Origin of the sequence: Vibrio sp. SG41-7 (genome assembly GCF_014164465.1) — a bacterium.
Lineage (GTDB): Bacteria > Pseudomonadota > Gammaproteobacteria > Enterobacterales > Vibrionaceae > Vibrio > Vibrio splendidus.
This window is the reverse complement of the sequence record NZ_JACJFF010000012.1, coordinates 1-80,954: the sequence shown is the minus strand read 5'-3', so window position 1 is coordinate 80,954 and position 80,954 is coordinate 1. Positions and strand designations below refer to the sequence as shown.

Genomic DNA, 80,954 nt, shown 5'->3' with positions numbered 1-80,954 from the left:
CACAAAAGTGAGCGCCAAGTTCAAAAAATAGCCATTTTTCTCTTTCATTTTTTGACATCAAACGCCATCAAGATCCTTCTTCTTCCATTTATCCTCCCTCGTTCATGCGGTTTCGATTTACATTGTAAAACCCCATAACGACAGTACTTCCCCCGTCTTAGTCATCAAATTGATCGATAAAAAAACGGCACTTCCTCGATGAAAATACCGCTTAAATAAGTCATATTTGTTTCAATTTCACTTAGGTTTAGAAGCCAAATTTACCATTGTCATTTTTCCACTCTGAACGAGCAGGAATGGTTTCAATGGTATCCCAGTGCTCTACGATTTTTCCGTTATCAACACGGAATAGATCATAAAAAGCAACGTGATTATTCATGAACTGGCCTTCACTGATCGACAACACAAAGTTACCTTGGCCTAAAATCTTATGGTTGGCGGTATAAACCATTGGCATACCCGCTTCTGCTAGCGCACCCAAAGCTTCACCCAAACCGCTTAGACCATCGGCTACTCCTGGGTTGTGCTGTAAGTAAGCACTGTCTTCATTATCGATATAGTTATTAATCTTCGCCATATCACCGCCGATCAAGATGTCTTTAACGAAACCACTGACCAACTGCTTATTTTTGTCCGTTTGATCGAGATCTACGACTTTAGTCGCGCCATCTAATTGAGTTCGTCCACTTGCGTTTGGCTTGGCAACTTCTTGCAGGTTGTCCCAATGCTCAACTATCTGTCCATCTTCAAAGCGGAACACATCAAAGCCGACTTTCGGGCCAAAGAAGTTATATTCGGTATGAGCAACAACATAGTCGCCATCTTGAAATGAGCGCGTCACTTGCGCTTTCGCAGAGCCTTCAGGCAGCATTTGTAGCACTTCACCAAAGCCCACTAAGCCATCGCCAACGGCTAGGTTATGTTGAATGTACTTTTCAGGGTTAATGTAGCTCACCGCTTTTGCGTCGCCCGTTTCAATGCTCGAAATAACCGCTACCGCTTTTTCTTGAATTGACAGCTCTTGTGCAGTCGCAGTGATTGCGAAAGTAGAAGCGCTAAATACGCTTGCCGCTAGTAATGTAGATTTAGTTATTGTTTTCATTTTTAAAGTCCTCTCGTTGGCTTGGAAACTATATTAATTAACGAGAGAGGCTCACGGCAGAGTGGATTTAGGCAGAAAAATGGTAGATATCGAACCTTAGATGATTCGTGTCGACCCATTCACTATTCAGAGAGGGAAGGCTTGGAATACTTCTTTTGAAACTCGCTCGGCGTCATTTGAGTATGATTTTTAAAGTACTTAACGAAATTACTGGCGTCTTCAAAACCAAAATCCGACGCCATTTTTTGAGACGTAATATTGGTTACCACCAGCTGACGCTTCATTTCTAAAACGGTAAAAGAATCGATGATTTGCTTGGCAGTTAACCCCGTTGCGACTTTGCACACTTGGTTCAACGTCTTGTAGGTGGTGTTAATTTGATTGGCGTACCAGTTTGCATCACGCACGCGCAGGTAGTTGTTTTGAAGAAGCTCGAAGTAACGAGCAAACTTGATATTCTGCTGCAAGCTCAAGGCATCCTGCTTCACTTCAGGTCGAAGACGATGAAGAATCAGCGCCAATGCCGAGAACAGATACATCACGATCAAGGGATCAGATTCGGGTTGATTCAGTTCCATCGTAATTTGCTGTAACAGGCTCTGCGTTCGATCTTGGTGGGATTCGTCTAGTGACAACAGTGCCGAATGTGCCTTGTTCAAATGAGTAGGCGTGTAGTTCGGCAACTTCATGTTAGCGTGAATGCTGTCTAAGAACGCTTGAGTAAACAAAACCGCAGTGCCTTGTGGCTTGTTACTAAAATCAAAGGCGTGCACCTGCTCTCTTTGAATGAACAACACGCTCCCTTGGCTAAAAGGGTAGTCCTCAAAGTCGACCATGTGTGTGCCTGAGCCTTGCTCGATAAACAGAATCAGGAAGAAGCTGACACGATGTGGCAGTTGAGGGTCGTGACTAATATTGCTTTCTGAATAGAGCCGAGACAAGGGCACCAACTCCAGCTCAGCTTGCGCCGTTTTTTCATGGTTAAAGCCAATATTCGGGATTACTTGAGGCACTACTACCTTCCTATTCATTTACTTAACTGCGCTTAGCAAGAGTAATGTATCCCAGTGGGAACTGAAATGTTCCGAGCCTAGAAGTATGACTTAGCCAGCGTCACCAACAAGGTAAACATGCTCAATACACTCAACTTGCCAGATGCAACAAAGGTCGAAAGGTCAAAGCATTGGGGTATAGTCAAAAAAATAGAGCCACCGAAGTGACTCTATTATTTTTATTTTTCAATTTCTTTTTACAATTGCTTTTTAGCTAATGTTCTTTGCTAATTCACATATGTTTTACAATGTAAATTAGTCTAGCTCAACTAGGTTCTTCTCGAACTCAGCGTGTTGCTTCTTAACTTCGTCTTCAGGCTCGCCAGTAATTAGGCTCACGATAACGATAGAAAGCGTCGATAGGATGATTCCCGGTACGATTTCGTACACATCGAACCAACCGCCCGTGAACTGCTTCCAAAGAACAATCGTAACACCACCAACCACGATACCCGCTAGAGCGCCGTTACGGTTCATACGAGGCCAGTAAAGGCTCAATACGATAGCTGGACCAAACGCAGCACCGAAACCAGCCCATGCGTAAGATACAAGGCCAAGTACTGAACTGTCCGGCGTCATCGCTAGCACAAGAGCAATCAGAGAAATTAGGATAACCGCGAAACGGCCAACACGAACAATCTCTTCTGACGTTGCGTCTTTCTTCAGAATTTGCTTGTACAAGTCTTCTGCCATTGCAGATGAAGAAACAAGAAGCTGTGAATCAGCAGTACTCATGATTGCCGCTAGGATTGCAGCAAGTAGGATACCGGCGATTACTGGGTGGAACATTGCGTTAACAAGAAGCATGAAGATCTTCTCGCCATCGTCTAGCTTAGGCGCGCCAGAGTTAGTCACGTAGATTAGACCAACAAGACCCACTAGCATTGCACCAACCATAGACAATGCAGTCCAGATAACCGCAATGCGGCGTGCTGTCACAAGATCTTTGTTTGAACGAGTTGCTTTAAAACGAGCCAAGATGTGTGGTTGACCGAAGTAACCCAAACCCCATGCCGCTAGCGAGATGATCGCAATAGCAGACAGTGGCTCACCTTTCGCATCATTCCATAGCGTTAGAAGCTCTGGGTTGATGTTGTGCAGGTCGCTAGATAGCTGACCAAGGCCACCGTTCATTGCCGCGATTGGTACAATCAATAGCGCAGCAGACATTAGCAGGCCTTGAACTAAGTCAGTCCAAGATACCGCTAGGAAGCCACCAAACAGGGTGTACGAAACCACACATACCGTACCGATAATTACCGCAGTTGTGTAATCTAGGCCGAATACCGTTTCAAACAATTTACCACCTGCTACCAAGCCTGAACTTGTGTAGAAAAGGAAGAATAAAAGGATAAAGAAAGCAGAAATTGTTTGGATCAGCTTAGAATTATCGTTGAAGCGACGAGATAGGAACTCAGGCAGCGTCAGTGATTCAGTCGTAATGCTGTAAGTACGTAGACGTTTTGCACTGATTAACCAGTTTGCCCAAGTACCAACAAGTAGGCCACCAGCAAGCCAAAATGCTTCAAAGCCAGCAGCGTAAGCGTAACCAGGCAGGCCAAGTAGCAACCAACCACTCATGTCTGATGCACCAGCAGAAAGTGCAGCAGGCCATGGGCCTAACGAACGACCACCTAGGAAGTAGTCAGTTGAGTTAGATGTACGTTTGTAAGCAATAACACCGATCGCTAGCATCATAATTAGATACGCAATGAACGTCGTCGTTATTGCAAAACTGTTTTCTATCATTTGATAGTCCTCATTTTGTAGAAAGCCTTCCATGCCTAATTCAATGCAAGGTACTCACCGTAAAGGCAAGCAAGTGCATTGAGTTAGGTATTGAGGCTCCAAAGCACTCAGGGAGTAAACCAAAAATGGGAAAACCCAAAAATGGAGAAAACCAAAAGTCTTTAGAGCCAATTTTACTGAAGGTTAGTGAGCTTCGCTTCCAAGTTCGAGCAAGGTCGCGTTACCGCCCACGGCTGTTATATTTATAGTTCGCGTACGCTCGGTAATGAAGCGCAGCGATAGGTGTGGATCATTGGCAACATTCATTGTCGCCAGATCCGTTTCAGCTACTAAACCGACGATTGCACCGTCACGCTTAGCAAGCTGTAAATTGATAGCTTGTGCCGTTTGTGAATTACCTACGTAACCCGCGCTTCGCACATCGCAAGACAACAACTGTTGAGCAGCGTCGTACGAGGCAACCTGCACCAGGTTGGTTGGTAGATTCGCTTGTTTCGCGGCATCTGCAATTAAGGTATTGAACTGCACGTCATCACTGCACAATTGAACGCTGTTACCTGCCAATAGTGCTGCAGTAATCATCGCTGTTGCGGTTTGCAGTGCGGGCACCTTCTCTTCGCAATCATCAACAATCACCAAAGCCACACCGCGGCCTGCGGCATACAACTCATTGGTTTCGCCCGTAGGACCTGCCATTAGGTGATGTTCAGAAAGCAGCGCAGACGCTTGCTCTAAATGATAAGTTGCCACTGCAGCCAAAGGCACAGATTGACTTTCGATCTCTGATTTCAGCGCAAGTACCTGAGCACTCTTGTAATCAAAGTCGGTAAGATTCCATTGTTCCCACGCTAGCAAAGCATCAGAAAAACCTGTCACTTGATGAACCATGATACTGCTCCTTATGCCTTGTCTTGTGATTGAGAGAAATGAACATCTGTAAAACGGTATAGGTAGTGAGGACCACCCGCTTTAGGGCCAGTACCTGACAAGCCTTGACCACCAAATGGTTGAACCCCAACAACGGCGCCCACTTGGTCACGGTTGATGTAGCAGTTACCCACACGAACGTGTTTTTCGATCCAACGATAAGTTGTCTCGTTACGACTGTGGATACCCATGGTTAGGCCAAAGCCCGTTTGGTTAATTTGGTCTACAACTTGCGTCAACTCACTCGCTTTGAAGCGAACGATGTGTAGCACAGGGCCAAACTGTTCTTCTTTCAAGCAGCTGATGTCATCGATTTCAAACGCACTTGGTGGAACAAAGTCACCATGTTCACAATCACTACCTAGAGAAAGTTGAGCCACCTTCTTCTGGGTATTGGTCATGTTTTCTAAGTGCGCCAACAACTTCTGTTTCGCATTTTGGTCGATAACAGGGCCAACATCCGTTTTATGAAGATGTGGGATACCCACACTCAATTCGTCCATTGCACCGTGAATCAATGCAACCACGCGGTCTGCAATGTCTTCTTGGATGTAAAGCACACGTAGTGCAGAACAACGCTGACCTGCTGAAGCGAATGCTGAACGAATCACATCACGAACTACCTGTTCAGGCAGTGCGGTACTGTCGACGATCATCGCATTCTGACCACCGGTTTCCGCAATAAACGGAACTGGCTTAGCGTTACGAGTAGCTAATGACACATTGATACGCTGTGCCGTTGGCGTAGAACCAGTAAAGGCAACGCCCGCAATCGCATCATGGCTGGTTAGTGCACTGCCGATCTCAGCGCCACGACCCGGTAGTAACTGAATGGTACCAGCAGGGAAACCCGCTTCATTCATCAGTTCAACCGCGCGAGCTGCAATCAAGCTTGTTTGCTCGGCAGGCTTAGCCACAACCGTGTTACCCGCAACCAAAGCTGCTGTAATTTGGCCAAGGAAGATAGCAAGAGGGAAGTTCCAAGGGCTAATACAAACGAACACACCACGACCTTGTCGTGAAGCGATTCGTGTTTGGCCATCAAAACCTTTTAGTTCGAAACCTTGTAGGTTATCCGCTTGTTTTGCGTAGTAACGACAGAAGTCGACCGCTTCACGCACTTCATCAACGCTGTCGTGAATCGTCTTACCTGCTTCTTGATGACAAATTGCCACCAGCTCAGCAAGGTTGTCTTCCATCAGGTCAGCCAACTTATCAAGCGCCGCCGCTTTGGTTTCAACTGAAGTTGCGTTCCAATCAGCGAATGCAGCATCAGCGCCAGTGATCGCTGCGGAAACATGATCAAGGTTAGCGAAAGCCACCTGACCCACATTAATACGACGATCATAAGGTGCAGTCACTTGCTCAACATTCTGATCAGCCTTGATCATGCTTTCGGCAAGAGATTCACCGTTGATCACAGGGCCCGCAGTCCATTGATTGTTAAGGAAAGCTTTAACCTGCTCTTCAAACTGATGCGCTTCACTTTCAATATCGATGTTCACACCGTAAGAGTTTTTACGCTCAGGGAATACCGCTGGAGGCAGAGGAATCTTAGTGTTGTGCAGCGTATCGAATGCAAGAAGCATATCGACAGGGTGTTGTGTCAGCTCTTCCACAGGGCAACGAGCATCAACTAAACGGTGTACAAACGAGCTGTTTGCGCCGTTCTCTAACAAGCGACGTACTAGGTATGGCAGTAAGTCTTTATGGCTACCAACCGGTGCGTAAATACGTACCGACTGTTGGTAAGCTTCCATCGCGTGGTTGTACAGAGAATCACCCATGCCGTGTAAGCGTTGGAATTCAAAGTCTTTATGCTCTGTCATTACGGCAATAGCTGAAACCGTATGAGCATTGTGGCTCGCAAACTGCGGGAAGATATTGCCGCGAACACTTGGGCTCAATAGGTAACGCGCACAAGCAAGGTAAGCTACGTCTGTCGCTTCTTTACGAGTGTAAACTGGGTAATCAGTGAAACCAGCCTGCTGTGACCATTTGATTTCGCTGTCCCAGTAAGCACCTTTAACTAAGCGAAGCGGGATTAAATCACCCTGCTCTTTCGCTAGGCGGTTTAGCCATACTAGAACCGGAAGTGCACGCTTTGAGTATGCTTGAATAACCAAACCAAATTTACCCCAACCTTTTACAAGGTCAGTGCGGTACAGTTTTTCGAATAATTTAAGAGAAAGCTCTAAGCGATCCGCTTCTTCCGCATCAATCGTAATTGCAACATCGAGCTCTACTGCTCGGCGCAATAACTGCTCCAGCGTGTCGCAAAGTTCAGTCAGTACGCGGTCTTCGTTCGCCACTTCATAACGTGGGTGAAGCGCAGAAAGCTTGATAGATACCGATGGCGCAGGGCTCGATTTTGAAGAGACATACGTGTCTCGACCTACGGCTTCAATCGCCATTAGGTAATCTTTGAAGTATTTGTTTGCGTCTGCCGTGGTCAGTGCTGCTTCACCTAACATGTCGTATGAGTAGGTAAAGCCTTTGTCACGCATAGACTTACCGTTCTTTTGCGCTTCAGCAATGCTGCGGCCAAGAACGAATTGGTGACCCATCACCTTCATTGCTTGGTGCATCGCTTTACGAATCACCGGCTCAGAAAGCTTATTCACTAAGCGGTTAACGGCTTGACCCGCACTCTGCTCGTTAGATGAAAGTCCAACAACCTTGCCTGTTAGCATTAGGCCCCAAGTGGATGCGTTAACAAACACTGAGTCAGAATTCTTTAGGTGAGATTTCCAATCCGCAACGCTGAGTTTGTCACGAATCAGTGCATCAGCGGTTGCTGAATCAGGAATACGCATCAAGGCTTCCGCCAGACACATCAGCAAGATGCCCTCTTGAGTATCTAGACTGTATTCAAGCAACAGTGCATCGATCATCTGGATAGAAGTCTTATCCGCGCGGATAGCTTCAATCAATGATGTCGTTTTGTCTGTGATTTGCTGCTTTTCAGACTCAGAAGGGGTAGCTAGCGGCAGAAGTTGCTCTAGCCATTGGGTTTCATCCACCATATATAATGGTGAGATAAGCGTCCAAAGATCAGCAAGCGACTGCTCGTTGAATTCTGGCTTTAACACATCAGTAGCTGTAAACATGCGTTTTCCTTAATCTCACACCCGAAAAGAGTTCGGGATCTCTACAATGGCTGCAGTGTATTTAGAGTATATAAGGATTACTTGTCAAAAACTCCGAGTTTTTTGCTAAAAACTCGCTTTATTAACAAAACAAACACAAGGTCACATATGAAACTTTAATATAATATGCCGTTTTGTTTTTTTATTTAACAGAAATTTGCTTTTTGTATTGAGATGGTGACATGCCTTGAAGGCGAGAAAAGGTGTGAGTAAAGGAGGATTGACCGGAAAAACCAGCAAGTTCTGCAACCTGTCCAAGGCTTAAATTACCTTGTTCAATAAGGCGTCGAGAGCGGTCGATACGCTTTCCTAAAACATATTGGTGAGGGGTAATGCCCATTTGATCTTTAAATAGCATGTGGAATTGGCTTTCGCCCAAGAACACACTGCCTGCAAGCTGCGCGACTGAGATCTTATTAGCCAAGTGTTGTTCGATGTAGCGATCCAACGATTCAAGATCGAAACGCGAATCTTTAATCGAGGTTTCAAATGCCGAGATGTGTCTTTGCATCAACGCAATCACCGTGTCATTACAAGCTCGACTCAACAACAGATCATCAGGACTGGCCTGCATCTCTTGCACCAACATATGGATAAGCTTTTGAATTTGCGCATCTAATTGGAAGTAGACGTTCGATGATTCTAACTGGTTAATCTTCTCTAGCATCAAAGGGTCATCATCGGTTGGCATAGGCATGTTGAGTACGAGAATATCCGACTGACCAACCACTCCACCGAAAGCATGATCAGAGCGAGCCGTGACTACACAGCCTTGCCCTGGACCGACAAGATTACCTTTACCGCTCACTTCAAATTCCGCCTGACCTTTTAAACCAATGACTACCTGCGAATAATGGTGATCGTGACAATCCATATGCGAAGGCAAAGTAATGATCTCCGCAGGACGAGGGCCAGTAAGGCTTAGCGAGGACAAGTCTAGGTTTGGAAAGGGTAACGGTTTAGGCATGACATCAAAATACTCAGGTCGACATAGTAAGAATAATACTCTGAAATCTGCATAAGATGAATTTGTAAATGATCATGAGAGTCATTTCCTCGCCTTAGACAAAAGATCATTATCGAGATCGTCTTGATCATGCCTCCGGAAAGATGATCAAGAGTGCACAAACTACGGGCATTGTAAAACCAATCGTTCCGGTGAGTTTAGGGGCTTCACAAGCAATCACACCGACAAGCAAACCATGCCACCAATAAATACTTTGTCGCCCCAACATAATGAATAAATTTTCTTATATAGCTCAAATAATTGGCGATAAACCTGCAAAAAGTGTATCCGAAGTACCGAAACTTGGCTTTTGAGTAGATTGGATAGCAATAAAACGGTATAAAGACGGGTACTGTGTTAATTGCTAATAACTAGTGACTCACAACTAGGAAGTAGACACTTTATTAACGAGCCAATTTTCAATCTACAAGTTGCAGGGACCTATGACTAACTTTCGAATTTCAGCGCTTTTACTCGCGCTATCCCCACTTTGGGTATCTGCATCGGTATCCGCTGAAGAACTGAATCAAGTCGATCCCGTTTCAGCTATCGATGCAAAGCTAACAGAGAAAAACTCAGATATTGAGCGTATTTCAGCAACCAAAGTATCTGCGACTGAAAACCTAAAACAACTTCAAAATAAGAACAGCAAGTTGTTACGCGAAGGTGAAGAACTTAAGGCAAAACGTAACAGAGCCAAGTCTGTACTCGACAAACAGTACAGTCGCTTGCTTGAAGATCCAGAAACGGATTTGGTCTCTTTCCAGAAAAGTTACCAAGACGCTTGGGCTGCGGTTAAAGAGAATCTATCGTCTCAGCTAGATAACGAACAAGCGATGAACGAGAGCGAAATTCACCTTTCTCAAATCAAGCAAAAGCAAGCTCGCCTGAATAATGAGCTAGCTAACTTGAGAGAGTCGAAAGTTGAAGCTCGCGTTAAACGTATTGCATCAGAACTTCGCGAAAGTGCCGTTCTTGAAACCAGCTACACCACCACATGTTCATCAACGATGACATTGGGTGAATGTACTGCTCAAGGTAAACACCTGACCAATCAAAAAGCGGTGAAAACGTTCAAGAGCCAATTACTTGAGCAGCTCACGGAAAGTTCATTAGCAAAACAGAACTTGCAAGGTGTTCAACTGAACATCCATGTTCAAGACAGCCAAGCGATCAAGAGTGGCTTTTCTGGTAACAACTCTTACTTCATGCAGATGCAGGCTCAGCTTCAAGCAAAACCTGAAGCGGTTGCAGCATGTAACTTATTGAACGTTTCAACGCGCTACTGTTTAACGGGCAGTGACGCGGCAGTCGTTAAGAAGAGTGACAAACAATGGGCTAACGTGACGGTACGTTCTGATCAGTACAATGACTCAGTGACCATCAACGGCATTAAGTATGGCAGCACCCCTCTTGAGGTTGCGCTACCAAGTGGTCGTCACCAAGTAACCATTTCAAAACAAGGTTACGAGTCTTACAACCGCACAGTTACCATCAACGGTAGCGACACTATTTGGGTTAAGCTTCTTCCTAGCAAGGAAAGCTAAGTCCAGTATGAATAGCTCAGCGCTCTAATTAAGATAGCCGTGCCTATTTCACAAAGCTGAATGAAAACTCGCCATTTTGTTGATAGTTATAAACTGTATGATCGTTATAAACAGTAGCTGCAGACGAAATGGCGTTTTCGTTTAGAATATTCGATTAACCTAAATTACGATTGAAGTAGCCCATCATGCGCCAAGGTCTTCCTACTCTACTATTTGCACTTGCTCCCTGCCTAATGACTCCTGCTGTTTTCGCTGAGGCGACACCACCAGCGATCGCGTCTTCTGTCAGCGACATTGAAAGCTCACTTTTCGAAAAGCATGCCGACTTAACGGCTGTTGAGAAGAAATTAGCTGACAAACAAAATGAAGTCGACAATCAAGCGCAGCAAACGGCACGTCTAGCCAAGTTATCGGCTCAAGCAGAGCTAACACTCGCAAAGGCGAAAGCTAGCCTAGAGCAAGATTACACGCGCATGATTGATGAGCCCGATTTCGATATCTCGCCGGCTCAAAACCGCTTCCAAGGCGCTTGGAAAACAGTAAAAGAAGGCAAGCTTGCGATTTCAGATTCAGAGCAGAAGCAGCAAGGCTTGATGATGGAGCTTGAGGCTATCCAAGCCGAGAAAACGGCGGCAGAAGCTTCAATCACTAATCTGAACCAAAATAAGCTAAGAGCAAGAGCTGAGCGACTCAGAAACGAGATCACTCAGACGGAAGAGCAAACCGTTAGCTTTACGAACCGTTGCAGCAGCGATATGACACTGGCGCAATGTTCAGACCAAACGGTGACCTTGGCACTTCAAAAAGCGGTAAAACAATTCCAGCACAGCCTGGTGGACAACGCGACCGAATCGAAAACAGTGAAAGAGCACCTTGCGTCTGCTTCATTGAATATTCACGTTCTGCAACACAAAGTGAAATCCTCGGGCTTCTCTGAAGATAACCGTTACCGAGCGGTGATTGCGGCGAACTTAGAAACTCGTCCAGATAAGAACACACCTTGTCGTCTGCTTGGTATTCAGTCATCAAACTGTTTCACTCAAAGCGAGCAACAAGCCAACGACCAGCAAAAAGAAGTTGCTTGGGTTAACTTGGTGGTGCGTTCAAATCAATACAACGACAAGGTTTCTATCAACGGCGTGAACTATGGCAGTACACCGGTTGAAGTGATGTTACCGACAGGCCAACACATGGTCACGATCGAAAAAGAAGGCTACCTTTCTTTCCACCAAGAATTGAAGATAGCCCGCGATCACAACCTACGAGCCGTATTACAGGCCAAGCAGAACTCATTGAATGTCGGTACCAAGTTTGCAGACCCGATGGGAAACAACATTCAGAGCCCTGAAATGATTGTTGTCGGCTCAGGTCGCTACCTACTCGGTGAAAACAACGCACAACAAGTGACGATCAAACAGCCGTTTGCATTAGCCGCAACACCTACCCGCGTTCAAGACTTTAGAACATTTGTTGACAGCACTGGCTACCAAACAGACGCAGAGCTAATGAACACCTGCGATACGTTCGTCAATGCAGAGATCACAACCATTTCGGACAATGACTGGCAAAGCCCTGGCTTTAAACAAGCAGATAATTCACCCGTTGTATGTGTCAGCCAAAATGATGCAAAAGCGTATACTCGTTGGTTATCTCAAAATACAGGCTTCACTTACCGTTTACCTACACCACAAGAGTGGGAAGCTGCAGCAAGAGCAGGTCAAGACACCAACTTCTGGTGGGGTAACGAGTTCCGCTCAGGTAAGGCCAACACTGGCTGGGCTGGTACGCCTTGGTCAAACGTTAGCACATCTCCAGTTAAATCATTCCTGCCAACACCAACAGGCTTCTACGACATGGTGGGTAACGTATGGGAATGGACAACCATTCAGAAAGGTTTAGCGAAAGGTGGCGCGTGGAGCTTCTCTCCAGAAGAGGCAAAAGTGTTTAACGAACTGTACGTACCGCCTTCAACGGCAGCGAACTATCTAGGATTCCGAGTCGTACGAGAGCTGTAGGCTTTCAATCACTGACTCAGCATCTCAAATATTTACTCTAAGTTCTCAATTATCACATTGAGCAGCATTTATAGGGGAATTCCCCCCTTATGCATAAGCACTCCTAGGAGTAGATTCGTCGATAGAGTAGTAAGTCACTCTGGGTATCAAATTGATGCCTCAGTTTAATTTACCTGACCCTCGTAAATTAAGCTGAAAATCTTCTACATGTCGACAAGGCATATCTTGTCTTTAGCCAGCCCCTCTTCAGGCTGGCTTTTTTTTGCCTGTTTATCACCCTTTCTGCCCACCTATTCCCCGTGATTGAAGCAGTTAGTCAACAATCTGTTTAACTGTCATTCACCCCCCTATTTTTCGAGCAGAGTACAAACTCTAATTGCCATTGCAGCGCTATAAGAAACTGATATTATTACTATACCTCTGCTTACGAGATAAAACCTTGCCAGATCCATTCAACTCCATACATCGTTCTTTATTTGAACAACTTCCAGGTTGCTGGGGCTGCAAAGATACTGATTCGGTCTTCGTGTACGCAAACCTTGCCTACAACAAACTGATTGGCTTAAAACCCGATGAGACTTGTACTGGTTTGACCGACTTCGACATGCCCAGTCAAACCATTGAGTGCGCGCAAGATTTCAGAGCTCAAGACAAACATGTGATGGATACACGCAGTACCCTTAAAATCCTCGATATTCACCCCTATCCAGACGGACGCTGGCACGCCCATATCTTTACCAAAACCCCTTGGCTTGATGATAACGACAATGTCCAAGGCACTATCTTCTATGGGCAAGAGCTCACTGATACTGCGATCTTAGAAGTCGGCCACTGGGTTTGTCAGGCAACAGGAGCGAAAGGTAATCAAGCATCACTTGCAGGATCAGAGCCGCGCGTGTCTAAGCTGCAAAAGCGGCTGACTTCGCGAGAATCAGAGGTGTTGTTCTTACTGCTTTTCGGCAAGAAGCCTCAATACATTGCGTCTACGTTAGACATTTCAATCAAAACGGTCGAAGGTCATGTCGCCAGATTGAAACAGAAGTTCGATGCACGCAGCAAAAGTCAATTGATTGAGTATGCATTGGACTCGGGCTTAGGCTCCGTGATCCCAGAAACTCTGCTCAATAAACAGATCTCCGTTGTGCTGCACAGTGATAAATGAGTTGAATGACCAACTCGTCAATGAATCTGGGAAGGTACAGATAAAAAAATACCGCTGCTTGATGTTTCTAATCACCAAGTCAGCGGTATTTTTGTATGTTCTATTCGGTGTAGACCACTTAAGATCCATAAACCTAAGGCGCTAGGCGATCAATATCCCAGCTGTTGTCTTGGCGTGAGAACAAGAAACGGTCATGCAAGCGGTGTTCACCACCCTGCCAAAACTCAATGCTATCCACGCGAACTCGGAAGCCACCCCAGAAAGAAGGCACCGGAATCTCTCCTTTAGCAAACTTCTGTTTAAGCTCTAGGTACTTACCTTCTAAAATGCCACGAGCTGAGATACGGCTACTCTGCTTACTTGCAATCGCGGCCAATTGGCTCTCTTTTGGGCGTGACGAGAAGTACTTCATGTTTTCCATTGCTGTCAGCTTTTCAGCGGTGCCAGTAATGTGAACTTGTCGCTCTAGAGGATGCCAAGGGAAATGCAGGCTTATCTTACTGTTGTGCTCAAGTTGGTGCGCTTTACGGCTACCTAAGTTGGTGTAAAAAACGAAACCGTCTTTATCAACATTCTTTAGCAAAACAATTCGTTGGAATGGCTGACCATTTTCATCAACCGTGGCAACTGTCATGGCAGTAGGGTCAGTCATCTTAGCTTCGATGGCTTGTTCTAACCATAGATTGAATTGCTCAATAGGGTCTGCGGCTAAGTCTTTACGTCTCAATCCACCCTTAGCGTATTCACGACGAATATCTGTCAGTTCCATTTCGTTGCTCCTTTCAATTTTTTGTGATTTTGCGCTGTAATCCTTTGAAACACAAGTCTAAGCCATGGTTTTGTCTCACAGAAGGTGTTCGGTGTTAACAAGATCTCGGTACTCAATCAATCATATTGATAATCTTTATACAAACCGATTACACGCTGAGATCCAAGTGACCAAGATACTGCCTAACCTAATGACGCCCTTTGTTTTATTCTCATTGTTACTGGGAGCTTCAGGGCTGACTGCAACCCACTTTATGGCAGTACAATTCCAAGAAAAAATCGTCACTCAGCAACTCAATGAAGCGGCTAATAAAGCCAATCTACAAATCGATTCTGAACTGGATAAGTTCAAACAGATCCCGGATTTACTCAGCCATGACCCGCGTCTGCTCTCTTATTTTGACTCATCACCACAAACAGACAAGATTTCCGTCACTCAGCTCAATCAATTACTGTTTGAATGGTCAAACCAAAGCCAAGCTGACACCATCTATATTCATGACCCGAGCGGCACTGTAGTCGCTTCCAGTAATTACCAAAAGCCTCGTACTTTTGTGGGTGAGAACTTCTCGTTTCGTCCCTACTTTGCTTCAGCCATTCAAGGCAACAATACACAATATGTCGCGCTAGGCGCTCGCTCGAATGTACGCGGTTATTTTTTATCTTCACCACTGTATGTTGAGAATGACATTGTTGGTGTTATCACCGTAAAGGTGAGTTTAGAGAACCTCGAAAATATCCTAACCAGCGACGACTTCGAGATCGTGGTACTCGATTCAAACCAAGTAGTCTTTCTATCAAGCCAAGCTCCATGGCTTTACCATTCATTGTTGCCATTAACTCAGCAACAACAAACGGATATCGCACTTCAACGCCAATACGGTCAAAGCGAAATTTCGATCATCGAAGCCTTCCGTGCTTCAAGCTCTCAGTCAGAAGCTAGCAACGCCAATCAATCTAAGAACCTTCAATCCAATGAAATCCGAAAAGAGCTCACCGCTAACCAGCTATTCAAGCTTGGTGCTTTTAATCTTTACCCTGCAACGGTCAGCAACAACCAGTACCAAGTCGTCGCCCTAAAAGAGACCAGAGCTGAGCTTATTAAAGTCGTGCAGATCGATGTCATCTTCGTGGTGATTTACAGCTTGGTGATGCTCATCGCTTGGTCGTGGCGCCAGACTTATCTCGCGAAAGTGGCGTTGACCCGACTCAACCAAAACCTAGAGCAAACCGTTGATAAACGCACTCACTACTTGAAGCAATCCAATCAACAGCTGCAACAAACCCTTTTTCAATACCAAGAGTCGCAGTCGAAGTTGAAACAGACAGAACAAGAGCTGACACAAACCGCAAAATTAGCAGTACTCGGTGAGCTGTCAGCCAGCATTAACCACGAAATCAACCAACCACTTGCAGCGCTGCGAACATACAGTGAGAACAGCTTAAAGCTGCTTGAAATGGAACGGACTGACTTGGTCAAAAGCAATCTCGATAAAATGATTGCTTTGAATACCTCAATTACCGAGATCATCGCGCGTCTTAAAGTCTTCACTCGCAAGGTAACCAAGCAAGAACATCACGTCGCAAACCTGCATCAATCGATCAACAACGCGACCAGTATTCTTAGTGCGCTAATGATCAAACAAGGCATCACGCTAAGGTTAAGCACAGTGCCAGACGACATTAACACTGCGATTCACCCAACCGAGCTCGAACAAGTGCTGGTTAACCTGATTCACAACGCGACTCAAGCGCTTCAACAACAAGTTCTTGAACAGAAAGTCTTGCAGGAGCAACAAAACCTGGAAAACGTAGACCAACAGGCTAGCCCGCAGATAGGCATCGAATGGCAACTGCATCATAACTCTTGTCAGGTGATCATTTGGGATAACGGAATTGGCATGCAGGACGACAAATTAGAAAAGTTGTTCGACCCGTTTTTTACCACTAAACCGGAAGGCTTAGGGCTAGGGCTCTCAATATCGAAACGGATTATTGAGGCGTATCACGGCACGATCAGCGCGAACCGATTAGAGCCTTCAGGCATGGTATTCTCGCTAAACATCCCGTTATATAACGATAAGGGCTAACGGGCTGTTGTTATTGTTGATTAGAAAACGAACGTTACATACTGCTAATCTGACATACAGAAAATCACATACTGTTAAGGACTCGACTTTTGCACTCTATGCCTAAACTCTATTTTGTCGACGATGAACCCGCAATCCGAGACTCCGTAGAACAAGCCATGCTCATTGAAGGCATCGATATCGTCTGCTTTCCTAATGCTATTGAGGCATTGAAGAAAATAGATACCGCGCAAGCTGGAATTGTCATCACCGATATTCACATGCCAGTGATGGATGGCATTCAATTGACACAAAAGTTGTTGAGCCAAAATCCTCATTTTCAGATCATCGTCCTTACTGGGCATGGTGACGTGCAAACAGCGGTGTCGGCAATGAAAGCCGGCGCTTACGATTTTCTGGAAAAGCCATTTGTGGTCGATGCCCTACTCACCGCGGTAAAAAAAGCCGCAGATAAACTCGCACTGGTTGAAGAGAACAACCTACTGCGTAAAGAGTTGGCGATGCAGAATCAGGTGGGACCAAAACTAATTGGTCAATCGCCATCCATGCAGGCATTACGCCGAGAACTGATCACCTTAGATACCAAAACTCACCCTCTTCTACTGTTTGTCGGCGATCTAGGGACAGGTAAAAGAGTCACGGCGCAGTACACGCACGATCTACACAGCCATCAATCCGCAGAACTTTGCCCTGTCGCTGCGTTCAATTTACCACGCAATGACCAAGCTACTTTTGATCAGTTTATTGTGCAATTATTCAGCAAACATCAGGGCGGAACACTTTATATCCATGAAACAGAAGCATTAACTTCACAACAATGGCGCTGGTTGGCGGCTCTAAAACCCACTCTACTTCGTGAAAACTCATGCAAGACCAATGCAACTTGTATCATTATCGCAACCACAATAGTTCCAACTACAATTGTAGGTGAGTTCCGCCGATTTGATTTGCTAACCTTGGCGCAACGAACTGAAGATATTGGCTCCTTGTTTAAGCATTTTGCTCGTGGTGCGGCAAGTCGATATCAGCTGCCGCCACCCGTCATTACAGAAAAAGAGATTCAACGACTCATTGCGACTCATTGGACGGAAAACATTCGCCAGCTTCGCCAACATGCCGAACTCAGAGTGCTGACTCAAATTAAGCAGCCCTCGCTCGACGGTGATATTGGTGAGCAAAGTGACGCGGATGAGCGTGACGTGAGCATTAAGGAGCAGCAACAGTCGTTAAACCAACGTACTGATAGCTTTGAACAAATTATCTTAATTGAGGCACTACATCGCCATCAAGGACGTTTAAAAGAAGTGCAACAAGAGCTGCAAGTGTCACGAAAGACACTGTATGACAAGCTGAGAAAGCACCAATTGGATAAAACAGATTTCAAGAACCGATAAGTCTTAAAAAATATATAAATTCAAAGATTTAAAGGAGCAAAATCTTAACATTTATCAAAAGTAAGAATACACTCAATAGGCTTGCACTTTTATTTAGCAAACAAGGACAGTCATGAGCCAGAAGAATTACAGCAAATTGAACGAAACCGAACTTGAGTACGTCGATGATAAAACAGCGGCACTACTACTCAACACGCCCACCAGTGCGCGTATTATGTTATGGGTGATCGTTCTGTTTTTTATTGCTGCTATTGGGTGGTCCGCTTGGGCTGAGATCGATAAAGTCACCGTTGGCCAAGGCAAAGTCATCCCCTCTTCACAAATCCAAGTGGTGCAAAACCTTGAGGGCGGCCTCGTAAAAGAGATATTAGTAAGGGAAGGTCAACGCGTCCAAAAAGGTCAACAGCTGCTGTTGATCGATGACACTCGATTCCGTTCTGACTTCCGAGAGCGCGAACAACAAGTGGCAAACTTAACCGCCAGCGTGTTGATGCTTTCAGCTTCCTTTAACAGCGTGGTCATCAACGAAGAGTTCTCCGTCGAAAACTGGAAACAAAGTGTGTTACTCGACTACGGCAAACTCGCCTTCCCACCAAAGCTATACGAACTTCAACCTAAACTGGTTAATCGCCAAAAAGCCGAATATCGTCAAGACCTAAACAACCTAAGAAACCAACTTTCCGTTTTTGATCAACAAGTTGAACAGAAGCAACAAGACCTTGTTGAAATAAAATCGCGCGTCAATAACTTAAGACAAAGTTACAAATTCGCCCGCCAAGAGTTAGATATAACAAAACCGCTTGCCGATGAAGGCGTTGTGCCAAGAATTGAACTCCTCAAGCTTCAAAGACAAGTGAATGACACTCGCCGAGAAATGACCTCGAGCGAACTCAAAATCCCTCTCCTTCGTTCCGCAATCAAAGAATCTATGTTAAGCCGTATTGATGCTGCATTGAGCTTCCGCTCGGAACAACAAGAAAAGCTGAACCAAGCACAAGACAAGCTCTCTGCAATGACCGAATCTTCGGTTGGCCTTGAAGACAGAGTAAACCGTACCATCGTGGTCTCTCCCGTAACGGGCACAGTCAAAACACTCGGTATTAATACCGTGGGCGGTGTTATTCAGCCGGGTATGGACATTGTTGAGATTGTACCGACTGAAGACTCGCTATTGGTTGAAGCTAAAATCGCTCCGCAAGATATCGCATTCCTACGCCCAGAACTGACCGCCATTGTTAAATTTAGTGCCTATGACTTCACAAAATATGGCGGTTTGGAAGGCGTGCTAGAACACATCAGCGCTGATACTACTCAAGATGAAGAAGGCAATAGCTTCTACATCGTGCGTGTACGTACCGATAAATACAGCTTTGGACACAACGAAGAGTTGCCGATCATTCCTGGTATGACAGCCTCTGTCGATATCATCACGGGCAAGAGAACGGTACTTGAGTACATGTTGAAGCCACTATTAAGCGCTCAAAACAACGCATTAAAAGAGTAAGGACGTTTGATGCTTGATAGCGCCTTTCAATACACAGTGAACAGACAAGAGCAGAGGCTATGAAATCTCGGATTTCGTTATTGTTGCTGGTCCTCACCTCTTTTACCTCAGTCGCGCTCAACAAGAGCGACCAAAGGTGGATAGACGCGGTTACTGCAACCTACGGGGAAAGAGCCGGAAAACGAGTGGCAACATGGCGCTCCAATATGACGTCGTACGAAGGGCTATGTGAAACGGAAAGACTCGATTCGGTAAACCAATTCTTTAACCAAATGTACTTTGTCGATGACAACATACTGTGGGGAAAGAATGACTACTGGGCGACACCACTGGAGTTTTTAGGCAGCAACGCCGGTGATTGCGAAGACTTCACTATCGCAAAATACTTCTCTTTACTTGAACTCGGCGTCCCAGATAAAAAATTACGATTGGTGTACGTAAAAGCACTTGAGTTAAACCAATTCCATATGGTGTTGGCGTACTACTCAACACCCAGTGCAGAACCACTAATTTTAGATAACTTAAACCCTGAAATAAAACGCGGTTCTAAACGCGGTGACCTGCGACCGATATACAGTTTCAATGGTAAAAACCTTTGGTTAATTAAGTCGGCAGCAGGCAGCGGTAAGCTGGCAGGGAAATCTTCAAGATTGAGCTTATGGAACGACCTACGTTCTCGTGAGCGCTCTCTCAATTTAAACAAACCCATTATCAATTACGATGAGTAGGTACAATGACTTTATATAAACAGCTTGTGGTCGGGATGGTTGCGGTATTCATACTGCTGATGACGTCAGTTTTTATGATCGAATTCAATACCACCCGTGGATACTTAGAGGAGCAGCAACGCTCTGAGGTAAGTAATACCATTAATACTGTTGGACTGGCTCTCGCCCCTTACCTAGAAGAAAAGGACAAGGTGGCAGTGGAGTCTGTTATCAACGCCCTATTTGATGGCAGTTCTTATTCCGTCGTGCGATTGATTTTCCTAGACACCGGAGATGACATTCTCCGTTCATACCCTGTAAAGCCAACTGGCGTACCAGAGTGGTTTACTAACCTTAACCTATTTGAGCCTGTTCATGACCGCCGCGTAATTACCAGTGGCTGGATGCAACTGGCAGAAGTCGAGATCGTAAGTCACCCTGGTCCTGCCTACGATCAGCTTTGGCAAGCGTTCATCCGCTTACTGAGCATCTTTGGCACGATCTTCTTGCTCGGTTTAGTGTCTATCTCTTGGATCCTTAAGCGTGCTTTACGCCCGCTCTCGTTGATCATTACCAAGATGGATCAGATCGCGAAGAATCAGTTTGGAGAACCACTGGCTCGTCCAAAGACAAAAGATCTCACCTTGGTTGTCGATGGTATCAACCACATGTCGACCCAAGTTGAACTGGCCTTTAAAAACCAAGCGAAAGAAGCTCAAAAGCTGCGTGAAAGAGCGTATATCGACCCTGTATCTCAGCTAGGCAACCGCGCTTACTACATGTCTCAGTTAACTCAATGGTTAGAAGAGTCGAGTTTAGGTGGTTTAGCCGTACTAAAAGCCGAATTTATTAGTGAAGAGTACGACGAAAAAGGCTATCAAGAAGGTGATGCCTTGGTTCATCAACTGGCTGAACAGCTGCAAGCTTCAATCTCATCACCAGATATCACCATCGCCCGTATTTCTAGTGACGAATTCGGTTTCATCATGCCAAACATTGATGAAAGCGAACTTAAACTTGTTGCTGGCAGCATCGTAAACTGCATTCAAAACCTAGGCTCAGACCCAACAGGTACGGCGAATCCACACATCGCGCTAGGTGTGACATACAGCAACACGCGAAAAACCAGTACCGAAATCATGTCATTGGTCGATAATGCGCTCTCAAGTGCGAAGGCGAACCGTGAACTGACTTACGGCTACGTAACGGCAGACGATCATGGTGCTGTGATGGGCAAACAACAATGGCGTATGTTGGTTGAAGAAGCGATCATCAACGACCTTGTCACCTTCCGTCTGCAAGCTGCAAACAATAGCTTTGGCAAAACGTATCACCAAGAAGTGTTCTCTGCGATTGAAAAAGACGGAGTTCGTTACGGTGCAAACCAATATCTATACGCACTAGAACAGTTAGAAATGAGCCACATTCTCGACCAATACGTTATCGAGAAGATGATAGAGAAACTGAATGCGAAAGAAATAACGAGCCCCGTTGCTATCAATATTTCGCCAAGCAGTATTTCTCAGCCAAGCTTCATCCGCTGGATTGGTAAAACTCTTGAACACAATGCCTCAATTGCTCATCTGTTACATTTTGAGATTCCAGAAAATTGTTTCATCAATGTTCCGCACTACACGGCGCTGCTGTGTAACACCATTCGTAACGCTGAGTCCGTATTCGGTGTTGATAACTACGGACGTAATTTCCAATCATTGGATTACATCAACGAGTACCGCCCAAGCTATGTGAAGTTGGATTACTTGTTCACGCACAACCTTGATGATGAAAAACAGAAATTCACCTTAACGTCGATCTCTAGAACCGCTCACAACCTAGGCATAACCACCATTGCGTCTCGAATAGAAACTCAGACTCAGCTAGATATCCTGTCTGATAACTACGTAGAAGTGTTCCAAGGCTTCATTGTTGATAAATAGTTGTAAGGGTTATATCGCATGCAAGATCCACTATTAAACTCACTGATCTACGTTAGTCGGTATTACGGGTTAGCTAACTCGCCCGAAGCGTTGATCAATGGGCTACCACTATCCGATGGAAAGCTAACCCCTTTCCTATTCCCTCGTTCTGCTGAACGAGCGGGATTAGTGGCGAAAGAAAACCGTTCCGAGTTAGAAAGTATTCCTCACCTGATTCTGCCTGCTATTTTACTTCTCAAACAGGGCGAAGCATGTGTTCTAAATAGTATCGACTTAGAAAAACAAGAAGCAGAGATCATCACCGCAGAAAGCGGGATGGTGCCTATCGTCATTCCAGTCGATGAACTCAAAGAACAATTCATCGGCCGCTACTTCTTGGTAAAAAAACAATTCCGTTATGATGAACGTTCACCTGAGGTTCTAAAAACACGCAAAGGTCACTGGTTTTGGAGCACCATTTGGGAATCTAAAAACATCTATCGTGATGTGTTGATTGCATCCATTTTGATCAATATCTTCGCCATTGCCGCGCCAATGTTTACTCGTTTGGTGTACGACAAAGTAGTCCCTAACCTTGCCTTTGAAACCCTGTGGGTGTTGGCGAGTGGTATTTTCGTCGTCTTCCTTTTCGATCTGCTTCTCAAGTTAATGCGCAGTTACTTCATTGATGTCGCGGGGAAAAAATCCGATATCCTAATTTCCTCTAAACTGTTCAGTAAAGTTCTGGGGATTCGCATGGAAGCAAAGCCCGCCTCTGTTGGCGCTTTCGCGAAAAACCTGCAAGAATTTGAATCAATCCGTGAGTTCTTTACCTCAGCAACCATTGGCTCGTTAATCGACTTACCATTCGCGCTGATGTTCTTGGCGTTAATTTGGCTGATGGCCGGAAACCTTGTGTTTGTTCCTGTCGTCGGTGTGGTCATTTTGATTATCTATGCACTGTTAATCCAAGGGCCACTACGTCGTACGATTGAAGAAGGCTCTCGACTTGCTTCTCAGAAGTACGCGAACCTGATTGAGAGCTTGGCTGGGTTAGAAACCGTTAAGCTATTCAGCGCGCAAAGTCAGTTCCAATTCCGTTGGGAAGAAGCGGTTGCGCACATGGCAAACTGGAATATCAAAAGTCGCCGCATCACCGACAGCATCCAAAACACGGCTGGCTTTGTTCAACAAAGTACCAATGTAGGTATGATCATTTTTGGTGTGTACCTCATCGCAGAAGGTGAACTCACTATGGGTGGCTTGATTGCCGCGACCATGTTGAGCGGCCGTGCAATTGGCCCTCTTGTTCAACTGTCTTTGCTTTCTACACGTTACAACCAAGCAAAGTCTTCGATGACCTTGATTGAACAAGTAATGTCGATGCCTGATGAACAGGAAGAAGGTAAGCGCTACATCCACCGTCCGATTATTCAGGGTCATATTGCGCTAGATAAAGTGACGTTCCACTACCCAGACTCGCCAGTCGCTTCTATCAGAGACCTGACCCTTAATATCAAACCCGGTGAAAAAGTGGCGATCATTGGCCGAATTGGTTCAGGCAAGACCACGCTAGAACGTTTGATTATGGGCCTATACAAGCCCACAGAAGGTCATGTGCGCATTGATGACACTGACATGGAACAACTGCATCATGTCGACGTACGACGCAATATAGGCTGTGTACCGCAAGACAGTAACCTGTTCTACGGCTCAGTAAGAGACAACATTACCTTAGGTCGCCCGTTGGTCGATGACCGTGATGTGATGGACGCAGCCAACCGTGCAGGCGTGACCGCTTTTACTCAGCAAGATCCAGCTGGCTTGGAACGCCAAGTGGGCGAAGGTGGTGCTTTGCTATCAGGTGGTCAACGTCAGTCGATTGCCATAGCGAGAGCCTTCTTAGGACGTCCACCCGTGCTTTTGATGGATGAACCGACCAGTGCGATGGATAATCGCTCAGAGATGCACATCAAACATCAACTCAACCAGTTATTGCCAAGCGAGACATTGATTCTTATCACCCACAAAACATCGATGTTGGATATTGTAGATCGAGTGATTGTGATGGAGAGAGGCAGCATTATTGCCGACGGCCCGAAAGCACAAGTTCTGTCAGACTTGAAGCAAGGCAAGGTAAGAGCAGCAAGTTAAAGCGCTCATGTGACTTAAAGAATCTAACTAGATCAATATCAGAAAAAGCAAAGGGGGAGCATCAGCTCCCCCTTTTTTGTTTGTTCTAATGAGTAGAAAATAGCTCGAGCCGCTCTATTCAGAGTCGGTCAATTTCAAAGTATTTCAATTACAACGAGATATCTTCTTGTTCCATTTTGAATGAACATTGAATCTCGTATTGGTTGAACGAGAAAACACTGCCGCCATGGGTTCGCTTGGTGGTGACTGTCTCATCACCAAATTGAATCGTCACTCGGGTATACACCTTTTCATGCGCCTCAACTGTGCACTCGGCAAGGTTGGTTTCAAACTCAGCTTCGAGTGTATCCAACTGCGACTTAGTATTTTCAATCGCGAGATTGTTCTTTTCTCGATGCTGCTCAATTTCTAGCGCTTGCTCTTCGCTGCGTTCCGCTTTTGGTCGCTTCTTAAATTCGAGCTCTTGGCGAATCACATCCATGGTCTGCTCTTGAGCGTGCTTATAAGTTTCTTTCAGCTCGGCTATCTTTTGTCGGTAACCATCGTAACGTGCAAATCCGTGTACCTTGGTTGCGGTATCTCCTTCTACGCCTAAAAAGACACACTCCACTTTCCCACCGACTCTCGCTTCGCCGCCACTGAGCGTACCGTGCTTCTTCAAACTGTCCATCACGATAAGGTTGTTACCACAACGAATATCATTACTCATGCTGTGCACACCCAGTCGAAGGTCGGTGGCGGTTTGGAGTTCGGCGTTCTGCGCGTAGCTTGCTGTGATAGAACCTTTGCTAAACACCTTGCAGCTTTTCGGCTCACCCTCTTTAGTCGTATGACCGATAATCCCCTTCGCGACTTTAATGTCACCCTGTGCTTGGACTTCTGCCGATTCAATAAAGCCACCAACCGTGACACTTCCTGTCGCTTTAACGATCATTCCCGGTTCAATGTTCCCAGAGACAAAGACATTGCCTTTGAATTTAACGTGTCCGGTTGAAACATCTACGTTGCTAACACACAAGGCGTCATCTACTTCAATAGTTCTATCTTTGATTATGGGTAATCCAGGAAATGAAGCGAGTAATAAATTGGGGTCGTCAGGGGAGATGTAGGTGCCCTTTCCAGGCTTAATTAAACTGTCTTGTCCAGGAAGCGGTGGGATAATTCGACCTTGGACGGTAAAGCCAGCGATGCCTTTGGTCGCGGGAGTACGCTTCATTAAGTGATCATTTTGACCAACAGTAATGGTTTGCCCCAAGTCTCGCATATCAATCTTGCCTTCGTCTTTACTGCGAGGCTTCAAGACTTGGCGAGTAATGTCTTCAACCAAGGCGGCAAACTTAGCATCTTTGCCCTTTACTGGCTGCGTCCCTTTCGCGACGGGTTGAGTAAACTTTTCACCGGGTTTAAGCTTGTTACTCATCATCAGCACTTTTCTGAGCGCTAACTTATTAATTCCCTTTGTTATGTGGGCTTGGGCTAAACAGTGAATGATGTCGCTCCCGCGCAGTGCGTGTCCATGATGTGGTCCCGTCACCACCAGACTCGCGAGCATCTCGTCATCAGACAGTTCGACAGCAACGCTTGCGTTACGAACTTCGGCAATCAAGACTCCTTCGTAAGCTTCCCCTTTACCTTCTTTGGCAAGAGTGACGAAGCGCAACACCTCTTCTTCAAAAAGAAAATAGTTTGATGCGTCCAAAGCTTCCAAGGTTGGTGGCAACGTCGTGTTATCAAAGCTTGCTTCAACCACAAACCCCGACGGCAGACATGCCATCACTTGTTGCTTGTCTTCTGACAATGTAACAATGTTATCCCACATTCGAATTGAGTATCCCTAATGACTCAGTTGTTATTCAGTCTATATAATTCGTTCTGCGCTGAGTATCACATTATTAGAATAATCAGCGTCACATCACTTACTTTCGATTCTGCAAACATGACTCATAAATAAGACTTACACATTTTATGATCTACTTCGCCTTTACAAATACATAGGGAAATTTTTCAGAATATTTCGCGTGATTGAATGTCGATTCGATATTAGAGCAAGATAGTAAAGGCGAATAGCTTTAGAAGATTAAAGGCTGTTGTGGAGAGGTGGAACAGAAGTGATGAAGCTGGTAATCAGGGTAAAAACGGATTTCAATATGGAGCTTCAGTTTACAGTGTAAATCCAAGATTCTAATTTACACTGTAAATCTAATTTGTAACGGTCAATCTATTTAAATGATGGCTTGTCTATTTACACTGTAAATTTGCTAGCAAAACATCGACGTCTTTACGAAACTGAATCTCTGCTTGTTTGCGACCAACAAGATTAGACTGTTCAACACAAGTCCCCCACTCTTTCTGCTGAACAACCTTTGCGATGAGTAAGTCAGAAATACCTATGTTTCGCTCGTTACTGAGTAGAATCAAGTTCAGTACGCTGAAGCTAATCGCATCGTAACTGTTGCCACCGTTCACATAATTTCTAACTAACTGAGTTTCAAACTCGCTAACGGTATTGACACTCTTTGGCAGCAGTACGCGCACCATTTCGGTTTCAAGTGAAACTAAAGAACCTGAAACAAGAAAGCAGTAGCTACGCTCGAAGTGACTTAGAGCTTGGTTAATCCAGCTTTGGGAGTTTGAGGTAAGCGCCTTAACCATCAATACCGAGTGGCAGCCACTTGCCTGATCGCGCTGGTGGCCAATATGGACAGGTACAAAATCGTTATCGCGCCAGAATGAAATCAACTCACTAGTCGCACCGAAGCTTGTCGCCAGATAATCCGCTTGGCTGGTTTGCTCTGATAACTTAGCCAACATCCAACCACCAATGCCCAAACCCTGATGAGGCGTTGAAACTGCAATGCGCATCACTCGAAGGCAGCGACTGGTCGCCGCTTCTGTACAGCCAAGTTGGTTTGCCAGTAACACAGGAGCAAGGTGTCCTTGAGGTCTGCGTTTTCCAATTTGAATCTGAGCAATCAAATCTTTATCTAAGCCACCCTCTTCAGTAACCAACATACAACCTAAGCATTCATCTTGCTGCCAAGCGGCGTACAAACGGATTGCTGAATTGTTGAGGAACTGCATTAAGTCGTTGGGTGACGTTTGATAATGAGCATCGACAAGTAGAGAAAAACATCGTTGTAACTTGTGTGGATTAGCCAAGCAATCTGCTTTTGATAGTTCAACTAAATTTAATTGGTTGATTGTCTGATCAGAAAAGTTATCTAATTCATGAATCGCCGAGTCACTTAGCGACGCATCGTTACCAAGCAGGAAGCAATCAAACAACCAAGCTTCTAGTGGGTCGTTGTTGTTCCAACGAATCGGTTGTTCAAGCTTAAAGCCTTTCCAACCAGGGCGGAGTACAGAAAGCCAAGATTCAAACTTAATCCCAAACCCTCGTCCACTGCCCTCGTAACCGTGTACCGTGGTTGAAAAAACCATGCGATGATAAATACCGACCATGGACTTGAGCATAGGGATTGGAATAGCAGCCGCTTCATCAACCAATAGCAGGTCGCAATCAGGCTTAGATTTAAGTAAGTCGTCCGGAGCCACGAATCTTAAACTTCCCCCTTGATGGCGAATGTGAGTAGCGTTAACCACTTCGATGACTTCGAGTCGCTGTATTGCATGGGAAAATACAGGCTCGATTGCTTTCACAGAAGGCGCAGTCACAATAATATCTAATCCATGACGTTCAACCAGAAGCTGCGCTGCGGCAATCCCCAACGTCGAGCTTTTACCGCGGCCTCTATCTGCGGTGAGAATCAAAGGACGTTTGCGATGCCCAGACAACACCTTTTTGACTAACTCAACTGCCACGTTTTGCTGTTCAAATCTATCCAATCCGATTTCAACGTTTTGTTTTGGGGGGAATGCGTTACTCGCTTGAGTAACATCGACAGCTTCATTAGCTTGCGAAACAGAAATGAGTTTATCGAAATGCCCCTTTAACCAACGTTGGCCAAAGCAAGAACTCCTACCCTCTTCAGCTTCATTGACGTTTGGCGGCAACACCAACAACAAACCGCCACCGACTAACGATCCCAGTGCTGCACTGAAACCATTCGCGTCAAACTGATCTCTAAAATCACAAACAAGAATCTGGCATTCACGACCCAGAAGTTGTAGCCCCTTCTTAACCGGAGCATGCGTCACATCGTCGAATGGGACACCGCCAATCTGAAAAATGGATTTAACGTTCTTATCTTCAAGGAAGGTTGAAATAACCGTGTTTTGCCAATCGACATCGCCGTTAAAAACCACGCCGTAACGGTGATCATTATGTTGAGCAACATCAGAAAGTGTATGCAGAAAAGTGTTGGTTGGGTTTGTCATAGTTAGCGTCCAGATTCATCTAGACACAGTTTATCACAGCCAAATAAAAAGCCGCATAATGCGGCTTTAGAGTCGTAATGGGAAGTTGTCGACTTAGTCGAGCTTGGATTGAACGAAGGCCAAAATCTCTTCCATTGTCGCATCATCCACTTTCTTAAGGTTCAACGCCAAGTTTGAACCCTTACGGCTGTATGAAGCGCGGCCCTTAATAAGCTCAACTTTTGGAGAAGCTTTCTTCACTGGCGCAGGTGCCAATTCAAGAATCCAACCTTCCAAAGTTTCAGTAACGTCTTTAGTTAAACGCGTAACACCTTGTGCTTCGCTACGCTGCCATACAAAACCTTCAGAAGCAGCACACTTAGTCAGTAATGTTTGCTGCTGTTCGCCAGTCAGTCCACCAAATTGTTTGTGCAGCTTAACAATGGTTGGTCGACCAAGATCGCTCACATTTGGGTAAGCTTGTAGCAGTTCAAGAGGCAAAGCCGCCGCTTTCAACGCGCCACTCACCAAAGCTTCACTGCACTGGAACATTTTCGCTAGTGCTTTCTGGTCTTCAGCTTCGCCTTTATCTAGCTTCGCTTGCATCTCTTTACCCTTCTCATACAGAGAAAGCGGCTTATGAGCGTTAGCAACATCAGATAGGAACTTAGCGTGTTCGCCGTTGATGTTTTCAGCTACATAGATAAGGAACTCTTTGTCAGCCAAAATACACGACATACGACGACGGCTACCATCGAGAACTTCAATCTTACCGTCTTTGTTTTTACGACCAACCGCTGGGTATTGCTGGCCACGTTCTTTCAATGTTGTAAGAACATCAGAAAGCGCGTGCTCGTTTAAGAAAGATTGCTCACGAGCATTTTCTTCGAAAACAACCGTTTGAGTTGCTACGTCAGCCGCCGGAATTCGAACTAGTTCAAATGAAACCAATTCTTCGCCTGCAACAGAAAGCTCGATCACTTGAGCCTGTTCTTTAGCCGCTGTTTGAGCTTCTTGTGGCGTAGCTACGCGACGTTTGTTTGCTTTACCAAATAGCTTTGCATTTAAGTCAGATGTTTTAATCGCCATTCTTGTTATCCCTGATTAAGTGAAGGCCAGTTGCTATGTAATACACGCTCTAATTCTAGAGCACTTTTTTGTACTGCGTCTTGAGCGACAGCCAGAGTTTTCTTACCACCCTCAAAGTCGCTCACCGTTAGATCGAAAACCGTGCTGTAAGTATCTGCACAGGTTTCAAAAGCGCGGCTTCTTGGAATAGTGGCCATCATTACTTGGTCATTCAACAGGTAGTTCATCTCAGTTAATACTGATACCTGCTTCTTGTTGTCGTCTTCAAACATGGTTGGCATTAGACGAACAAATTCGAGCCCTTTCCAGTCGTCCGGGAACATCTCGTACACGGTTGGTAAGTGCTGGAAGAAGTTAACCGTTGAAGCCCAATCCAAACGCTTGGCTGCACATGGAATCAGAAGAGCGTTCGATGCGTACATTGCGTTCCACACTAGAGGGTCTACGTGCGGGCCGGTATCAATCATAATCACATCAAAATCATCAGCAATTTTGTCGATAAGCTTCTCTTTTAAAAGACGAACAATATCAAGTGACTGATCTTGAGATAGGCTTTGCCACGCTTCAGCGTTAAACATCGCGTCTTCTGGGAACGCCGAAATCGTCTTTAGATTCGGATACTGTGTTGGTAAAAGTACGTTCTTACGCAAGAATTCAAGATCAACATCTTGGCCTTCTGGCACGTTGTCCAACATGATATCAACAGCAGAATAGATACTGTCGTGCTCTGCACCACTAATTTGTGGGTTTAAGAACAGACGCAAAGAACCTTGTGGATCCAAGTCAATCAAGCAGATACGGTAGCGCTTATCTAAGTTCAAAGACAGACAAGCCGCTAGGTGAACCGCAGTCATTGATTTACCCGTACCGCCCTTTTGGTTCTGTACGTTAATAACCCATGGCTTATTGTCTACATGCTGCTTACGTTGGTGGAACTTCGGTACTTCAGCTGCGTCCATCAGCATGTGAGCTTCAGTCAATGAAATCGAGTAATGATTGGCGTTGTTCTTTGTAAACTGATGACCATCCGCTTCAAGCTTGTTGATAGCCTCATCCAATTTTCGACGAGTTAAGCCTGAACGCGTCTCCATCATAGCTTTAGACATTGGAGGGAAATGTTCATCACTTCGCTCTTCCAGAATAATCTCAATTCGGTCAGCCTGAACTTGTTGAGTTTGTTCGGCTAGCTGATAGAGCTTATCAATCGTTTGTTCTCTTTTCATTGCCAGTTTCCGTAATGATTAACCTAGAACAAATTGTACAGCGATTAACAACAAACACAACAAAAACATGAACATACATTTATGAGTAAAATCACATAAAATAGACTGTATTTTTACAGTTTGATGAAAAATAGGCTTAGATGAACACAAAAACTTCTATTTTTATCACCGCTAACAGTGCTATTTCCGGTTTACATTTAAAATGTTACATCGTCACTTATTTACAATGTAAATGTAATACCAGCAAATAAACTTCGGAACGATTGAAATACAACCATAGATTACGGTTGGTGTGATTTGCATTCGAATTTGTCAGATTTTCAATAAAAAATAACCAAACAGACCAAATGGACAAAAAATTCAAAGTCGAAGTAAAAATCGAGTGTAATAAAACAAAAGAGAATTGGAACCTATCCGGAAGAATGATCATGGAGCACATCAACAGTTAGATAATTGACAGGGCCAAATTATGAAGCATGATCAAGGCCTAAACTCACCAATATTGATCGGAGTAAGTGCATGTTAGAAATGATCAACTCACGGAAAAATGATCAAGTAAATATCGTTACGGAAGCATATAAATATAGAGCTAACTTACGGACAAATGCTTTTGCAATGGGGATTCAAGCTCTATAAGGCCTCATTGCTTGGAAATTCAATCGACACGGATTACAAATACAGAAACATGACAATTTCATGATCATGCTTCCTGATTTATGATGTATCGAGCTAAAAGCCCCCAACCAGTGATTATGGAACCAATACCGATTGAATTTTGAACGCCAAAGGGGAAGAACGATGTAAAAGGGGCATTACTTGATCATTGTTCCGATGAATTGGCTGTCAAAAATATCCACATAGGTGACTTAGAAGCCGCTTAATACAACTTGATCAATTACGGACTGTGGATAAGCTGTATAAGCATAATGATCATGCTTTCGAACCGATAATGATCATGCTTACAATGACTTAATGATCATCGTTCTGAGGTTCTGTGATCATGCTTTCTTTAATTTAATGATCATCGTTTCGAGTTCTTTATGATCATGCTTTCCAATCGGATTTTTTTTAACACTTATAATTCATGCACTTAAAAGCAAACTCACAGCCAGATCATTAGATCACTTAATCATTTAAGATCATATTAATCAAAAAGATCAGTTATTTAAAAGCCAATAAATTCTCTTTATTTATGATCATTCTTTCTTTATCATTCAGGAACTATAGTGAAATTACGGTTAGTGTGATACGGATCAAAAATGAAACCAGAAGAGAAATTGTTAATTAAGGCACGAAGCCACAAAGATGGTCATTTATTTGAGGTATCTGAAACAGCCGTTGAATGGATAGAACAATATCAACACTTCAAAGGGGTCACCAAAAGCATCGTTGAGCTTCTTAACCTAATTTCACTACGTGGGTTTAGCAGCAAAGATGGATACGTCTCCACCACCGAGATTATTGAATCAACTGATGGTCAAGTGACTCGCGCCGCCTTGCAACAAAGGCTGAGAGCCGCTGTAAGTATTGGTCTGTTCAAACAAATCCCAGTTCGTTTTGAAGAAGGCCTTGCGGGTAAAACCATGTTGCATCGCTTTGTGAACCCAAACCAATTGATATCGGTTCTGGGTGCCACCAGTTTAGTGACAGAAAGCGTCAAGCAAAATGAAAAGCAGAAGCGTTCTAAAGCACTAGCTCAAACCAAAGTAAACAAGCGCTTACTGAATGAACACGGACTGAATACACCACCGACGATGAAAGACGAAGCGGATCAATTCATTGTTTCTCCAACCAATTGGGCGGGGATTATTGATCAAGCGTTGGCGCCACCTAGAACACGTAAGAGCTACCAGAAATCTATGGTTTCGATCTCTGGTACTCGAGCGGTGATCGAGACACGATCTTCTAAAAACATCATGACGGTTGACGATCTGATGACGCTGTTCGCGTTATTCACGCTTACTGTTCAATATCATGATCACCACCAAGATGATTATCATCTCGACGCGAAACACACACCGAACAAAACACCACTCTACATCACTGATATTTTGTCTTTGCGTGGCAAGAAAGACAGCGGTCCTGCACGCGATTCGATCCGTGACAGTATTGATCGTATCGAATTTACGGATTTCCAACTGCACGAGCTCACGGGCCGTTGGCTTAGCGAGAACATGCCAGAAGGCTTCAAGAGTGATCGTTTCCGATTCTTAGCTAGAACCATTACGGCATCAGAAGAAGCGCCTACAGAGGGCTCTGATGGCGAAATTCGCATTAAACCGAACCTGTATATCCTTGTCTGGGAACCTTCGTTCTACGAAGAGCTGCTGACGCGTGATTATTTCTTCCTATTTCCGCCAGAAATCCTGAAACAACATACCTTGGTCTTCCAAATGTATTCGTACTTTAGAAGCCGTATGGCACGTCGCCACTCAGATTGTATGTTACTGAGCGAGCTGAACCAGAAGTTGGCTCGTAATATCGATTGGCGTCGTTTCTCGATGGATTTGATCCGCGAACTCAGAAAATTGGGCGAAGTAGGGGATCAAGAAGATACCTTCCTGGTGAATCTTTGGGGTTATCACTTGACGATCACTGCGTTGATCGAAAAAGGAAAAACCACCGATTATCAGGTTGATATCAAATGTAATGTCGAAGAGGTGTTGCGTTATTCAAGAGCGCGTACTACCAACGCCGGTAAGCGTAATATGGCACCGACGTTACCGAACCCGCTGCGTAACGAGATGGTGTCTAAGCAGAAGCTGGAAGAGCTGTCTGAGATTATCGATGGTGAGTTTGAACCAATTCAGCGCAAAGCTCCGTCGCCAAGAGGCAAATTGGGACGTCGAGTTAAGCAGCGTAAACACTCTGTTGAGATCAACGCTGATGAGATCATGATTACTCTCTCTAAATATACCTCCACAGAGGCTCTAGAACGCAGTATAACGGCTTTATCTGCTATGACCGGGCATTCACATGCCTCAATCAAAGAAGAGTGCTCAGAGCTCATTGAGAAGCTTGATTGGTTGAGAGTAGGGGAGGATGTTATCCCATACGAAACACTGAGTCGCTTAATTGAGCTGTACAACGACCGTGACAGCACCAGCAATCGACACCTGTCCATTGAACGTTTGATTTCTGGTTTGGCTGTACGTCGTAAAGTGTGTAAACAAGTTCACAAAGGTCATTTGGACGAGAATGTGTTTCTAGCGCTCGATGAAATGGCGATTGGCCATTAATCACTAGGGCGTGTTGATCTTTCGAGCTGATTTTTGCAGTAGGAATACCCAGTATCAAGAAGCCCGTATTTACGGTCGATGAATGGATAGTTTGAACACATTAGGTGCTGATTAAAACCGCACCTAACGCTGACAAAGTTCTGACAATGTAACGCATCCAGTTGATTATTATTTATCCCGAATAGACAACCTTTGTCCTTTCTTATGATTAATAGATTGGCTCATATTTTGTTACATCATACTGAATAGATTTTTGCGAGTTCCTAAGGGACTCGCTTTTTTTTGCCTGAAATTCATATAATTAATAAAATTCAATAACTTATATGTAAATCGTAACTGCTGACCCTGAAGCATGATCAAGGCTAGATCATGCTTTTCACGGATCCTATTTGTGAAGGGATTCTGCTTTGGTGTTTGATCGTTCAGGGTTAAATCGTGGAGTGGATCAGTGGCGTTGACGTAGAGCTGCACCTTGATCATCGTTCTGGTGTTGGCTTGCCATAAAACGCACATGCGAATCGATCAATTTTTCTGACTCTTCTTTCCAGCGCGGTTCTTGTTGTTGGTTGGTAAATTCCAAAGCCAGTACACATAAATGCTGGAGCCGCTGCGTACACCACTCTTGCAAGTCAGGCTCTGATTTTGGGTCGCATGACACGGCCTGCAGCTTGCTATAGGCAAACATCAGGTATTGATAGGCCTTTTCTTGATTGTGCGAACCACCAGCCTCGTTTGAGAGCGATGATACGCTTGATGCTGCAAACTTTGTCGATGTCGTCAGCGTTCCGTCTTTATATCGATAAAACGTAAAGATTCTCAGGCATCCGTCTAGCCAACATGCGATGCCTTTGCTCTGCTCATCCGTGATCATTGGCCCCCAGAGTGCATCTGGAGGCGTTAAGATCAAAGGTTCTAACCGGTCCACTTGATCATGCTTTCGGTCTTTGTACCAATCTCCGATCCGCTCTAACCAAGTGTCTAGTTCATTCATGCAACGTTATCCCACTGTTTTACAAAGTGATTATCAGAAACTTGCTTGATTTCATGCTGTATTTCACAGCTCTGCTCTCGAATTCGATCTGCGTTTATTGAATAGTTTGGCTCATTTTTGACGAGTTCGCCAAATGGCAGATCGGGATCGGGAACGGCAGAGATCAACAGTTTAGTGTACGGATGTTGTGGATTGGTTAAGATCGACTGTGTTGATCCCCATTCGACGATCTGCCCTTTGTACATTACCGCCGTCTCTTCTGCGATGTAGTGTGCCGTGGCGAGATCATGGGTTATGTACAAAAAGCCAATCCCCAACTCTTTCTTCATTTTTTGCATCAGGTTTAACACGCCAAGTCGTATTGAAACATCCAACATCGAGGTAGGTTCATCGGCAAGGATAACCTCTGCACCCACTGCGAGCGCTCTTGCTAAATTAACCCGCTGTCTTTGGCCACCACTGAGCTCATGAGGGTATTTGGCGAGAGTTTCAATGGGTAACTCCACCAGCGTTAATAACTCTTTGAGACGCTCTGTGAGAGCCTGTTTCGTGGCAACTTGCTTATGGATTTTAAGCGGGCGCGTTAAGTGGTGCTCAATGGTGTGAGTTGGATTAAGTGAGCCAAATGGGTCTTGAAATATCATTTGTACACGGCTGCGGTAATCCAAGATATCTTTGCGGCTTTTTAGGGTAGAGATGTCTCTGCCATTGAACAGTATCTCTCCCTCTGTCGGTGGGTAAACCTTGGTCATCAATCGGGCGCAGGTGCTTTTCCCGCAGCCTGATTCTCCAACCAGCGCCAATGTTTTACCGGCATGCAAATCAAAACTCACCCCATGCAGTGCTCTAAAGATCGCTTCTTTGCCAAATCCACCGCCGACGGTGAACTCTTTAACGAGGTTTTTCACTTGAAAAATAGGTTGTGACATGGAGCTCTCCTAGCACGTAGTCGCGTGCGCATGTTCGTGAATGTTAGGGAAAGAACTCCATAGCTTTTGGGTGTAGGAGTGCTGAGGGTTGTTACGAATCTCATAGGCTTGGTTGATTTCAACGATCTGGCCGTGGCGCATGATGGCAATGCGGTCACATAGCTGGCTCATTAGTGCCAGGTCATGGGTGATGAACAATATCGAAAACCCAAACTCTTCTCTGAGTTGGTGTATTTACTGCAGAATTTCGCGTTGTACAACCACATCAAGCGCCGTTGTCGGCTCGTCCATGATGATCAATTTGGGATTGAGGGCGAGCGCGATGGCGATCACTAAGCGTTGACGCATCCCTCCGCTGAACTGATGCGGATATTCGGTGAGGCGGTTACGAGGAATGTTTACAAGGTCGAGGAGCTTCTCTGCGCGGTCTTTAGCTTGTTCGTTGGTCATTCCTTTGTGGTGACGTAAAACATCAGCGAACTGCTCTTCAATGGTCAGTACGGGATTGAGTGAGTTCATCGCACTTTGGAACACCATGGCGATTTCGCTCCAACGCAAGGTGTTCAAGTGGTCGTCAGATAAACCGAGCAGATCTTGCCCGTTGAACAGTATCTTCCCTCCAGAGATGAAAGCAGGCGGCTTGTGTAAACGGTTAATGGCAAACGCGATGGTACTTTTTCCGCACCCTGATTCGCCAGCCAAACCAAAAATCTCGCCTTGGCCTATGCTAAAGCTTACGGATTTTACGGCATTAAAATCACCGTCATCGGTGATGTAATCGACACATAGATTCTTCACTTCGAGAAGTGGTTTATCTGAATTTTCCCTAGACATGATAAATCCTCAGTTATGATATTGATAACTATTATCATTAACATGAAGTGAATTTAGTGAAAGCGATGAGCACAAAAAGAATGAAGTGCCTCGAAATTTATCTTGGGTTATTTCACGAAGTTTCAGTGGGGAAACAAGAAATGAGAACGGGGAAAATGAGAGGTGGATCAAACCACATTTCTTATGGGGAATCTTGTAAATGTAATTGCAGAAAATGGCTTTGGCAAAGTTTAAATGAGGCATTTATTAATTAGCTTTGTGAAGCGTCGGAATCATCACATTTCAGTACAGAATGTCTTAACAAGTGAAATAGCATTTGCTACAGATTACCTGTCCATTACATGGTGCTTTTCGGAGGAAAACATGTCCATTAATTCTATCAACCATGATGAAATGACAAATATTGCAAACAAGTGGGATGCTGAAGAAGAAGTATCTTTCAAGCCAGAAAAGAAAATGAAGTCCGCTGAAGCTCGTCGTCGTATTGAAGCTCTAAGAGAAATTAGAGAAAGCGGTTTTAGTCTGGAAGAAGCGAGGGAACTAGGTCTTATTCACTAAGGATCCCTATTGCATTTAAGAGGGTGGCGCACCGCCACCCTTTGATTTATATAACTTTTTAAAAGGGCTATGAGTTTTTTATAAGTAAACCATGTTCCTTGTCTCCCACCATTTAAATCCATTGTCCTGCCTTTAGATTACTTGTTCCCGACTAAAAACATGCTCATGGCATACTCTTGAACTAAGTTGTTTGACAGTAATATGCAACGCCACTAATTTTAAAGTTAAAGCAAAAATATGAGATGTCGTTGGTAAGGAGAAGGCTATGTCTAATTCTGTGGCGAAAGCCAAAGAAGTGCTGTTTTATGAACCTGAAGATCCAAACGGATACCTGTCAAATTTTGCAGCTTGTCCCATTAAGGTTAACGATCAAGTTTGGGCAACCAGCGAACATTATTATCAAGCGATGAAATTTGCTTCTGAAGCGTTACGCAATACTATTTTGGAAGCCAGTACCCCTGCTGAAGCGTTCTCTTTAAGTCGTGATTATGAAGACCAAGTTCGAGAAGATTGGTATGACATTCGTGTTGAAGTGATGCAGTTCATTGTGACTGAGAAGTTCAGACAGAACCCGCAGTTTGCGCTGTTTCTGACTAACACCGGAGATTCGGTGATCAAAGAGCATTCTCATAAAGACCATTTTTGGGGCGATGGTGGTGATGGAACTGGTGAGAACCGTTTAGGTGAAATTTTGATGGCGGTGCGACAACAGCTTCGTAATCAACAACTACATTTGATTGCTTCGCACTAACCTATCGAGTACAAGTTCAAAGATAGTTTCCCTAAACGTTAAATTTTAAAGGCCGCTCTGCAATTTAGTATTAAGCAGAGCGGCCTTTTCGTTGCAAGTCGAGCTAAGGTGACTAAGAGTAGAAAAGTGCTCTACAACGTCAACTAGGCGCTATTACAGATAAACGAAGGATCTATAAGTACCCTTGCACGATGTCATCGAGCTGACCATCGTCTTTCATTTGGTCGAGACGTTGGTTGATGAAGCTTTGCAGCTTAGGATCCATCTCAGGGTCAAACGCCAAATGGATAGGGTAGTTATTGATCACTGAACCAAACTCTTGCATCTGGTAATCATCAATACTTAACTTTTGCTCGTTTAGGTTGTATTTGATTCTCGATTCCATCTCAACAAAAACGGTATCACCAGGCGTTCGGTTTAATACACGAAAAGCCGCGCTGTAATCTTTAACTCGAATCTCGTTGAGCTTACCTTGTTTGATGTAAGGCTCTAGGTTTGGATATTCGAACCCCACCAGCAAGACCACCGCTTTTCCGTCTAAATCGTCGATAGTATTGAACTCAAATGGTTCCTTACCGCTACTGAGTAACACGTGTTTTACATTGTAAATCGGATCTTTAGACAGGTTTACAGATTGGATATTTCCCCAACTAGGACTGCCGTAGGTTACCCAGTTTGGATTCTCTCTCGCGTCGAGCTTGTCAATCATGCGGTTGAAAGGGTAGGTGTGGTAATCGATCTCGTATTGGCTGTCATCAAATACGGCCTCAACAATATCCGAAACCATTCCTCTGTGAGATGACCCGTCAGTTTCGATCTGAAAAGGTTGCGCTTGGCTCGCAATAATGTAGTAGTGAACAGGTTCGCTTGCAAAAGCATAACTGCTTGAAAACAAACTGACTATGGATGCAAATATAAGATGTTTTTTCATAACCTTCCCTAGTTATTTGATGAATGACTACTATTATACTAGTTGAGTAATTGTAGTTTGCTAGGATAACAATAATGGTAATTTGTGTATGGTGACAAAAGGAAAACGCTATATTGGACTCTCCCGACAGTTGATCGGGACTATCATAGCAATCAGCACCTTATTCACAGTTATAGTGACAGGTCTAGGGTTGTATGTGGAGTACCAAAGTCGAGTTTCTTTTATCAGTTCTCAGATCGAACAGGTTAAGGCAGGCTATCTTTCGGGTTTAACGTCCAGTTTGTGGGTTGAAGATCGAGAGCAACTGTTTGTGCAAGCCGAAGGTATCTCCCGCCTACCTTCGGTTAGTTACCTTCTTATCGAAAGTCCCGATGAAAAAATTCTAGAATTAGGTCAAAAGACCTCAGGTCAGTCTTATTCCCAGTCTTGGGAAATGGTGCACCAGATGGGGGGGACAGATTTCCCATTAGCGACGCTCACGGTGCAATCTGATTTGAGCATGATCCTCAACGACTTTGAAGAACGAGTTCTACTATTGCTCGCCTTCGAAGCCGTTAAAATCTTCTTATTGTCTCTGGTTTGTTTAACGATCGTCTATCGCCTTGTGGTCAAACGCTTAATGACTATGTCTTCCCAGATCAACCAGCAACAGGTCGAAGACAACAAACCACGCTTCATAACGCCAACCGATTCTACTTACAAAGACGAGATCTCGACACTAGAGAGTAGCTATAACCAGTCGGTTGAACGTATTCGTCAACAATACCAAGAACTGGAAAAAGCCAAAGATGTCGCTGAGGTTGCCAACCGCAACAAAAGTGAATTTCTTGCCAACATGAGCCACGAGATCCGCACCCCGATGAACGGGATTATCGGACTGTCGTCTCTGCTCTCTGAAATGGATATGCCGAAAGAGCAAAAAGAGTATGTCGATATGCTCAATACCTCTTCGCTTACTCTACTCGACTTAATCAATGACATTCTCGACTACTCGAAGATAGAAGCGGGTCGTCTAGAACTGCAACAAGAACCAATGAAGATGATGGGTATTGCTGCCGATGTTGAATCGACGTTTAGAGTTAAAGCCGAGCAGAAAGGGCTCAGATTCCAACTGGCGATTGATCCTAAGATCCCAACCATGGTGATTGGCGATGGCACCCAGCTAAGACAAGTGCTGAATAACCTGGTCGGCAACGCCATCAAATTTACCGAGCATGGTCATGTCACACTCTCACTTCGCTTGGAAGAAGTCATAGAACCAGAACAAAAGCTCAGAGTGAAATTTGAGGTGACTGACAGTGGTATTGGTATTGCTGAAGACAAGCAACAATCGGTGTTCGATAAGTTTCAACAAGCCGACGGCAGCACCACCCGTATTTACGGAGGCACCGGGCTTGGTCTAACGATATGCGATAAGATCGTGACCTTAATGGGCAGCAAGCTTGAGCTAACCAGTGTCGTAGGCAAGGGGAGTACATTCTACTTTACCGCTGACTTTGACCCGAGCCTGGACGTTGACGAAAGCAATATCGATTTTAATAAAGTCTCGGTGCTTCTGGTTGATGATAGTCAGCTGAATATGCGTATTACCTCAATACAGCTTCAATCATTCGGCGTTAAGTCAGAGTGTTGTGAAACCGCCACCCAAGCGTTAGAGCTTGTTTCGGAGTCTGTGGCGAAGTCATCGCCTTATGATCTGGTGCTGATTGATAAAGTGATGCCGTCTATTGATGGATTCCAGTTAGCAAGAAGTTTGATTGAGCGTTTTGACAAAGCGTGTCCTAAGCTGGTGATGATCTCTGCCGACCCACGCAAGCAAGATGAAGCGCGCGCTAAACAAGTGGGTTTTGTTGCCTACATAGCTCGCCCTTATCAAGATAACCAACTTAAATGGACGTTGAGTGAAGTTCTCGCGAGAGCAGCGGATACCTCAAACTTTACCTATCCAAACAGAGGTGAGGTCGCGTTCAAAGACAATGAACCAGTACCATTAACCAAACCAACGAGGTCTGTTGAAGCTACACCAACGGCTTCTGTCACAACCACACAAACAGACAAACAAGCTCCAATCAAAGAAGAGCCAAAACCAGTGGCCGCTTCGTTTAGTGGCAAAGTATTGGTCGTTGAAGACTCTCGAGTAAACCAGCAAGTTGCCAAGATGATGCTCAAGAAGCTTGGCTTTGAGGTTGATATTGCCGATAACGGTGAGATTGGTGTCGAGAAATTCCAGGCCAACGAATACGAGATGATTTTTATGGATTGCCAGATGCCGGTTCTTGATGGCTTCGAAGCCACTAAACAGATCCGAGCGTTAGAAGAGGGCTCTTCACAACATATTCCAATCGTCGCACTCACGGCCAACGTCGTACAGCGAGACAAGCACCTATGTTTTGATGTGGGTATGGATGAGTTTTTACCAAAACCGGTTAATCAAGGAAAGCTGAGAGAGATCGTTGCCAGTTTTTTATCTAAAGAAACCGATTCGACCAAAGAAGAAGATGAGCAAAAGATTGTTTAGTTAGTGCCTCATTAAACGTAACCGTTGAAAATAAAAACTCCGACTAAATCAGTCGGAGTTTTTGTATGTGCTCGATTTTTCTTCCTAAGCCTAAGCCTAAGCCTAAACCTAAACCTAGGCAAATGGTTACGTGACGCTAATCAATACTATCAATATGAATCACTACAGAATCGGGTCGCCAGTATTCCAACTCGCAATCCATTAGTTCACCGTCCTGTTTGTAGTTCACTCGGCAGATCTTAAGAACAGGCTGCCCTTCTGCCAAATTTAATGCCTTGGCGACATGCGCAGGGGCAGAGGTGGGTATCACATCAAAGCGCGAGCGTTTGGTCTCGTAGCCGTATTTTTCTCGGTAGATGCCTGTCAGCGACATGGTGAGGTTTTCTGACAACACCTTCTCAAACAACGGCGCTTTTAAGACGTTTTCAACAAACAGCACCGCTCTGCCATCAATAAAGCGTAATCGCTCAATCACGTGTATCGGGGTTATCTGTTCTATTTCTAATGCTTTGGCGTAATCGCCCGCGGCCATCTCTGTACGGGTGCTGAGCAGTCTGGTTTCTGCTATGCGGTGTTGTTCGCGGATCATTTGATGAAAGTGAGAACGTGACAATGGGTTATAGCGAACACGTTCGGGTGACACATACCAGCCACGGCGCTCTTCTCGGTATATCAAACCTTCGGTTTCCAGAGACACCAACGCATCTTTGAGCGTGATTCGTGTGGTGGAAAACAGCTCGCTGAGCTCTCTTTCGGATGGCAGTTTTTGCCCCTCGGTGAAGATGCCTGATTGAAGCTGTTCTCTAATGCTTGTCTTAATTCTGCCTAGTTGTGTCCCTGATTGCCCTGTACCCAATGTTCTCATTACTGATCTAGTCCATAAGTTCGTGTGCTCAATAAGGTAAACCACGGAGTTAACAGGAATATGACAGTTAACAATGGCTTACTGTCATATGAGTGAAATATAACTGCCACGAAAATGCATCCAAACTGTCAAATAACTTGCGCGAAAGCGTCACACTCTGGCGATAGCATACAAAACGAACTTACTGACCTAGTCCAGAGGGATAGAGACAATGAAAACTTTGCTTAGCCGTTCAACTGTATCGCCAGCCAAACTGAGTGGTTTACCTGAAAAATTAATAGGTTCACCTGCAAAACTGTTAGGTGCAACCGTTAAATTGATTGGTGTAACAGGAATAACGGCTACACTTTCAATGCCAGCTATGGCGAAGGATGCTGATCTTGCGTCACTGATTGAAGCCGCTCAAAAAGAGGGGGCGGTTTACAGTGTGGGTATGCCAGACAGTTGGGCAAACTGGAAAGGCACATGGACTGACCTGAAAGCAAATTACGGTTTGAAGCATCAGGATACGGACATGAGCTCGGCACAAGAGATCTCTAAATTTGAAGCAGAGAAAAGAAACGCAACTGCAGATATCGGTGATGTTGGTTTAGCCTTTGCACGTGTCGCTGTGCAGAAAGACGTAACGCAACCATACAAACCAACCACTTGGAATGACATTCCAGATTGGGCGAAAGACAAAGATGGTCACTGGGCTCTGGCTTACACAGGTACTATCTCGTTCATTTCAAACAACAACCTTGTTGAAGATGCCCCAAAATCTTGGAGTGACCTACTAGAAGGCGACTACAAAGTCACAGTCGGTGACGTAGGCGTAGCAGCACAAGCAAACAACGCAATTCTAGCGGCAGCATTTGCTAATGGCGGTGACGAGTCAAACCTAAAACCGGCGATTAAATTCTTTGGTGAGCTAGCGAAGCAAGGCCGTCTGTCTTACACCGACCCAAGCATCGCGAATCTTGAAAAAGGCGAAGTGGAAGTGGCAATCATGTGGGACTTCAACGCACTGAACTACCGCGATAAGATCGACCGTGAGCGCTTTACCGTCAGCATTCCACAAGATGGCTCAGTGATTTCTGGTTACACCACCATCATTAACAAATACGCACAAAACCCGAACGCGGCGAAGTTGGCTCGTGAATACATCTTCAGCGACCAAGGCCAAATCAACCTAGCAGAAGGTTACGCACGTCCAATCCGAAGCAACATTACGCTACCTCAATCAATACAAGACAAGCTGATCTCAAACGATGAATACAGCAACGTTCACCCAGTGACTGACTTCTCAGCATGGGAAAAATCAGCACGTCGCCTACCACGTCAATGGCAAGAAAGCGTATTGATTCACCAGCAATAACCCCGCTTAACACGCCACCTGTAACGGGTGGCTTATAGAAACAAGCAATAGAGATTAGACCATGAGCAATAAGGTTATCCTTGTTGTTCTAGATGGACTGAACTATCAGGTAGCCCGTGATTGCATGGGCTACCTGAACGGTCTTCTAGAACTAAGTGATATGCAGACAAAACAGGGCGATTCGCACAATGAACAGAGCGATTCGTACAATAAACAGAGCGATTCGTACAATAAACAGAGTACTTCGCAGAGCACGCAAAAAAATAAGCTGCGCGCCACGCTTTACCCTGTGCAGTGCGAACTGCCGTCTATGTCACGTCCACTGTATGAGTGCATCCTGACCGGTGTTCGCCCTGTCGAGAGTGGCATCGTCAACAACCAAATCGTGCGTTTGTCGAATCACGAGTCGATCTTTAGCTTGGCGAAGTCGCAGAGCAAAGTGACGGCAGCTGCGGCTTACCATTGGGTGAGCGAGTTATATAACCGAGCGCCATTTGATGCTGTACGCGACCGTTTCACTAACGATGAAAGCATGAACATCCAACACGGCTGTTTCTACCACTGGGATCACTACCCAGATGAAGCCTTGTTCTTGGATGCTGAGCACCTGCGCGTGACTCATCAGCCTGATTTTTTGCTGATTCACCCAATGAACATTGACGACATGGGACATAAGCATGGGTTGGATTCTCGCCAGTACCGCAATAGTGCACGTGGCGCGGATATCTACCTATCAAATTACCTTGAGAAATGGGTAAATGATGGTTATCAGGTGATCATCACCAGTGACCATGGCATGAACAATGACTTGTCTCATGGTGGCATTCTGCCTGAAGAGCGTGAAGTGCCTTTCTTTGTGATTGGCGATAAGTTTACACACCAAGAATGTTCAGTGAAACAGACCGATATCTGCGGCAGCGTCTGTCAGTTACTCAACCTTGAACACGATAAATCTTACACTCAGGAATTGTTGGCCCTATGAGCAGTTCTGTAATCACGCAGAGCGATGGCTCTGCGCTTAAACCCAAAACCAAATCTTTGTTTCAACGTTTCAAGCCCGCTTTGTGGCTTGCGCCTTTCGCGCTGTTCTTCTACCTGTTCCAACTGGCACCTATGGTTTGGGTGCTGATCAACAGCTTCTTCTATGACGATGAGCTCTCTCTCGAAAACTATTCTGAAATATTCGATTCTGCTTTCATGATGCAGGCTTTTGGCAACAGTTTATGGTTGTCGATTTGGTCGAGCATTGTTGGCTTGGCGATTGCGACTCTGTTGGTCTCTTCATTGCGCCGTGTTGATTCTAAAATCCGCGATGCGGTGATCGCGTTTACCAACATGAGCAGCAACTTCTCTGGTGTGCCTTTGTCGTTCGCCTTCATCATCATCCTTGGTACTAATGGTGCGATCACCTTATTGCTTAAGCAGTACGGTTTACTGGGCGATTTTGACTTGTACGGCAAGTGGGGTTTGCTGGCGATTTACATCTACTTCCAGATCCCATTAGCGGTGTTGTTGCTGTATCCAGCGTTCGATGCCTTGAGTGACGACTGGCAAGCCGCTTCGGCATTGCTTGGCGCGAAAACTTGGCAATACTGGACCAAAATAGCACTGCCTGTGTTGTCGCCTGCCTTGTTCGGCACCTTCATCATCTTGATTGCCAACGCGATTGGCGCCTATGCGAGTGTGTATGCGTTGACCTCGGGCAACTACAACGTGATTACGATTCGAATTGCGAGCTTGGTATCGGGCGACCTGTTCCTAGAACCAAACCTGGCTGCTGCAATTTCCGTGATTCTGATGGCGATGCTGGCCTTCATCACCGTGATTAACCAATGGCTGATCAGTAAAAGCTACGCAGGGAAGAGAAAGTAATGAACACCGTAAATACTCGCTTTCATAAAACGGTTGTCTATTCGATTGTCGGCATCATGATGATTCCGATCTTAGCGACCTTTATCTACTCGATCTCCTCGCGTTGGGGCGCCACTATCCTGCCGGATGGCTTCACGTTAGATTGGTACATCAACCTGCTGACGGATCCTCGCTTCTTGCAAGCCTTTGGTCGCTCACTGTTTATCTGTGTGGCAGCGCTGTCATTGAGTGTGGTGTTGGTTCTGCCTGCGATTTTCGTGGTGTTTTACTATTTCCCGAAACTCGACAAGGTAATGAATATCCTGATCTTATTGCCATTCGCTGTACCACCAGTAGTGTCATCGGTTGGTTTACTTCAATTGTATGCAGACAGTGAAATCTCACTGATAGGCACGCCGTGGATTTTGATTGGCACCTACTTCACCATCGCACTGCCATTCATGTATCGTGCGATTGCCAACAGCTTTGAAGCAATCAACTTGCATGACTTGATGGACGCGGCACATCTGCTTGGCGCAAGTACCACCAAGGCGTTCTTATTGATTATTCTGCCAAACCTTAAGAAAGGCTTAATGGCGTCACTGTTCTTGTCGTTCTCGTTCCTATTGGGCGAGTTCGTGTTCGCCAACATCTTGGTTGGAACACGCTACGAGACATTGCAAATCTACCTATACAATATGCGTCAAACCAGCGGCCACTTCACGTCAGCCCTAGTGATGACGTACTTCCTGTTTATTTTCTTACTGACTTGGTTGGCAAGTCGTTTCAGCCAGGGAACAAAATAATGAGCTATGTAAATGCGAAAAACCTCACCAAGCGTTTTGGTGACAACACGGTATTTGAAGACATTGAATTTTCCATCGAGAAGGGCGAATTCATTACTCTGCTTGGCCCGAGTGGCTGTGGTAAATCGACTCTGTTGCGCAGCTTGGCTGGCCTGAATCCTGTTGATGGTGGCGAGATCTGGGTGAACGGTGAAGAGATTACTCACCAAGTGCCACAACAGCGTGGTATCGGCATGGTGTTTCAATCTTATGCGCTTTTCCCGAACATGACGGTTGAAGGCAACATTGCGTTTGGTCTCAAGATGAAAAAGCTTGCTGCTGACGAGATTAAGCGTGAGGTCGCGAAAGTGATTGGGCTGGTGGACTTAACGGGCAAAGAGAAGTTCTACCCGCATCAGCTATCGGGCGGTCAGCGTCAGCGTGTCGCTTTGGCAAGAGCCTTGGTAGTGAAGCCGCGTATTCTATTGCTCGATGAACCGCTTTCGGCGCTGGATGCGAAGATCCGAAAGCACCTACGCCAACAGATCCGAGATATTCAGAAAGAGATGAACCTGACCACGATCTTCGTGACTCATGATCAAGAAGAAGCGATGATCATGTCTGACCGTATCTTCTTGATGAACAAAGGCGAGATCGTGCAAGCAGGCACACCCGAAGAGATCTACACTCAGCCAGCCAATGAGTTCGTGGCAGGGTTCATGGGGCATTACAATTTGGTGCAAGCGAACAAGGCCAAGCAACTTTTCAACATTGAAACCGAGTGGAAGGTGGCGATTCGTCCTGAATCTATCTACGTTAAAGAGCAAGGCCGACAGTATGGCGAGCATATCTCCGCGCCGAAAACGGGCACCATTCGCAACCACCAGCTGCTGGGTAACGTGATTCGATACCAAGTGGACGTTGATGAATGTGAATTAACGGTCGACTTGTTAAACCGTTCCTCTGAGCGACTGTTGGCAAACGGCAGCCAACTTGAACTCCTGTTTAACCTTAACGAAATTCAACCAGTGAGAGCCTAAGATGTTCAAACCTTTGTATGTATTTGATATGGATGAAACGCTGATCAATGCTGATGCAGCAATGCTTTGGAATGAGTTCTTGGTTGAAAAGGGCATTGTCACCGCGCCCAACTTTATTGAAGAAGATAAGCGCTTAATGGGCTTGTATTCGGAAGGCAAATTGAACATGGAAGATTACCTCACGTTCGCTATGCAGCCACTCGCGGACATGCCAATAGAGCAAGTCACAGCATTGGTCGAAGAGTGTGTTGAACAGCATATTTTGCCTAAACAGTTCAAGCAGTCGAAACCTTTGATTGAGCAGCTTGAGAATGATGATATCGATATGTTGATCATCTCTGCCAGCGTGACTTTCTTAGTGGAAGCGGTGGGTCGTAAGATTGGTATCGAGAATGCACTCGGTATTGATTTGATTGAAAACCAAGGCCGTTTTACGTCTCAAATATCAGGCGTACCAAGCTATCGTGAAGGCAAAGTGACGCGTTTAAAAGAGTGGTTAGACAATCAAGAAACTAACTACTCAGACATTCACTTTTATACGGATTCAATCAACGACTTACCTTTGTGTGAACACGCCGATTTTGCCTATCTGGTGAACCCATGTCCGCGTTTAAAAGCGTTAGCCGATCAACCGAACTGGTCGATTCTCAACTGGGATTAACGCCGTTCTTTGATTCGTGTCATGTTCATTTTAGGACTCATCAAGCCGCTGACGACAGCGGCTTTTTTGTATCATCAGTCTAATATTCGATTTATCACCTTAGCTGATAAAAGTACGTATGTAACAATTCAATAACATCTATTACTCTGCTGTAAATCAAACCACCATCTTTCAATCCCTTGATAGCACTCACTTTCCTGTCGTGAGGGTTTGTGTGTAACAAATATTTTACAATTTGACGGGTTTTTAGCGTTATTGCCCATTTCCTTCCATTCATTCCATTATTTCCGCTTGTGGGCCAAATTTAATTAAGGACAAAAACCACGTAATACAAAACCAATAGGTACAAGGAGAAAGTTCATGGTGGATACATACAACCCGCTTGGTACGGATGGATTCGAGTTTGTTGAATACACGGCCGTTGACCACAAGGGAATTGAGCAACTTAAAGCACTGTTTGTGTCACTTGGTTTTGCTGAGGTCGCCAAGCATCGCTCAAAAGAGGCTTGGCTGTATCGACAAGGTGACATCAACTTCATCGTTAATGAACAGCCGCACAGCCAAGCGGAAGCGTTCGCCAAGGTGCATGGGCCATCGGTGTGCGGCATGGCTTTTCGTGTCAACGAAGCGACAGCTGCAATGGAGCAAGCATTCAAGGGCGGTGGTGAGGAGTACAAAACAGAAATAGGGCCGATGGAGCTGAGCATTCCTGCCATTTACGGCATCGGTGAAAGCCTGCTCTATTTTGTGGATCGTTATGGCAAGCAGAGCATCTACGATGTCGATTTCCGATTCTATGACGATGCGGAACAGCGCATGGCCGAAGCCAATGTTGACTTGTATGAAATCGATCACCTCACGCACAACGTGAAACAAGGCAATATGGATCTGTGGTCTGGTTTTTATGAGCGTATCGGTAACTTCCGTGAGATTCGCTACTTCGATATCGAAGGTAAGCTGACAGGCCTTGTGAGCCGCGCCATGACCTCACCATGTGGCAAGATTCGCATCCCAATCAATGAGTCTTCAGACGACAAATCACAAATCGAAGAGTTCATTCGCGAATACAACGGCGAAGGCATCCAACATATCGCACTCGCTACGGATGACATCTACAAAACGGTGAAAACCCTGCGTGATCGCGGTATGGACTTTATGCCAACTCCTGACACCTACTATGAGAAAGTTGACGATCGTGTGAAAGGCCACGGGGAAGATACCGATTTGCTGCGTGACCTACGCGTTCTGATTGATGGCGCGCCGACCAAAGACGGCATCTTGCTGCAAATTTTCACACAGACGGTAATCGGGCCTGTGTTCTTTGAAATCATTCAGCGTAAAGGCAACGAAGGCTTTGGCGAAGGTAACTTCAAGGCGCTGTTTGAATCGATTGAAGAGGACCAGATTCGTCGAGGAGTATTAGACGATGCATAAATGGATCTCGTTTCCTCATCGGGAGGGGGTGTGCTCTAAACAAGCGCACGCCGACTTCCCCGAAGAGGCAATCTATGAGCGAGAAGCCGGCCGAAGTGGTTTCTTCGGCCCTGCTGCTCACTTTCATCACCAACATGCCCCAACAGGTTGGTCGGAGTGGGAGGGCGACTTACGTCCTCGCGCTTTTGATTTTACGCTGGTGGAAAAAGCCAGCCAGATAACCCCTTGGGCGGTGCCTCATCTTTTACACAATGCGGACTGCAAAATCCGCGTGTGGCGAATGGATGAGAAGATGGATTTCTTGGTGCGTAATTCTGATGGTGATGAGCTGCTGTTCATTCATCAAGGCAGCGCCGATCTCTATTGTGACTATGGTCATCTAGAGGTGAGTGAAGGGGATTACGTGATGATCCCGCGCTCGACCAACTGGCGTTTAGAGCCAAGCGAGCCGATGTTTATCTTGATGATTGAGAACACAGACGCGGCTTACTCCTTGCCAGAGAAAGGCATGGTCGGTAATCACGCGGTGTTTGATCCGGCGGTGCTCGACATCCCTTCAATCAACGATCAATTCCGCGCTCAGTATTCAGAAAGCCAGACTCAGGTTCAGGTAAAACGTCACGACAAAGTCAGTGTGATCACCTATCCGTTCAATCCATTGGATGCAATTGGCTGGCATGGCGACTTAGCGGTAGTGAAAGTGAATTGGCGAGATATCAGACCGCTGATGTCACATCGCTACCACTTGCCACCTTCTGCGCATACGACGTTTGTTGGCGCAGGCTTTGTGGTGTGCACCTTTGTACCGCGCCCGATTGAGAGCGATCCAGGTGCATTGAAAGTGCCGTTCTACCACAACAATGACGATTATGACGAAGTGCTGTTCTATCACGCAGGTGACTTCTTTAGCCGCGATAATATTGAAGCGGGTATGGTGACTTTCCACCCGGCGGGCTTCACTCATGGGCCTCATCCTAAAGCCTTTAAGGCTGGGCAAGCGCATAAGAAAAAGTTCACCGATGAAGTCGCGGTGATGATCGATACTCGCCATGCGCTGCAGTTCTCTGATGAACTCGATAGCGTTGAGAACAAAGAATATGTCTACAGTTGGCAAGACACGGGTTTGCAAGAGACAGGTTCTCAAACCATGGCTGACGATAAGAAGTAAGGGACAAGGATGAAATTAGCAACCAAGAAAAATGGCACTCGCGACGGTCTATTGATGGTCGTAAGTAAAGATCTTAAACAATGTGTAGCTGCCACCGAAATTTTCCATGCGATGCATCTAGCGCCAACCATGCAGGTAGCATTGGATAACTGGGACAGCGTGGCTTCTCAGTTAGAAGAGTTATACACCTCGTTAAACAACGGGCATGTGACAGGCAGTGAAGTGTTTGCGTCTCAGTATTGTGAATCGCCTCTGCCACGCGCTTATCAATGGGCGGATGGCAGCGCTTATGTAAACCATGTTGAACTGGTGCGTAAGGCGCGTGGTGCTGAAATGCCAGAAAGCTTCTGGGTTGACCCGTTAATGTATCAAGGCGGCTCAGACGCGTTTATCGGTCCTCGTGACAACATCGAATTTGCTAGCGACGAGTGGGGCATCGATTTCGAAGGTGAGGTTGCGATTGTCACCGGAGATGTGCCTATGGGCGCTAGTGCTAAGCAGGCACACGAGTCTATTCGCTTACTAATGTTGGTGAACGATGTGTCGCTGCGCGGCTTGATTCCGGCAGAGCTAGCGAAAGGCTTTGGTTTCTTCCAGTCTAAGCCTTCTTCGGCGTTCTCCCCGGTCGCAGTCACACCTGACGAGCTTGGCGAACAGTGGAAAGGCAGCAAGGTACATTTACCGCTGATATCGACCTACAACGACCAGCCTTTTGGTTGTCCGAATGCCGGTATAGATATGACTTTCAATTTTGCAGAGTTGGTTGTGCATGCAGCTAAAACTCGACCATTATCGGCGGGCGCGATCATAGGTTCAGGCACGGTTTCTAATAAACAAGGCACTGACCATGGCACCTCGATTTCTGAAGGTGGTGTGGGATATTCATGCATAGCTGAAGTTCGTATGATTGAGACCATCCGTGATGGTAAACCGTCGACTCAATTCATGTCGTTTGGTGACTCGATCAAGCTTGAGATGTTTGATGCGGCGGGTGATTCCATTTTTGGCGCGATAGACCAAAAAGTGAGCCAGTATCGGGTGCTATAGTCCACGTAATAGGGTTTCAGTATGAGCGAGAGCATCGTGAACAAGAACATTTTACTTTACGGTTATTGGCGCTCGTCTGCAGCCTATCGAGTGCGTATCGGATTGAACCTAAAACAGCTCAACTATGGGTCTAAATCGGTGCATTTGGTGCGTAATGGCGGCGAGCAGCATGATCCACAATATCGCGAGATCAACGCCAGTGAATTGGTGCCGGTGCTAGTGGATGGTGAAGTTCAACTCAATCAGTCGTTGGTTATTCTTCAATATCTCGATGAACACTATATGTGTGAGAGCAGCCCAGACACCTCGCTCATTCCAGAGCAAGTGCCGCTGCGTTATCAAGCGTTGGCAATGGCTCAGGATATTGCCATGGAAATCCACCCTCTGAATAACCTGCGTGTGCTGCAGTATTTGGAGCGAGAATTGTCGTGCGAGCAAGAGGCGAAAATGGATTGGCTTCGTTACTGGATGAGCCAAGGGTTTTCAGCGTTAGAAGAGAAGCTGGCCAAACACCGAAAAAGACACGGTGATTCGGTGTACAGCCTCACGGATTCGCCTTGTATCGTAGACATTTGCTTAGTGCCGCAGGTGTATAACGCGCTGCGCTTTGGCGTTGATATGTCGCCTTATCCGCTGATCAACTCGATTGTCGAAGCGTGTAATCAGTTACCAGCCTTTATTGATGCGATGCCAGAGAACCAAGCGGATGCAAATGCACCGATGTGAACGTATTGAATTGTTTTTTAATAAACTGGAAACGTTATTTGGATTAAATCACGTTATAATTATGCTTTGGTATATTTAAAGATATTATGTATTCATTCTTTTCAGGTTTAATTTCTAATTTTATGAATATTTATCTAATCTAGCATTAAACGGTCCTAATAAAATAAGCCTCATTATAATTAAATAAGAGGCTTGTAATATAATTTATATTAGTATTGTTTATCACTCGATAATATTAGTAATAAACAATACCCTCGCCTTTCGTTATCAGAGTGCCAGCTTCATTGGTGATTATTTTATCTAAATCAAATAATGAACCAATCGCCGCATTACCTAAGCCAGCTTCAACGAATTTACAAACGGCATCAATTTTTGGCCCCATAGAACCAGCAGGGAATGAAAATTCTGCTAAACCAGCAGGCGTTGCTTGCTTCATTTCTGCTTGGTCTTCTTCACCATAGTTACGGAAAATCGACCCATCGGTTAAGATAATAAATAAGTCGGCATGGATTTTTTCAGCCAGCAGTTCAGCCGTAAGATCTTTGTCAATGACGCATTCTACGCCAGTACTCTTACCTTGCTCAATACTCACGGGAACACCGCCGCCGCCACAAGCGATAACAAGGTTTTCTGTATCTAGAAGAGTTTCAATTTGCTGAATTTCAACAATGCTTTTTGGCATAGGAGAAGGCACAACGCGACGGTAGTACTCGCCATCAGCTTTAAATTGCATTGTGCTTTGAGCCATTAACTCTTTAGCTCGTTGCTCTGTATATACAGGGCCAACAAATTTAGTCGGGTTAGCAAACGCAGGGTCTTTTTTGCATACTTCAGTTTGCGTGACTAGCGTCGCTACGTCTAACTCAGGATCAATGTTTCTTAGCTCTTGTTGTAACATGTAGCCCACCATGCCACAGGTTTGAGAGCCGAGTACATCCATTGGGTATGGGGTAGTCTCTGGCGAATATTCGCTATAAGCCGCGTTTTGTTCCATCAACAAACCTACTTGTGGGCCATTACCATGAACGATCACAATCTCATGCTCGCGTGCGATTGCAGCAATACTCGCCGCTGATTTGATTATATTTTCACGTTGGTTCTCAGCCGTTAATGCTTGGCCTCTTGCTAAAAGAGCGTTACCGCCTAAAGCTAATACTATGCGCATGATAATGTCTCCGATCATTTAATAATGATTTTATTTATTTTACGTAGGGATTAACCGCTTGTTTATAATTAAACTCAAGCTTATTAATAACAATGACTAAGTTGTTAATTACTATTAAGTAATTAACATGCCGAGATAGTATGGGAAAATAACTGTTCTAAATGTGATAGCTATCAAATTATCATTTCACTAGAAATAGAGCTGTGGAAACGGGAATTATTATAATTCGATTAAATATCCATAAGCTGGGATACAATCCAGTGGTGGACTCTTTTTTTGTATAAATGATTCGTCTTTAGTGAATATTATCTCAGCCCAAAAAATGAATAATTTAACATTTTTGTTTTAAATATGACGTTCAGATCGCATTAAGATCTTTAGAAAAGGTACGGGGCAAAACTGATGAGAGGGTTCATGAGCTTAAATAGTGGCTTCGATTCGGTTTTCAATCGGCTGCCTTTACTCCAGATGTTATCTGACAGCCAAGTGAAAAGTGGAGATAGCTTGCTACGTTCTAGGCCTAATCGCTAAAGCGAAACAACGCGCTTTATCTCTTCCAAGACCTCGGCGTTAGCGATTGCTCCGAGGTTTTCTACATCTTTGCCATTCACGACCTGTTTCACTGCTAGCTCCACAAGCTTGCCCGACCGTGTTTTTGGCACATCGCTGATCGCAAATATCTGGCTTGGCACATGCCTTGGTGAACAAGATGACTTGAGTTTACTCTTGATGGCGGCCAATAGCGTTTCATTTAGAATCACACCTTGCTGCAGTTGAACAAACAGCCAAATCTGCTCATTGCGGTCGACATCTTTACCGACTGCGATGGAATCGATGATGCCCTCAATGGTGTTCACTTGCTGATAGATCTCGGCAGTACCAATTCGCACGCCACCAGGGTTGAGTGTGGTGTCGCCTCGCCCGTAGAACAGGTAGCCGCCATGTTCGCTCTGTGCGACTTCATCACCGTGATGCCACACGTTATCGAACTTGTCCCAGTAAGTGTTGTGGTAGCGCTCTCCGGTGTCATTCCAGAAGCCAACAGGGAAGTTGGGTAGGGAGTTTGTACACACCAGTTCGCCACGTTCTTGGTTGACCTTGTTGCCAGACGAATTGAACACTTTGATGTCGACGCCAAGCCCGGCCTGTTGGCACTCGCCGCGATACACTGGCGAGATAGGATTACCCAACACAAAACAGCCACAAATATCCGTACCACCAGAAATAGACGCTAAATGCAGGTCTTGTTTGATGTGCTTGTAGACATAATCGAACTGCTCTGGGTAAAGCACAGAACCCGTCGAGCACAGTGTTCTTAATTGAGGCAGAGAGTGGCTATCGATCGGTGAGAGTTCCGCTTTTTCAATCGCTTCTAGGTACTTGGCTGAGGTGCCAAATGTCGATACATCAGTTCGCTGCGCTAAATCCCACAGAACGTTAGGTTGCGGATAAACCGGGCTGCCATCAAAGATGACCAAACAAGCCCCACTGGCGAGTGCAGAGACATGCCAGTTCCACATCATCCAACCACAAGTGGTGTAGTAGAACACGCGATCGTTTGGCTTAACATCGCAATGAAGTTGATGCTCTTTTAGGTGGTTGATGATAGTGCCACCAACAGAATGCACAATGCATTTAGGCTTGCCCGTTGTGCCGGAAGAGTAGAGTACAAAAAGTGGTTCATTGAAGTTCACACGAGTGAATCGAAGAGGTTTTGGCTGATAGTGATTAATGATGCTGTGCCAGCTTTGGATCGACACATCATGTTCAACTTTGTTTTTCTTTAAATCGTTCTTCTCTAAACCGCTCTTCTCTAAATCACGACTTGGTTTCAAATAACCGATCTGACACACCTGCTTTAGCTCGGTTAAGTGCTCAATGATTTCACGGTTCTTGTCCGTCATATCGAACGTTTTGCCATTGAAGGTGTAGCCATCACAGGTAAACAGCACCTTGGGTTTCACTTGGCCAAATCGCTCAATCACACTCTCGACGCCAAAATCAGGCGAGGTTGATGTCCAAATCGCGCCTAAGCTGGTGGTTGCCAACATCGCGACCACGGTTTGCGGCAGATAAGGGGTATAAGCGGCGACCACATCGCCTTGTTGCACGCCATATTCCACGAGCCATTGTTGAACGCTAGAGACTTCCTCACACAAGGTTTGCCATGTGTAGCTTTGCTGTTCGCCACGTTCGTTCTCAAACCAAATCGCAAGTTCGTTTGGCAACGCTTTTACTGAATGCAGCAAGTTTTCGGCGTAGTTAACTTGAGCATTCGGAAACCACACCGCATCGCGATTTGATTTCGGCTGCTGCCAGCGGCTCTCACCTTGATTTTTGGTGTCACCTCCTTGCAAACCCACCATTCCACAAAACTGCCACACGTTCTGCCAAAACGACTCGGGATGTTCCACAGACCATTGATGAAGCTCCGCGTAGTTTTTCAATTCCCGCTCGAGTACGCCCTGCTGATCGAGGCTATCCATAAATCGGGTTACGTTGGCGTGTGCGATACGCTGGTCGCTAGGTTGCCAAATTGGCTTATTGCTCTCGTGCATTCCTTTACCTTTAACAAAAAGTTAACGATTTCAGTCTGGTATTTAGGTTTTACAAAGTCAAAAGATCAGCAAAATAAGGGGTTGTCGGAATTGTGTAAATAAAATGTTACACGATCGCTTGTTTCGAAAAATCGCGCAAATTGGCGGATATAAGGAGTGGAGATAGGCTTAAAGGGAGACATTCGAAAGGAGGTGTGTAATGACTCAATATCATTCTAAGCCCGTGAGCCAAGAGGGATGGGTTGAGTGGAGCCTCGAAGAAGACGCCATTTGGCACGACTTAGTGAAAAGGCAACTGGACGTAATTAATGACCGCGCATGCGATGCCTATTTGCACGGTTTGACCCTGCTGGATCTGCCATTAGACAGAGTTCCCCAGCTTCCAGAGATAAACAAAGTGCTAATGGAAACAACAGGTTGGCAGGTACAGCCTGTGCCTGCGTTGATCGATTTCGATCGTTTCTTTGATTTGCTCGCCAATAAGAAATTCCCAGTGGCGACATTTCTGAGAACGCGAGATGAGTTCGATTACTTACAAGAACCTGATTTCTTTCATGAAATTTTCGGCCATTGTGCCATGCTGACCAATGCCGATTTTGCGACATTCACTGAGCATTACGGAAAACTAGGCCAAGCAGCCACACCTAAACAGCGCGCGTATCTTGCCCGTTTGTATTGGTTTACGGTTGAGTTCGGTTTAGTAAAAGAAGGCGATAGGCTGAAAATCTATGGCGGTGGCATTCTTTCGTCTCCGGCGGAAACCATGTATGCGTTGGGAGGGGATTTGGCCGTTCGTGAGCGGTTCGATCTGCAAACGGTTTTAAGAACCCCTTATCGCATCGACATCATACAACCGAAATATTACGTGATTGATGAGCTGTCTGAGCTCTTCAAAATCAGTCAGGAAAACCTATTGCAGCAAGCTGAACTCGCGATAGACGAGGGATTACTACCACCACTTTTTGAACCTAAGGAACCAACACATGTTGAATGAACAAAAATGCGAAGCCTGCAGTATCGATGCAATTTCTCTTAATAAAGATGACCAACAATCTTTACTGTTGGAGTTGTCTGATTGGCAGATCATCGAAAGAGACGGCATCCCACAACTTGAGAAGGTGTTTAAGTTTAAGAACTACAAACAAGCATGGGCATTCAGCAATAAAGTGTCAGAGTTGGCAGAAGAAGAATTCCATCACCCTTCGATCTTATTGGAGTGGGGCAAAGTCACCGTCACTTGGTGGAGCCACTCAATCAAAGGCCTACACAAAAATGATTTCATCTGCGCCTCACGCTGTGATGTGTTCGCCGTGAGTGAATAGTCTTTTTTGGTCTAGATGAGGCATTTTTCCAACCTCTGTGATGTGATTATCTTATTATTCGGCTCACAAGGTGAGTCGAATAAGCGCTTAAACGGCTCATGGTATGAGTTGAATAAGCGATACTTTCGTATCATTGGGCGTAACTTCTCCCAAAGTTGCTTGACCTGCATCAGCGACTTGCTGCTTTCTCGTCCTACAACCCCCACTATTGCTCATAGTATTGGTTTTATGAGGCTGCTCTATGATATATTTCTCGGCCAAGCGTATTACAGACGAAGGCTAATAATGTCTATCAACCTTTCACTCCTTCCACCCAGTGAGAAAAATAAAATCGAACTGGATAAGCAAGCATCGTTTCTTGTATGGAAACTGAAGCAAGCGAAATGTGGCCCTGAAGCCATTGTTGAAGAAGCAATGAAGCTAGGTGATCCAGAAGAAAAGGCTTGGTTTGATCAGTCTGTTGAAAAATACAAACGAGTAATGGGTGTCGCATAAACGCAGACAAACCTTACCCAGCAAAGCTGTTGAATTGAAATGACGCAGTAATTTGCTAGAATTTGCACCGTTAATTGAATCAGAGAGAAGATCCCGATGGGAAGAAGTTTTGAAGTGCGCAAGGCCTCAATGGCGAAAACTGCAGGCGCAAAAATTAAAGTTTATTCTAAATACGGTAAAGAGATTTACGTACTGGCTAAGAACGGCAGCTCTGACCCAGACATGAACTTACCTCTTAAGCACCTGATTGCTAAAGCGAAGAAAGACCAAGTACCCGCTCACGTTATCGACAAAGCGATCGATAAAGCGAACGGCGGCGGCGGTGAAGACTTCCAACCCGCTCGTTACGAAGGTTTTGGCCCAGGTGGCACAAGCGTAATCGTTGACTGTCTAACTGACAACGGTAACCGTACTTTCCAAGACGTTCGCCAATGTTTCGTTAAAACTGGCGCGAAAATCGGTGTTGAAGGCACTGTTTCTCACATGTTCGCTCACCAAGCTGTATTCCAGTTTGCTGGTGAAGATGACGAGATCATCCTAGAAACGCTAATGATGGAAGACGTAGACGTGACTGACGTTGAGCTAGAAGACGGTGTTATCACTGTATTCGCTCCAACGACTGAGTTCTTCAAAACGAAGACAGCACTACACACTGCGTTCCCAGAGCTAACGCTAGACGTTGAGGAAATCACTTTCGTTCCTCAAACAACTACGCCAGTAGCTGAAGAAGATTCTGAGAAGTTCCAGAAGTTCTTAGACATGCTTGACGACTGTGATGACGTTCAGCAGGTTTACCACAACGCTGAGCTGTAATATCAATCAATAATTGATAGCTTTGCTCTTGTGAGTAGAATGTAGAATACAAAAAACCGAGCCTAGTGCTCGGTTTTTTTATGGGGGTAATTCAGGCATTTATCTGTGAACATAGCTTTTTTATCGTAGCGCTTTGATCGCAGCTTCTAGATCATAAGCCCTTGATCATCGTTCCGTGATCTCTGGTACGCAAAGTGTTCTCGGGCGACAAATCCATGCTGAGAGTTTTCTGATCAAAGGGAGCACGGTGAGGTTGAGCGTGATGGCACACGGCCAAGCAATCAAAAAGCTTTGCAGCCAGATTGGCGGCCATTCGTGGCTGAATCCCATTTTGTAGCCAGAAATTAACCCAGACATGATGGTCGCCATGGTCAGGGAGGATAAAATCGCGGTTACCCAAAATTGTTTGTTGTTCATACAGTGTTCTCCCGTGATTTTCTGTTGTTGATGAGATAAGGTTACATCTATCCATTAGTGAGAAAAATAGGCACATATAGAAGTATGAATTCCATATTTGGAAACATTGATGATCTGTTCTTATTCTGTGCAGTGGTTGAAGAGGGCTCTTTGCTATCGGCCTCTAAACGGCTGCAATTGCCTGTGTCGACCATGTCGCGTCGGTTAACCGCATTGGAAGATCGCCTGAATGTCCGGCTTTTAGAAAAGAAAGGTCGTGAGCTGGTGGCCACCAAAGACGGTGAGGCGGCCTTTGCTGCACTGAGCAGTGGCATGGAGTCGATTCATCAAGGCTTTAATAGCTTGCTGGAAGAGCGTGACGCTATCCAAGGAAAGATAAAGCTCGCAGTGCCTCATAACTTCTATAGTGGCTTTCTACGGTCAACAGTAGAGCAATTCCTCACTCAATATCCGAACGTTCAGCTCGACCTAACCCTGAGCCAGCAGCAGCTTATTCCTCAGACCGATCGTGACTTACTGATCACGTTTAAGATCTCAGATATGGAAGGCATGATTGCTCGACCGCTGTTTAAAGCTAAACACGGGTTTTATGCGAGCCAAGAATATTTGGATTCGCGTGCAACAATAGAAAAGCCGGACGACCTAGAGCTCCAAGACTGGATTAACGTCGACGACGTGTTTGATATGCCGCTCTACAAGTTCGACCGCTTAGAACAGATGATCACGATTAAACCCAAGTTCATCGTCAACGATATTCATGCGGTGGCGGCCGCAGCGCAAAAAGGCTTGGGGCTCGCTTCATTGCCTTTTCGTCATGTATCCCCTGAGATGAATTTGATTCAAGTGCTCCCTGAGTATCATCGGGGTGATCGCCAAGCGTATTTAGTGTACAAAGAAAGAAAATATCAGCCAAAGGCTTTGACCCTGCTTATTGATGCACTGATTGAGAGTGTTCGATCTTTTCATAGCGATGACTTGGTCAAATAAAAGGAGAAAGAAATGAAAGTAAGTTTTATCGGGCTAGGCGTTATGGGCTTCCCAATGGCAGGCCACCTAGTCAAAGCCGGTTTTGAAGTAACGGTATTTAACCGCACTCACAGCAAAGCGCTAGACTGGGCTGATAAACACCAAGGTAAAGCGGCAGAATCTGTGGCTGAGTGTGTCGCGGAAGCTGACGTGGTATTAGTTTGTGTGGGCAACGATGACGACGTGCGCAGCATGACAACCAGCGAAACAGGCGCATTGGCAGCAATGAAGCCAAACGCAATTCTTGTCGACCACACCACAACGTCTGCAGTTCTGTCTGAAGAGCTTGAAGTGGCTGCGAAGCAATCGGGTGTTCGCTTTATGGATGCACCAGTGTCTGGTGGCCAAGCGGGCGCAGAAAATGGCGTGTTAACCATCATGTGTGGCGGCGAACAAGCGCTTTTCAACGACCTTCAACCTGTGTTCGAAGCTTACGGAAAATCGTCAGTTCTAATGGGTAAAGTCGGCCAAGGCCAACGCGCAAAAATGGTTAACCAGATCTGCATCGCGGGTGTATTGAACGGTTTATCTGAAGGCTTGGTACTTGCAGAGAAATCAGGACTTGATATCCCAACTCTGGTTGATTGCCTTAAAAACGGCGCAGCAGGTTCATGGCAGATGGAAAACCGCGCGACCACAATGGCGCAAGATAAGTTCGATTTCGGCTTTGCCATTGATTGGATGATCAAAGACTTAGGCTTCTGCCTAGATGAAGCTGAACGCCAAGGTATCCAACTTCCACTGACTGAAAAGACCAACAACGCATACAAGGCACTGTCTGCCCAAGGACAAGGCCGCATGGATACATCAGTATTGATGAAAGCTGTGGTTGAAGAGACGAAGAAGTAGAAAGATCGAAGTAATAGAAACTTCGTTTAGATAATTAAAAATAGCCGCTCACTAGCGGCTATTTTTTTTGGTTTGTGCTTTGGTGAATTCCCAGTCTTCATATAAAAGAATAGGTAAATTGCTAGCTCTGATGCTCTCAATTGGGCAAACATGCTTACTTAAGGTTTGTCTGCATTACAATTCAGAGACATCCGCAAAGATTTTATCCCCTGCTTGAAAGATAAGAAAGTCGCGAACTTAGCGGTATACGCGCTGCCATTTAGGCGCACGTAATCCACTTGCCCCTCACACGCAACCGTATCATCGTTTACGTAGATCCCAGAAAACGTATGTGTCATTGATTCAATTGATCCAAAGAACGCTGCGTTTACCGCTTCGACAGCTGGCTTTCCTACTACTGGTGCGGCGTTCGAAAAATGAAACGACACGTCATCATGCAGTAGTGCCATTAGGGCGTGGACATCCTTTTGGTCGACGATTTGATATAGATGTTTTGTCTGTTCGATTAATGGTGACATAGCAATTGCTCCTTTGAATTTGAACTAATTTGGATCTGAACGAGATTAAGATTTAGCGTGATTAAATAAGTACAGGCTTATCAACAACAGTATTACGGCGGCGATCAATTGCAGCGTTAATGGCTCGCCATACCACGTGATCCCAATGGAAACGCCGACGACGGTCACCACATTTCCCACTTGGCTAAAGCCCAGCCCATCGGTGATTCGCTGAAAACGAAACGTCAGTAAGTAACTGAGTGCTGATAAGCTTGCCATGAGCGCGAGTACGCCAGATCCGTTTGGAATGAATTCACCATCGACCGCATGAGTAAACGGAAGCCATATCATGCTCTGTAGTGTCAGCATGCCAGCGGCTAGAACAATTGGATTGGCAAGAGGGGGGAACGCGCGACTGCGATAGACATTGCCAGCAGCCAAAAATATGGGTACGAGTAGCGCAATGGCCAGTGCTGACCAAGGAGATGACGTATTCATTTGTGGTGACAAAGTCACAGAGAGTGCGGCAACGACCCCAACCATGATCCCGAGTACTTTTCGCCAGGTTAACGAGGATTCTTGAAAAGGTAAGGTGAATAACAAGGTAAAAATGGGCGACAAAGTGACGAGTACACTGAATGTACTGGTATTAAGAGATTGTAGGGCATAGGTTGACGCCAGATTAGGGATTGCGACGCCCAGTAAACCAGCCCAAAGATAATAACGGTAATGCACCAATGCCGTTCGGTTGAGCTGACCTCGCATAACCAATAACGTCATCAACAATATAGCTGCACCTGCCATCGGTATAATCGCGACATCAATCGGTGGAATGCCAATGGTCACAGCATATTTGGCTAACGCAAAATTCACGGCGACAAGACTGCCAATGCTGACCACGTATAGCGGAGACTGGAATTGCCGACCGATACCATTAATGTGCCTTTTTTCCGCTGCCGGTTTTATCAGTGATTTCATGTCTTACTCTATTGTTGAAGTCGATGAAATCAGCATAAAAGACCTAGATTGATTAGAGAATAGGCTCTACACTCTCCACACTGTATCCAAATTGGCGACAATCATGCAGCACTTAGACGCTATTCCTTATTTCCTTGCGGTGGTAAAACAATCGAGCTTTGCGGGCGCAGCGCGTGAACTGGGCGTGTCACGTTCGGCGGTCAACAAGCGGGTGATCCAACTAGAGTCGAGTCTTGGAGTGCGTTTGCTGCATCGTACTACGCGCCAAGTATCGCTTACTGAATCGGGTGAGCAGTTTTATGATCACCTCACCAAAGCCAATTATTGGCTGCAAAAAGCTGAAGATGCAGCAACCAGTCAGCAAAATCAGGCAATTGGCACATTGCGGGTTAGTGCACCAATGTCTTTTGGTCGTCTGATATTGGCCCCTCTCATCCCACAATTTCTTAAACGCTACCCTCATATTCACATCGACATGACGATGGACGATGGTTACGTCGATATTGTCGAAGGAGGATATGACGTTGCGATTCGAGCTGGGGATTTAAATGACTCGAGTTTAGTGGCGAAGCGGTTAACCAGCGTCCGTAGCGTTATCTGCGCCTCGCCTACGTATTTTGATGAGAATGGTTTGTCGATCCCAACCGAGATCTGCGAACTCAGTGCACACAACGCTTTGCTCTATCGTCATACATCTGAGAGCGCCGAGTGGTTTTTTGGTCACCAAGATCAGGTGACCAGCGTTGTAGTGAAAGGCAATTACCGAGTCAACAACAGCGAAGCATTACTGTGTGCGACTATGGCAGGGCTTGGGATCGCTAGGCTTCCCGACTTTATTGCTAATGCACCCATTCAGTCTGGGGAATTGCTGCCCTTGCTACCTAGCTATCTGATGCCAGAGAAAAATGTCTATGCATTGTTCCCTGAGCGAGATCCAATGCCACTCAAACTACGATTGTTTATCGATTTCCTTGCAGATTCGCTCAATGATCGTTAAAAGTTTATGAAGTTGATAAGAGGCTTTAGGCGTACCTAGCCTTTTTATTCTTTGCACTACTCGTGGTTTTTCCTCACCTCACGCCCTAACTCAACCATTCACGCCTTGTTATTACCATTCGTCGCATTGATGAACGCGCTTCAAAGGTTCTAACTTCTCAACTAAGAAATTAATAAACAAACGGATATGAGGTCTTGGGTATTGAGTATTTTTATATATAGCGAATATTTCACCACTCCCTTGCTCATTGTGCATTGATGTCCACTGAGGAAGTAACTCCCGTAGCTGTCCATTTTCCAAGTACGGCTTTAACATCCAGTCAGACAACAAAAGCACGCCAACCCCGTTAAGTGCGGCATGTAAAAGAGGTGAGCCACCTTTTGATATCAAATTGCCTGTGACTAGCACTTTTTTGTTAACTGCACTCTTCTTAAAGTACCAATAGTTTCTTTGCCGTTCATGGCTTATCAACAAACAGTTGTGATCTTGTAACTCTTCGGGTTTATCGATAGTTCCGTACTTTTCAATATACGACGGAGCTGCAACCAATGATGTGTTATTTGTGAGTAGGTGACGAGCTTTGAGTCGACTGTCTTGTGGTGTACCAATGCGGATAGCGACATCAATATTCTCACTATTTAAATCGACCACGTTGTTATCCAGCTCTAACTCAACTTGTATCTTAGGGTATCGCTCAAGGAACTCTGGAATTAATGGAGTAAGACACAAATTACCAAAGCTTTCAAAAACCGAAACTCGCAGTAACCCTTCTGGAATACCTTGATTTCCTTGCATTTCTTCTAAAAGGCTATTGCTATCTTGTAAGATTTTGGCTGATTTTTGGTAAAAATATTGACCTTCTTCAGTCAGTATTAACTGTCGTGTACTGCGTTTAAAAAGCGAAGATTTAATCTTACTTTCGAGGTTATCTATATTTCTTGCGACCGAAGATGGAGCCATATTGAGAGCCTGAGCTGCCTTAGAAAAACTTCCAGATTCCACGACTTGGTCAAATATTTTGATTAGATCTAACACATGCTCACCTTTGCGTTTTGTGCATAACTGATTCATATAATATGTGTATTCTGCTTATATTTCGAATTGTGCACAATAACGTTGTCGCATTGATAGCGATATCCATCAATCAAATTAGGGTGCCCAAATGTTAAAACGTATCGATCTCGCGCAAGTTCAACCTGACGCTTTAAATGCAATGCTGTCTATCGAAGGTTATTTATCTGACGTGGAGTTATCTAGTGAGCTAAAAGAGATGATCAAAATCAGAGCATCTATTATCAACAAATGTGCTTACTGTATTCAAATGCACACAGATGAAGCATTTAAGATCGATATTTCACAGCAGAAACTGTTTGCTCTTTCAGCATGGCAAGAGTCACCATTATTTAGTGACACTGAGCGGGCCATCTTGACCCTAACGGATGAAATGACGCTGATTTCGAATGCGGGGGTTTCGGATGCTACTTATCAGCAATGTCTAAGCCTATTAGGAGAAGAGTTACTCGCACAGTCTATGATGCAAATAATCATGATTAATGCTTGGAATCGATTTGCACTTGCAACAAAGATGACCCATGGATAAAAACTAAAAGCAGAGCAAATCTATATCACTATAATGTCAAAAGGTTACAGGCTCTTTGAGCTTGTAATCTTCTTATTTAGGTCGATTCTTCGTGATTTGTAGTTGGCATTAGGATTCAAAAGCCTTTAATCGACAACTGACTTGCGTCCTGATTTATCTGTTTTCTGGATATCGCTTGTTGCCGTAAACAAGCTCTTTATTCTCTCTAGACTTCTGTTCCCCATTCACACCTCAACTCAACCATTCACTCCTCGTAATTACCATTCGTCGCATTGATAAAACTGCACGACAAATTCTAGTTAACCTTTCAACGTCAACATTTGAAAGGGATTAGAAATCATGACTACTTCACACTCATTTAATTCAGGCTCTACCACTTCTCTGCTTAAGCGTTCATTGCTGATTGCGCTTGTTTCTTTTGCACCGTCATTAGCTTTGGCTAACCCAAGCTCTGACGTGCTCGATATCTATAATCAAGCCGCGCAAGGCAATGAAGACTTGGTTGAAGTAGCGTATGAACGCCTGAATGACACGTTACAACAAAATGGTGCTACGCCACTGACTTTGGTTTATCTAGGCAGCACAGAAACCCTGATGGGGCGTGATGCGTTCTTACCTTGGAACAAGATGAAGTATGTGGAAAAGGGCTTATCCACCATTAATAAATCACTGGTGCTGTTGAAAGACGAAGACCAACCAATTCATGAGCAACCTCGTGTTCAAGGGCTACCAGATTCTTACCTGACTCGCGCAATGGCCGCCGTTACTTACACCTCTCTGCCAGACATGTTTAACCATTTCGATCGTGGTTATGACCTGTTCCTCTCGTTACTCGCGGAAGATGATTTCCAACAACAGCATTTCGCTGCGACCTCGTGGATTTACCGTTACGCCATTACCGCTTCGATTCGTGCTGAAGACTTCAAGCAAGCACAGGTGTGGCTAGAACAAATGGAAACTGCTGATGCTGGCAACATCGAGACAATGACGGCTAAAGCCCTAATAGCGAAAGCCAAGTAACAGCTGCGAATGCTAAATAGCGGTTTACTTAAGCTTATTAACAACAGCGAACGCTTAAGAATGATGGGTAATCAGAGGACAAGGGAATGATTGAATTTAAAAATATCGGCAAAGCGTATGTCACGGGCGGTCAACGTGTTGATGCATTAAACGGGGTCGATGGACATATCCAACGCGGTGAAATGGTGGCGTTATGTGGCCCGTCGGGTTCAGGGAAAAGCACACTTTTGAATATTTTGGGTTTGTTGGACATGGACTACCGAGGGCAGATCAATATTGACGGCAAACCTTATCCGACAGAGCAAATCGCCGCTGCACGTTTTCGTCGTCAGTCGTTGGGGTTTGTGTTTCAGCGTTTCAATCTGGTTCCTGTGATGACGGCGCTTGAGAACATCGCTTATCCATTGATGCTGAACCAATGCTCTAAGCAAGAACAGCAGAGCAGAGCGCAAGAGATGTTAGAGCGTGTTGGGCTAGGGGATTACGTTCATCACCGCCCAGACAATCTTTCTGGTGGTCAGCAGCAACGTGTCGCAATAGCCAGAGCACTGATCCACAACCCAAGCTTAGTGATTGCCGATGAGCCGACCGCCAGCCTAGACAGCCACACCGCCAACCTAGTGATCGACATTATGAAAGAGCTCGGCCACGAAATGGGCACGACTTTCATTGTCGCAACGCATGACCCAAGAATGGCGCACCGTTGTGACAGAGTAATTGAACTTATCGACGGCCAACTGGTGCCACAAGTCACAGCAACGGAGGCTATCTCATGGGCAAGTTAACACAAAGAATGAGCACGTTTTTACTTCCAACTTCGATGCGTTTGGCTTGGCTTAACTTATTAAGAAACGGTCGTCGTAGCTTGCTTTCGGTGTTGATCATCGCGATTGCGGTTTTCGCACTCACCAGTGCCGGTGGTTACGGGCTTTACACCTATGAATCTCTGCGTGAATCAACCGCGCGCGATACTGGTCATCTTACTTTGAGCACACCGGGTTATTTTGAACAAGACGAAGACATGCCGCTGAGCAATGGTCTGGACAACGTTCAAGCGCTAACCAAGAGCATCATTGGAGATAGTGAAGTGCGTGGTGTGCAGCCGCGAGTCTATTTTAGTGGCTTGGTTTCTAACGGCAGCAAATCGACCATTTTTATGGGGACGGGTGTGAATGAGCGTGAGTTCGATATGAAAGGACCTTTCCTTGATGTGCGCAGCGGGCAAACCCTGTCGGATGTGAAATCCCCAAGATACGACAGCCAAGAGCCTCAAGTGATGCTGGGAACTGACCTTGCTCGTAACCTCAAAGTTGCCGTTGGCGATTGGGTAACACTGCTCGCGACCACCAGTGACGGTGCTTTGAACGCTTTTGATTTTAAGGTGCAGGGTATTTATTCGACAGGGGTTCCTGAGTTGGATAAGCGTCAGCTTTACGTACACATCACCACAGCCCAAGAGCTTTTGGCCTCAGACAAAGTCAGCACCTTGTCGGTGTTCCTATTTGAGACAAGCAAGACCTCGACCGTTCAACAGCGTATCCAAACAGCTTTAGATCGAAATAGTGTGAGCCAAAGCGATCAAGGCACAGAGATCGAGATCACTCCATGGCAAGATCGCGCGTTTTTCTACACCAAGGTTAAAGATCTTTACGACCGGATCTTCGGCATCATGGGCGCGGTGATGGCATTGGTGGTGTTTGTGTCGCTGTTTAACACCATGACCATGTCGGTGACTGAGCGCACTCGTGAAATTGGCACCTTGTCGGCTCTTGGTAGTTACCCTTCTGAAATCGTCGCAGGCTTCTTAAAAGAGGCGGGATTGCTGGCGGTGATTGGCAGTGCGATCGGTGCGTTAGTGAGTGGCTTAGTGTCGGTGTTATTGCTGGTGGTTGATATACAAATGCCACCACCTCCGGGTCGAACCGAGGGCTACCCACTCAACATTTACTTCTCATTGGAATTGGTTGGTTACGCCACTTTGGGTGTGCTGACGATATGTTTGCTGGCTGCTTATTTCTCTGCTCGCAAAGGCGTGAATAAGCCAATCACGGAGGCACTGGTTTATGTCTAGATTAACTCGTTCATTCAATACCTTGGGTTTGGCTTTCGCGTTGGGCTCTGTTTTGGCTTCGCTTCTAGCATCGGCGCCAAGCTGGGCAGTCGATTCACAACAAGTCACAGAGATGATCGCCAAGGCAGATAGCTACCGGTTGAACAGCGCACAAGCCTCTAAGGTAGTGTCTTTGGTGGCGTTGTATCAAGACGAGCAACTGGACAAAACCCGTGAATACAACGTCTATACAAGACCAAATCGAGAGTCGTTGGTCGTGTTCAAGTCGGCGGTCGAGGCTGGGCAAAAGATGCTGATGATTGAAGACAACTATTGGCTACTGATGCCGAAATCTCGCCGACCAATTCGTATCACACCGATGCAAAAGCTATTGGGTGAAGCCTCGGTGGGGGACATCTCGACGCTCACTTGGAGCGAAGATTACCAAGGTGAGTGGGTTGCTGAGCAACGAGTTGAGATGCCAAGTGGCGAGACGCTCGATACCCATCACCTAAAGCTAATGGCGAAAACCAAGGGTGCCAGCTATCAATCGATTGATCTGTGGTTAACGACAGACCGAGCGTTTCCAGTTAAAGCGGATCTGTATCTGCGTTCTGGAAAACTGGCGAAACAAGCGTGGTTTACTGAAGGCGTGCGTGATGGATTACCAACAGTGGTGTCGATGACCTTGCTCGATAAGATACAGCCAAGTAAGAAAACCGTGATTGAGTATCGCGAAGTGATTGAACAAAGCTTGGCAGACAAATACTACAACCCTGCTTACTTATCGCGTAACAGCGTGTCTGGGCTGTAGGTGAGCGTCATGAAAGCTTCCAATCGCCGATTCCACATCAAGTCTTCAATCGCTACTTTGCTTGCTTTGTCTTGTGTGAGTAACACGATTCAAGCGGACGATCTGAGCTTGGCGTGGGATTGGCAATTGAGCGCTGAGTCGGTTGAATCGAGAGAGTCACCATTTAGCCCTTTAGCACCTGACAATCGTCAGTCACTCAATGGTTTGTTGGATCTAGAGGTTGGCTATGGGAATTGGCTTGGCCTGTTTGCAGTGAAAGCCAACGATATTCTGAGCAACAACCCTCAAGGGCAAGAGGCGAGCTTTGAATCGGAATTTATTGTGCGTGAGTTGTTCTGGCAAGGTGGGGTTGAGCTGTCGAATTCAGCGTTCGGTGACCATTATCTTGATGTCACGCTGGGCAAGGTTCGCCTTGATTGGGGCGTAGGCTATGGCTACCGACCTTTAGACATCATCAAGCCTTATCGACAAAATCCAGTGGGCATTGTCGCAGAAGAGGGCGCAGGTGTTGCCTCGGCGTCACTGTTTGATATGACGGGCGAATGGACACTGCTTTACAGCGATTCGTCATGGACTTCTCAGGACGTGAATGAGTTCGAAAAGCAGAACCAGCAACAAGGCTTTGGGGTGCGTCGTTACAATCTAGTAGGCGATCACGAATATCAATGGGTCGCCTATTACGACGATGTACGCCATGGTTTACTTGGGGCGAGTTTAGTGTCGGTGTTGAACCTCGCGTGGGAGTTTCATGGCTCGGTTGTCTATCAACGACAAAGCCTTGGCTACAGTCAGCCTAATTCAATGCTTAAACCAGTTTATCTTGAAGAGCAGGGCGAGGCTTATCAAGCGTTGGCAGGATTAACATGGGCCAATGACACTGGCCATAATGTCGTTCTGGAATACTGGTTTGATAGCCGAGCGTGGAGCAACTCTGAATGGCAAAGCGCAATAGAAAGTGCCGAGTCTTTGTCAGTTAACCCGATGACAGCATCACTGGCAGGCTCTTACGCGCAAGGTTATCAACACGCCAATTTGGTTCAACACAGCATCATGTTTCATTGGTCTCTGGATTCGACACATGGCTGGCTTGAAGATATCACGCCAACATTCGATGTGATGTTGTCTCCTCAAGACGGCGGCTTTATTGCGACCCAGTGGCTCAACTATCAGGCTTTAGATAATGGCCATTCATCGTTGGATTTGGAACTTGCTGCACGCTTTCTAGGCGGTAAAAGTGATTCTGCTTACGCCAACTTATCCGATAGCCATATGATTCTTTTAAATATCAAAGGACGATTTTAATGAACACTTTTTCAAACAGTAAGTTTCCATGGATTAAAAGCTTTACGCTGACCACTCTGTTTTGTTTCGTTATCGCCATCACCACACAGACAATTTGGGGCGGTGGTCTTGTGGTCAATCTCGCGATAAGCTTTGGTTTTGGCTACAGTGCGGTGGGTTCTTCTTTTATCTTGGTTGAGGTGTTTAAGAGGAAATCAAAGGTGTTTGATGTAGGGATCTCAATGGTGATTGCGATGACCTTTGGTACCTTGAACGCGCACTATTGGTTGAACGGATATTTTGGAGCCAATATCTCGGACCTTAAATCCGTAGTCTTGCTCGGTGTGATCTTCTGTTCGGTTTGCTATTACTACTTCTATACACGAGAGCAACAACTACGCGCCGATAACGAATTGGAAGTGGCCAAGCGTCGTCAGGCCGATCAAGAAAAGGTGGTGGTGCTCAGTCAGCTTAAGCAACTGCAAAGCCAAATTGAACCGCACTTCTTGTTCAACACACTTGCGACCATCAATGTGTTGATTGAGAGTGATAGCGCGAAAGCCAAGTTGATGCTCGAAAAACTGACTGACTTATTGCGCGTGACTTTGAAAAACAGCCGCACCGAGCAATCGACCATCGCACAAGAGGTCGACTTGTTAGACGCTTATCTTAATATCCAAAAGATACGTTTGGGTGAGCGCTTAACGTTCTCGATTGAAATACACGAGATTAGCGATTTGCAGGTGATTCCACCGTTCTTGATTCAACCCTTGGTCGAGAATGCACTTACGCATGGCATAGAACCCAAAGCGGCGGGTGGCCAAGTGAATATTCGTATTACTCAACAAGCCCAGCAGCTAAAAATTGAAGTGGCTGATAATGGCGCTGGGTTGAAAACGCCTTCTGCGAATACGGGGCACGGTGTTGGGTTGAGCAATATTCGTCAAAGAATCGAAACCCTGTATGGTGATAAGGCGAGCCTCACGATTACTGAACACGCTGAAGGCGGGGTAGTCTCGACGATCTTGTTACCGCTGACTAACGTAGCTGCCTAGAATTACAGACCAGAAAACACTGAGCAGTGACGAAAAATAGACGATTTACAGTGTGAATTTAAAGGACTAACCATGAACAACCCAGCAGTACAGCCGAGCGTAACGGCGATAATCGCAGACGATGAAGCACTGTTAAGGCATCACTTAGACAAGAGCCTTGCTGAGGTTTGGCCTGAGCTAGAAATCGTCAGCAAGGCACAAAACGGTTTGGAGGCAATGCAGAGTATTCGGCAGCTTAAGCCCGACGTGGCTTTTCTCGATATTCGAATGCCAGAGCTAGATGGTATCTCGCTCGCGAAACAATTGAACAAGCTAGATTCACCGCCATTGATTGTGTTTATTACGGCTTATGACGAATACGCGGTCAAAGCTTTTGAGCACAATGCGATGGATTATCTACTTAAGCCAATCAATGAAGAACGCTTACTGGCCACATGTCAGAAGGTGCAAGCGCGTTTGTTAAGCCGTCAAAAACAGCCTGGTGACACCTCAGTACAGCCCGATATCACAGCGTTAATGGCTCAGCTTCAACAGTTATCACAATCGTCTTCCCAGCAAACGCAGCCTCCTTATCTATCGCAGCCCCTTTATCAACAGCAGAAGAAACATCTAACGTGGCTCAAGGCTAGCGTTGGAGAGGACATTCACTTAATCGCAGTCGATGATGTGGCTTACTTCAAAGCGGAAGACAAGTACGTGTCTATATTCAAAAAAGGCCAAGGCAGTTCGCTAGAGGAGTATATTCTTCGCGTGTCGCTAAAAGAGTTGATTGCCCAGCTCAATCCTGATGAGTTTTGGCAGATCCATCGCTCGGTGGTGGTTAAAGTGTCGGCCATTGATAAGGTGAAGAAAGGGCTCTCAGGTCAGATGTCGGCTTATGTGTCAGGCGAGAAGCTACCGATCAGCCGTGCTTCGCAAGCGTTGTTTAAGGGGATGTAGAGAACTAGCTTAAATGTATGTAGCTATTGATTTTAAAAGGATGTAGTCAACGAGTTTAAATGGATGTATTAGGCTCTATCAAAACGCTGCTTTAAACGAGCACAGTCGATCTTACATAACGTATAGTGATTTATAAAATAAAGATCTAGATCACAAAGATACTCATCCGGTTCAATATTAAATAATAATCGTTAACTCAATCTGTATATTGTCGATGAATGACATTAAGAGGTTGTTATGAAAACATATTATTTAGCGGCGGCTGTATGCCTCACCTTGGTTGGCTGTAGTTCAACATCAAGTATCACCGAAACCTTAATCCAGCCGGATCCGGCATGGACATCAGGCCAACTAGAAAATGGCCTTACCTACCATGTTTATCCAGATCATGAAGAATCCGTATCTGTTCGTTTAGTTGTGCACGCGGGTTCGTTCCAAGAGACTGACCAACAAGAAGGTTATGCGCACTTTTTGGAGCACATGGCATTCAATGGCAGTAAAAATTTCTCTCAAAATGACGTGATTCGTCTATTCGAAGATGCAGGCGCTAGCTTTGGTGCTGATATCAATGCCTACACTTCTTATCAAGAAACTGTGTATCAATTAGATTTACCTGACAATGTCCAATTACAGTCAGCCCTGACGTGGATGCGTGACATTGGTGATGCTCTGGACCTATCAAGCTCAGAAGTTGAAAAAGAGAAAGGTGTGATTCTTGGTGAGTTCCGTTATGCACGCTTAGACGACAAGCCATTCGCAGAACAGTTTTTAGACCACTTCATTGAGGGTGGCCAGTATGAAGGCCAAGATGCACTTGGTACTAAAGAGTCTGTACTCAGCGCGACTTCCCAAGGGCTAAATAACTTTTATCAGACTTGGTATCAACCTCAGAACGTTGAGGTGATTGTCTCCGGTGACATTGACACAAAAACCGTCATTCCATTAATTGAACAGAAGTTTTCAGATTGGCAGCGTGGACAAACTCCCAAGCCAGTAAAACAAAGAATTACCACCTTTAATGAAGGTGACTATATTGAGTATGCAGAATCGGAAGCGCCAAGTATCTCTTTGATGATCAACCGAGGGGCAAGTGCGGTAGACACTCGCGCGCAACAGCATCAACTTTGGCTTGATGAGACAGTACAGCAACTGATCAGGCAGCGACTTAATACCAAGTTCAATGATGCGGCTTTGCCAACTCAATGGATAAGTTCCAAACATTATTCTATGGAATATCAGCGCTATTCATTGGTGGATGTTGGCTTTCCTGTCGGCGCTCGTGAGGTGACTCAAAAGGAGCTAATCGCCACATTGGCATCTCTGCGTGATTATGGCGTCTCTGAAAATGAGATAATTAGCGAACAGCATTATTATCAAGACTTACTCGATAATGTTGAGATCGATTGGGACAATATGGACAGCGTACAGCACGCTAACCAGAAAGCGACGGCTTTAGTGAACGAACAAATCGTGCAATCACAACGAGACTATGAAGCGAGCCTTGAAGAGTTTGTCGCAAATCTCGATCTTGATGTGATTAATGCCAATATTAAGGCTTTGCTTTCTAGCGACTATTTCGTAGTGGTTGGTATGAATGAAAGTGAAGATAAAGTTGCGGTTACCCAAGCCATCGAGAGCTTGAAAGCAACTTATAGCGAAAAGGGTGCCAAACCGTTGTTTTCGGTGACCAGCAGTGCTTTTGCTGTTCCTAGTTCGCAAGGCGATATTGAGTTAGTGGAACAGATGTATGTAGACCCATATGTTCAAAAGTGGACGCTTAGCAATGGTATCGATATGTGGTATATGCGTGACTATCTTGCAGGCGATGACATAGGTATTTATTACACAAGCTTAGGTGGTATGGCAGCACTCGATCCTAAGTTATATCCAGCGTCAGAGTTAGCTCTTGCTGCTATCGGTAGAAGTGGTGTTGGCAGTTTTTCAGGAACGGAGCTTAATGCGCATTTGGATCGTGAAGATATTCAGGTTTATCCGTTTATCGATTTTACTCACCATGGCGTCGAATTTAAGCTTACCAGTAATGGCTTAGCGGAAACTTTTGCTGCACTCAACGCGATCGTTACATCAGTCAAGGTATCGCCAGAGCAACTGGAGGCGGTTAAGCAAGAATTCATTCAAAATCGAGATTCTTACTTAGCAAGCCCTACTGGTCAGTTCGGATATGCAATGAACCAAAATACCTATCAAGCGGACAGTGATCATGTGTTGCTCGATAGTAAAAGTGTGGAAACGGTTTCTGTTGAAGAGATAAAGAGCGTCCATCAGCAGTTGTTTGGTCAATTCCGAAATAATCAGCTGGTTATTGTGGGCGACATTGATCCAAGTGAACTGAAACCTCTGGTTCGCCAGTACTTGGCTTCTATTCCATTGGAAAAAGCCGTTGTGCCTGACTTTAACGTCGCGTACAAGCACCCATCTAAAGCGCGTATTGATTTGTCGGTCAACACGGCTAATAGCACTGAGTACATGCTAAGAGTCATTGCGGAGCCTTCCGAGCAAACTGGAATAGTAAGAGGGCAAACGGCGAAAGATATCTTTATGGAAGACATGCTGCAACGCCTGCTTGTTACTCGTTTAGACGCGTACATACGTGAAGATTTAAGTCTAGATTACTCACCTTATGCTTACTGTGTATCGCAAGATGGTGATACAAGCCATGACTGGTTTATTGGTGCGCTGATCGACCCTAAAAATGCCGATAAGATAGAGGTCGCGATTGATAAAGTGATTGGAGACCTTCTGAAGGGCGTATCAAATGATGAGATTAGAGCGGCAGGCAAGCAACTAGAAGCGGACTTTACGCCTTTAGATACTAGTGTTGTTGATCAAGCATGGTTCGTGTCTCGTTATCTTTTGCACGACTATGGTGTAGAAGCCTTGTTTAACGTGAAAGCGACGGTTAACTCAATTTCTCGTGAAGACATGAATCAACTTGTCCAACGCATCTTTGGTGAAAATAGCCGTAAGGTTAAGAACATCATGCGTCCTAAAGCCTAAAGCCTAAAGCCTAAAGCCTAAAGCCTAAAGCAGACAGAAACACTTAACCCAAAGCCAAGCGCGCATCGCTTGGCTTTCTTGTTTTTACACCATTCATAATATCTATGCACCAAGCTTTGTTGAGCTCTTTTTGAGGTATATAAATCTAAATGCCGTGAGTGCCTAATCGGTTGCATCGTATCATTTTCTAAAAAAATGTTTTAAATCAAGACAGCGTTTCATTTGTATTGTAGATTGACGATCTACGAGAATGTTGTTTGGATATTAGATTGCTTAAATTAGGTACCCGATTAGTCTTAATGTTGTTTTTACTGAGCTTTGGCTTAGTGAACTCTAACGGCTATTCGTTCCCTTCTAAGCCATTTCAAATATACTCGGCTCAAGAGCAATCTTCACAGAATGAACAATCTTCCTCGATAAAACAGTGTAAACAAGCCGCTACGGATAACCCGTCGAGCTACTTTGAGTGCAACAAAGCTCAGTTTGGCACCGATCCTTCTGGTGACAGTTCCAACTATCACGACACAGAGTCGAGCCTCCAAGCTGCAAACTTCAGACGTATGCTCAGTAACGAGCAAGAAAGCGTGGCCGATCTTGAGCCAGCTTATCATTTACTGATTGACTTCTCTCCCCCCTCAATACTGGCTTCCCTGCTCTTCAACACGCCGTTGTTGGATTCCAAGCTGCACTGGACCAGTATTGTGAGTTCTCCGTCTTCCCGGCTTTCGGGGTGGAAAGAGGGCAACATCCAATACTCGCATTTCCGAGAACTTCTTAGCTAATCGTTTGACCCTAAATTGGTCGTATCGATGGTCGCCTCGCGTGCCTGTTGAACTCGCCAATTAACCAACACAAACATAGCGACATCAGCTTTAGCATCACTACCGTTCAATCAGCTTGTTCTGGTTTCAGCTATCGATCGTGTTCGCAAAACATTAGTTATACCAATCGTAGTAAATAACTGGTCATCCTAGCTGGTTAAAACGCTCGTTCACTGCTTTTTTCCGGTGCTATTTTTGAGCTCGTATTTACGGTGATTGGTAAAAAGAAGAGATCTTGACTGTGAAAAAACGCATTCCAAGAAAACAAATCAACCACTATTCAAAGTGGAAATACGCGGTGCTTATCGCCACCATTATCATCATGGTTCTGAGTGCTTTACCTTCTTGGTATGGCGAGAATGCATCGGTTCAAATCAGCAATCGCTCTGAGCAGACAATCGATGCGACTCAAATTACTCAATACCTTGCGAGCGAAGGCATCCAAGCTAAATCGGCATTTCAAAAAGACAAACGTTTAGTCGTGATCTTAGAAGACGCTGAACAACAAGCGAAAGCCAAAGAGGTGCTGAATGAGCGTCTATTGGATAACGCGACCGTTGCGCTAGCGATGGAACCCGCAGCACCTAAATGGCTAACTGACATGGGTTTTGCGCCGATTCAGTTAGGCCTTGATTTACGTGGTGGTGTGCAGTTCTTATTAGAAGTGGATATGGAGCCAGTTTATCACGCGCAAGCTCAAGCGATGGTCGACGAGATCACCAGCGAAGTGCGTTATGCCCGCGGTAAAGTGGTGAACAACCAAGTTCAGTTTGATTTCCGTACCGACGCCGATTTCGAAAAAGCCCAGAAGCTGATTCGTCAAGAGTTCCCACAATGGCTACGTAACCGCTCAGACAAGTCGCTAACGTTAACTCAGTCTGAAGAAGAGCAAAGAACGCTACGCAACCTTACGGTTCAACAAAACCTGCAAATCATGCGCAGCCGTATTGAAGAGCTAGGCATCACGGAGGCATCGATTCAACGCCAAGGTGAAAGCCGTATCCGTATCGAGTTGCCGGGTGTACAAGACCCTGCAGCTGCGAAAGACGTGATTGGTGCTACTGCTTCATTGGCGTTCTATTCGGTGTACGACAATGCCACTCGCAGTACTCAAACCCTGAAAGATTCAGACGGCAACCGTGTGGTCGTCGACCGCAAGGCAGTGTTGAGTGGCGAGCACATTATTGATGCTCGCAGTGGCATTGGTGAGATGGGCAGTGCAGAAGTCAACATTACGCTGGATTCTTCTGGTGGTAAGAAAATGTCCGAGTTCTCACGTCATAACATCGGTAAGCCAATGGCAACGGTGTACAGCGAATACAGCCGTGATAGAGCGGGCAACAGCAAGCAAGACAGTGAAGTGATTAGTGTGGCAAACATCCAATCTCAACTGGGTAGCCGCTTCAGAATCACTGGCGCAGGCAGCTTGGCAGACGCACAAGAGCTTGCATTACTGTTGCGTGCGGGGTCATTGACAGCGCCTGTGACCATCATTGAAGAACGTACTATTGGCCCATCTTTGGGTGCTGAAAATGTAACTAACGGCTTTGCTGCTTTAGCACTTGGTCTTGGCCTTACGCTAACGTTTATGGCGCTATGGTACCGCCGCTTAGGTTGGGTCGCGAACTGTGCATTGGTGGTTAACATGACCACATTGTTTGGTTTGATTGCGCTGCTACCGGGTGCGGTATTAACTCTGCCGGGTATTGCGGGCTTGGTACTGACCGTCGGTATGGCGGTGGACACCAACGTGCTTATCTTCGAGCGTATTCGAGACAAGATGAAAGAAGGACGCAGCTTTGCTAGCTCTATCGATCGTGGTTTCGATAGCGCATTCTCGTCAATTTTCGATGCTAACGTCACTACCATGATCGTTGCTGTGGCTCTATATACCATTGGTAATGGACCGATTCAGGGCTTCGCTCTGACACTGGGCTTAGGTCTTCTAACCAGTATGTTTACGGGCATTTTTGCTTCACGAGCAATCATCAATTTGGTTTGGGGGCGTGACCAACGCCACGATGTAAGGATTTAAGCATGAGTACTTCAAAAATGACTATTTCAGACCGCTATTTTTCAAATAGCAATATGACTCGCCTTCGTAAGGTGATGTCTGTGATTTCTATTGTGCTGTTCATGAGCTCTGTGATGCTGGTGGCAGTGAAAGGTTTTAACTGGGGTTTGGACTTTACTGGCGGTGTGGTTGCCGAGGTTCAACTCTCTGATCAAGTAACCAAAGATGCGTTAAAAACCAAGCTCGACAAGGCTTTCCAACAAGACGTTCAAGTAGTCGGTATGGCAGAACAGGATCGCTGGACTATTCGTTACAGCCAACTGACAGACGCCCCACAGCCAAACTTAGTGGATGCTTTGTCATCGGTAAGTGACCAAGTAAAAGTGCTTAACAGCAGCGTGGTTGGCCCTCAAGTGGGTCAAGACATGGTTGACCAAGGTGGCTTGGCGGTATTGGTGTGTTTCCTAATGATTATGCTGTACCTGAGTGTACGGTTTGAATGGCGTTTGGCTCTGGGTGCGCTTGCCGCGATCATCTATGATGTGACGCTTATCTTGGGTCTGTTCGCTTTTACTCAGTTTGAGTTCAACCTGACCGTATTGGCGGCCGTGCTAGCGATTCTCGGTTACTCATTGAATGACTCGATCATCATCGCCGACCGTGTACGCGAAATGCTGCGCGGCAACCCAAACGGTGATACTGATAACCTGCTCAATGAATCGGTTAAAGCGACCTTCTCACGCACCATGGTGACTTCAGGAACAACGCTAATTACCGTATCAGCGCTTTGGCTACTGGGTGGCGCTGCGCTGCAAGGTTTCGCTATTGCACTCGTGGTTGGTATTGTCAGCGGTACGTGGTCTTCAGTATCTGTCGGCATCACACTGCCTAAGTTACTTGGCTTACAGCCTTGTCACTACCAAGTGAAAGCGCCAGTAGAAGTTGAGGGCGAGTACCCTTAGGTTATCTATTCGTTCACAGGACGACTTAGTCAGTAACGTCAATAAAGCCCTTCGTTTATAACAAAACGAGGGGCTTTATTTTTTATAAGAGTCAAACAGTTACAGAAAAGAGAGCCTATTTCAAAAAACGATGGATTGAGCAGGCAAGCCCTCATGATATGAAGTATGTTTAGATGACGTTAGTAGAAATGAGGCAAGGGAATGGAATATCGACATCAATGTCATGTAGGCGACCATGGTGATGCACTGAAGCATCCAGTATTGAGTGCACTTGTTCAGTCATTAATGCAGCAGCATTCACGCCTCAATGTTATCGACACGCACTCAGGTACAGGGTGTTATGACCTAACTACCGCACCAAGTAATCACGCCGGTGAGTTTGCTGAAGGGGTCGGGTACTTGTGGCGTAATAAGGCTTATCTTCCTCCGGCATTCGCTTCTTTTATGTCGGTACTGGAATACTACAATCCGAATCAACTTATCTCTTTGTATCCGGGTTCTGCCGCCATCACTTACCAACAAGGTCGCAGCCAAGATAGTTTCTATTTTTCAGACATTCAGCAAGATGAAGCTGATTTACTGCAAACCAATATTGAGAAGTTACAATGTAACTTAGATATTTCAAGCAAGCTTACGATTAGCGCAGGTGATGGGCTTAAAGCGTTACCTGATGACGTTGCTAAACATGACAACCACCATCTGATTGTTATCGACCCACCCTATGAAACCGATTCAGAATATCTCGCGGTGATCGATGCCTTAGTTAAGGCGTATCAGCAATCTGAGAAGGTATCTGCACTAATTTGGTACCCGCTCTACACGGATGACAAGAGCTCACTGATTTTGAACCACTGTGTGACCGCAGTGAAAGATGGTTTGCTGCCAAGTCCGATTAAGTCGGAGCTTCGCCTTCGTGATCCTAAGGGGGATGATCGCCTGATCGGTAGTGGTTTACTGTTGTTCAATCCACCACAAGGCATTGCTGGAACGGTCGCGGATACGCTTGATTATTTACACAGCCAACTCGCGACCAATGGTGAAGGGTATTGGCAAATGAGAAGTCTATAAATCTGATTTCTATGGATTTTATGATGATTTTCTAGACGTCGTTCACTAAATCACTGTTATTTATGTGGTTTAAATTGACCAAACGCTAACTTTTATCGATTGATTAATTGCAGTGAATCATTTAAAAATAGAATATCAATGCGCACAAGTGCATAATGGCTCATAAGTTAAATAATTAATCTTAAGATTAAACTAGATTGTGGTTTACCCCCTAAACTGCATAAGGCTCGCACTAGTCATGCGAGCCTTTCTTTTGCCTGTCGGAAATTTTTACAACAGTTGCTCTTCAATTTTTAGTGCTTTCTCGATGAGTTTTGCATTGAAATCGGCAGCTCCCACTGAGTAGTGCGCTTCACGATGACAAGTCGGACAAAGTGCAATCACATTTTCGGGGCAATCAGCGCCGTTGTTGTTTTTAAGAGTGAGTGCTGATTGGGAATATATTAGTACGTTATATTGATATTAAAATTTACTGATGAGGGGTGATATTATTTTGTAGCCTTCGCTCTAAGTTACTAGGGCGTGTTGATCTTTGCTGTACATTTCGCGTTCAACAATACATCGGTAGCCACATTAACATGAATGCCAGCGATAACATGCTGGCATAATTCCTTTCTAGTTTGTCATATCTACTTGAAA

The 80,954-nt window shown here is 45.4% G+C and carries 66 protein-coding genes and 2 pseudogenes; 43 read left to right on the top strand and 25 right to left on the bottom strand.

Annotated features, from left to right (window positions below):
- Positions 1–247: 247 nt before the first annotated feature.
- From H5300_RS05320 to H5300_RS05295, 6 genes are all read right to left on the bottom strand, one after another.
- Positions 248–1,102 (bottom strand): hypothetical protein, encoded by an 855-nt coding sequence (locus H5300_RS05320; RefSeq protein ID WP_182795585.1) that lies wholly within the window; start codon positions 1,100–1,102, stop codon positions 248–250.
- Positions 1,103–1,224: 122 nt separating this feature from the next.
- Positions 1,225–2,115: an AraC family transcriptional regulator gene (locus H5300_RS05315; RefSeq protein ID WP_182795584.1), complete on the bottom strand. Its 891-nt coding sequence runs from the start codon at positions 2,113–2,115 to the stop codon at positions 1,225–1,227.
- A gap of 294 nt (positions 2,116–2,409) precedes the next feature.
- On the bottom strand, positions 2,410–3,900 hold the full coding sequence (gene putP / locus H5300_RS05310) for a sodium/proline symporter PutP (RefSeq protein WP_026012326.1): 1,491 nt from the start codon (positions 3,898–3,900) through the stop codon (positions 2,410–2,412).
- 186 nt (positions 3,901–4,086) lie between these two features.
- Complete coding sequence (locus H5300_RS05305) at positions 4,087–4,791, bottom strand: 1-pyrroline-5-carboxylate dehydrogenase (RefSeq protein WP_004732537.1); 705 nt, start codon at positions 4,789–4,791, stop codon at positions 4,087–4,089.
- 11 nt (positions 4,792–4,802) lie between these two features.
- A complete protein-coding gene (gene putA, locus H5300_RS05300; RefSeq protein WP_182795583.1) occupies positions 4,803–7,940 on the bottom strand; it encodes a bifunctional proline dehydrogenase/L-glutamate gamma-semialdehyde dehydrogenase PutA in 3,138 nt (1,045 codons plus the stop codon).
- 181 nt (positions 7,941–8,121) lie between these two features.
- Positions 8,122–8,946 carry an AraC family transcriptional regulator gene (locus H5300_RS05295; protein WP_182795582.1) on the bottom strand — a complete coding sequence of 275 codons (825 nt, stop codon included), beginning with the start codon at positions 8,944–8,946 and terminating at the stop codon, positions 8,122–8,124.
- Positions 8,947–9,428: 482 nt separating this feature from the next.
- On the opposite strand from H5300_RS05295, the gene H5300_RS05290 reads away from it, so the two are divergent.
- The 3 genes from H5300_RS05290 (at position 9,429) to H5300_RS05280 (ending at position 13,709) form a co-directional block, all read left to right on the top strand.
- Entirely contained in the window at positions 9,429–10,532 is a 1,104-nt protein-coding gene (locus H5300_RS05290; RefSeq protein WP_182795581.1) for a PEGA domain-containing protein, read from the top strand.
- A gap of 185 nt (positions 10,533–10,717) precedes the next feature.
- A complete protein-coding gene (locus H5300_RS05285) occupies positions 10,718–12,547 on the top strand; it encodes a formylglycine-generating enzyme family protein (protein ID WP_182795580.1) in 1,830 nt (609 codons plus the stop codon).
- Between the two features lie 376 nt (positions 12,548–12,923).
- Positions 12,924–13,709: a helix-turn-helix transcriptional regulator gene (locus tag H5300_RS05280; protein WP_017078417.1), complete on the top strand. Its 786-nt coding sequence runs from the start codon at positions 12,924–12,926 to the stop codon at positions 13,707–13,709.
- A gap of 133 nt (positions 13,710–13,842) precedes the next feature.
- Here H5300_RS05280 and pdxH read toward each other — a convergent pair whose 3' ends face one another.
- A complete protein-coding gene (pdxH, locus tag H5300_RS05275; protein ID WP_004732548.1) occupies positions 13,843–14,478 on the bottom strand; it encodes a pyridoxamine 5'-phosphate oxidase in 636 nt (211 codons plus the stop codon).
- A gap of 166 nt (positions 14,479–14,644) precedes the next feature.
- On the opposite strand from pdxH, the gene H5300_RS05270 reads away from it, so the two are divergent.
- The 6 genes from H5300_RS05270 to H5300_RS05245 all read left to right on the top strand — a co-directional run bounded on the left by H5300_RS05270 (position 14,645) and on the right by H5300_RS05245 (position 24,242).
- Positions 14,645–16,567 (top strand): ATP-binding protein, encoded by a 1,923-nt coding sequence (locus tag H5300_RS05270; protein WP_182795587.1) that lies wholly within the window; start codon positions 14,645–14,647, stop codon positions 16,565–16,567.
- A 98-nt stretch (positions 16,568–16,665) separates the two neighbouring features.
- Positions 16,666–17,961 carry a sigma-54 dependent transcriptional regulator gene (locus tag H5300_RS05265; protein WP_182795586.1) on the top strand — a complete coding sequence of 432 codons (1,296 nt, stop codon included), beginning with the start codon at positions 16,666–16,668 and terminating at the stop codon, positions 17,959–17,961.
- Positions 17,962–18,073: 112 nt separating this feature from the next.
- Entirely contained in the window at positions 18,074–19,465 is a 1,392-nt protein-coding gene (locus tag H5300_RS05260) for an HlyD family type I secretion periplasmic adaptor subunit (protein WP_004732554.1), read from the top strand.
- A 59-nt stretch (positions 19,466–19,524) separates the two neighbouring features.
- Entirely contained in the window at positions 19,525–20,193 is a 669-nt protein-coding gene (locus tag H5300_RS05255) for a transglutaminase-like cysteine peptidase (protein WP_182795579.1), read from the top strand.
- 5 nt (positions 20,194–20,198) lie between these two features.
- Positions 20,199–22,109, top strand: a complete 1,911-nt coding sequence (locus H5300_RS05250; RefSeq protein WP_017089350.1) for a LapD/MoxY N-terminal periplasmic domain-containing protein — start codon at positions 20,199–20,201, stop codon at positions 22,107–22,109.
- 18 nt (positions 22,110–22,127) lie between these two features.
- Positions 22,128–24,242 (top strand): type I secretion system permease/ATPase, encoded by a 2,115-nt coding sequence (locus H5300_RS05245; protein WP_017078412.1) that lies wholly within the window; start codon positions 22,128–22,130, stop codon positions 24,240–24,242.
- Positions 24,243–24,390: 148 nt separating this feature from the next.
- Here the strand turns inward: H5300_RS05245 and H5300_RS05240 are convergent, their stop codons facing one another.
- From H5300_RS05240 to H5300_RS05225, 4 genes are all read right to left on the bottom strand, one after another.
- The gene (locus H5300_RS05240; protein ID WP_017078410.1) at positions 24,391–26,061 is read right to left on the bottom strand and encodes a DUF342 domain-containing protein; all 1,671 of its coding nucleotides are present in this window, start codon (positions 26,059–26,061) and stop codon (positions 24,391–24,393) included.
- A gap of 419 nt (positions 26,062–26,480) precedes the next feature.
- On the bottom strand, positions 26,481–28,580 hold the full coding sequence (locus H5300_RS05235; protein ID WP_182795578.1) for a GNAT family N-acetyltransferase: 2,100 nt from the start codon (positions 28,578–28,580) through the stop codon (positions 26,481–26,483).
- A gap of 93 nt (positions 28,581–28,673) precedes the next feature.
- Positions 28,674–29,648: a ParB/RepB/Spo0J family partition protein gene (locus H5300_RS05230; RefSeq protein ID WP_182795577.1), complete on the bottom strand. Its 975-nt coding sequence runs from the start codon at positions 29,646–29,648 to the stop codon at positions 28,674–28,676.
- A gap of 5 nt (positions 29,649–29,653) precedes the next feature.
- Positions 29,654–30,871 carry a ParA family protein gene (locus H5300_RS05225; protein WP_004732566.1) on the bottom strand — a complete coding sequence of 406 codons (1,218 nt, stop codon included), beginning with the start codon at positions 30,869–30,871 and terminating at the stop codon, positions 29,654–29,656.
- Between the two features lie 1,259 nt (positions 30,872–32,130).
- Between H5300_RS05225 and H5300_RS05220 the strand changes: the two genes are divergently transcribed.
- Positions 32,131–34,110, top strand: coding sequence for a replication initiator protein RctB domain-containing protein (locus H5300_RS05220; RefSeq protein ID WP_182795576.1), 1,980 nt, complete (start codon positions 32,131–32,133; stop codon positions 34,108–34,110).
- 445 nt (positions 34,111–34,555) lie between these two features.
- Here the strand turns inward: H5300_RS05220 and H5300_RS05215 are convergent, their stop codons facing one another.
- The 3 genes and pseudogenes from H5300_RS05215 to H5300_RS05205 form a co-directional block, all read right to left on the bottom strand.
- Positions 34,556–35,101, bottom strand: a complete 546-nt coding sequence (locus tag H5300_RS05215) for a transcriptional regulator (RefSeq protein WP_102457790.1) — start codon at positions 35,099–35,101, stop codon at positions 34,556–34,558.
- On the bottom strand, positions 35,098–36,030 hold the full coding sequence (locus H5300_RS05210; RefSeq protein WP_182795575.1) for an ATP-binding cassette domain-containing protein: 933 nt from the start codon (positions 36,028–36,030) through the stop codon (positions 35,098–35,100). Before H5300_RS05210 ends, H5300_RS05215 begins: the two co-directional genes overlap by 4 nt.
- Before the next feature lie 9 nt (positions 36,031–36,039).
- A pseudogene (locus H5300_RS05205) lies at positions 36,040–36,864 on the bottom strand (ABC transporter ATP-binding protein).
- Between the two features lie 363 nt (positions 36,865–37,227).
- Between H5300_RS05205 and H5300_RS05200 the strand changes: the two are divergent.
- Together H5300_RS05200 and H5300_RS05195 are read left to right on the top strand one after the other, a co-directional pair.
- Positions 37,228–37,422 carry a PA3496 family putative envelope integrity protein gene (locus H5300_RS05200; RefSeq protein ID WP_004732575.1) on the top strand — a complete coding sequence of 65 codons (195 nt, stop codon included), beginning with the start codon at positions 37,228–37,230 and terminating at the stop codon, positions 37,420–37,422.
- Positions 37,423–37,687: 265 nt separating this feature from the next.
- Entirely contained in the window at positions 37,688–38,173 is a 486-nt protein-coding gene (locus H5300_RS05195) for an NADAR family protein (protein WP_004732576.1), read from the top strand.
- A 172-nt stretch (positions 38,174–38,345) separates the two neighbouring features.
- On the opposite strand, the gene H5300_RS05190 is transcribed toward H5300_RS05195, so the two are convergent.
- Complete coding sequence (locus H5300_RS05190) at positions 38,346–39,104, bottom strand: ABC transporter substrate-binding protein (RefSeq protein WP_004732578.1); 759 nt, start codon at positions 39,102–39,104, stop codon at positions 38,346–38,348.
- A gap of 88 nt (positions 39,105–39,192) precedes the next feature.
- Here H5300_RS05190 and H5300_RS05185 point away from each other — a divergent pair, with 88 nt between their 5' ends.
- Positions 39,193–41,622 carry a response regulator gene (locus H5300_RS05185; RefSeq protein ID WP_182795574.1) on the top strand — a complete coding sequence of 810 codons (2,430 nt, stop codon included), beginning with the start codon at positions 39,193–39,195 and terminating at the stop codon, positions 41,620–41,622.
- A gap of 136 nt (positions 41,623–41,758) precedes the next feature.
- Here the strand turns inward: H5300_RS05185 and H5300_RS05180 are convergent, their stop codons facing one another.
- A complete protein-coding gene (locus H5300_RS05180; RefSeq protein WP_182795573.1) occupies positions 41,759–42,487 on the bottom strand; it encodes a UTRA domain-containing protein in 729 nt (242 codons plus the stop codon).
- A gap of 211 nt (positions 42,488–42,698) precedes the next feature.
- Here H5300_RS05180 and H5300_RS05175 point away from each other — a divergent pair, with 211 nt between their 5' ends.
- The 6 genes from H5300_RS05175 (at position 42,699) to H5300_RS05150 (ending at position 48,181) form a co-directional block, all read left to right on the top strand.
- On the top strand, positions 42,699–43,844 hold the full coding sequence (locus H5300_RS05175; protein WP_182795572.1) for an ABC transporter substrate-binding protein: 1,146 nt from the start codon (positions 42,699–42,701) through the stop codon (positions 43,842–43,844).
- Positions 43,845–43,905: 61 nt separating this feature from the next.
- The gene (locus H5300_RS05170; protein ID WP_182795571.1) at positions 43,906–44,826 is read left to right on the top strand and encodes an alkaline phosphatase family protein; all 921 of its coding nucleotides are present in this window, start codon (positions 43,906–43,908) and stop codon (positions 44,824–44,826) included.
- The gene (locus tag H5300_RS05165) at positions 44,823–45,716 is read left to right on the top strand and encodes an ABC transporter permease subunit (protein ID WP_004732590.1); all 894 of its coding nucleotides are present in this window, start codon (positions 44,823–44,825) and stop codon (positions 45,714–45,716) included. The genes H5300_RS05170 and H5300_RS05165 overlap by 4 nt, the downstream gene beginning before the upstream one ends.
- Positions 45,716–46,501 (top strand): ABC transporter permease, encoded by a 786-nt coding sequence (locus H5300_RS05160; RefSeq protein ID WP_004732591.1) that lies wholly within the window; start codon positions 45,716–45,718, stop codon positions 46,499–46,501. The genes H5300_RS05165 and H5300_RS05160 overlap by 1 nt, the downstream gene beginning before the upstream one ends.
- Positions 46,501–47,520 (top strand): ABC transporter ATP-binding protein, encoded by a 1,020-nt coding sequence (locus H5300_RS05155; RefSeq protein WP_004732593.1) that lies wholly within the window; start codon positions 46,501–46,503, stop codon positions 47,518–47,520. The genes H5300_RS05160 and H5300_RS05155 overlap by 1 nt, the downstream gene beginning before the upstream one ends.
- Before the next feature lies 1 nt (position 47,521).
- Positions 47,522–48,181: an HAD family phosphatase gene (locus tag H5300_RS05150; RefSeq protein ID WP_065608276.1), complete on the top strand. Its 660-nt coding sequence runs from the start codon at positions 47,522–47,524 to the stop codon at positions 48,179–48,181.
- Positions 48,182–48,275: 94 nt separating this feature from the next.
- On the opposite strand, the gene H5300_RS27840 is transcribed toward H5300_RS05150, so the two are convergent.
- Positions 48,276–48,458 (bottom strand): alginate lyase family protein, encoded by a 183-nt coding sequence (locus H5300_RS27840; protein WP_259397555.1) that lies wholly within the window; start codon positions 48,456–48,458, stop codon positions 48,276–48,278.
- 83 nt (positions 48,459–48,541) lie between these two features.
- Between H5300_RS27840 and hppD the strand changes: the two genes are divergently transcribed.
- From hppD to maiA, 4 genes are read left to right on the top strand one after another with little or no spacing between them, the layout of a single operon-like run.
- The gene (gene hppD / locus H5300_RS05145; RefSeq protein WP_182795570.1) at positions 48,542–49,615 is read left to right on the top strand and encodes a 4-hydroxyphenylpyruvate dioxygenase; all 1,074 of its coding nucleotides are present in this window, start codon (positions 48,542–48,544) and stop codon (positions 49,613–49,615) included.
- Entirely contained in the window at positions 49,608–50,783 is a 1,176-nt protein-coding gene (locus H5300_RS05140) for a homogentisate 1,2-dioxygenase (protein WP_061021089.1), read from the top strand. The genes hppD and H5300_RS05140 overlap by 8 nt, the downstream gene beginning before the upstream one ends.
- A 9-nt stretch (positions 50,784–50,792) precedes the next feature.
- Positions 50,793–51,830: a fumarylacetoacetate hydrolase family protein gene (locus H5300_RS05135; protein ID WP_182795569.1), complete on the top strand. Its 1,038-nt coding sequence runs from the start codon at positions 50,793–50,795 to the stop codon at positions 51,828–51,830.
- 21 nt (positions 51,831–51,851) lie between these two features.
- Positions 51,852–52,556: a maleylacetoacetate isomerase gene (gene maiA / locus H5300_RS05130; protein ID WP_182795568.1), complete on the top strand. Its 705-nt coding sequence runs from the start codon at positions 51,852–51,854 to the stop codon at positions 52,554–52,556.
- A 235-nt stretch (positions 52,557–52,791) separates the two neighbouring features.
- On the opposite strand, the gene H5300_RS05125 is transcribed toward maiA, so the two are convergent.
- Complete coding sequence (locus tag H5300_RS05125; RefSeq protein WP_182795567.1) at positions 52,792–53,721, bottom strand: carbamate kinase; 930 nt, start codon at positions 53,719–53,721, stop codon at positions 52,792–52,794.
- A gap of 527 nt (positions 53,722–54,248) precedes the next feature.
- Positions 54,249–56,279, bottom strand: coding sequence for an acetoacetate--CoA ligase (locus H5300_RS05120; RefSeq protein WP_182795566.1), 2,031 nt, complete (start codon positions 56,277–56,279; stop codon positions 54,249–54,251).
- Between the two features lie 199 nt (positions 56,280–56,478).
- On the opposite strand from H5300_RS05120, the gene phhA reads away from it, so the two are divergent.
- From phhA to H5300_RS05100, 4 genes are all read left to right on the top strand, one after another.
- Positions 56,479–57,273 (top strand): phenylalanine 4-monooxygenase, encoded by a 795-nt coding sequence (gene phhA, locus H5300_RS05115; protein WP_182795565.1) that lies wholly within the window; start codon positions 56,479–56,481, stop codon positions 57,271–57,273.
- A complete protein-coding gene (locus H5300_RS05110; RefSeq protein ID WP_017084970.1) occupies positions 57,263–57,601 on the top strand; it encodes a 4a-hydroxytetrahydrobiopterin dehydratase in 339 nt (112 codons plus the stop codon). The genes phhA and H5300_RS05110 overlap by 11 nt, the downstream gene beginning before the upstream one ends.
- 285 nt (positions 57,602–57,886) lie before the next feature.
- Positions 57,887–58,096, top strand: a complete 210-nt coding sequence (locus H5300_RS05105; RefSeq protein ID WP_004732615.1) for a DUF3283 family protein — start codon at positions 57,887–57,889, stop codon at positions 58,094–58,096.
- A gap of 96 nt (positions 58,097–58,192) precedes the next feature.
- On the top strand, positions 58,193–58,909 hold the full coding sequence (locus tag H5300_RS05100) for a YebC/PmpR family DNA-binding transcriptional regulator (protein ID WP_004732617.1): 717 nt from the start codon (positions 58,193–58,195) through the stop codon (positions 58,907–58,909).
- Between the two features lie 165 nt (positions 58,910–59,074).
- Here the strand turns inward: H5300_RS05100 and H5300_RS05095 are convergent, their stop codons facing one another.
- Positions 59,075–59,326 carry a DUF2798 domain-containing protein gene (locus H5300_RS05095; protein WP_017084971.1) on the bottom strand — a complete coding sequence of 84 codons (252 nt, stop codon included), beginning with the start codon at positions 59,324–59,326 and terminating at the stop codon, positions 59,075–59,077.
- An 84-nt stretch (positions 59,327–59,410) separates the two neighbouring features.
- Between H5300_RS05095 and H5300_RS05090 the strand changes: the two genes are divergently transcribed.
- Both H5300_RS05090 and H5300_RS05085 read left to right on the top strand, forming a co-directional pair.
- Complete coding sequence (locus H5300_RS05090; protein WP_182795564.1) at positions 59,411–60,313, top strand: LysR family transcriptional regulator; 903 nt, start codon at positions 59,411–59,413, stop codon at positions 60,311–60,313.
- A 12-nt stretch (positions 60,314–60,325) separates the two neighbouring features.
- Positions 60,326–61,201: an NAD(P)-dependent oxidoreductase gene (locus tag H5300_RS05085; protein WP_182795563.1), complete on the top strand. Its 876-nt coding sequence runs from the start codon at positions 60,326–60,328 to the stop codon at positions 61,199–61,201.
- Between the two features lie 158 nt (positions 61,202–61,359).
- Here H5300_RS05085 and H5300_RS05080 read toward each other — a convergent pair whose 3' ends face one another.
- Both H5300_RS05080 and H5300_RS05075 read right to left on the bottom strand, forming a co-directional pair.
- Positions 61,360–61,719 (bottom strand): nuclear transport factor 2 family protein, encoded by a 360-nt coding sequence (locus tag H5300_RS05080; RefSeq protein WP_259397554.1) that lies wholly within the window; start codon positions 61,717–61,719, stop codon positions 61,360–61,362.
- 45 nt (positions 61,720–61,764) lie between these two features.
- A complete protein-coding gene (locus H5300_RS05075) occupies positions 61,765–62,676 on the bottom strand; it encodes a DMT family transporter (protein WP_182795562.1) in 912 nt (303 codons plus the stop codon).
- 103 nt (positions 62,677–62,779) lie between these two features.
- On the opposite strand from H5300_RS05075, the gene H5300_RS05070 reads away from it, so the two are divergent.
- Entirely contained in the window at positions 62,780–63,673 is an 894-nt protein-coding gene (locus H5300_RS05070) for a LysR family transcriptional regulator (protein ID WP_108161234.1), read from the top strand.
- 111 nt (positions 63,674–63,784) lie between these two features.
- Here the strand turns inward: H5300_RS05070 and H5300_RS05065 are convergent, their stop codons facing one another.
- Positions 63,785–64,708, bottom strand: a complete 924-nt coding sequence (locus H5300_RS05065; protein ID WP_102497146.1) for a LysR family transcriptional regulator — start codon at positions 64,706–64,708, stop codon at positions 63,785–63,787.
- Between the two features lie 127 nt (positions 64,709–64,835).
- Here H5300_RS05065 and H5300_RS05060 point away from each other — a divergent pair, with 127 nt between their 5' ends.
- The 13 genes from H5300_RS05060 to rlmJ all read left to right on the top strand — a co-directional run bounded on the left by H5300_RS05060 (position 64,836) and on the right by rlmJ (position 80,315).
- Entirely contained in the window at positions 64,836–65,273 is a 438-nt protein-coding gene (locus H5300_RS05060) for a carboxymuconolactone decarboxylase family protein (RefSeq protein WP_004732652.1), read from the top strand.
- Between the two features lie 339 nt (positions 65,274–65,612).
- Positions 65,613–66,293 carry a hypothetical protein gene (locus H5300_RS05055; protein ID WP_182795561.1) on the top strand — a complete coding sequence of 227 codons (681 nt, stop codon included), beginning with the start codon at positions 65,613–65,615 and terminating at the stop codon, positions 66,291–66,293.
- An 86-nt stretch (positions 66,294–66,379) separates the two neighbouring features.
- Entirely contained in the window at positions 66,380–67,078 is a 699-nt protein-coding gene (locus H5300_RS05050; protein ID WP_182795560.1) for an ABC transporter ATP-binding protein, read from the top strand.
- Positions 67,066–68,364 (top strand): FtsX-like permease family protein, encoded by a 1,299-nt coding sequence (locus tag H5300_RS05045; RefSeq protein ID WP_182795559.1) that lies wholly within the window; start codon positions 67,066–67,068, stop codon positions 68,362–68,364. The genes H5300_RS05050 and H5300_RS05045 overlap by 13 nt, the downstream gene beginning before the upstream one ends.
- Positions 68,357–69,157 carry an outer membrane lipoprotein-sorting protein gene (locus H5300_RS05040; protein WP_182795558.1) on the top strand — a complete coding sequence of 267 codons (801 nt, stop codon included), beginning with the start codon at positions 68,357–68,359 and terminating at the stop codon, positions 69,155–69,157. Before H5300_RS05045 ends, H5300_RS05040 begins: the two co-directional genes overlap by 8 nt.
- Before the next feature lie 9 nt (positions 69,158–69,166).
- Entirely contained in the window at positions 69,167–70,459 is a 1,293-nt protein-coding gene (locus H5300_RS05035; RefSeq protein WP_182795557.1) for a hypothetical protein, read from the top strand.
- On the top strand, positions 70,459–71,493 hold the full coding sequence (locus tag H5300_RS05030; protein ID WP_182795556.1) for a sensor histidine kinase: 1,035 nt from the start codon (positions 70,459–70,461) through the stop codon (positions 71,491–71,493). The genes H5300_RS05035 and H5300_RS05030 overlap by 1 nt, the downstream gene beginning before the upstream one ends.
- Positions 71,494–71,565: 72 nt before the next feature.
- A complete protein-coding gene (locus tag H5300_RS05025; protein ID WP_182795555.1) occupies positions 71,566–72,432 on the top strand; it encodes a LytTR family DNA-binding domain-containing protein in 867 nt (288 codons plus the stop codon).
- Positions 72,433–72,669: 237 nt separating this feature from the next.
- Complete coding sequence (locus H5300_RS05020) at positions 72,670–75,450, top strand: pitrilysin family protein (protein ID WP_182795554.1); 2,781 nt, start codon at positions 72,670–72,672, stop codon at positions 75,448–75,450.
- A 299-nt stretch (positions 75,451–75,749) separates the two neighbouring features.
- Positions 75,750–76,232 (top strand): hypothetical protein, encoded by a 483-nt coding sequence (locus H5300_RS05015; protein WP_029221919.1) that lies wholly within the window; start codon positions 75,750–75,752, stop codon positions 76,230–76,232.
- A 274-nt stretch (positions 76,233–76,506) separates the two neighbouring features.
- Complete coding sequence (gene secD, locus H5300_RS05010) at positions 76,507–78,306, top strand: protein translocase subunit SecD (RefSeq protein ID WP_004732670.1); 1,800 nt, start codon at positions 76,507–76,509, stop codon at positions 78,304–78,306.
- Between the two features lie 2 nt (positions 78,307–78,308).
- The gene (gene secF, locus H5300_RS05005) at positions 78,309–79,247 is read left to right on the top strand and encodes a protein translocase subunit SecF (RefSeq protein WP_182795553.1); all 939 of its coding nucleotides are present in this window, start codon (positions 78,309–78,311) and stop codon (positions 79,245–79,247) included.
- 201 nt (positions 79,248–79,448) lie between these two features.
- Positions 79,449–80,315, top strand: coding sequence for a 23S rRNA (adenine(2030)-N(6))-methyltransferase RlmJ (gene rlmJ / locus H5300_RS05000; protein WP_017077084.1), 867 nt, complete (start codon positions 79,449–79,451; stop codon positions 80,313–80,315).
- A gap of 270 nt (positions 80,316–80,585) precedes the next feature.
- On the opposite strand, the gene H5300_RS04995 is transcribed toward rlmJ, so the two are convergent.
- Positions 80,586–80,759 carry an HNH endonuclease gene (locus tag H5300_RS04995; RefSeq protein ID WP_372208973.1) on the bottom strand — a complete coding sequence of 58 codons (174 nt, stop codon included), beginning with the start codon at positions 80,757–80,759 and terminating at the stop codon, positions 80,586–80,588.
- Between the two features lie 106 nt (positions 80,760–80,865).
- Positions 80,866–80,954 (bottom strand): annotated as a pseudogene (locus H5300_RS04990) (IS5/IS1182 family transposase); the annotation flags it as partial.

Coding starts and splice junctions, on each gene's coding strand:
- H5300_RS05320 (WP_182795585.1), bottom strand. CDS start 1,102: ATGAAAACAATAACTAAATCTACATTACTAGCGGCAAGCGTATTTAGC.
- H5300_RS05305 (WP_004732537.1), bottom strand. CDS start 4,791: ATGGTTCATCAAGTGACAGGTTTTTCTGATGCTTTGCTAGCGTGGGAA.
- putA (WP_182795583.1), bottom strand. CDS start 7,940: ATGTTTACAGCTACTGATGTGTTAAAGCCAGAATTCAACGAGCAGTCG.
- H5300_RS05295 (WP_182795582.1), bottom strand. CDS start 8,946: ATGCCTAAACCGTTACCCTTTCCAAACCTAGACTTGTCCTCGCTAAGC.
- H5300_RS05290 (WP_182795581.1), top strand. CDS start 9,429: ATGACTAACTTTCGAATTTCAGCGCTTTTACTCGCGCTATCCCCACTT.
- H5300_RS05285 (WP_182795580.1), top strand. CDS start 10,718: ATGCGCCAAGGTCTTCCTACTCTACTATTTGCACTTGCTCCCTGCCTA.
- pdxH (WP_004732548.1), bottom strand. CDS start 14,478: ATGGAACTGACAGATATTCGTCGTGAATACGCTAAGGGTGGATTGAGA.
- H5300_RS05265 (WP_182795586.1), top strand. CDS start 16,666: ATGCCTAAACTCTATTTTGTCGACGATGAACCCGCAATCCGAGACTCC.
- H5300_RS05260 (WP_004732554.1), top strand. CDS start 18,074: ATGAGCCAGAAGAATTACAGCAAATTGAACGAAACCGAACTTGAGTAC.
- H5300_RS05255 (WP_182795579.1), top strand. CDS start 19,525: ATGAAATCTCGGATTTCGTTATTGTTGCTGGTCCTCACCTCTTTTACC.
- H5300_RS05250 (WP_017089350.1), top strand. CDS start 20,199: ATGACTTTATATAAACAGCTTGTGGTCGGGATGGTTGCGGTATTCATA.
- H5300_RS05245 (WP_017078412.1), top strand. CDS start 22,128: ATGCAAGATCCACTATTAAACTCACTGATCTACGTTAGTCGGTATTAC.
- H5300_RS05240 (WP_017078410.1), bottom strand. CDS start 26,061: ATGTGGGATAACATTGTTACATTGTCAGAAGACAAGCAACAAGTGATG.
- H5300_RS05235 (WP_182795578.1), bottom strand. CDS start 28,580: ATGACAAACCCAACCAACACTTTTCTGCATACACTTTCTGATGTTGCT.
- H5300_RS05230 (WP_182795577.1), bottom strand. CDS start 29,648: ATGGCGATTAAAACATCTGACTTAAATGCAAAGCTATTTGGTAAAGCA.
- H5300_RS05225 (WP_004732566.1), bottom strand. CDS start 30,871: ATGAAAAGAGAACAAACGATTGATAAGCTCTATCAGCTAGCCGAACAA.
- H5300_RS05220 (WP_182795576.1), top strand. CDS start 32,131: ATGAAACCAGAAGAGAAATTGTTAATTAAGGCACGAAGCCACAAAGAT.
- H5300_RS05215 (WP_102457790.1), bottom strand. CDS start 35,101: ATGAATGAACTAGACACTTGGTTAGAGCGGATCGGAGATTGGTACAAA.
- H5300_RS05210 (WP_182795575.1), bottom strand. CDS start 36,030: ATGTCACAACCTATTTTTCAAGTGAAAAACCTCGTTAAAGAGTTCACC.
- H5300_RS05200 (WP_004732575.1), top strand. CDS start 37,228: ATGTCCATTAATTCTATCAACCATGATGAAATGACAAATATTGCAAAC.
- H5300_RS05195 (WP_004732576.1), top strand. CDS start 37,688: ATGTCTAATTCTGTGGCGAAAGCCAAAGAAGTGCTGTTTTATGAACCT.
- H5300_RS05190 (WP_004732578.1), bottom strand. CDS start 39,104: ATGAAAAAACATCTTATATTTGCATCCATAGTCAGTTTGTTTTCAAGC.
- H5300_RS05185 (WP_182795574.1), top strand. CDS start 39,193: ATGGTGACAAAAGGAAAACGCTATATTGGACTCTCCCGACAGTTGATC.
- H5300_RS05180 (WP_182795573.1), bottom strand. CDS start 42,487: ATGAGAACATTGGGTACAGGGCAATCAGGGACACAACTAGGCAGAATT.
- H5300_RS05175 (WP_182795572.1), top strand. CDS start 42,699: ATGAAAACTTTGCTTAGCCGTTCAACTGTATCGCCAGCCAAACTGAGT.
- H5300_RS05170 (WP_182795571.1), top strand. CDS start 43,906: ATGAGCAATAAGGTTATCCTTGTTGTTCTAGATGGACTGAACTATCAG.
- H5300_RS05165 (WP_004732590.1), top strand. CDS start 44,823: ATGAGCAGTTCTGTAATCACGCAGAGCGATGGCTCTGCGCTTAAACCC.
- H5300_RS05160 (WP_004732591.1), top strand. CDS start 45,716: ATGAACACCGTAAATACTCGCTTTCATAAAACGGTTGTCTATTCGATT.
- H5300_RS05155 (WP_004732593.1), top strand. CDS start 46,501: ATGAGCTATGTAAATGCGAAAAACCTCACCAAGCGTTTTGGTGACAAC.
- H5300_RS05150 (WP_065608276.1), top strand. CDS start 47,522: ATGTTCAAACCTTTGTATGTATTTGATATGGATGAAACGCTGATCAAT.
- H5300_RS27840 (WP_259397555.1), bottom strand. CDS start 48,458: ATGAATGGAAGGAAATGGGCAATAACGCTAAAAACCCGTCAAATTGTA.
- hppD (WP_182795570.1), top strand. CDS start 48,542: ATGGTGGATACATACAACCCGCTTGGTACGGATGGATTCGAGTTTGTT.
- H5300_RS05140 (WP_061021089.1), top strand. CDS start 49,608: ATGCATAAATGGATCTCGTTTCCTCATCGGGAGGGGGTGTGCTCTAAA.
- H5300_RS05135 (WP_182795569.1), top strand. CDS start 50,793: ATGAAATTAGCAACCAAGAAAAATGGCACTCGCGACGGTCTATTGATG.
- maiA (WP_182795568.1), top strand. CDS start 51,852: ATGAGCGAGAGCATCGTGAACAAGAACATTTTACTTTACGGTTATTGG.
- H5300_RS05125 (WP_182795567.1), bottom strand. CDS start 53,721: ATGCGCATAGTATTAGCTTTAGGCGGTAACGCTCTTTTAGCAAGAGGC.
- H5300_RS05120 (WP_182795566.1), bottom strand. CDS start 56,279: ATGCACGAGAGCAATAAGCCAATTTGGCAACCTAGCGACCAGCGTATC.
- phhA (WP_182795565.1), top strand. CDS start 56,479: ATGACTCAATATCATTCTAAGCCCGTGAGCCAAGAGGGATGGGTTGAG.
- H5300_RS05110 (WP_017084970.1), top strand. CDS start 57,263: ATGTTGAATGAACAAAAATGCGAAGCCTGCAGTATCGATGCAATTTCT.
- H5300_RS05105 (WP_004732615.1), top strand. CDS start 57,887: ATGTCTATCAACCTTTCACTCCTTCCACCCAGTGAGAAAAATAAAATC.
- H5300_RS05100 (WP_004732617.1), top strand. CDS start 58,193: ATGGGAAGAAGTTTTGAAGTGCGCAAGGCCTCAATGGCGAAAACTGCA.
- H5300_RS05095 (WP_017084971.1), bottom strand. CDS start 59,326: ATGAACAACAAACAATTTTGGGTAACCGCGATTTTATCCTCCCTGACC.
- H5300_RS05090 (WP_182795564.1), top strand. CDS start 59,411: ATGAATTCCATATTTGGAAACATTGATGATCTGTTCTTATTCTGTGCA.
- H5300_RS05085 (WP_182795563.1), top strand. CDS start 60,326: ATGAAAGTAAGTTTTATCGGGCTAGGCGTTATGGGCTTCCCAATGGCA.
- H5300_RS05080 (WP_259397554.1), bottom strand. CDS start 61,719: ATGTCACCATTAATCGAACAGACAAAACATCTATATCAAATCGTCGAC.
- H5300_RS05075 (WP_182795562.1), bottom strand. CDS start 62,676: ATGAAATCACTGATAAAACCGGCAGCGGAAAAAAGGCACATTAATGGT.
- H5300_RS05070 (WP_108161234.1), top strand. CDS start 62,780: ATGCAGCACTTAGACGCTATTCCTTATTTCCTTGCGGTGGTAAAACAA.
- H5300_RS05060 (WP_004732652.1), top strand. CDS start 64,836: ATGTTAAAACGTATCGATCTCGCGCAAGTTCAACCTGACGCTTTAAAT.
- H5300_RS05055 (WP_182795561.1), top strand. CDS start 65,613: ATGACTACTTCACACTCATTTAATTCAGGCTCTACCACTTCTCTGCTT.
- H5300_RS05050 (WP_182795560.1), top strand. CDS start 66,380: ATGATTGAATTTAAAAATATCGGCAAAGCGTATGTCACGGGCGGTCAA.
- H5300_RS05045 (WP_182795559.1), top strand. CDS start 67,066: ATGGGCAAGTTAACACAAAGAATGAGCACGTTTTTACTTCCAACTTCG.
- H5300_RS05040 (WP_182795558.1), top strand. CDS start 68,357: ATGTCTAGATTAACTCGTTCATTCAATACCTTGGGTTTGGCTTTCGCG.
- H5300_RS05035 (WP_182795557.1), top strand. CDS start 69,167: ATGAAAGCTTCCAATCGCCGATTCCACATCAAGTCTTCAATCGCTACT.
- H5300_RS05030 (WP_182795556.1), top strand. CDS start 70,459: ATGAACACTTTTTCAAACAGTAAGTTTCCATGGATTAAAAGCTTTACG.
- H5300_RS05025 (WP_182795555.1), top strand. CDS start 71,566: ATGAACAACCCAGCAGTACAGCCGAGCGTAACGGCGATAATCGCAGAC.
- H5300_RS05020 (WP_182795554.1), top strand. CDS start 72,670: ATGAAAACATATTATTTAGCGGCGGCTGTATGCCTCACCTTGGTTGGC.
- H5300_RS05015 (WP_029221919.1), top strand. CDS start 75,750: ATGTTGTTTTTACTGAGCTTTGGCTTAGTGAACTCTAACGGCTATTCG.
- secF (WP_182795553.1), top strand. CDS start 78,309: ATGAGTACTTCAAAAATGACTATTTCAGACCGCTATTTTTCAAATAGC.
- rlmJ (WP_017077084.1), top strand. CDS start 79,449: ATGGAATATCGACATCAATGTCATGTAGGCGACCATGGTGATGCACTG.